The 115,343-nt window shown below is 56.1% G+C and carries 105 protein-coding genes and 3 pseudogenes (1 of these 108 running past the window's edge); 60 read left to right on the top strand and 48 right to left on the bottom strand.

Translation table 11 applies throughout. The annotated features are described in order from the left end of the window. The 7 genes from AC2FIR_RS18575 to AC2FIR_RS18545 all read right to left on the bottom strand — a co-directional run. A protein-coding gene (locus AC2FIR_RS18575; protein ID WP_170614470.1) for a secondary thiamine-phosphate synthase enzyme YjbQ crosses the window boundary here: on the bottom strand, positions 1 to 149 show its start. 271 nt of this gene lie to the left of the window's left edge; 149 of the gene's 420 nt are visible here — the first part of the coding sequence; the start codon lies at positions 147 to 149; its stop codon lies off the left edge, out of view. A gap of 112 nt (positions 150 to 261) precedes the next feature. After that, positions 262 to 1,125 carry a sugar phosphate isomerase/epimerase family protein gene (locus AC2FIR_RS18570; protein WP_496744256.1) on the bottom strand — a complete coding sequence of 288 codons (864 nt, stop codon included), beginning with the start codon at positions 1,123 to 1,125 and terminating at the stop codon, positions 262 to 264. Positions 1,126 to 1,136: 11 nt separating this feature from the next. Next, on the bottom strand, positions 1,137 to 2,027 hold the full coding sequence (locus AC2FIR_RS18565) for an NAD(P)-dependent oxidoreductase (protein WP_496744257.1): 891 nt from the start codon (positions 2,025 to 2,027) through the stop codon (positions 1,137 to 1,139). A gap of 223 nt (positions 2,028 to 2,250) precedes the next feature. Next, positions 2,251 to 3,432 (bottom strand): mannonate dehydratase, encoded by a 1,182-nt coding sequence (gene uxuA / locus AC2FIR_RS18560; protein ID WP_170614473.1) that lies wholly within the window; start codon positions 3,430 to 3,432, stop codon positions 2,251 to 2,253. Then, the gene (locus AC2FIR_RS18555; RefSeq protein WP_170614474.1) at positions 3,429 to 4,481 is read right to left on the bottom strand and encodes a Gfo/Idh/MocA family protein; all 1,053 of its coding nucleotides are present in this window, start codon (positions 4,479 to 4,481) and stop codon (positions 3,429 to 3,431) included. The genes uxuA and AC2FIR_RS18555 overlap by 4 nt, the downstream gene beginning before the upstream one ends. Further along, the gene (locus AC2FIR_RS18550; RefSeq protein ID WP_170614475.1) at positions 4,478 to 5,479 is read right to left on the bottom strand and encodes a Gfo/Idh/MocA family protein; all 1,002 of its coding nucleotides are present in this window, start codon (positions 5,477 to 5,479) and stop codon (positions 4,478 to 4,480) included. The genes AC2FIR_RS18555 and AC2FIR_RS18550 overlap by 4 nt, the downstream gene beginning before the upstream one ends. Beyond that, positions 5,476 to 6,492, bottom strand: a complete 1,017-nt coding sequence (locus AC2FIR_RS18545; protein WP_496762863.1) for a Gfo/Idh/MocA family protein — start codon at positions 6,490 to 6,492, stop codon at positions 5,476 to 5,478. The genes AC2FIR_RS18550 and AC2FIR_RS18545 overlap by 4 nt, the downstream gene beginning before the upstream one ends. 123 nt (positions 6,493 to 6,615) lie before the next feature. On the opposite strand from AC2FIR_RS18545, the gene uxaC reads away from it, so the two are divergent. After that, positions 6,616 to 7,959, top strand: a complete 1,344-nt coding sequence (uxaC, locus tag AC2FIR_RS18540; protein ID WP_496762872.1) for a glucuronate isomerase — start codon at positions 6,616 to 6,618, stop codon at positions 7,957 to 7,959. After that, a complete protein-coding gene (locus AC2FIR_RS18535; RefSeq protein WP_170614477.1) occupies positions 7,960 to 9,153 on the top strand; it encodes a mannitol dehydrogenase family protein in 1,194 nt (397 codons plus the stop codon). Here the strand turns inward: AC2FIR_RS18535 and AC2FIR_RS18530 are convergent. From AC2FIR_RS18530 to AC2FIR_RS18485, 10 genes and pseudogenes are all read right to left on the bottom strand, one after another. Next, positions 9,143 to 10,006: a sugar kinase gene (locus tag AC2FIR_RS18530; protein WP_170614478.1), complete on the bottom strand. Its 864-nt coding sequence runs from the start codon at positions 10,004 to 10,006 to the stop codon at positions 9,143 to 9,145. The genes AC2FIR_RS18535 and AC2FIR_RS18530 overlap by 11 nt on opposite strands. After that, on the bottom strand, positions 10,003 to 10,884 hold the full coding sequence (locus tag AC2FIR_RS18525) for a DMT family transporter (RefSeq protein WP_496744260.1): 882 nt from the start codon (positions 10,882 to 10,884) through the stop codon (positions 10,003 to 10,005). Before AC2FIR_RS18525 ends, AC2FIR_RS18530 begins: the two co-directional genes overlap by 4 nt. Positions 10,885 to 10,887: 3 nt before the next feature. Continuing rightward, positions 10,888 to 11,814, bottom strand: a pseudogene (locus tag AC2FIR_RS18520) (NAD(P)-dependent oxidoreductase); the annotation flags it as partial. A 100-nt stretch (positions 11,815 to 11,914) separates the two neighbouring features. Further along, positions 11,915 to 12,919, bottom strand: coding sequence for a Gfo/Idh/MocA family protein (locus tag AC2FIR_RS18515; RefSeq protein WP_170614480.1), 1,005 nt, complete (start codon positions 12,917 to 12,919; stop codon positions 11,915 to 11,917). Next, a complete protein-coding gene (locus AC2FIR_RS18510; protein ID WP_170614481.1) occupies positions 12,916 to 14,418 on the bottom strand; it encodes a UxaA family hydrolase in 1,503 nt (500 codons plus the stop codon). The genes AC2FIR_RS18515 and AC2FIR_RS18510 overlap by 4 nt, the downstream gene beginning before the upstream one ends. A 24-nt stretch (positions 14,419 to 14,442) precedes the next feature. Beyond that, the gene (locus tag AC2FIR_RS18505) at positions 14,443 to 15,393 is read right to left on the bottom strand and encodes a phytanoyl-CoA dioxygenase family protein (protein ID WP_480489585.1); all 951 of its coding nucleotides are present in this window, start codon (positions 15,391 to 15,393) and stop codon (positions 14,443 to 14,445) included. Between the two features lie 10 nt (positions 15,394 to 15,403). Then, the gene (locus tag AC2FIR_RS18500; protein WP_170614483.1) at positions 15,404 to 17,026 is read right to left on the bottom strand and encodes a TRAP transporter large permease; all 1,623 of its coding nucleotides are present in this window, start codon (positions 17,024 to 17,026) and stop codon (positions 15,404 to 15,406) included. Further along, complete coding sequence (locus AC2FIR_RS18495; protein WP_496744264.1) at positions 17,026 to 17,868, bottom strand: TRAP transporter small permease subunit; 843 nt, start codon at positions 17,866 to 17,868, stop codon at positions 17,026 to 17,028. Before AC2FIR_RS18495 ends, AC2FIR_RS18500 begins: the two co-directional genes overlap by 1 nt. Positions 17,869 to 17,884: 16 nt before the next feature. Continuing rightward, positions 17,885 to 19,054, bottom strand: a complete 1,170-nt coding sequence (locus AC2FIR_RS18490; RefSeq protein WP_496744266.1) for a mandelate racemase/muconate lactonizing enzyme family protein — start codon at positions 19,052 to 19,054, stop codon at positions 17,885 to 17,887. Between the two features lie 79 nt (positions 19,055 to 19,133). Then, a complete protein-coding gene (locus AC2FIR_RS18485; RefSeq protein WP_170376099.1) occupies positions 19,134 to 20,147 on the bottom strand; it encodes a TRAP transporter substrate-binding protein in 1,014 nt (337 codons plus the stop codon). A 198-nt stretch (positions 20,148 to 20,345) separates the two neighbouring features. Between AC2FIR_RS18485 and AC2FIR_RS18480 the strand changes: the two genes are divergently transcribed. Further along, the gene (locus tag AC2FIR_RS18480; protein ID WP_170815678.1) at positions 20,346 to 20,996 is read left to right on the top strand and encodes a GntR family transcriptional regulator; all 651 of its coding nucleotides are present in this window, start codon (positions 20,346 to 20,348) and stop codon (positions 20,994 to 20,996) included. On the opposite strand, the gene denD is transcribed toward AC2FIR_RS18480, so the two are convergent. Further along, complete coding sequence (denD, locus tag AC2FIR_RS18475; protein WP_480912731.1) at positions 20,993 to 21,928, bottom strand: D-erythronate dehydrogenase; 936 nt, start codon at positions 21,926 to 21,928, stop codon at positions 20,993 to 20,995. The genes AC2FIR_RS18480 and denD overlap by 4 nt on opposite strands. Positions 21,929 to 21,957: 29 nt before the next feature. Continuing rightward, positions 21,958 to 22,842 (bottom strand): NAD(P)-dependent oxidoreductase, encoded by an 885-nt coding sequence (locus AC2FIR_RS18470; RefSeq protein WP_170614487.1) that lies wholly within the window; start codon positions 22,840 to 22,842, stop codon positions 21,958 to 21,960. A 410-nt stretch (positions 22,843 to 23,252) separates the two neighbouring features. Between AC2FIR_RS18470 and AC2FIR_RS18465 the strand changes: the two genes are divergently transcribed. The 5 genes from AC2FIR_RS18465 to AC2FIR_RS18445 are packed head-to-tail and all read left to right on the top strand — an operon-like array spanning position 23,253 to position 27,854. After that, on the top strand, positions 23,253 to 23,678 hold the full coding sequence (locus AC2FIR_RS18465) for an SDR family oxidoreductase (protein ID WP_480489589.1): 426 nt from the start codon (positions 23,253 to 23,255) through the stop codon (positions 23,676 to 23,678). Continuing rightward, entirely contained in the window at positions 23,675 to 25,471 is a 1,797-nt protein-coding gene (locus tag AC2FIR_RS18460) for an IlvD/Edd family dehydratase (RefSeq protein ID WP_496762862.1), read from the top strand. Before AC2FIR_RS18465 ends, AC2FIR_RS18460 begins: the two co-directional genes overlap by 4 nt. An 11-nt stretch (positions 25,472 to 25,482) precedes the next feature. After that, positions 25,483 to 26,331: a fumarylacetoacetate hydrolase family protein gene (locus AC2FIR_RS18455; protein WP_496744269.1), complete on the top strand. Its 849-nt coding sequence runs from the start codon at positions 25,483 to 25,485 to the stop codon at positions 26,329 to 26,331. Continuing rightward, complete coding sequence (locus tag AC2FIR_RS18450; RefSeq protein WP_496744271.1) at positions 26,297 to 27,247, top strand: 2-hydroxyacid dehydrogenase; 951 nt, start codon at positions 26,297 to 26,299, stop codon at positions 27,245 to 27,247. Before AC2FIR_RS18455 ends, AC2FIR_RS18450 begins: the two co-directional genes overlap by 35 nt. 16 nt (positions 27,248 to 27,263) lie before the next feature. After that, a complete protein-coding gene (locus AC2FIR_RS18445) occupies positions 27,264 to 27,854 on the top strand; it encodes a LysE family translocator (protein WP_170614491.1) in 591 nt (196 codons plus the stop codon). A 47-nt stretch (positions 27,855 to 27,901) separates the two neighbouring features. Here AC2FIR_RS18445 and AC2FIR_RS18440 read toward each other — a convergent pair whose 3' ends face one another. Continuing rightward, a complete protein-coding gene (locus tag AC2FIR_RS18440; protein WP_170815676.1) occupies positions 27,902 to 28,669 on the bottom strand; it encodes an SDR family oxidoreductase in 768 nt (255 codons plus the stop codon). 69 nt (positions 28,670 to 28,738) lie between these two features. Between AC2FIR_RS18440 and AC2FIR_RS18435 the strand changes: the two genes are divergently transcribed. From AC2FIR_RS18435 to AC2FIR_RS18420, 4 genes and pseudogenes are all read left to right on the top strand, one after another. Beyond that, positions 28,739 to 29,797 (top strand): L-idonate 5-dehydrogenase, encoded by a 1,059-nt coding sequence (locus AC2FIR_RS18435; protein ID WP_170614493.1) that lies wholly within the window; start codon positions 28,739 to 28,741, stop codon positions 29,795 to 29,797. Beyond that, positions 29,790 to 30,611 carry a phytanoyl-CoA dioxygenase family protein gene (locus tag AC2FIR_RS18430; protein WP_480489591.1) on the top strand — a complete coding sequence of 274 codons (822 nt, stop codon included), beginning with the start codon at positions 29,790 to 29,792 and terminating at the stop codon, positions 30,609 to 30,611. The genes AC2FIR_RS18435 and AC2FIR_RS18430 overlap by 8 nt, the downstream gene beginning before the upstream one ends. Before the next feature lie 78 nt (positions 30,612 to 30,689). Next, positions 30,690 to 31,397, top strand: coding sequence for an IS6 family transposase (locus AC2FIR_RS18425; RefSeq protein ID WP_170614495.1), 708 nt, complete (start codon positions 30,690 to 30,692; stop codon positions 31,395 to 31,397). 450 nt (positions 31,398 to 31,847) lie between these two features. Next, positions 31,848 to 32,518 (top strand): annotated as a pseudogene (locus AC2FIR_RS18420) (IS6 family transposase). A gap of 63 nt (positions 32,519 to 32,581) precedes the next feature. Here AC2FIR_RS18420 and AC2FIR_RS18415 read toward each other — a convergent pair. Then, complete coding sequence (locus AC2FIR_RS18415) at positions 32,582 to 33,301, bottom strand: glutathione S-transferase family protein (protein WP_170680619.1); 720 nt, start codon at positions 33,299 to 33,301, stop codon at positions 32,582 to 32,584. Next, the gene (locus tag AC2FIR_RS18410) at positions 33,288 to 33,896 is read right to left on the bottom strand and encodes an NAD(P)H-dependent oxidoreductase (protein ID WP_170680616.1); all 609 of its coding nucleotides are present in this window, start codon (positions 33,894 to 33,896) and stop codon (positions 33,288 to 33,290) included. Before AC2FIR_RS18410 ends, AC2FIR_RS18415 begins: the two co-directional genes overlap by 14 nt. A gap of 130 nt (positions 33,897 to 34,026) precedes the next feature. Here AC2FIR_RS18410 and AC2FIR_RS18405 point away from each other — a divergent pair, with 130 nt between their 5' ends. The 18 genes and pseudogenes from AC2FIR_RS18405 to AC2FIR_RS18320 all read left to right on the top strand — a co-directional run bounded on the left by AC2FIR_RS18405 (position 34,027) and on the right by AC2FIR_RS18320 (position 52,226). Next, complete coding sequence (locus AC2FIR_RS18405; RefSeq protein WP_170816692.1) at positions 34,027 to 34,401, top strand: winged helix-turn-helix transcriptional regulator; 375 nt, start codon at positions 34,027 to 34,029, stop codon at positions 34,399 to 34,401. Between the two features lie 20 nt (positions 34,402 to 34,421). Further along, entirely contained in the window at positions 34,422 to 34,829 is a 408-nt protein-coding gene (gene gloA2 / locus AC2FIR_RS18400) for an SMU1112c/YaeR family gloxylase I-like metalloprotein (RefSeq protein WP_480714203.1), read from the top strand. A gap of 43 nt (positions 34,830 to 34,872) precedes the next feature. Next, positions 34,873 to 35,697 carry a TauD/TfdA dioxygenase family protein gene (locus AC2FIR_RS18395; protein WP_496744274.1) on the top strand — a complete coding sequence of 275 codons (825 nt, stop codon included), beginning with the start codon at positions 34,873 to 34,875 and terminating at the stop codon, positions 35,695 to 35,697. Positions 35,698 to 35,915: 218 nt separating this feature from the next. Next, complete coding sequence (locus tag AC2FIR_RS18390) at positions 35,916 to 36,917, top strand: Gfo/Idh/MocA family protein (protein WP_496762861.1); 1,002 nt, start codon at positions 35,916 to 35,918, stop codon at positions 36,915 to 36,917. Beyond that, on the top strand, positions 36,917 to 38,488 hold the full coding sequence (locus tag AC2FIR_RS18385; protein ID WP_496744276.1) for an acyl CoA:acetate/3-ketoacid CoA transferase: 1,572 nt from the start codon (positions 36,917 to 36,919) through the stop codon (positions 38,486 to 38,488). The genes AC2FIR_RS18390 and AC2FIR_RS18385 overlap by 1 nt, the downstream gene beginning before the upstream one ends. Beyond that, positions 38,485 to 39,252, top strand: coding sequence for an enoyl-CoA hydratase/isomerase family protein (locus tag AC2FIR_RS18380; protein ID WP_496744279.1), 768 nt, complete (start codon positions 38,485 to 38,487; stop codon positions 39,250 to 39,252). The genes AC2FIR_RS18385 and AC2FIR_RS18380 overlap by 4 nt, the downstream gene beginning before the upstream one ends. A 4-nt stretch (positions 39,253 to 39,256) precedes the next feature. Then, entirely contained in the window at positions 39,257 to 40,780 is a 1,524-nt protein-coding gene (locus AC2FIR_RS18375) for an aldehyde dehydrogenase family protein (protein ID WP_496762860.1), read from the top strand. A 56-nt stretch (positions 40,781 to 40,836) separates the two neighbouring features. Further along, positions 40,837 to 42,087, top strand: coding sequence for an ABC transporter substrate-binding protein (locus tag AC2FIR_RS18370; RefSeq protein ID WP_170614504.1), 1,251 nt, complete (start codon positions 40,837 to 40,839; stop codon positions 42,085 to 42,087). Between the two features lie 101 nt (positions 42,088 to 42,188). After that, a complete protein-coding gene (locus AC2FIR_RS18365) occupies positions 42,189 to 43,082 on the top strand; it encodes a carbohydrate ABC transporter permease (protein WP_170614505.1) in 894 nt (297 codons plus the stop codon). Next, positions 43,082 to 43,963, top strand: a complete 882-nt coding sequence (locus AC2FIR_RS18360; protein WP_170614506.1) for a carbohydrate ABC transporter permease — start codon at positions 43,082 to 43,084, stop codon at positions 43,961 to 43,963. The genes AC2FIR_RS18365 and AC2FIR_RS18360 overlap by 1 nt, the downstream gene beginning before the upstream one ends. 6 nt (positions 43,964 to 43,969) lie before the next feature. Next, on the top strand, positions 43,970 to 45,082 hold the full coding sequence (locus AC2FIR_RS18355; protein ID WP_496744283.1) for an ABC transporter ATP-binding protein: 1,113 nt from the start codon (positions 43,970 to 43,972) through the stop codon (positions 45,080 to 45,082). Next, a complete protein-coding gene (locus tag AC2FIR_RS18350; RefSeq protein ID WP_496762859.1) occupies positions 45,079 to 46,569 on the top strand; it encodes a GMC oxidoreductase in 1,491 nt (496 codons plus the stop codon). Before AC2FIR_RS18355 ends, AC2FIR_RS18350 begins: the two co-directional genes overlap by 4 nt. Continuing rightward, complete coding sequence (locus AC2FIR_RS18345; protein WP_170614509.1) at positions 46,566 to 47,324, top strand: 3-ketoacyl-ACP reductase; 759 nt, start codon at positions 46,566 to 46,568, stop codon at positions 47,322 to 47,324. Before AC2FIR_RS18350 ends, AC2FIR_RS18345 begins: the two co-directional genes overlap by 4 nt. 16 nt (positions 47,325 to 47,340) lie before the next feature. Continuing rightward, on the top strand, positions 47,341 to 48,927 hold the full coding sequence (locus tag AC2FIR_RS18340) for a GMC family oxidoreductase (protein ID WP_496744286.1): 1,587 nt from the start codon (positions 47,341 to 47,343) through the stop codon (positions 48,925 to 48,927). Positions 48,928 to 48,929: 2 nt separating this feature from the next. Then, positions 48,930 to 49,238 (top strand): Dabb family protein, encoded by a 309-nt coding sequence (locus AC2FIR_RS18335; RefSeq protein WP_170680582.1) that lies wholly within the window; start codon positions 48,930 to 48,932, stop codon positions 49,236 to 49,238. 4 nt (positions 49,239 to 49,242) lie between these two features. Next, positions 49,243 to 50,412 carry a dihydrodipicolinate synthase family protein gene (locus tag AC2FIR_RS18330; RefSeq protein ID WP_170614512.1) on the top strand — a complete coding sequence of 390 codons (1,170 nt, stop codon included), beginning with the start codon at positions 49,243 to 49,245 and terminating at the stop codon, positions 50,410 to 50,412. Between the two features lie 5 nt (positions 50,413 to 50,417). Next, positions 50,418 to 51,425 carry a LacI family DNA-binding transcriptional regulator gene (locus tag AC2FIR_RS18325; protein ID WP_170680580.1) on the top strand — a complete coding sequence of 336 codons (1,008 nt, stop codon included), beginning with the start codon at positions 50,418 to 50,420 and terminating at the stop codon, positions 51,423 to 51,425. 94 nt (positions 51,426 to 51,519) lie between these two features. Next, positions 51,520 to 52,226 (top strand): annotated as a pseudogene (locus tag AC2FIR_RS18320) (IS6 family transposase). Between the two features lie 293 nt (positions 52,227 to 52,519). Here the strand turns inward: AC2FIR_RS18320 and AC2FIR_RS18315 are convergent. Genes AC2FIR_RS18315 through AC2FIR_RS18295 form a run of 5 tightly spaced genes read right to left on the bottom strand, consistent with a single transcriptional unit; the run spans position 52,520 to position 57,319 of the window. Next, positions 52,520 to 53,998: an aldehyde dehydrogenase gene (locus AC2FIR_RS18315; RefSeq protein ID WP_496744289.1), complete on the bottom strand. Its 1,479-nt coding sequence runs from the start codon at positions 53,996 to 53,998 to the stop codon at positions 52,520 to 52,522. A 9-nt stretch (positions 53,999 to 54,007) separates the two neighbouring features. Beyond that, complete coding sequence (locus AC2FIR_RS18310; RefSeq protein WP_496744291.1) at positions 54,008 to 55,042, bottom strand: LLM class flavin-dependent oxidoreductase; 1,035 nt, start codon at positions 55,040 to 55,042, stop codon at positions 54,008 to 54,010. 3 nt (positions 55,043 to 55,045) lie between these two features. Further along, positions 55,046 to 55,963, bottom strand: coding sequence for a flavin reductase family protein (locus tag AC2FIR_RS18305; RefSeq protein ID WP_496744293.1), 918 nt, complete (start codon positions 55,961 to 55,963; stop codon positions 55,046 to 55,048). After that, a complete protein-coding gene (locus tag AC2FIR_RS18300) occupies positions 55,960 to 56,748 on the bottom strand; it encodes an alpha/beta fold hydrolase (protein ID WP_496762858.1) in 789 nt (262 codons plus the stop codon). Before AC2FIR_RS18300 ends, AC2FIR_RS18305 begins: the two co-directional genes overlap by 4 nt. Beyond that, positions 56,720 to 57,319 (bottom strand): amino acid synthesis family protein, encoded by a 600-nt coding sequence (locus AC2FIR_RS18295; RefSeq protein ID WP_480905161.1) that lies wholly within the window; start codon positions 57,317 to 57,319, stop codon positions 56,720 to 56,722. The genes AC2FIR_RS18300 and AC2FIR_RS18295 overlap by 29 nt, the downstream gene beginning before the upstream one ends. A 106-nt stretch (positions 57,320 to 57,425) precedes the next feature. On the opposite strand from AC2FIR_RS18295, the gene AC2FIR_RS18290 reads away from it, so the two are divergent. Further along, entirely contained in the window at positions 57,426 to 58,268 is an 843-nt protein-coding gene (locus tag AC2FIR_RS18290; protein ID WP_496744297.1) for a LysR family transcriptional regulator, read from the top strand. A gap of 33 nt (positions 58,269 to 58,301) precedes the next feature. On the opposite strand, the gene AC2FIR_RS18285 is transcribed toward AC2FIR_RS18290, so the two are convergent. After that, a complete protein-coding gene (locus tag AC2FIR_RS18285; RefSeq protein WP_496744299.1) occupies positions 58,302 to 59,486 on the bottom strand; it encodes a M24 family metallopeptidase in 1,185 nt (394 codons plus the stop codon). Between the two features lie 193 nt (positions 59,487 to 59,679). On the opposite strand from AC2FIR_RS18285, the gene AC2FIR_RS18280 reads away from it, so the two are divergent. The 7 genes from AC2FIR_RS18280 (at position 59,680) to AC2FIR_RS18250 (ending at position 67,911) form a co-directional block, all read left to right on the top strand. Beyond that, the gene (locus tag AC2FIR_RS18280; protein WP_496762857.1) at positions 59,680 to 60,825 is read left to right on the top strand and encodes a M24 family metallopeptidase; all 1,146 of its coding nucleotides are present in this window, start codon (positions 59,680 to 59,682) and stop codon (positions 60,823 to 60,825) included. After that, a complete protein-coding gene (locus AC2FIR_RS18275; protein ID WP_496762856.1) occupies positions 60,822 to 61,532 on the top strand; it encodes a maleate cis-trans isomerase family protein in 711 nt (236 codons plus the stop codon). Before AC2FIR_RS18280 ends, AC2FIR_RS18275 begins: the two co-directional genes overlap by 4 nt. 136 nt (positions 61,533 to 61,668) lie before the next feature. Then, positions 61,669 to 62,769 (top strand): ABC transporter ATP-binding protein, encoded by a 1,101-nt coding sequence (locus AC2FIR_RS18270; protein ID WP_170614522.1) that lies wholly within the window; start codon positions 61,669 to 61,671, stop codon positions 62,767 to 62,769. 103 nt (positions 62,770 to 62,872) lie between these two features. Then, entirely contained in the window at positions 62,873 to 63,964 is a 1,092-nt protein-coding gene (locus AC2FIR_RS18265) for an extracellular solute-binding protein (RefSeq protein WP_496744304.1), read from the top strand. A 72-nt stretch (positions 63,965 to 64,036) separates the two neighbouring features. Continuing rightward, complete coding sequence (locus tag AC2FIR_RS18260; protein ID WP_170614524.1) at positions 64,037 to 65,311, top strand: ABC transporter permease; 1,275 nt, start codon at positions 64,037 to 64,039, stop codon at positions 65,309 to 65,311. A 5-nt stretch (positions 65,312 to 65,316) separates the two neighbouring features. Beyond that, positions 65,317 to 66,528, top strand: coding sequence for an ABC transporter permease (locus AC2FIR_RS18255; protein WP_496744306.1), 1,212 nt, complete (start codon positions 65,317 to 65,319; stop codon positions 66,526 to 66,528). Positions 66,529 to 66,690: 162 nt separating this feature from the next. Then, the gene (locus AC2FIR_RS18250; RefSeq protein WP_496744308.1) at positions 66,691 to 67,911 is read left to right on the top strand and encodes an aminopeptidase P family protein; all 1,221 of its coding nucleotides are present in this window, start codon (positions 66,691 to 66,693) and stop codon (positions 67,909 to 67,911) included. 219 nt (positions 67,912 to 68,130) lie between these two features. On the opposite strand, the gene AC2FIR_RS18245 is transcribed toward AC2FIR_RS18250, so the two are convergent. Genes AC2FIR_RS18245 through AC2FIR_RS18220 form a run of 6 tightly spaced genes read right to left on the bottom strand, consistent with a single transcriptional unit; the run spans position 68,131 to position 73,747 of the window. Continuing rightward, the gene (locus tag AC2FIR_RS18245; protein ID WP_321253963.1) at positions 68,131 to 68,907 is read right to left on the bottom strand and encodes an SDR family oxidoreductase; all 777 of its coding nucleotides are present in this window, start codon (positions 68,905 to 68,907) and stop codon (positions 68,131 to 68,133) included. Between the two features lie 16 nt (positions 68,908 to 68,923). Beyond that, positions 68,924 to 69,721: an SDR family NAD(P)-dependent oxidoreductase gene (locus AC2FIR_RS18240; RefSeq protein ID WP_496744310.1), complete on the bottom strand. Its 798-nt coding sequence runs from the start codon at positions 69,719 to 69,721 to the stop codon at positions 68,924 to 68,926. Continuing rightward, complete coding sequence (locus AC2FIR_RS18235; RefSeq protein ID WP_170614528.1) at positions 69,718 to 70,533, bottom strand: ABC transporter permease; 816 nt, start codon at positions 70,531 to 70,533, stop codon at positions 69,718 to 69,720. Before AC2FIR_RS18235 ends, AC2FIR_RS18240 begins: the two co-directional genes overlap by 4 nt. Before the next feature lie 9 nt (positions 70,534 to 70,542). Further along, positions 70,543 to 71,394 (bottom strand): ABC transporter permease, encoded by an 852-nt coding sequence (locus tag AC2FIR_RS18230; protein ID WP_321253960.1) that lies wholly within the window; start codon positions 71,392 to 71,394, stop codon positions 70,543 to 70,545. Positions 71,395 to 71,421: 27 nt separating this feature from the next. After that, positions 71,422 to 72,585, bottom strand: coding sequence for an ABC transporter substrate-binding protein (locus tag AC2FIR_RS18225; RefSeq protein WP_321253959.1), 1,164 nt, complete (start codon positions 72,583 to 72,585; stop codon positions 71,422 to 71,424). 31 nt (positions 72,586 to 72,616) lie between these two features. Beyond that, positions 72,617 to 73,747: an ABC transporter ATP-binding protein gene (locus AC2FIR_RS18220; protein ID WP_496744313.1), complete on the bottom strand. Its 1,131-nt coding sequence runs from the start codon at positions 73,745 to 73,747 to the stop codon at positions 72,617 to 72,619. A gap of 117 nt (positions 73,748 to 73,864) precedes the next feature. Here AC2FIR_RS18220 and AC2FIR_RS18215 point away from each other — a divergent pair, with 117 nt between their 5' ends. Further along, a complete protein-coding gene (locus AC2FIR_RS18215) occupies positions 73,865 to 74,659 on the top strand; it encodes a helix-turn-helix transcriptional regulator (protein ID WP_496744314.1) in 795 nt (264 codons plus the stop codon). Between the two features lie 108 nt (positions 74,660 to 74,767). On the opposite strand, the gene AC2FIR_RS18210 is transcribed toward AC2FIR_RS18215, so the two are convergent. The 3 genes from AC2FIR_RS18210 to AC2FIR_RS18200 form a co-directional block, all read right to left on the bottom strand. Next, on the bottom strand, positions 74,768 to 76,033 hold the full coding sequence (locus tag AC2FIR_RS18210; RefSeq protein WP_496744316.1) for a flavin monoamine oxidase family protein: 1,266 nt from the start codon (positions 76,031 to 76,033) through the stop codon (positions 74,768 to 74,770). Between the two features lie 127 nt (positions 76,034 to 76,160). Then, complete coding sequence (locus AC2FIR_RS18205) at positions 76,161 to 76,403, bottom strand: hypothetical protein (RefSeq protein ID WP_496744317.1); 243 nt, start codon at positions 76,401 to 76,403, stop codon at positions 76,161 to 76,163. 15 nt (positions 76,404 to 76,418) lie between these two features. Continuing rightward, the gene (locus AC2FIR_RS18200; RefSeq protein ID WP_496744319.1) at positions 76,419 to 77,720 is read right to left on the bottom strand and encodes an aromatic ring-hydroxylating oxygenase subunit alpha; all 1,302 of its coding nucleotides are present in this window, start codon (positions 77,718 to 77,720) and stop codon (positions 76,419 to 76,421) included. Between the two features lie 376 nt (positions 77,721 to 78,096). On the opposite strand from AC2FIR_RS18200, the gene AC2FIR_RS18195 reads away from it, so the two are divergent. The 5 genes from AC2FIR_RS18195 (at position 78,097) to AC2FIR_RS18175 (ending at position 82,871) form a co-directional block, all read left to right on the top strand. Further along, positions 78,097 to 79,206 (top strand): extracellular solute-binding protein, encoded by a 1,110-nt coding sequence (locus tag AC2FIR_RS18195; protein WP_496744321.1) that lies wholly within the window; start codon positions 78,097 to 78,099, stop codon positions 79,204 to 79,206. 164 nt (positions 79,207 to 79,370) lie between these two features. Beyond that, positions 79,371 to 80,435: an ABC transporter ATP-binding protein gene (locus AC2FIR_RS18190; protein ID WP_496744323.1), complete on the top strand. Its 1,065-nt coding sequence runs from the start codon at positions 79,371 to 79,373 to the stop codon at positions 80,433 to 80,435. 50 nt (positions 80,436 to 80,485) lie between these two features. Continuing rightward, a complete protein-coding gene (locus AC2FIR_RS18185; protein ID WP_496762869.1) occupies positions 80,486 to 81,394 on the top strand; it encodes an ABC transporter permease subunit in 909 nt (302 codons plus the stop codon). Further along, positions 81,395 to 82,237 carry an ABC transporter permease subunit gene (locus AC2FIR_RS18180; protein WP_170614538.1) on the top strand — a complete coding sequence of 281 codons (843 nt, stop codon included), beginning with the start codon at positions 81,395 to 81,397 and terminating at the stop codon, positions 82,235 to 82,237. It begins immediately after the preceding gene. Positions 82,238 to 82,307: 70 nt separating this feature from the next. Beyond that, on the top strand, positions 82,308 to 82,871 hold the full coding sequence (locus tag AC2FIR_RS18175; protein WP_496744326.1) for a TetR/AcrR family transcriptional regulator: 564 nt from the start codon (positions 82,308 to 82,310) through the stop codon (positions 82,869 to 82,871). Between the two features lie 24 nt (positions 82,872 to 82,895). Here AC2FIR_RS18175 and AC2FIR_RS18170 read toward each other — a convergent pair whose 3' ends face one another. Further along, entirely contained in the window at positions 82,896 to 85,355 is a 2,460-nt protein-coding gene (locus AC2FIR_RS18170; protein WP_496744328.1) for a GcvT family protein, read from the bottom strand. A gap of 188 nt (positions 85,356 to 85,543) precedes the next feature. On the opposite strand from AC2FIR_RS18170, the gene AC2FIR_RS18165 reads away from it, so the two are divergent. Next, positions 85,544 to 86,323, top strand: coding sequence for a class I SAM-dependent methyltransferase (locus AC2FIR_RS18165; protein ID WP_496744330.1), 780 nt, complete (start codon positions 85,544 to 85,546; stop codon positions 86,321 to 86,323). Between the two features lie 33 nt (positions 86,324 to 86,356). Here the strand turns inward: AC2FIR_RS18165 and AC2FIR_RS18160 are convergent, their stop codons facing one another. From AC2FIR_RS18160 to AC2FIR_RS18145, 4 genes are read right to left on the bottom strand one after another with little or no spacing between them, the layout of a single operon-like run. Continuing rightward, positions 86,357 to 87,736: an aminotransferase gene (locus AC2FIR_RS18160; protein ID WP_496744332.1), complete on the bottom strand. Its 1,380-nt coding sequence runs from the start codon at positions 87,734 to 87,736 to the stop codon at positions 86,357 to 86,359. A 13-nt stretch (positions 87,737 to 87,749) separates the two neighbouring features. Beyond that, positions 87,750 to 88,925 (bottom strand): aminomethyl transferase family protein, encoded by a 1,176-nt coding sequence (locus tag AC2FIR_RS18155; RefSeq protein WP_496744334.1) that lies wholly within the window; start codon positions 88,923 to 88,925, stop codon positions 87,750 to 87,752. After that, complete coding sequence (locus AC2FIR_RS18150; protein ID WP_496744336.1) at positions 88,922 to 90,454, bottom strand: phytoene desaturase family protein; 1,533 nt, start codon at positions 90,452 to 90,454, stop codon at positions 88,922 to 88,924. The genes AC2FIR_RS18155 and AC2FIR_RS18150 overlap by 4 nt, the downstream gene beginning before the upstream one ends. Continuing rightward, entirely contained in the window at positions 90,451 to 92,097 is a 1,647-nt protein-coding gene (locus AC2FIR_RS18145; RefSeq protein WP_496744337.1) for a phytoene desaturase family protein, read from the bottom strand. Before AC2FIR_RS18145 ends, AC2FIR_RS18150 begins: the two co-directional genes overlap by 4 nt. Positions 92,098 to 92,226: 129 nt before the next feature. Here AC2FIR_RS18145 and AC2FIR_RS18140 point away from each other — a divergent pair, with 129 nt between their 5' ends. Together AC2FIR_RS18140 and AC2FIR_RS18135 are read left to right on the top strand one after the other, a co-directional pair. After that, positions 92,227 to 92,865, top strand: a complete 639-nt coding sequence (locus AC2FIR_RS18140; protein ID WP_480912769.1) for a TetR family transcriptional regulator C-terminal domain-containing protein — start codon at positions 92,227 to 92,229, stop codon at positions 92,863 to 92,865. Between the two features lie 79 nt (positions 92,866 to 92,944). Further along, positions 92,945 to 94,246, top strand: a complete 1,302-nt coding sequence (locus AC2FIR_RS18135) for an MATE family efflux transporter (protein ID WP_480912770.1) — start codon at positions 92,945 to 92,947, stop codon at positions 94,244 to 94,246. A gap of 18 nt (positions 94,247 to 94,264) precedes the next feature. Here the strand turns inward: AC2FIR_RS18135 and AC2FIR_RS18130 are convergent, their stop codons facing one another. Next, complete coding sequence (locus tag AC2FIR_RS18130; RefSeq protein WP_496762854.1) at positions 94,265 to 95,557, bottom strand: NAD(P)/FAD-dependent oxidoreductase; 1,293 nt, start codon at positions 95,555 to 95,557, stop codon at positions 94,265 to 94,267. 80 nt (positions 95,558 to 95,637) lie between these two features. Between AC2FIR_RS18130 and AC2FIR_RS18125 the strand changes: the two genes are divergently transcribed. The 11 genes from AC2FIR_RS18125 (at position 95,638) to AC2FIR_RS18075 (ending at position 107,155) form a co-directional block, all read left to right on the top strand. Continuing rightward, entirely contained in the window at positions 95,638 to 95,967 is a 330-nt protein-coding gene (locus AC2FIR_RS18125; protein WP_321253932.1) for a DUF6614 family protein, read from the top strand. A 231-nt stretch (positions 95,968 to 96,198) separates the two neighbouring features. Continuing rightward, a complete protein-coding gene (locus AC2FIR_RS18120; protein ID WP_496744342.1) occupies positions 96,199 to 96,804 on the top strand; it encodes a TetR family transcriptional regulator C-terminal domain-containing protein in 606 nt (201 codons plus the stop codon). 75 nt (positions 96,805 to 96,879) lie between these two features. Continuing rightward, positions 96,880 to 98,946, top strand: a complete 2,067-nt coding sequence (locus AC2FIR_RS18115; RefSeq protein ID WP_496762853.1) for an oxidoreductase — start codon at positions 96,880 to 96,882, stop codon at positions 98,944 to 98,946. Positions 98,947 to 98,999: 53 nt separating this feature from the next. Beyond that, positions 99,000 to 99,452, top strand: a complete 453-nt coding sequence (locus AC2FIR_RS18110) for a GNAT family N-acetyltransferase (RefSeq protein ID WP_170614551.1) — start codon at positions 99,000 to 99,002, stop codon at positions 99,450 to 99,452. A gap of 201 nt (positions 99,453 to 99,653) precedes the next feature. Next, positions 99,654 to 100,676, top strand: coding sequence for a BMP family protein (locus tag AC2FIR_RS18105; RefSeq protein WP_480912775.1), 1,023 nt, complete (start codon positions 99,654 to 99,656; stop codon positions 100,674 to 100,676). Beyond that, on the top strand, positions 100,676 to 102,214 hold the full coding sequence (locus AC2FIR_RS18100; RefSeq protein WP_496744347.1) for an ABC transporter ATP-binding protein: 1,539 nt from the start codon (positions 100,676 to 100,678) through the stop codon (positions 102,212 to 102,214). Before AC2FIR_RS18105 ends, AC2FIR_RS18100 begins: the two co-directional genes overlap by 1 nt. Next, positions 102,204 to 103,253, top strand: a complete 1,050-nt coding sequence (locus AC2FIR_RS18095; protein WP_496762852.1) for an ABC transporter permease — start codon at positions 102,204 to 102,206, stop codon at positions 103,251 to 103,253. The genes AC2FIR_RS18100 and AC2FIR_RS18095 overlap by 11 nt, the downstream gene beginning before the upstream one ends. Further along, positions 103,253 to 104,197: an ABC transporter permease gene (locus AC2FIR_RS18090; protein ID WP_480489624.1), complete on the top strand. Its 945-nt coding sequence runs from the start codon at positions 103,253 to 103,255 to the stop codon at positions 104,195 to 104,197. Before AC2FIR_RS18095 ends, AC2FIR_RS18090 begins: the two co-directional genes overlap by 1 nt. Beyond that, a complete protein-coding gene (locus AC2FIR_RS18085) occupies positions 104,197 to 105,471 on the top strand; it encodes an amidohydrolase family protein (RefSeq protein WP_496744350.1) in 1,275 nt (424 codons plus the stop codon). Before AC2FIR_RS18090 ends, AC2FIR_RS18085 begins: the two co-directional genes overlap by 1 nt. 367 nt (positions 105,472 to 105,838) lie before the next feature. After that, positions 105,839 to 106,216, top strand: a complete 378-nt coding sequence (locus AC2FIR_RS18080; RefSeq protein WP_496744352.1) for a SnoaL-like domain-containing protein — start codon at positions 105,839 to 105,841, stop codon at positions 106,214 to 106,216. Between the two features lie 93 nt (positions 106,217 to 106,309). Next, positions 106,310 to 107,155: a universal stress protein gene (locus AC2FIR_RS18075; RefSeq protein WP_496762851.1), complete on the top strand. Its 846-nt coding sequence runs from the start codon at positions 106,310 to 106,312 to the stop codon at positions 107,153 to 107,155. An 83-nt stretch (positions 107,156 to 107,238) separates the two neighbouring features. Here AC2FIR_RS18075 and AC2FIR_RS18070 read toward each other — a convergent pair whose 3' ends face one another. Together AC2FIR_RS18070 and AC2FIR_RS18065 are read right to left on the bottom strand one after the other, a co-directional pair. Continuing rightward, positions 107,239 to 107,790: a flavodoxin domain-containing protein gene (locus tag AC2FIR_RS18070; protein WP_496744356.1), complete on the bottom strand. Its 552-nt coding sequence runs from the start codon at positions 107,788 to 107,790 to the stop codon at positions 107,239 to 107,241. A 310-nt stretch (positions 107,791 to 108,100) separates the two neighbouring features. Then, positions 108,101 to 109,405, bottom strand: coding sequence for a ferredoxin reductase family protein (locus AC2FIR_RS18065; RefSeq protein ID WP_170614560.1), 1,305 nt, complete (start codon positions 109,403 to 109,405; stop codon positions 108,101 to 108,103). 293 nt (positions 109,406 to 109,698) lie between these two features. On the opposite strand from AC2FIR_RS18065, the gene AC2FIR_RS18060 reads away from it, so the two are divergent. After that, on the top strand, positions 109,699 to 110,202 hold the full coding sequence (locus AC2FIR_RS18060) for an Hsp20/alpha crystallin family protein (protein WP_321253913.1): 504 nt from the start codon (positions 109,699 to 109,701) through the stop codon (positions 110,200 to 110,202). A gap of 276 nt (positions 110,203 to 110,478) precedes the next feature. Continuing rightward, positions 110,479 to 112,014, top strand: a complete 1,536-nt coding sequence (locus tag AC2FIR_RS18055) for a trypsin-like peptidase domain-containing protein (RefSeq protein WP_496744359.1) — start codon at positions 110,479 to 110,481, stop codon at positions 112,012 to 112,014. On the opposite strand, the gene AC2FIR_RS18050 is transcribed toward AC2FIR_RS18055, so the two are convergent. The 3 genes from AC2FIR_RS18050 to AC2FIR_RS18040 form a co-directional block, all read right to left on the bottom strand. Beyond that, positions 112,015 to 113,631 carry a hypothetical protein gene (locus AC2FIR_RS18050; RefSeq protein ID WP_321253910.1) on the bottom strand — a complete coding sequence of 539 codons (1,617 nt, stop codon included), beginning with the start codon at positions 113,629 to 113,631 and terminating at the stop codon, positions 112,015 to 112,017. 45 nt (positions 113,632 to 113,676) lie between these two features. After that, a complete protein-coding gene (locus AC2FIR_RS18045) occupies positions 113,677 to 114,897 on the bottom strand; it encodes an APC family permease (RefSeq protein WP_496744360.1) in 1,221 nt (406 codons plus the stop codon). Between the two features lie 263 nt (positions 114,898 to 115,160). Then, positions 115,161 to 115,343: hypothetical protein (locus AC2FIR_RS18040; protein WP_496762850.1), on the bottom strand; the 183-nt coding region annotated here is incomplete at its 5' end.

Here is a 115,343-nt window from a genome sequence, read left to right as displayed (position 1 = left end):
AACAGCGCAGCACCCGTGTGGACGCACCAAAGGGTCAGCAGACCCGAGACAAATACACGTTCGGACACCGCACCCTGAACCATCCCGCTGATGTCGGTGAGGGATTTGCCGGGCGTTTCAATGGACAGGTCAAAAAACTCTTGCTTCATCCAGCTGGTCTTTTCCTTGATTTAACGCGAACGCGCCCAGTTTTCTACACTCCGCTTGGCGTTCAGTAGCGGGGTTCAAACATATGATTTTGAACGCATATTGACTGTAACCTTATGCAAATAGGCTTTTGAACTTGTCCACACACAGACGAAAACCATCTTCGAAGTTTCCGTTGCCGGGGTGATAAACACTCTCGAAGGAAATGACGCCATCGTAGCCATCGGATCTAAGCGAGTCCGCGATGGGTCGGAACAGAGGCGCAAGCTGACCTTCCCCAATACGGCGCACTTCCAGCGTTGCCCTCGGCGTGTCGACCTTTACGTCCTTGATGTGAATGTGACCCAAGTAGCCGCCGCGCAGTTCTTCGTAACCGTCCGGGTACGCCAGTTCATGGCACCAGCAATTATTTCCGGGGTCCCACAGCACTTTCAAAGTGTCTTTTGCGTCTAACTCGTCGATCAGCTTGCGGGCTGTATAGTTGGAATTGACCAGCGTGCCGTTTCCGGTTTCCACGACGAGAGTCGCGCCCTCAGCTCTTGCCAGTTCAACCGCCGGCGCGATGAGAGGCAGCATCGTGTCCCATACGCCATGCGCCACGTTCCACTTTTCGGCGCCGTTTTTTCCCCAGAGTATCTGCTCTTTTCTTTGGGTCATGATCCGAACGAGCGGAGACCCAACAACATGCGCCATGTCGATTACGCGTTTCAAAGCGTCCATATGCCGAGTGTGCAGGTCGTCGCCGGGTCTGTTGGCAGCTGTCATCCCCGCAAAGATATGGCGCGAGAGACATGACACCGGCTTGCCCCGGTCGCGCAAGAGCGCGTCGATCTCGGCAATTTCTTGCGCGGAATGGTCTCCGACCTCTGTATCGCCAACGAATTGAAGCTCTGCATAGTCCAGACCGAACTCGTCCATTACGTCCACGGTATGCCGCAGATCGCGGGAAATGCCGTCGCAAATCACACCTAATTTCATGTTCGACCCCCTCAGCGATGCAATTCTGCGCCAACGATCTCTTCGATGACGCGGGTACACACCCAGTTGTCGCCGTTTGGGTATTTGGTTTTCCCGGCGTGAAAGATCTGCATCGCGGATGACGCTGTATGCATAGGAACGCCCAACGCACCGGCCAGTGCCAGAGAGATCGTCAGGTCCTTGTGCATGGTTGCGATATGGCTGCCGGTAGCCTCGAACTTGCGATCAATGATGTTTTCAAGGGCGGTATTCACGACTCCGCACCCTGCGCTGGAGGACGAGAACACATCAAGCAATGCCTGACCGCTGACACCGGCTTTGGCCGCTAAGGCTGCAGCCTCGAATGTGGCGGAAAAGATCGATCCGATAAGGGATTGTAGGCAGGCTTTCACGGTTTGCCCGTCGCCGGCGTTTTCTCCGACCCGATGAATGGTTGCCGACACTGCCTGCATGACTTCGGCATTTCGATCCAGAACATCCGAAGCTCCGGCAGCCATCATCGTCAATGTGCCGTTCTGCGCGCCGGGAAAACCACCCGAAACCGGAGTGTCGATCAGGTGGATGCCCGAACCTTCCATGTCTTGCCCGATAGCGCTTGCTTCGGCCGGGTTAATGGTCGCCGACAGGATGACCGTTCCGCCTTGGGCCATGTTCGCAACCAGCCCGTTTTCACCCAAAATGACATCGCGGGCCTGATCTCCGTTCATCACCATGACAAAAACAGCGGCTGCGTGACGGCCGACCTGTCCCACGCTGTCCTCGGCCAGGCCGCCCATGTCGGTAAATGCCGTCATGCGTGTCTCGCTCAGGTCGAAACCGGATGTTTCAAAGCCATTCTTGATCAGGTTCTTGGCAAGGCCGCTGCCCATGTCGCCAAGACCAATTACGCCTGCTGTTTTCATTTGGAATCCTCCCGTTTTTCTGCCATTTCCGTATGGCAGACGTTTCGAAAATGATGCCCAATCGCATCGGTTTTCGCGGGAGTTTCACGCGTCTTGAGCAGACGTCGGGCGAGTCCGGAAGACACCCCGCTGCCCGTTTACGTGCCGTAAGTAAACGAAGAATGCAGCGCTCAGGCAAGCAAAGAAGTGTTGCGTGTGGAAAGAAACTGTCTGATCCGACGCGTTACGAGAATGCCGCCATTATGCCGCGTAGTTCCGCCAGCCCGCGCATTCGTCCGATCAGCGGATAGCCAGGAGTGCTGTGTCCGCCCAGATCGCTCAGCAGTTCTTGTCCGTGGTCGGGCCGCATCGGAATTTGCCAATCGTCACGTCCTTGGGATTTGCGGCGGCGCTGTTCGTTCATCAACTCGCGAATGGTGCCGACCATGTCGGTGTCGCCCTCCAGATGCGGGGCCTCAAAGAAATCCGGCTTCTGGCTGTCTGATCCGGCGATGCGTTGGGTATTCCGCAGATGGACAAAGTGAATCCGGTCGCCATGCCTACGCACGAAGTCCGGCCCATTGAATTCGGGGGACACTCCCAGCGATCCGGTACACAAGGTTGCGCCGTTCGCCTGCAAATCAACCGCATCCAGAACGGTGCCGTAGTCATCGGTGCTTGACATGATCCGCGGCAGACCGAGCAACGAGAACGGCGGATCATCCGGATGACAGCACAAGCGCAGGTCCAGGTCTTGGGCCACTGGGGCGACCTCAGACAGGAAGTCGATGAGGTTTGCGCGAAGCCGGTCACGGTCTATATGCGCATATGTCTGCAACAAAGCGCGCACGTCCTGCACGCTCCACTGATCATTGGCGCCGGGCAGCCCCGCAGTGACATTGTGTTGCAACTGGGCCTTGGATTCATCCGACATGCGCAAGAAGCGATCCTTGGCCGTTTGCTGGACATCGCTGGAATAGTCTTCGGACGCGCCCGGACGTTCGAGAATATATATGTCGAAAGCAGCAAAATCGGTCAGGTCGAACAGCATGGCCGTTCCGCCATGCGGCTGCGGGGCGCGAAGGGCGGTGCGGGTCCAATCTAGGATCGGCATGAAGTTGTAGCAAACGACTTTGACGCCACGGGCGGACAGGGCCCTGAGGCTGGACTTGTACGCCTGCAGATGCTCGGCCATGTCTACGGATTGCGTCTTGATCGCCTCCGAGACGGGCAGGCTTTCGACAACGTCCCAACTGTACCCAGCAGCAGCCAGAACTGCTTGCCGGTCGGCGATGTTCGGTTCGTCCCAAGGCTGTCCCGGCGGGATGTGATGCAGTGCGGTAACGATGCCCTGAACCCCGACTTGATGGAGATTGGCCAGGGCGATCGGATCATCGGGTCCGAACCAACGCCAGCATTGTTTCATGGCAGCCATCCTTCATACAGCGGGTGATCGGGCTTGATGGGAAGGGCAACACGCTGCCCGGTGCGCGCCGCGTAATAAATCGCCGTCACAAGGCCAATGGACGCAGCGCCGTCCTGCAGCGTAACGGCAGAATTTGCCTCGGACCGCAACGCCTTGCCGACTTCGGTAAAGAACCCTTCGAAGCCTGTTGGTTCGGCAGCGGCGGCTGCAAGGGCCTCGTCGATAGTGGCTTGATCCACCGGGTCCCGCGCAACGAATGTCCAGGGCGTTTGACCCGGGGCATAGGGTTCCGTGCCAGAAGTGGCGGTCACCTTTTCAAAGACGAACCGCAGGCGGGTTTCGTCCGTGGCGGCGCCCAGTGTGATATTGCTTGTGCACAAGGCTCCGGAAGACATGCCAAAGCAGATCGCGGCGCAGTCTTCGGTCTCGATCGGGTTGACCCGCGTTGTGGCCATTGCAGACACCCAGGCGATATCACCCGCGATATTCGTCAGCAGATCATGGTTGTGGATGGCATGGCCCAGTACTGCGCCGCCGCGTTCACCAGCCCATGTTCCGCGCCACGGAATGGCGTAGTAGTCTGCACCTCGGGACCAATGGGTTTCAAGCGCGGCAGTTTGAACCGCTCCGGTCAGGCCTGCGCGTTGCAGGTGGCGCAATTGGGCCAGTGACGGCCCCCACCGGTATTGAAAAACTGGAAACACATGCTTGCTCGCGCTGCTTGCGGCTGCCGTGATCCGATCCACATCCTGCATCGAGGTCGCAACAGGCTTTTCGCAGACAACGTGTTTTCCTGCGGCCAGTGCCTCTAGAGTGGTCGGTACATGCAGATGGGGCGGCAGGCAGATGTCGATGACATCAATCGCCGGATCATCCAGCGCGTCTTGAATGTTGGTCAGTGCTCGAAAATTCGCGTTCTGTCGAATCTGTTCGATCCGGTCCGTATTCTGGTCGACCATGGCGGCTACGCGGAAGTCGCGGTCAAGCCGTTTCAGTGCGCTCAGATGTTGCGCACCGATACCTGCGCCAAGGATCGCAACGTTGATCATCTGCGTTCCGCCATTTCCTGCGCGCGCAGCGCGAGTTCCAAGACCGTAAAGCAGTGGGTCTGCGTCATCGCGGTTTCGGTCCGGTTGCGGATGTCATCGGCGAGGCGCGAAAAGTAGGGAAGGCCGGCGTCGGTCGCGTTGATCTTTTGGCAGGTTTCGCCGTTGACGAAGATCAGATGGTCTGTTCCCGAGGCTCCACCCACATCGACGTATTTCCGCAACTCGATATATCCTTCGGTGCCCAGGATCGTCAGGCGACCATCCCCCCAGTTTGGCAAGGCATCCGGAGTAAACCAGTCAACCCGGATGTACCCGGTGCCATTCTCGCTGCGCAGATTTAGCTCTCCGAAATCCTGCAATCCGGGATCCTTGGAGTTTGCGTAGTTCGCCACATAGGCGTTTGTGATTTTAGCGGTTTCCGAACCTGTGTAATGCAAGAACTGATCGATCTGATGCGAGGCGATGTCGGTCAGAATGCCACCGTAGCGATCACGCTGAAAAAACCATTCGGGCCGGGTTGCCCGGTTCAATCGGTGCGGGCCAAGTCCGACCGTCTGGATCACGCGCCCGATGGCACCGGCCTCGACCAACTCGGTCGCTCGGGTGCTGACGGGCGTTTCAAATCGTTCAGAAAAATTAACCGACCAGATGCGACCGGTGTCCACGACTGTTCGCTTGATCTGGTCGAGTTGCTCGAACGTCGTGCAACCTGGCTTGTCGCTCATGACATCCATGCCGTTTTGCATGGCACGGATAGTCAACGCAACCCTATCTGCCGGTATTGCCGAAATCAGCGCTAGATCCGCCCCGCATGTTAGGGCGTCTTCCAGTCGGGCCAGCCGCGGAATGTCGGGAAACCTTTTGACGTAGCCCGCCAGCGTTTCGGGATCGCCTTGTGTCCAATAGCCAACGCAGTCCACTCCGACTTTGCGCATGTTTTCCGTCATGCCATAGATATGGCGGTGGTCCAGGCCAAGGGCGACGCAGGTCAGGCTCATGAGGCGACTCGTGTTTTCTGGCCGGTTCGATCGGCGATCTGCATCGCGTCGATGACGGCGTGGGTCAAAAGGGCACTGCGCCCGGTGGCCATCGGCCGCGTTCTACCGGCAACAGCCTTGGCGAAATCCTCGATAACTGCCTGGTGCCATTCATGGGTGAACGCCATGGGATCCGCCCCTCCGCCTGTGGCGGACGTTTCGCCAACAGTGGATTTCTGACCATCGAAAGTGGTCAAGGTCAGGACACCTGACTCCAGATGCGCTTTGGCGCGGGTGCCCTGGATCGTGATAGATTCAGCGGCCCCAGGATATTCTGCAGTAGTCGCCATCAAAGTACCCACTGCGCCGCTATCCATTTCAAAGATTGCACCTGCCCAATCCTCGGCCTCGAGATCGTGTAGTGGAGTTTTTCTCATCACAGCCTGAATGTCCGAGATTGGCCCCAGCAGCCACATCCCAAGGTCAAGCGTGTGGATTGCCTGCGAGATCATGACACCGCCTCCGTCGCGTGCATAGGTGCCTCGACCTGGCTCGTCATAGTAGCTCTGATCGCGCCACCAGGGGACACGGATCTCCACTGTGGCGATCGCGCCCAGCTCACCCTGTTTAATGGCTGATTTCAGCGCCTGCGAGGCGGCGCGGGCGCGGTGCTGAAAGACGATACCCAGCGGCACACCAGACACCTCGCACTGCTCGACAATGGCTGTCGCGGCGTCCAGCGTTCTTTCGATAGGCTTTTCCATCAGGATCGGTTTCGAAGCGGTCGCAAGAACCAGCACCAACTCTGTGCGCTGATCGGGCGGGGTTGCGATGATCGCAAAGTCGACGTTTGGGTCGTTGGCGATTTCCTCGACCGAGCTGTACGCGCGGGTGTCGTTTCGCTGCGCGAACTCAGCTGCTTTTTCAGGATTGCGCCCGAGGACGCCGGCAAGATTGAGGCCTTGCTCCGATGCCCGAATTGCAGCGACATGCGTGCCCGAAACCATCCCTAAACCAATCAGCGCAATATTCATTCATTCCCCCGGATAACCCGTTCAGTCTGCGGGTTCGAACGGGAAAGATGCAACCATTAAAAACTGTGTTTACAATTGCGGGCAGCAGTATCGGAGGCAGAATTGACTGGTAATTTGAATGGGATGGCAGAAGACCTGTACCTGGGCATCAAGGACCTCCCGATCGTGTCTCCGCATGGTCACTGCGATCCGGGGTGGTTCGCAACCGATGAGCCGTTTCCCAACCCGGCAGAGCTGCTGGTGGTTCCCGACCATTACGTGTTTCGTATGCTCTATTCGCAGGGCGTTCCCTTGTCCGAACTTGGCGTTGGGGAAGAGGGGCGAAAGAAGGATCCTCGCGCCGTTTTTCGCACCTTTGCCGAGCACTGGCATCTGTTTCTGGGAACGCCATCCCGGATCTGGATGAACTATGTGTTGCATGAAACGCTGGGCGTGTCAGAGGAGTTGTCTCCGCGCACGGCAGACCAGGTTTACGATAAGATCTCAGAAAAGCTGGCGCGACCCGAATTTCGCCCGAGGGCTTTGTTCGACAAGTTTGGAATTGAGGTTCTGGCCACCACGGATTCTGCTCTCGACGGTCTCGAGGAGCATCGGGATATCCGTGCAAGCGGTTGGGGCGGGCGGGTTGTTCCGACGTTCCGCCCAGACGGGGTTTTGGATGGGGCGGACCCGGATTTCGTACAGAATCTGAACAAGTTGGCCGAGCTGACAGGCTGCGATCTGGGCAGCTATGATGGCTACCTCAACGCGCTGCGAATGCGGCGGGCTTATTTCATCCAGCTGGGCTGTACGGCTACCGACCACGGTATCGAACGCGTGCAGTCCGAGTGGCTGGAAGACCCGGATGCGCTGTACAAACGGCTCAGACGGCGGGAAGGGACCGAACAGGACGCTCGCCGGTTCTATGGTCATATGCTGATCGAAATGGCGCAGATGTCTTTCGACGATGGTCTGACCATGCAGATACATGCAGGCAGCAAGCGCAACACGAACGACGCGGTAATGCGGGACTTCGGACGGGACAAGGGGGCCGACATTCCAGTTGCGATGGATTGGGTCACGGGCCTTGAGGCGCTGTTGAAACGGGTCGGAAACTCGCCGGAACTGCGGATCATACTCTTCACATTGGACGAAAGCACCTATGCCCGTGAACTTGCCCCTATGGCGGGACATTGGCCGTGCCTTCGGATCGGACCGCCTTGGTGGTTCCACGACAGCCCGGCCGGGATTGCGCGGTATTTCGACCGGGTGGTTGAAACGGCCGGATATTACAACCTGGCCGGGTTCAATGACGACACGCGGGCTTTTCTGTCCATTCCTGCACGACACGACCTCTGGCGGCGGGGAGTGGCGATTCATTTGGCCGAGCAGGTTGCTCGCGGCTATTTCGGTCGGGACAGTGCCGAGCATTTGGCGCGGTTGCTCGCGGTCGACCTGGCGAAACAGGTTTACGGGTTGCAAAGCTAGATGGGTACAATTCTTCACTTCGGCCTTGGAAACTTTGCCCGGGCGCATTTGCTGGACTACACCGATCAAGCGGGCGGATGGGACGTTGTCGGCGTCAGCCTGCGTTCATCCTCGGTTCGGGATGGATTGGCCCGACAGGGTTTTGAGTACGATCTGTGCGTACAGGGGCAGGGCGTCCGGCGCATCAAAGCTCTGCGGGACGTTCTGGTCGCGCCCGTGGATCGCGCGGCGATTTTCGATGTGATGGCGGATGCCGAGATCATCTCGGCGACCGTCACCGAGAAAGGCTATCACTTGGACGCCTTCGGCAAGCTGAACCTTCAGGACCCTGCGATCGCCGCCGATCTGGCGGGGCAAGGGCCTGCGACGCTGATCGGGTTTTTGGCTTCTGGCCTTGCGGAACGGCGCAAGCCTGTGACGGTGCTAAGCTGCGACAATCGCATGGAAAACGGCAATACGCTCGAAACGGCAGTCGCCGATTTTTCGGAAGCAGCCGGTCTGGACGTGGATTGGGGCGCCGTTCGCTTCCCCAACGCGATGGTCGACCGGATTACCCCGGCCACAACGGACGCCGTTCGCGCAATCAGCGGCGACCCAATGGCCGTTCCGACCGAGGCGTTCTCGGAGTGGGTGATCGAAGACAGTTTCGCCGGTCCGCAGCCCGATTGGCCGGGCGTGCAACTGGTCGATGACGTAGCCCCGCACGAGATGCGAAAGCTGCGCATGTTGAACGGTGCCCATTCCCTGTTGGCTTATGCCGGGTTGGAACGAGGCCTGACCTGCGTCCACGAAGCGGTTCGAGACCCGGTTTTGCGCCCGCTGGTTTCCGAGTTGATGAAGGATGCGGGCGCAACGCTGCCCGCTGCACTGCAAGCACAAGTTCCAGACTATGCAGAGGCTCTATTGCGCCGTTTCGAAAACCCCGAGCTGGCACACCGTCTGGACCAAATCGCGATGGATGGCAGCCAGAAGCTGCCGTATCGGTTTGTTCCTACGCTCCGTGAGACCGGCTCTCAGGCGGTGATTGCAGGGATGCGGGCCTGGATCTCCTATTGCATGTCCGAGACCGCTAAGGGCAGGGCGCTGAACGATCCTTGTGCGTTGGAAATCGCCTCGGCTGTCAAGCAGCCAGATCCGGTAGTACCGCTTTTGGGCCTTGTCGGTGCTGAGGATCTCGCGCCACTTATCCAGTAATGATCGCGCCGCGGAACTGAACAACGGTGGACGCCAGATTGTGTCCGGCCATCAGGGCCTCGGCCTGTGATTTGCCCGTCAGCAAGGCCCCGAGGTACCCACCGTTGAAACTGTCGCCCGCCGCTGTGGTATCCAGCACGTTTTTGGCAGGTTCATAGGTTTGGTCAATGTTCTGGCCGATAGACAGAGGGCCATTCTCTCCGCGTTTCAAGGCACCGACACCGTGATGATCGGCAAAGCGTGCCGCCACCTGATCCGCGCTTTCCCCGAACAGCGCCATCTCGTCGTCAATGGATGGTAGGGCAATATTTGCACGCTGCCAAAGCCGTTGGTTGATCTGCCGGGCGTGCTCGGCGCTGTCCCAAAGACGTGGACGAAAGTTGCTGTCATAGACCAACCGGGCTGAAGTGCCTTCGAGCCAGTCCAGTAGCGCAAGCCTCACCGAATGCGGAAGAATGGCCACGGAAATCCCCGACAAGTAAAGCACGTCGTAACCTTTCAGCGAGCTGAAGTCGTGATCAGCAAAAAGCTGGCGGGCGGCCGCCTCGCTGCGCCAATAGGTAAAGCTGCGTTCACCGTCCGCAGATGTCGTGATCGCGTATAGTCCCGGACAAGCGTTGGGAATGATGCGGATGCCAGATGTCCCGATGCCATGACTGGCGATAAAGTCGGCGATGCGCCCTGAGAACGGGTCGTCGCCCAGACATGTCACATACTCCACCTGCAGATCAGGAGCGGCGCGGTGCATGTAGATTGCCGTGTTCAGCGTATCCCCCGCGACGCCCACCTTTGCGCCGGTTTCCAGCATGGACAATTCGATCATTGCTTCGCCGATGCAGGCAATTCGCGTCATTTCTTTTCTCTTTTCCAGATGATGAGCCCGGCGACCATGATCAGCGCAGCCCCTGCCAACGTGAATGCGTCCGGTACCGTGTCAAAGAACAGATAGCCCCAGATCGCAACGTAGATCAGGAACGAATAGGTGAATGGCATCAACTGGTTCGCCGTTCCGAATCGATGCGCGTTCGTCAGCAGTTGATGCCCGCACCAACCAAAGACGCCAAGGCTTATCAGGACTATCAGGCTCCAAGTGTTTTCCGGCTGGACCCAAAACCAGATGGCGAAGGGCAGCAGGACCACCGTCCCGGTAAGCCCGAGGTAGAATTGCATGGTGTCCACCGCAACAACTCCGGACAGCCTGCGCGTCATGATCGAGTACAAAGCCAACGCGGTGGCATTGTAAACGATCAGAAGCATGGTCGGATGAAAGGCCGAACCAAACGGCCGCACGACAACCAACACCCCCAGAAAGCCCAGTATGATGGCCGCCCAACGCCATGGACCCACGCTCTCTTTCAACACGAAGACGGACAGGAAGCACACGATGACCGGGCTTGAGAACATGATTGCCGACACAACGGTTAGAGGCAAAAACCGCAGGGCATAAAAATTGAAAACGGTTGCCGAGATCAGCAGCAAGGCCCGGCTAATGACCTGCCATGGATGGTCAGTCTTGAAGCGGCTGGCCTCAATCCCTCCTTTGGCGATCACCCCCACAGAGATCACTAAGTGCCCCGCATAGCGCATGAACGCCAACTGAAATGCCGGCACGCCAGCCAACGCCAACCACTTGGCCCCAAGGTCCACCAGCGAAAAGAACAGCCACGCTGTCAGCATCAGCACGATGCCAAGGCGCGGCAGGTCCGCATTGGGGTTGGCGGTGACAGCCATCGATCAGGTGTTGAAACGCTTGACGTAGTAGTCAACCATCTGGCTAACCATGTCATCCGCCTGACCGTGGTCGCGCGCGTCATTTAGCGCCGAAAGCGCGCACTGCGACATCACGCTGGTGACGCCTGCATCGCGTGCCATACGGTCATAATACCCGAGGTCTTTTGCCGCGTTCTTGATGGCAAAGGCCAGCTGGTTTGGATCATTCTCGACTCCGTAGGCTTTGACGAAATCCATCATTCCGGAATGCAGCGGCCCTGCGGCCATAACGTCATACACCTGCTTGCGGTCAACTCCGGTGATATCTGCCATGGCAAACGCTTCGGCCATCGCGTTCGCAACGGTCATTCCGAAGAAGTTGTTGATCAGCTTGATCGTGTGTCCGGACCCAACGGGGCCAAGGTAAAAGACGTTTTCACCCAAATCCTTCAGTGTCGGCTCGGCCTTGTCGAAGGCAGCCTTGTTGCCGGACGTCATAATGTTGAGCTTGCCTTCGAGCGCGTGCGATGGCGTCCGGCCAAGCGGCGCATCCAGATAGCTTCCGCCAGCAGCGGCAACCTCCTCGGCCAAGGCGCGTGTGCTGCCTGGAAGCGAGGTGCCAAAGTCGATGACGATTGCTCCGGGTTTCAATCCCGCAATCACTCCATCTGCGCCGCGCATCCGGCTCTCGACCTGTTCGGAGGTGCCCATGCACAGCATCACGATGTCGCTGGCCTCAGCCAGCTCTTGGGCGTTTCGCATCTCGCGGGCGCCCCGGTCTATCGCGGCGTCCAGGTATGTGCGGTCGCGGTTTCCCAATACAGCGACCGAGTATCCTTGGTCCAACAGTCGGCTCACCATGGCTCCGCCCATTAGTCCCAAGCCGATAAACCCGATTGATGGTTTGCTCATTGGTTTCCCTTTCCGTGAATGTGTCTGGTTTTCATTCTTGTGTCTGGCGCGGGCGGCTTTGCAGTTTGAATGCTCACATTGCCCGGCGGATAATCATTGGTTTTTGAGTGGTCCGGAATTTTGCCGGGCCGCATGGCCATCACGCCGGTGCCCGCGCTCGAGCTGTTCGCGCCTTGAGCTCATGTTCGATCCATGATGTGACCTCGAGCGTCCGGGCTGCATCCTCCACGTCGATTAGTGGAGGGGCGCCGTTGATCACGTCAAGGAAGTGATCCAGTTGCGCTTCAAGCGGTGCGCGTTGTTGTTCCGGTCGTGTAAGTTGGTCTTTCTGGGCCGGAGTGCCCCAATCCTTTCCACGCCACAGGGTCATGGAGGGAAAACTGACAGCGCCGCTGGTTCCCGTGATCCACATCATGTCCTGGTGGGTCGTGCCGATATTCGGGTTCTCGCCGGTTCCGGCCTCAAACCCCCAAGGGCTAGGTGCGGTGTCGGCAAAGCTTATCGTGCCCGTCGCACCGTTTTCGAACGCGATCGCAACAGCCCCGCTCTCTATGCGATCTGATCCGCGGATTGACGCGCCGGGCAGGGCGACGACATCTGAGATTTCACCGATCACAAAGCGCAAGACATCGATATCATGCACCAGATTGATCATGACTGGACTGCCATCAGACGTCCGCCAGTTCTGTTCAAAATAGCTCTCGGGTTTGCGCATGGCCCACAGCAACGAGACGTTGATGACTTGTCCGATCGTACCTTGCACGATCACCTCTTTCAGGCGCTGCAAGGTTGTGTGATACCGCCGATGGTGGCCTACAAGGCTGCGGACATCGGCCTGGCGAACGGCCGTTCTAAGGCGCTGGGCATCATCGATAGATGCGGCAACTGGCTTTTCGATCAGCATGTGCCAACCGCGGGATGCGGCCAGAATGCCATGTTCGGCATGCAGGCGGGTCGGCGTCGCGATGATGACGCCATCTACCGGGCCCTTCACCTCGTCCATACTGGAAAAACGCGGCGCGTCGATCTGGATCGAGCCGTCTGGATCGGCCAATCCGACCAACATGCAGCCGGGATGCTCAATCACGGCGCGGAGGTGGCGGATTCCGATTAATCCGCCGCCAGCTACAAGGATCCGTTTCACATCACCGCTCCGATTTGCCAGGGAACAAATTCGTAGTCACCCAGGCCTTGCGCCTCGGACTTGGTTCGCGCGCCCGAGGCGACTTGGAGCAGCCGTCGGTATATTTCCTGTCCTTTCTCTTCGACGCTGGCACCTTTGGTCAGAATGTCGCCCGCATCCACGTCCATGTCTTCGGCCATGCGCGCTGCCAACTCAGAGTTGGTAGCGATCTTCAGCGTAGGCGCCGGTTTGGACCCAAAGGCAGAACCGCGCCCCGTGGTGAAGCACACAAGGTTGCACCCGGCCGCGATCTGCCCGGTCACCGAGGCCGGGTCATATCCGGGGCTGTCCATGAAGGTGAAGCCTTTGGCGGTGATGGGTTCGGCGTATTTGAATACACCGGTCAATGGGGTGGTTCCGCCCTTCGCCGCTGCCCCCAGCGACTTCTCAAGGATGGTCGTCAGACCGCCTTGCTTGTTGCCGGGGCTTGGGTTGTTGTCCATCGAACCGTGATTGCGGGCGGTATAGTCCTGCCACCAATCGATCAGTCCGATCAGTTTTTCCCCAGTTGCACGACCAAGGGCGCGGCGGGTCAAAAGGTGTTCGGCTCCGTAGATTTCGGGCGTTTCCGCAAGGACTCCTGTGCCTCCTTGGGCAACCAACAGGTCGCAGGCATGCCCGAGCGCCGGGTTAGCGGTCACACCTGACCAAGCGTCCGATCCACCGCATTGCAACGCAACCATCAGTTCGGACGCAGGGGCTTCGCTGCGCCGCGCCTCATTGGCAATGGGTAGTATCTGGTTGATCTTGCTGATGCCCATTTCCACGGTCCGGCGCAATCCCGCGACGTTCTGGATGTTCATCGTCTGGAAGGTTGGACTCTGCTTCAGCCCATACGCGTCCAGTAGCCAGTCGATCTGGTTCATCTCGCAGCCCAGACCGACCATCAGAACGGCAGCGTGGTTGGGATGTTTCGCAAACCCCCACATGACCCGTTGAAGAGCTTCGAAACCGTCGCCGGAATCGGCCATTCCGCAGCCCGTTCCGTGGACAAAGGCCACCACGCCGTCGACGTTCGGAAACTCGGCCAGCTTGTCCGGCGTGAAGTGGTTGGCAATCATGCGGGCCGCAGTCGCCGAACAGTTCACGGTGGTCAGAACCGCGATGTAGTTGCGTGTGCCGACGCGACCGCTGTCCCGGTGGTAGCCCATGAACGTATCGACCGAGGTGGCAGGTTTCGTGGGTCTGTGATCCGTCGCAAACTCGTAGTCCACGCTGATGTTGCGGAACTCGATATTGTGGGTGTGCACATGGTCGCCGGGTTCGATCGGCTGGGTGGCGTAACCGATGATCTGGGCGTATTTTCTGACGGGATCGCCGGGTGCAACATTCCGCGTGGCGACCTTGTGTCCCGAGGGGATGCGCGCATTGGTCGTGACATCTTCGACCATACTGCCGACCTCCAGGGGCCGAGTTGCAACCACCACGCTATCCGTTCGATCTAAACGTACAAATGTCATAGTCAGCTTTCCTGGAGGCAGCAGCTAGGCGCAGAACGGCGAGTCCGATGTCCACCGGTGAATATCTATATGCGGCTGTCCGGACAGCCTTGCCCGCGCCGCCTCCCAATTTGCCTTGCAGACACGCCAATCTCGCAGCTCGGTTTCGGGGCGCGATCTGGATCTTGCGATGAAGCTGGGGAAATGATCTCGACCGGTGGGTTGGCCCGCCGCACTGAAGCGGATGTCGAACGACCAGCGGAACCGGTCCGTTTCATTGACCAGCGAAGCATGTGGCGTCAGAGGGTGAAACAGGATGATCCCGCCCGCCTTGACGGGAAGGGGCACAGCTCGGCCTTCGTCGATGAACCCGTCGGCAATGCCTGTCTGCGTTCGCGCGCAATGCGGCAGAATGGATTGGTCCTGTGCCTTTGGCAACACTTGTAGGCAGCCGTTTTCGACCGTTGCATCGTTGACGGCAATCCACACAGTGACCATGTCGGTCTGGTCCGCATCCTCTAGCGCAACCGCCCGGTCCTGATGCCAGTCTGTTGCGGTGATATGCGCGCGAACCTCGTCCTTGGACAGCTTGAGGGCAGGGGGCTTCAACCGAACGTGCTGGATCGGATTGCTAACCAGCTCTGGCCCGATCAACTGCTCGACAATGTCAAGCATGGGCCGGGCCGTCAGCAAGTCGAACACTGCGGGCCCGATATGGAACGGTGTTTTCGCCATGATCCGATCGCCGGGCAACGAGATGTCCAGCGGCTGGAAATAGTCGCAACCGGCTTGATAGGCGCACAGGAGTTTGTCCCAAAAAGTCATTCCTGAAGGTTCGTCCTTGACCAGCCCTTTTTCGTACCAACCGTCATAGAGCCGGTTCAGGACATCCGAGTATTCGGCCTGTACCCGATCCAGCACATCGCTGGGAATTACATCCTCGACCACGAGGTGTCCGTCCGTCTGGAACTTGCCAATCTGATCTTGTGTCAGCATGGGTGCGACCTCACAACAGCAGCGCGATGATGCCCGGCCAGATCAGAAGGACGGAAAGCGCCAGCAACTGGATCCCGATGAATGGCAGGAAGCCGCGGAAGATATCCGTCAGACTGATATGCGGCGGGGCCACCGACTTCAGGTAGAACGCGGCTGGGCCAAAAGGGGGCGAGAGAAAGCTGACCTGCATGTTCATACAGAACACGACACCGAACCAGATGGCGACATGACTCGGCTCCAACTGGCCAAAGATTCCGATTTCCTCGATGGGAAGGCGCAGGACGATCGGCAGAAAGACCGGAATGATCAACAGCACAATGCCGACCCAATCCATGAATGCGCCCATGAACAGCAAGATCAGCATCATCACCAGAATGACCAGCATGGTCGGCAGCTCCTGGCCGACGATCAGGTCGGCCACGTATTGGGGGCCGCCAGCTATGGTGTAGGCACCCGCCAGCGCGGCGGCCCCGATCGTAACCCAGATGATGGTGCCTGTGGATTTGAGCGTCCGCATCAAGCTGTCCCAAACCAGCTCTAACGATCCCTCACCCCGCAGGATGGCGATGATCAGAACGGCGAAGGCGCCCATGCCAGCAGCCTCGGTGATGCCTGTGATCCCGCCATAGATCGAGCCGAGCACGACGCCGATGACGACCAGCGGCGCGACGAGGCCTTTGCCCATTTCCCACCCGATTTTAGCGCGCGCTCTGCCAAAGACGAAGAATATCAGCAGAAGGGCGACGATCGTGATGCCGGCAAACCAGGGCAGGTAGTCAGCCGTTCCCAGCCTCGCTGGCTCGCCCTGGCTGGCAGCGTTCGAGCCTGAGAGCTCGAAAAACGCGGCCCGGACAAACAGAACGGTGGAAAATCCGGCGACAACGATGCTCATGAAGGCCCCAAACAATTTGCGTTTTTCGGCCGGTTCTGGGTCGTTTGGGTCCGGTTCCGGCAGCGGAGCGTGATGAGGATTCAACTGCGTGCGGATGATGATGTACAGGATGATCATCGAGGCCAGCATGAAACCGGGAATGAAAGACGCGGTGAACAGCGATTTGATCGAGGTTTCGGTGATCAGCCCATAGATGATCAGAACGATCGAGGGAGGGATCATGGTCCCCAGCGACCCCGAGGCGCAGATGACGCCGATGGCGAGATTCTGATCATAGCCAAGGCGCAGCATCTGGGGCAGGGCGATAAGGCCCAGCAGGACAACTTCACCACCGATGATACCGGACATGGCCGCCATGATCACCGCCATGATCGAGGTCACGATTGCGATGCCGCCGCGTGTTCTGGACAGCCAGACATTCAACGACGAATACATGTCACGCGCGATCCCGGATCGCTCTAGCAGCGACGCCATAAAGATAAACAATGGCACTGATATGAGCACGTAGTCCGTTAAGAGCCCGTATATCTTCTGCGCCAATATATAGAGCGGCCCAGTGCCTGGCCGACCGGTGAGAACCCCGTCGCCGAATGAAAACGGGTTCAAAAGCAGTGTCGGCTCGAACTTCAGGACAAGAACCAGAACCGCAAGAGAAGCAGAGGCCAGACCCAAGGGCATTCCGATCGCCAGAAGCACGATCAGGGCGACCATCAGGATGAGCGAGATTGTTCCAATATCCATCAGTCTTGTCCCACCGCTCGTTTGATCATTTCAATTTCGTCTTCGTCCGGTTCATCTGTGTGGATTTCCGGTTCTTTGTTCCAATCCGCGATCAAGTTCAAAATTGCTTGCATTGCGACGAGCGTAATCACGATCAGCACCATCGGCTGCAACGTCGCAGGGATCGGAGGGTTGAATGCAGAGCCATAAAGCTCCCATTTATAGAGCTTGTTGACGAACACCTGATTGTAGCTGCCGTAGACCAAAAAGAAGGCAAACAGCACGATCAGTATTGTCGAAACCGTATCAAAAACACGCTGAAGCCATCGTGGAACTGCGTCGTAAAGCAGGAATATTCGAATGTGACTGCGTTGCTGCATGGCGTAGTAGCCAGACATCAAAAACACAAAGCTGGCGAACCAGAGTGTCATTTCATTCGCCCACTCGGTCGGCTTTTCCAGGATATAGCGCATGAAAACTTCGTAGAGCATGACGACCGTCATGATTGCGACCATCATCATCGTCACTCGGCCTATGAACAGGGCGAAACGATCCATAAACGTCGAGCCTTCGAACTCCATCGTCGCTGGGCGCACGGTCTTGGTACCTATCACTGCAAGAAACGGCAGAAGGACGAGCGCGGCCAAGTCGATGATGTCGACATACCCACTGAACACGCCAGACAATTCAGGCGTGATGTCGCTGCGCAGATATATTTCTGTTACCTGACTTTTGAGGGATTCAGAGGTGTAAGGTAGCCAATCCAATAGGAACGCTGGAAGGTGCCAAACAAGCCAACTGGCAGTCGCGACGAAGGCCAACGGTATGAGCCATTCAATTGGTCCGCCTGAATTCTTGTGCATCGCGTAACCCTCGTCCCTATCCTTCGATCCTGTAGTGATCGATAAAGTCTCGATCCGGCTCGACACCCAGTCCGGGGCCAGTCGGGATCATTACACGGCCGTTGTTGGCCTTGACCTGATTTTGAATTTCCAGCGGTACGGTCAGCAGATCGTCCCGAAACTTGTTGTCCGTTGTGTCGAACTCCAGCATCGGCTCCCATGGGTGCAAGCCGCCTGGAATTGCGGGCATGGCCGCCAGTAAATGCAGATTAGTTGTGACAGCGATGGCGCTACCCCAGACGTGATTTACGACTGGAGTGAAATGGGCGTGGCATAGGGCCAGTACCCTGAGATACTCTGAAACACCGCCCAAAGCGCATACTTCTGGCTGCGCTATATCGATGCCGCGATTTTCAAGAAGATTGCGCCAGGCCCAGCGATTGAATACCGCCTCACCGCCCGAGATGTTGACTTTCAGCGAAGTACGCAGTTCGCGGTATCCGTCCATGTCTTCTGGCGCGACGGGTTCTTCAAACCAGTATGCGTCCAGTTCTTCCAGCGCCCGACCGACAAAAAATGCGTCCGAAGTCGTATAGGCATGGTTTGCATCGACCATGAATGGAAAGTCATCACCAACCCCGCGTCGAACTGCTTCGCACAGCTTCACATCAGGCTTCGGGCCAAAGCCCGTTTTCATTTTGGTGGCGGTGAATCCTATCTCCTTGATCTTTGAGGCTTCATCCTCAAAACGGCTGGCCAGATTGGCAATCGGTTCATCCCGGAGCATCATGCCGTAGCCGTAGCAAGGAACGCTTGTGCGATGCGCGCCGCCGACAAGCTTATGGAGGGGGAGGCCAGAGACTTTGCCGGTGATGTCCCAAAGTGCGATGTCCACACCGGACAAAGCCTGTATTGGCATTCCGCTTTGGCCATGGTCTCGCAAAAGGTTGTACACCTTGTGCCAGATCACGTCTTTGTCCAAAGGGTCCATGCCAAGGACCATTGGCTGGATTACCTTTTCCACGATGGATTTGTTGGCAATAGCTACGTTTCCGGGGCCGAAGCACTCCCCCCAACCGGTTACCCCTTCATCTGTCTGAACCTCAACCAGATGGGTTGTGCGCTTGTCATAATACTGTTGCGAGTAGCCCAGAACTTCCGGCATTTCGTATTGTAGTACGTGACTTATTATTCTGGTGATTTTCATGAAGCTCTGGATCCCGGCACCGATCCGGAGAGGCCGCTAGTGCGGCCTTTCCGTGTGTCGTAAGTCGGTCGCGGCCTAACTACTGCATTGCGCCCAGGTCACGCAGGAAGTTGATGTGGCTTTCCAGCAGCGCCTGTGCTTCAGGGGTCGTTGCGAACTCAGTCCAACCGACCTGAACGGCCGCGCGATAGGCTGCCAGATCTTCAGGCGTCCATTCGTACAACTGAACACCCTTTGCTTTCAGGTCTTTTGCAGTCTGAGCGTTCTGCACTTCGTTGATGGTCGCATTGTGCAATGCCAAGCTATCCATTGCGACTTCCATGATCTTCTTATGGTGCGCAGGCATCGCTTCCCAAACGTCTTTGCGACAGGCGAGGTGATCTGCGGGCATCGAGTGGAAACCGGGATAGTTTGTGTGACCTGCGATCTCGTACAGACCCAGACCCACGTTGTTCGTCAGGTTCGCAGCATCCGCACCATCAATGATGCCGGTTTCCAAAGCCGTGAAGATTTCGTTGAAGTCCATCACGATCGGAGAAGCACCAAGTTCCGCGAATACCTTGGTTGCTAGGCCTGGAGGCGAGCGGAACTTCCAATCTTTGAAGTCTTCCACTTTTGCAATTGGCTTGGTCGAAGACAGCGACTCTGGCCCGGGAATCCACCATCCGATGAATTCCATATCGTAGCCGTTGTATAGATCATTTACAGCTTCTCTTCCGCCGCCATGAAGAAGCCAAGCCATTTGCTGATATGGGTTCTGATACCCGCCGAGCAGGTCGCCCGCAAACTGAAAGGCAGGATTTTTACCGGTCTGGTAGCCACCGCCTGTCATGTCGCAATCCAGAATTCCGGTAGCTGCGGCATCGAAGGTTTCAACTGATTTGACCACCGAAGAGGAATAGAACATCTCAACTTCGATTTCGCCGTTCGACATCTCCTGAATGTCTTCAACGAATTTTGCAGCCATCTGGCCAGACAGAGTTTCGGGCGAAAAATGGGTTTGAATTCTAAGCTTCGTGGTTTCAGCCATCGCGAAACCGGCTGCCATTGTCGTGGCTACGGCCGCCACGGCCGCTGTCTTGACTATTTTCATATTGTCCTCCCAGACGTTGAGCGTTGCGCGGAGAGGGAGATCTTGCCGCCTCCTTTGCCGTCACGCAGATAAACGTTAAGCCGACGAATCGAATGCAACAAGAAGAATTTGAAATTTCTAAAAATTTCGAGATTCTTGCGTAAATTCGAAAATAGGCTTAGTACCCTACTTGGACAAAATTTGAAGGCGCATACCGGGATGAAAGAAGAAGTCGATATTTATCAAAATCTTAAGATGCGTCTCATCTCGAATGGATTCGAGCATGGAGCCAAGGTGCGGGCCGAAGAATTACGTAAAGAGTATGGCTGTTCTGCGAGTGCAGTTCGCGAAGTCCTTTTTCGTTTGTCCGCTGTTGGATTGGTGGACTTTCAGGAACAAAAAGGTTTCCGCGTGCCAATGCGTTCGCCGCAGAAGCTTATCGAATTGACACATGTCCGTGTTTTGTTAGAGGCCGAAGGTACCGCGATGTCGATCCGTAGTGGCGGGGTGGATTGGGAAGCAAGACTGACGGCCGCGCATCACAAACTTAGCCATATCGAAAAACGCATACACGCCGCAAATGACCCGAGCGGCCTTATCGAGATATGGTTTGCCTCGGAGAGGGAGTTTCACCAAACGCTTATTTCCGCCTGCGGCTCGGAAACCTTAAAACAAATGCATAGCCGAGTTTACGCGCAGTTCAGACAGCAATTGATGGTGGCAGACCGGAACTTTGAGTTCATTTCTCAGAACATAAGACACCATGCCGATATCCTGGAGGCAGCATTGTCAGGGGATGAGCATTTAACACGCGAGAAAATTCACGATCATCTGAAACGCCACCTAACTGGAAAGACGATGGGCGACTAAAGCCGAAAATCGTCTTCCAAGTACACCTGAATGATCTCGTCGAAGCTTGTTTCCGCCTCGAACCCCAACTCCAGAGCGCGATCCGTTTGAAAGTCGCGGGGCCAATTCTTGACTATCCGTTCGATTGCCTCGTCGGGTTCTCGCTTGATTAGGCCAACTGCATCTTTGCCGGCCACGGCGCGCAGCGCTTCGATTTGTTCGGCGACGGTGCAACTTACGCCCGGCATGTTCAACGCGCGTCTGTCATCCAAAAGCTGCGTGTCCATTGTTGCAGCATGGGTCAAAAAAGTCGCGGCGGCGCAGGGGCTGGCGTGCCAGTGGCGAACAGTTTCGGCAACAGGCAAGACAGCCTCAACCCCATTCAATGGCTCGCGGATTATACCTGAAAAGAAGGACGAAGCGGCAGCGTTCGCTTTGCCTGGGCGTACACACAAGGTGGGCAAGCGCAAGGAAATACCGTCGATGTATCCTTTCCTGCTGAAATCCGTGATCATCAATTCAGAGGCCGCTTTCTGCGCTCCGTAACTGGTCAAAGGTGCCGAGAGGAACTCATCGCTTATCTTGTCCGGGAACGGTGCCCCGAAAACTGCTATGGACGAGGCAAAAACCAGACGAGGCGTGTACTCGCCTCCTGATGCCTCGTGTTCATCCTTGAGTGCGTTCAGCAGTGCCCAGGTCGCCATAAGATTGACATCCCAGCCCAACGCAAAGTCTGTTTCAGCTTGGCCTGAAACGATGGCTGCAAGGTGGAATATGACGTCCGGACGCTGAGCTGCAATGGACCTGGCGGTGCCTGACGCAGCCAAGTTCCCCACAATTTGCTTACCTGGCGCACTGTCGTGCGGGAATGAGAGATCGAACAGTGAGATTTGGGCATCTGCTCCAAAAGTTTCTTGGGTCGAAATGCGATGGGCCAGTTTCTGGCCCAGCATTCCTCCACCGCCTATAACAAGTACCCGCGTCACAGCATTCCATTCCGTTTTTTGAGTTCCAGATACAAAGCCGAATGATCCAGCTCGGCCCCATCCATTTCGTTTATCAAATAATCGAAACGATCGCGCACAGATTGGGTGCTGGGTAGCTCAACGCCAAGGCTGTGCGCTTCCTCTAGTGTGTTGTCCAAATCCTTTATTTGCAACTTAGACAAACCTCCGGGTGCAAAATTTCCATCAGACATGCGTTCGCCATGTTGTTGTAATATAACGCTATCCGCAAAGCCCCCCTTAAGTGCGGCCCTCAACGCGGTGGGGTCTGCACCGCCTTGTTGAGCCAGTAGTGTCGCTTCGGCGACAGCCGATATCGTCACAGCGACAATTGTTTGATTGGCCAATTTGCACAATTGACCAGAACCACTTGGGCCAACATGCACAGGGCGGCCCATTGCTGTCAGAACCGGTCGCACACGCTCCATAACGCCCTGATCGCCACCGACCATGATCGCGAGGGTGCCAGCTTCTGCACCCATGGTGCCGCCGGAAACCGGGGCATCCAGATGCTGCACCCCCATCGAGGACAATTGCGCGGATTGCTCTCTGGCGTGTTCGGGTTTGGCGCTGGACATATCAATCCAGATCATCCCCGGTTTGAGTTGTTCGCGGAAAGCCTCATCAGAAAGTAGCGCGCCGGCCGCGTATCCATCCGAGAGCATGGTTATTATTACGTCTGCACCCGAAATCGCCAGCGGCGCAGTTTCCGCCAATTTCGCGCCTTCTGCTGTTAACGGTTTTGCCTTTTCCAAGCTGCGGTTCCAAACAGTGAGCGGAAATTCGGCGCGCAAAATATTCCGCGCCATGGGGGCACCCATCAGGCCGGTTCCCAACAGAGCCACTTTGAACTGCTTGCTCATCATCTACGTCCTTCCCAAGGTGCGCCACGCATGGTTATGGCCAAACCAAAATCTCTGTCATACGCTAACGGCTCTGGGCCCACATGCCAGAAGTCGTTGCTAAACCGCCAAGGTTTCTTTGCTTTCCGGTTGATCTGTGGAACGAAATAACACGTGTTCAACCGCCACCTCATGAGTCGGAATATTTATATGTTAGAAAGGCTTAAGGAGAAGCGCGACCTAGCCATAGCCACCTCACAAAGGATCAGAATTGCAAGCACGATTGCATCGGCAAGAAGGGGTGCGAAAGACTATGCGACGGATATAAACTCCAAAAATCTAAATTCGATTCGCGGTCAGAATCTCGAAAATCACGAAATTTTCGAGATGAATGTGGCGCTAATAGCAGTATTCATCATGGGGTCGCGCGATTGAAGCCAGATGTTTTGTTCAACGGCGACGGGCTCGTGCATCACGGAACTATTCTTGATGCAGCGGATGGTGAAAGGGATTTCGCCATGGACCACAATCTGCGCTCAATGGTGCGCACGACAAAGGCTGCCGTTGTTGGGGTGACGAAATCGGTGACGGTGGATTTAATAGTGCGAGAAATTCGGTGCAATTGTACTTGCCCTGGAACAGTCGAGAGTCCCAGCAGGCGTGACCGCGTAGATGCGCTGGGAGAGCAGCTGGGCAGCAGAGAAGAAGCGCTTGCTCAATTCGTGGCGCCTCAGTCTGCCGGGCGTGTAGCGAAAGCGGAAGAGATTGCTGCATTGATCGTCTATCCGGCATGGGTTGAGAGTGCATGCACCACAGTACAGACACATAAAATTGACGGAGGTTGGTCAGCCCAATGACAAAAGTATCAAAGGACGATCTGCGATCTCGCAAGTGGTTTATGAATTCCGAGAACCTTGAAATGACTGCATTGTATCTGGAAAGATACCTGAATTACGGGTTGACCCGTGCAGAGCTGCAATCAGGCAAACCGATCATTGGCATTGCTCAGACTGGCAGTGATTTGAGCCCCTGCAACCGGCATCATATCGAGTTGTCCAAACGCGTTCGCGACGGAATCATCGCCGCCGGGGGAACGTGCATCGAAATACCGGTCCACCCGATACAAGAGACCGGCAAACGGCCAACGGCCTCACTTGACCGCAATCTGGCTTATCTCTCCTTGGTTGAGAGTCTATTTGGGTATCCGATTGATGGCGTTGTTCTGAACATTGGTTGCGACAAGACTACTCCCGCACTTCTCATGGCCGCTGCGACTGTCAATATCCCAGCGATTGCCTTGTCAGTTGGTCCAATGCTGAACGGTTGGTGGAAAGGTGAACGCGCCGGATCGGGCACGGTTATCTGGAAAGCGCGCGAAGACCTTGCGGCTGACGAAATCGACACCGACGAGTTCATGGAAATTGCAGCCGCCGCAGCACCTTCGGTGGGTTATTGCAATACGATGGGAACAGCAACGACCATGAATTCGCTTGCTGAAGCCTTGGGTATGCAATTGCCTGGATCAGCAGCCATACCAGCCCCGTATAGAGAGCGCGGTCAAATCAGCTATGAAACCGGTAAACGTATTGTGGACATGGTCTTGGAGGATCTACGCCCCAGCGATGTCATGACACGTCAGGCTTTTGAGAATGCGATTGTTATCAACTCTGCGATTGGTGGATCGACGAACGCGCCAATCCACCTGAATGCAATCGCCCGGCATCTTGATGTTCCATTGAACAACGACGACTGGCAGAAACTTGGCCACGACGTTCCACTGTTGGTTAACATGCAGCCTGCGGGTGAGTATCTGGGCGAAGATTACCAACAGGCTGGGGGTGTTCCCGCGGTCGTCGGAGAGCTTCTTGATGCTGGATTGCTGCCGCATCCCGATGCGATAACGGTGAACGGCAATACAATGGGCAATAATTGCTCGGCGCGCCGGTCGCTGGATAGCGAAGTAATCAAGCCAGTCGGTAACCCGGTTAAGCAACAGGCGGGGTTCATCAATCTCTCGGGCAACCTGTTCGAAAGCGCGATTATGAAGACATCTGTGATCTCAAAGGCATTTCGAGAGACCTACCTGTCGAACCCGAATGATCCTAATGCATTTGAGGGTAGGGCAGTTGTGTTTGATGGGCCTGAGGACTTTCACCATCGGATCGATGATCCCGCAGAAAACATCGACGCAAACTGTATTCTGATTATGCGCGGAGCAGGACCAAAAGGATACCCAGGTGCTGCAGAGGTCGTGAACATGCGGCCGCCCGCATATTTGTTGAAGCAAGGCATCGAAGCCCTTCCTTGCATCGGTGATGGACGGCAATCCGGTACATCAGGAAGCCCGTCTATCCTGAATGCTTCACCCGAGGCTGCAGAGGGTGGTGGGTTGGCCTTGGTGCGAAATGGCGACCGACTGCGCATCGATCTTGGCAAAGGCACTGCAGATATGCTGGTTTCGCTTGAAGAACTGCATGAACGCGCCCGCGATCTGGAGGCAAAGGGTGGGTATGCAATGCCGCCCAACCAATCCCCGTGGCAGGAAATATTCCGCGAAAAAGTAGATCGTTTGGATCGCGGTATGACGCTCAAGGGTGCAGAAAACTACCGCGATATCGCGCGAGGCTTCATGCCACGCGACAATCACTAAAAGGAACAGAAATGAAACTTGTTCGTTACGGAGCCGAGGGCTCGGAAAAGCCGGCCCTGGTCGACTCTGAGGGTCAATTGCGGGATCTGTCCGCCCATATCAACGATATCACGGGTGACGTGCTGGATGATGGAACGCTTGATAATTTGCGTTCATTGGATCCGAACAACCTGCCAATTGTGGAGGGTGATCCTCGTATCGCACCATGTGTCGGTGACATCGGTAAATTTCTTTGCATCGGTTTGAACTACTCGGACCATGCTGCAGAAACCGGCGCAGATATTCCCGAGCATCCGATACTTTTTTTCAAGGCCAACTCAGCCGTCATAGGTGCCTATGACGACGTTGTCATGCCGCGGGGATCTACACACACCGACTGGGAATGCGAACTGGGTGTGGTCATCGGTAAGACGGCCAAATACGTTTCCAAGGCCGATGCGCTCGAACATATTGCGGGCTATTGCATCGTAAACGACGTTTCGGAAAGACATTTTCAAACTCAACTGACCGGTCAATGGACCAAAGGTAAGTCTTGCGACACATTTGGCCCTACTGGTCCTTGGCTCGTGACCAGGGATGAGGTGCCGGATCCTCAAAGCCTTGGAATGTCACTGGATGTAAACGGTCAGCGCATGCAAACCGGGAATACTGCTACGATGATCTTTTCCGTTGCCGAGATCATTGAGCATCTAAGTCAACTTTTCACACTGCACCCTGGTGACGTCATTTCAACGGGAACACCGCCCGGCGTTGGAATGGGGATCAAACCGGAACCAGTTTATCTGAAAAAAGGCGACGTCATGGAGCTTCGCATCGATGGACTTGGTGTTCAGCGGCAAAAGGTCGGCCAAGATGACTGACTTGTTGCAAATCGGAGGGATCACTGAACGGATGCGAGAGCGCCTGTCTGCAGCGTTCGACATTCATCAATTGGACGATTTCAACGCGGAAAGTGTTACGCATATCGTTACAAACGGGCATGATGGTGTTCCGCACGACCTGATGACATCACTCAGTAACCTGAAGATGATCAGTGTCTATGGGGTCGGTTACGACGCTGTCGACGCAAATGCTGCGGCTGAGCGCGGGATTGTTGTGACGCACACGCCCAATGTTTTGAACAAAGAAGTCGCAACCACCGCCGTTCTGCTGTTTCTGTCATGTTATCGAGAACTCATACGTGACGATGATTACGTTCGGTCCGGACGGTGGGAAGTTGAAGGAAATGCCCCTTTGACGCGATCAGCCGACAATCAAAAAATAGGCATTCTTGGCCTTGGTCGCATTGGTCAGGCGATCGTTGATAAGTTGGAGCCGTGGGCACCCGAAATCTCTTATCACACCCGCAATCAAAAGGATGTCCCGTACCGATATTTCGATAATTTGGTTGAGATGGCAGAACATGTGGACGTCCTCATATGCATCACGCCCGGCGGCCTGTCGACCAATAAGCTGGTCAACGCTGAGGTGTTACGCGCGTTGGGGGCAGGCGGCACTCTAATAAACGTTAGCCGAGGTTCGGTCGTCGACGAAACTGCCCTCATCAATGCATTGCAAAACGGTGAGCTAGGGTGCGCGGGGCTCGATGTCTTCGAGGACGAACCTCGTGTTCCAAAGTCATTGCGAGAGCTGTCCAATGTCGTTCTGCTCCCTCACGCTGGTAGCGCGACTATTGAGACACGAGCAGCAATGGGTGACCTAACCGTCGACAATCTCCTGCAACACCTTAAGGACGGATCTGTGATCACAGCGGTGCCGGAATGCAGAGATCTGTAAAAGGTCAATCTGAAAAGTGTTTGAGTTTGCTGTTGCGGTTTTCCTTTTGCTGATTACGCCGGGCCCAGGTGTTTTAACAACTGCAGGCATTGGATCCGCATTTGGTTTTCGAGCTGGACTCGCCTTCGTCGCTGGTTTGATGCTGGGCGGGTTCATCAACATGATGTTGGTTGTCTCTGGAGTCGCTGCGGTAGCTTTGGCTATACCGGTGCTTAGAACTTTCCTGCTATTTGCCTCTGTCGGGTATTTGGGATTTCTCGCCTGGCGTATTGCCAGCGCTGGCTCAAAGGTTGGGTTTTCCCCTGCGGTTTCGCCACTTGGATTTGCGAACGGGCTGACACTTCAGTTCATTAATCCCAAGGCTTATGTGGTCGGCACAGCATTGTTTTCAGGGTTTGCCTTTTTGCCGGATGCGCCGGTTTGGGAGGTCGTCATAAAAATTATAGTTTTCAATATGATTTGGGTGCCAGTGCACATGATCTGGCTGGGGGCTGGCGCAAAGCTGGGTAGCCTTGATTTAAGCGAGAGATCGCATCAAAGGATCAACCTTGCGATGGCGGCTTCATTGATGGTTGTTGTGGTGATTGCTTTGGCGTCGGCGCTTTAAACGAAGTGTACGTAAGTCGTACCTAGCAGACGATTGAACGCCAAAAATCAAAGTGACGCCGTTATCCCGCCATCGACGTAGAGCGTATGTCCATTGACGAAACTGGATGCAGGGGACGCAAGGAAAATGGCGGCACCGACAAGTTCTTCTACATTGCCCCAGCGACCGGCCGGGGTACGTTTCTCCAGCCATGCACTGAACTCTGGGTCAGCAACCAATGCGGCGTTCAAAGGTGTATCGAAATATCCAGGCGCAATGGCATTGCAGTTTAGACCATACTTGGCCCAATCAGTTGCCATACCTTTTGTCAGGTTCGTTACGGCACCTTTTGTTGCCGTGTAGGGCGCAATACCTGGTCGTGCCAATGCGGATTGCACCGACGCAATGTTGATGATCTTACCTGACTTTCTTTCAATCATGTGCCGTGCTACAGCCTGACCGACGTGAAAGACGGACGCGACATTTGTCTGCAATAGGCGCTCGAAGGCATCAGCAGGGAAATCCTGTAACTCAGTCCTGTGTTGCATGCCGGCGTTGTTTACCAAGATGTCTATGGGGCCGACGTTCTCTTCAAAGTTGTCCACGGCAGATCGGACACCTTCATGATCGGTTGCATCGAACGAAAGTTCACGTATCGAGGCGCCTGTTTCACTCAACTCGGATGCTGCTGCCGCTAATTTCGCGGTGTCGCGCCCGTTCAAAACGACCTGCGCGCCGGCGGCAGCCAAGCCACGAGCCAACGCAAATCCAATGCCTTGGCTAGAGCCTGTTACCAGTGCGCGCGTTCCCTTTAGGTTGAACATTTCAAGCGTCATGCAAAAATCCCTTGGTTGTCAGCACCGACTATCCGTATCTTTTGGCAATCTGTATAGGGAGTCCGTGCAATGTCTTCGGCCAGTGTTGCTGTTGTTATCCATGCCGCAAAAGATCTGAGGTTGGAAAACCGGGACGTTCAAGACGTGGGGCCAGACGAAGTCTTGATTGCCATGCGCGCGGGTGGGATTTGCGGCTCTGACCTGCATTATTTTAACCACGGTGGTTTCGGTGCGATAAAGTTGCGTCAGCCGATGGTGCTAGGACACGAAGTCGCCGGGGAAATCGTGAAAGTTGGGTCAAGTGTAGATGGGCTACACCTAGGTCAACTCGTTGCAGTTTCTCCATCCCGCCCTTGCCAAGCCTGCATTTATTGTCTGATCGGGCAGCAAAACCACTGTCTTGATATGAAGTTCTATGGCAGCGCGATGCCGTTTCCGCATATCCAAGGCGCATTTCAAAGCAAACTCGTGGCACAAGCCGGTCAATGCGTTCCGGCAGATGGGTTGAGTCCTGCCCAGGCCGCCACGGCCGAACCTCTGGCGGTCTGTTTGCACGCGATTAAACAAGCCGGGAGCCTCCTAGGTAAAACGGTACTTATCACGGGATGTGGTCCGATCGGATGCCTCACGATCTTGGCGGTGCGTCGTTCTGGGGCGGCCAGAATAGTGGCGACAGATATCTCGGACCAGACCCTCGCTCTAGCGCTTGAATGCGGGGCAGACGATGTCATCAACACCTACGCCGATCCGCAAAAACTGGAGCAGTTTGAAAAGGACAAGGGCCAAGTTGATGTCCAACTGGAGTGTTCCGGGGCTCAATCGGCTCTGGCTTCTGGTGTCGCTTGCTTGCGACCGGGTGGAACATTGGTTCAGCTTGGTCTGGGCGGAGATATGACAGTGCCGATGCAGGCGTTGACTGCAAAAGAGATACTGCTTCGCGGGTCTTTCCGTTTCCATTCCGAGTTCTCAGTCGCAGTCGAGATGATGCGAAGTGGACTAATAAATGTCGACCAGTTGGTGACGCATTCCTTCGAGGTTGGCGAGGCCGTCACTGCTTTCGAGGTCGCGTCTGATCGAAGCCAATCAATGAAGGTGCAGTTGACTTTTCCGGATAATGACGATGGATAGACGCACGCGCGATATTGCAAAGACTTATGAACGAGATGGTTTCGTAGCTCCGCTGGATATCCTGACAGCTTCTGAGGTCCAAACGCTGCGCGATGATTTTGAGAAAGCAGAGCGCATTCTCAGAGACGACCCAGAGAAACTCAAGCTTCTATATTCTTATCCGGACAGGCTGATACCATCATTCGATGCACTTCTTCGCCATCCGAAGCTGATTGAGGCTGCTTCAACTGTGTTGGGGTCGGACCTCATGGTTTGGAGCGGTGCACTTTTCGTAAAAGAAGCGCGATCATCGAAGATAGTCTCGTGGCACCAAGACTTGACCTATTGGGGATTGGATGATGCTGAAGAGGTTACGTGCTGGGTTGCGATTTCAGAAGCGTCTGAGCAAAGCGGGTGTATGAAATTTGTTCCTGGCAGCCACAAAAGCCGTATCGTGCCTCACGTGGACACCTTCAGCGAAAACAATCTGTTGTCACGTGGGCAGGAAATCGCAGTCGATGTGAACGAAAGAGATGCAGTCGCTGCCGAATTGCGTGCGGGGCAAGCATCTATGCATCACGGGCATCTTTTCCACGCATCAGGACCCAATAACACAGACGATAGACGCATTGGTGCGGCGTTGCGTTTCATAAAGCCCTCAATGAAACAGCAAAACGGCGTGAAAACTTTGGTTGCGCTAGTCGCAGGGCGAGACGATTTTGGGCATTTTTTAGTTGCGTCCTCCCCACAGGGCTTTTTGCATGAGGAGGATTTCGTTGTGTGTCAAAGGGATGCAGACCGCAAAAAACAAATACTCTTCGCCGGAGTGAAGTGAATCCCTTCATAAGCTCAGAACGGTCTTGTCAGAAGAACTTGGGTTGAGACGGGCAGGGGGCTTTCGTAGCTTTTGCTCATGACCAAATCTGCCTCTTTCAAGTATTTCAAAACCAGCCCCGAGATCATCCGCTTGGCGGTAGTGCTGTACATCCGTTTCCCGCTCTCGCTTCGGGATGTCGAAGATTTGTTGCACGAGCGAGGCATCGACGTGAGCCACGAAACTGTCCGGTATTGGTGGAACAGGTTTGGTCCAATTTTTGCTGCTGAGATCCGAAGAAAGCGTGTTCAGCAATTGAGAGCATACTCCAAATGGAAGTGGCACGTGGACGAGGTTTTCGTGAAGGTGAATGGCAAGCGGCATTATCTTTGGCGGGCCGTTGATCATGAGGGCGAGGTGCTGGAAGCCATTGTCACCAATCGCCGAAACAAGGCTGCAGCACTGAAATTCCTCAGGAAATTTATGAAGCGGCACGGTAAAGCTGAAGAAGTAGTCACCGATCGTTTCGCGTCGTATCGGGCTGCTCTCAGAGAACTCGGCGCTACCGGAAAACAGCAGACGGGCAGGTGGCTCAATAACCGCGTCGAGAATTCGCACCTGCCGTTTCGACGACGTGAGCGCGCGATGCAGCGTTTCAGGCGCATGCGAAGTTTGCAGAAATTCGCCTCCGTCCATTCCTCCGTATACAACCACTTCAACCAGGAAAGATCGCTAGCCAGTCGAGACACCTTCAAGCTGACCCGCGCCGCCGCTCTTAGCGAGTGGCGTCAACTTTGTTCCGGATAGGTTCGCGGTTTCCGCGGCAAACTGAGACTGGTTCGAATTCGTCTGACAGCACCGCCACTCATACCTGTCTCACTTCAGTCGTGTTTTCTGATCCGGAATTGTGACGCAATTCCCGCGAGTTGGCGCATGCGTTTTCAATCTGAGAGGGAGCAGACCGTACACTCGGAGCACGATTCAAGCCTCAGTCTCAGTGCCGCATTTTGGTGGGGTCGCTTTGGGCTGGATTTCCCTGATAGTCTGCAATTTACAGGAAATTATCGTGAGATGGGTTCGAGTACAGGCATTTTTCGTGTCAGAATTGTATGTTTTTCAGCGGCTTATGTCGCACACATCCCTGGATGTTGGAGCAGGGAATTTTCTTGTGGGAACAGGGAATTGTTTCATCGTTCTTGTCAGAAGAGCTTTGCTTGAGCGAGTCAGGGAGCTTTCGTGGCTTTTACTCATACAAAGATGATCCCCCAGTATTTCAAAACCAGCCCCGAGATCATCCGCCTTGCTGTGATGCTGTACATCCGTTTCCCGCTCTCACTTCGAAATGTCGAAGATCTGTTGCACGAGCGAGGCATCGACGTGAGCCACGAAACTGTCCGATATTGGTGGAACAGGTTTGGCCCGATGTTTGCTGCTGAGAAAAGACGGAGGCGTGTGCAGCAACTGCGCGTTCTCCAAATGGAATTGGCACGTGGACGAGGTTTTCGCGAAGGTGAATAGCATGCGGAATTTTCTTTGGCGGGCTGTTGATCACGAAGGCGAGGTGCTGGAAGCCGTTGTCACCAAACGTCGAAACAAGCAGGCGGTATTGAAACTCCTTAAGAAAATGATGAAGTGACACGGATCGTTTCGCATCCTGTAAGGCTGCGCTCAGACAATTGGGTGTTCTCGAAAAACAAAGGACGGGCAGGTGGCCCAACAACCGGGTTGAGGATGCGCACCGCCCGTTTCAACGACGCGAACGCGCCATGCAACGTTTCAGGCGCATGCGAAGCTTACAGAAATGCGCCTCCGTCCATTCCTCCGTTTGCAACCACTTCAACCGGGCAAGATCGCTGACCAGCCGTGACACCTTCAAGCTGACACACACCGCCGCTCTCGCTGAGTGGCGCGAACCTGGCGCAGTGTAAAGAGCAGTTCTACTGACCCAGTTGAGACTGGTTCGAAATTGTCTGACAACGTCTCTTACCGGTTCAGGTTCCTTTCACATCACTGGAGAACCGCGCCGCGTTTTCCTTTGCAAAGGCGCTGGCATCCGCGTCGGCATCCCAGAACTGCGGGTTTGCCTTGGGTATCGTCAGCGCGCGCTGCACGGCGGGCCGGGCATCAATACGGTGGAACCACGAATTCAGATGCGGCAAGTCCGACACTCCTACCCGCGCCCAGACATAAGCGCGTGCCCATGGGTACAGCATCATGTCAGCGATGGTGTATTCGTCCGCGGCGATCCATTCACGCCCATCCAGGCGCGTGTTCATCACTTCCATCAAGCGGCGGCTTTCGTCCACGTAGCGGCGGATTGAGAACGGCTCTTCGTGGCCGTTTGGTGCGGCGATGTGCTGGAAGTACATCGCCTGTCCCATCATTGGGCCTATATGGCCGACCTGAAAGAACATCCACTGCATGACCTCTGACCGTTTGACCGGATCCCAAGGCAGGAATTTTCCGTATTTTTCGGCGAGATGCCACAGGATCGCACCGGATTCGAAGATGGCGCGCCTCTCCGAACGATCCTCGATTGTCGGGATCTTTCCATTTGGGTTCAGCGCCAGATAATCCGGCGCCTTCTGTTCCTGCTTGGAAAAATTGATATGTGTCAGGTCGTAGGGGACGCCTGCCTCCTCCAGGAAGATAACCGGCTTGTACCCGTTCATCGTTCCAGCGGTGTAGAGATGGATATCAGGCTGGGACATGTTCAAGCTCGGCAAATGTGGTTTTTAGATGCGCGTCAAATCGAGCGAAATCGGCCTCGATTTCCGGGTCCTTCATAACATCGAATGCAGCAAAAGTCGGAAGGGGTTGCATGGCAAAGAACTTTGCGTTCAGGTGCATCGGCGCTAACAGGTCGTCGACGCTGGAGCCCGCAAAGAAAGGCTCGGACGCATCATCGAACGCTTCTTTTGGGGCGTTGAACGTAACCGACAGCATGTATTTCTTACCGTTTAGTGTGCCCCCGGTACCGTAATTGGCTTTGGGCGCGTCGGTCGTTCGACCGTCACCTGCGCACATGCGGCCATCCATGCCAGCCGTATATACCTCATCCATGTATTTTTTGAATATCCACGGTACCCCCATCCAGTTCACCGGGAACTGCATGATGACTGTATCGGCCCACAGATGCGTCTCGACCTCAGCATTTGCATCATAGCCGTCGGCGACGGTGGTCACACGCACGTCGTGACCCATTGCGGTCAGCGTGTCACGTGCGCGTTTGGCGAGGCTGGCGTTCAACTGTCCGGGGGCGAATTCGTAGGGCTGGGTGCCGTTGACGATCAGGATTTTGCTCATGTCCATATCCTATATGTACTATCTCTGAACCCTTGACTTTCAGCGAGTTCAGAGAGCATTTGATTGCGATGGTGTGATAATTCAACTAGTATACTTTTGGTAACCTAGATGTCTGAGCGAAGGGACGACGATGCGGGCGCGAATTGATGAGGATGCCAAAGGGCGCCGAAAGGTCTCAGAGGCCTGTCAGGAACCATGTGCAATCGAACGCGGTATGCGGATCATTGGCGGAAAGTGGACGGGGTCGATCTTGTGGCACCTTAGAGATGGCCCAGTGCGCTTCAACGATCTGTCGCGCATGATCGGCGGTGCCAGCAAGAAGATGATCACTGAAAGACTACGTCAACTTGAGGGGCAGGGTCTGGTTCGCCGGCAGGTAATGGATACCGCTCCTGTTTCCGTGCAATATTCGGTTACCGAATTTGGCCAGACAGCTCTTGGTTTTCTTGAAGAGCTTCGAAAGTGGAGCGAAGAATTACCTCAAGAGTTGGATCGAACCATTTGATAATATGAGGGAATGAGTCTGTGGGTAGTTTGAAAGCAATCCACCATGCTGCGGTCATTTGTTCGGACTATGAGCAGTCCAAGGCATTTTATTCAGAAACGCTTGGGTTGGAGATAGTTGCGGAAAATTTCCGGGCCGAGCGGCAATCTTGGAAGCTGGACTTGGCTTTGCCGGATGGTACTCAGATTGAGTTGTTTTCCTTTCCCAACCCGCCCAAACGCACGTCCCGCCCCGAGGCGCTGGGTCTGCGGCATCTTGCGTTTGTTGTAGACGATATCGAGAAGTTGAAAGACAGATTGGAACAGAAGGGTGTTCCCGTCGAAGACATCCGTGTCGATGAATATACCGGACGCCGTTTTACCTTTTTCAGTGATCCGGACGATCTTCCTTTGGAATTGTATGAAGCCGCGCCGACTGCGTTGAAGTGATGTTTCCCGTTCTTTAGGCTGAGCGAAGCAGGGAGGAATGCGCATGGAAGTAAAACCTCTCACCGGTGGATTGGGTGCTGAAATCGTCGGGGCGGACATCCGGCATGAAGATCAATTCGACGCGATTAAGTCAGCCTTCGCAAAGTATTCCGTAGTCGTACTGAGGGGCCAAAACGTTAGACCGCAAGAGCATCTGTCCTTTGCGCGAAGGTTCGGCCCGATTAACGTGAACCGCTTTTTCAAACCTGTCGACGGCTATCCCGAGATCGCCACAGTTTTGAAAGAGAAAGATCAGAAAGAGGCTGTGGGAGAGGGCTGGCATACCGACCACTCCTATGATCAGGAACCGGCCATGGGCTCAATTCTGCACGCCTTGGAAGTCCCGCCGCACGGCGGCGACACGCTGTTTGTGTCAATGGCTGCTGCCTATGAGGCTCTGTCGCCCACGATGCGTGGTTTTCTGAATGGCCTGTGGGCGGTGCATTCCTCTCGCCATGTCTTTGGCTCCAGCAACATGGAATCAGAGGCCGCAAAAAGCGGCAGGCTGGGTAATGCCGAAGCTGCCACGCAAGACGCCTTGCACCCCGTTGTCATCACGCATCCGCTTAGTGGCAGGCGTGGGCTGTTCGTCAATCCTGTGTTCACCACCGAAATCAAGGGGTTGAGCGCAGATGAGTCTGCGGCCGTGCTTGGGATGCTCTATGATCATTGCAAGCAGCCCGAATTCCAATGCCGCCTCCGTTGGCAGGCAGGGGATATCGCCATTTGGGATAACCGAGCCACGTGGCACAAGGCAATCAACGACTACTACGGTTTTCGACGCCTTATGCACCGGGTGACGGTTGAAGGGATTGCCTTGAAGCCGTGAGGCAAGTGGCACAAGGCGGACCTCTGCGACTCAGTTTGGGCGCGACGACGCTGTAACACCCCCCCCCTCGATTCCCGGTGCACTATTTAAAAAAAGGGCGATCGGTATCGAAATTTCTGTTTATTTTCTTGTGCATATAATGCCTGTCGAATTTTCTCTTGTCACAATTGGAACGTTCCATTAAAGATTTTGGAACGTTCCAATTGCGGAGTAAGAGGATGAATTGGGCATTTGTCGGAGCGAGCACAATAGCTTCGCAATACATGTTAGACGCGGTGCGCCGGCAGGCAGGCAACAACGTGACCTGGGTCGTCAGTCATTCTCCAGATCGGGTTCAGACCTGGGCCAAGGAACACGGAATTCCCAACGCAACGACGGACGTGGACGCTGCGCTTTCTGACGAGAACATTCAGGCTGTTTATGTTTCCTCGACCAATGAGAAGCACCACGGTCAGGCCATGGCAGCCATTTTGGCTGGTAAGCATGTTCTATGTGAAAAGCCGCTTGGGATGACTCAGGAGGAAGGTGTCGAAATGGTGCGCGCAGCCGAAGCGGCTGGCGTAACTTTTGGTACAAATCACCACCTGCGATGCTCTGTCAGCCATCGTGCCATTCGTGACCTCATTGCAGACGGGCGCGTCGGCGACGTTCTTTCGCTGCGTATACATCACGCGGTACATTTGCCGGGAAACCTACAGGGGTGGCGCATCAACTCAGCAGATGCCGGCGGCGGCGTGATCCCCGACATCGTCGTTCATGATGCGGATGTCACGCGGTTCCTGCTTAATGAGGACCCGGTTTCTGTCGTTGCGCAAATGGCCAGCTCTGGGATGGGGCAGGGGGTCGAAGACTCGTGCATGTCCGTCTGGACGATGCCTTCGGGCGCGATGGTCATGACGCACGAGAGCTTTACGCACCCATTTGCAGGTTCGGGCCTGCAAGTGCACGGGACCAAGGGCTCGATTTTTGCGGATGGCGTCATGACGCAGCGCCCAGTCGGGGCAATAAAACTGGTGACAGAAGCCGGAAGCGAAGAAATCCCGTTTTCGGAGCATTCGCTCTACATTCAGGGCGTTTCCGAATTTGTCGCCGCAGCAGCGGGTCAGGGCCGTCCAGCTGCGGATGGAACTGATGGAGTGAAATCGCTGTCCGTCGCGCTGAGCGTTCGTGAGGCCGCAGCGTCAGGTAAGCGCATCAACGTAGACTATGGTGGCTTCTGATGACCAAGCTCGTTTCCGTTTCCGAGGCCGTTTCTCGCATTCCTGACAATGCGGTGGTAACCGTTTCGTCGTCCTCGGCATTGGGGTGCCCTGACCTTGTGCTGAAGGCACTTGGAGAGCGGTTTCGCGCGGAGGGGCATCCGCGCAACATTACAACGCTGCACCCTATCGCCGCCGGGGATATGTATGGCGTGAAGGGCATGGATTATCTGGCGCAGGATGGATTGCTAAACCGCGTTCTCGCCGGATCATACCCGTCGGGCCCTTCCAGCCTTGAGATGCCGGAAATCTGGAAAATGATCGTCGAGGATCGGGTCGCCGCATATAACGTGCCTTCGGGAATTCTGTTCGACATGCATCGCGAGGCCGCAGCGCATCGGCCCGGTGTTCTGACGCAGGTCGGGCTTGAGACCTTCGTGGACCCTGTCCGCGAAGGGTGCGCGATGAATGCGCGTGGCGCGGCAGCACCTATCGTGCACCGGAGAGAGTTCGACGGTCAGACCTGGCTGCACTTTCCGAACATCAACCCGAACGTATGTGTTTTGCGCGCAACAACGGCGGATGAGTTCGGCAACCTGACCTATGAACACGAAGGTGCTTATCTGGGCGGGCTGGAGCAAGCGATCTGTGTACGCAACCACGGTGGGATCGTGATCGCACAGGTTCAACGTGTGACTGCCGCCGGAAGCTTGCGCCCCCATGACGTGCGCGTGCCGGGGCATCTGGTCGATCTGATCGTTGAAGACCCGAAGCAGATGCAAACGACGGAAACGTCGTACGACCCTGCGATCTCTGGCCAGATTATGCGCCCTTGGGACAGCTTTTCACTGGCCGAGCATGGCGTCGAAAAGGTCATCGCCCGCCGCGCCGCGCAAGAGCTGCGCACAGGCATGAGCGCCAATCTGGGCTTTGGAATCAGCGCCATGGTCCCGCGTGTCTTGTTGGAAGAGGGGCATCCTCAGGCTGTGACATGGGCGATCGAGCAAGGGGCCGTTGGAGGCGTCCCATTGACCGGCTTTGCCTTTGGCTGCGCGTCCAACGCACATGCTTTCGTGCCATCCCCACAGCAATTCATCTATTTCCAGGGCGGCGGCTTCGACATGTCGTTCCTTTCTTTCCTTGAGGTCGATGTCGAAGGCAATGTGAACGTCTCCAAACTTGGTAAGAAGCCCTATCTGACTGCAGGGTGCGGTGGCTTTGTCGATATTACCGCGCGCGCCAAGAAGATCGTGTTCTCGGGCTGGTTCGAAGCCGGCGCCAAGATTGATCTGGCGAATGACGGTATCCGTGTGAAGGCCCCCGGAAAATTCACCAAGATGGTGGATCAGGTCGAGCATGTCACATTCTCCGGCCGCCGTGCCCGGGAAACCGGTCAGGACGCGCTGTATGTAACCGAGCGCTGCGTTATTCGCCTGTCAGATCAAGGTCTGGTTGCGACGGAAATCATGCCCGGAATTGAGGCGCAGCGCGACATTGTTGAAGCTTCGGGCGGTCGCGTCAAAGTCGCGGAGAACGCGGTTCAGATGTCCAAATCTCTGTTCGCAGTTGGCCCGATGGGGATGACGCTGTGAGCAAGCTTGGGTTTCATATCGAGGGTGCGACCGCTGTGCTGACATTGGACAACGTGTCCAAGCTCAATGCTCTGACGGTGGACATGCTGAATGCGCTGGAGGCTCGTCTGCAAGAGGTCGAGCGTGACGCATCCATTCGTGCGCTTGTTCTGACCGGTGCAGGGGAAAAAGCGTTCTGTTGCGGGGCCGATATTGGCGCATGGGGTGGTCTGAGTCCCGCCGAATTCGCGCGCCATTGGGTCCGTGACGGCCATCGGATCTTTGACCGTCTGGCACGGATCGGCAAACCGACGATTGCTGCGATCAATGGCCACGCCTTTGGCGGCGGGCTGGAGCTGGCCAGTTGTTGTGATCTGCGTCTGATGACCCCGCGCGCCACGCTGGCCTTGCCCGAAGCCAAGGTTGGAATCGTGCCGGGCTGGTCCGGGACGCAACGGTTGACCCGGCTGATCCCCGAGGCTGCGGTGAAGGAGATGGCACTCTTCGGGCGCCGTATTGGTGCCGACCGTGCGCTGGCTTTAGGCTATGCGACCGAGGTGATTGACGAGGTTCTGGCGCGCGCGCTTGAGATCACCGCCGATCTTAGCGACCTGTCGCCCCGCGCCACCGAAATCTCGAAAAACATGATCCACGCTGCGGTCGGTGAGGACAGCCATGCTGCGGTCGAAGCCCTCGGCAGTGCAGCAATTGCCGCCTCGGCGGACCGCGTAGAAGGCGTCGCGGCGTTCATGGAAAAACGAAACCCAACATTTTCGGGCCTTTGAAATTATGAAAGACATCGCAATCAACCCTGCCATCCCGTTCGAGCTGCCGCCTCTGTTTGAAGGCCGGCACCTCATCAATGGCATATGGCAGGACAGCGCCTCGGGTGAGACGTTCGAGCGCCGCTCTCCTTCGCACGGCCACATCGTCAGCCGTTCGGCCATGGGGGGAGAGGTTGAGACCCAGGCCGCGATCCAGGCGGCGCGCAAGGCGTTCGACAGCGGTGCCTGGAGCCGTGCTTCGGGCAAGGAACGCGCCTCCGTCTTGCTGAAAGTCGCCGATTTGATCGAGCAGGACGTTGACCGGATTGCCCTGATCGAAACACTGGAAAGCGGCAAGCCGATCAGTCAATCCAAGGGCGAAGTTGGCGGTGCCGCAGATCTGTGGCGCTATGCGGCCTCATTGGCACGCAGCACCCACGGCGACAGTCACAATACTCTTGGCATGGACATGATGGGTGTTGTGTTGAAAGAACCCATCGGTGTCGTGTCGATCATCACGCCTTGGAACTTTCCGTTCTGGATCCTCAGCCAGAAACTGCCATTTGCACTGGCCGCAGGCTGTACTGTCGTCGTGAAGCCATCCGAGATGACGCCGTCGACGACCTTGATGCTGGGCGAGTTGCTGGTCGAAGCAGGATTGCCCGCCGGTGTCTGCAATATCGTGCTTGGTTATGGCGTTCCCGTCGGGAGCGTGATGTCCGGTCACAAGAGCGTGGATATGGTCAGCTTTACCGGATCGACAGCCGTGGGCAAGACGATCAGCGCAGTTGCGTCTGGCACGCTCAAAAAGGTCGCGCTCGAGCTTGGGGGCAAAAACCCGCAGGTCATCTTTCCCGATGCCGATCTGGATGCAGCGGCGGATGCCGTTGTGTTTGGCATCTATTTCAATGTCGGCCAGTGCTGCAATTCAAGCAGTCGCATCATTGTGCACGAAGACATCGCCGACGATTTCCGAGGGCGTGTCGTTGCCTTGTCGCGCAAGGTCAAATTTGGCGATCCATTGGACCCGACGACGCAAGTCGGAGCTATCGTAACGCCCGAGCACAACTCAAAGATAGACGCTTATGTCAAACAAGCGAAAGCGTGCGGCGCGACTATAGACTTGGGTGGTAAGCCGCTAGAGGTCGATGGCCTGGGTGATCAGTTCTACCAGCCGACAGTGATTTCTGGCGTCTCGCCAGAAATGCCCATCGCCCGCGATGAGGTATTTGGACCGGTTCTGTCCGTTTTGACCTTCAAAACACTGGACGAAGCAATCGCGCTAACCAATGATAGCGCTTACGGTCTGTCGGCAGGGGTCTGGAGCGAAAACGTTCACACCTGCCTTGAGTTCGCCCGTCGTGCAGAAACGGGAACGGTCTGGACCAACACCTGGATGGACGGATTCCCGGAGGTCGCCTTCGGTGGGTTCAAACAATCCGGGCAGGGGCGGGAAATCGGACGTTACGGGTTCGAGGAATTCTTCGAAGTGAAATCAGTAGTCATGCGCTTCGGCAACAGCCGAGCGCCATGGGTTCCGCAAGATTAAGACCGGGCACCGGATTGGTCCCGAATAAGAAGAACGCATTAAGGGAGGAAACAAGAATGCGTAAACTGCTGAAGACAAAATCGCTGTTTGTGGCCGGTCTGCTCTGCACGACCAGCCTTGCGCACGCGGAAGACGTGGAAGTTCTGCACTGGTGGACTTCAGGTGGTGAGGCCGCAGCGTTGAATGTTCTCAAGGAAGACCTGTCCGGGCAGGGAATCGGTTGGACCGATATGCCCGTTGCGGGTGGTGGTGGCGAACAGGCGATGACCGTTCTGAGGGCTCGTGTGACTGCCGGTAACGCGCCGACTGCTGTTCAGGCTTTGGGCTTCGACATTCTGGACTGGGCCAATCAGGGCGCGCTGGCTGATCTGAATGAGGTCGCAGCGAAAGAAGGATGGGATGATGTCGTCCCGGATGCTTTGAAGGCCTTTGCCAAGCATGACGGCAAATGGGTCTCGGCACCAGTCAATGTGCACTCGACCAACTGGGTCTGGGCGAACAAAGCGGTGCTGGACGCCAACGGTATTGCACAGCCCACCAACTGGGACGAATTCGTCGCGGCGGTTGAGGCGTTGAAAGCTGCCGGTGTCACACCGATCGCGCATGGTGGTCAGGCCTGGCAGGATGCGACCATCTTCGATGCTGTGGCGATGTCGACACTTGGGCCCGATGGCTACAAAGCAGCCTTCGTTGACCTGGACGAGGAAACACTTGGTGGCGACGCCATGAAGGAAGCGTTCGACCGTATGGCGTTCATTCGCGACAACGTGGATGAGAATTTCTCGGGCCGCGACTGGAACTTGGCGACTGCAATGGTCATCAACGGTGAAGCCGGTTTCCAGATGATGGGTGACTGGGCCAAAGGCGAATTCCTGAACGCGGGCAAAGTGCCGGGTGAGGACTTTTTGTGCTTCCGCTTCCCGGGTACTCAGGATCAGGTCACCTTCAATGCTGACCAGTTCATGATGTTCGATCAGGGCGGTTCGGTGTCGGCTGAACAGGCCGCGCTGGCCAGCGCGATCCTTTCACCATCCTTCCAGATTGCTTTCAACAAGGTGAAGGGCTCTGTCCCGGCTCGTACTGACGTGGATGGCAGTGATCTGGATGCTTGCGGCCAACAGGGCATGAAGGATCTGGCAGCAGCGGCTTCGTCGGGCAACTTGTTTGGTTCGATGGCGCACGGCCATGCCGCGCCGGCATCAGTGAAGAATGCGGTCTATGACGTCGTCACAGCCCATTTCAATGGCGAGTATGACAGCGAGACTGCAGTGGTTGAACTGGTCGACGCAGTTTCGATCGCCAAGTGATCTTATCGTGATCCTCCCGATGGGGCGGCAGGTTGGCCGCCCTGTCACCAAGTGGGCGCAATCGCTCCGACCTACAACTACCCGAACGAGGAGGGCGCGCCATGGCTGGTTCAGCCGACGCGGATTTCAAGACACGCCTTCAGAACTGGATTCCCAAGCTGGTCCTGTCCCCATCGATCGCGATGATGACGGTCTTTGTCTACGGTTTCATTCTGTTTTCGGTCTACCTGTCCTTTACTGACAGCCGCATTCTGCCGACCTTTGGTTGGGTCGGGTGGGAAAACTACGATAAGCTGTGGCGGCTCAGCCACTGGGAAACATCGCTGATCAATATGGGCATCTACGCCAGCCTGTATATCGTGATCTGCACCTGCCTCGGGCTGGGTTTGGCAATCGTCCTTGATCAGAAAATCCGCGGCGAGGGGCTGTTGCGCCCGATCTACCTGTATCCGATGGCGCTAAGTTTCATTGTCACGGGTACCGCCTGGAAATGGTTTCTTGACCCGGGTATCGGCCTTGAGAATGTGATGCACACCTGGGGTTGGACCAGCTTCGAGTTCGACTGGATCAAGAACCGGGATTACGCAATCTACACGGTTGTTCTGGCGGCCGTATGGCAGACCAGCGGTTTCGTGATGGCGATGTTTCTGGCCGGCCTGCGTGGTATCGACAATGAAATCCTTCGGGCCGCGCAGATGGATGGGGCCTCGAACTGGAACCTCTATCGCCGGATCATCATCCCGCAACTGCGCCCTGCATTCTTGTCAGCCTTCGTGATCCTCAGCCACCTGGCGATCAAGACCTTTGACCTTGTGATTGCGTTGACGGGAGGCGGACCGGGCCGTGCGACCGAACTGCCCGCGACCTTTATGTATTCCTACACCTTTACGCGGAACCAGATGGGGATCGGCGCGGCCTCGGCCACGATCATGCTGATGACCATCGCGGCGATCATGATCCCCTATCTTTATGCCGAATTGCGGGAGAAACGCTGATGTCCCAAGCAACTCAGGATACCGCAATCCGCACTGGCCGCGTCACGCGCACCTTGATCTATCTGGTGCTGCTGCTGTTCGGTCTGTTCTACCTGCTGCCGCTTTACGTCATGCTGGTAAACTCGGTGAAACCGCTGGAGGAGATCACCGGCGGTGGCATGATGAACCTGCCACAGGTGTTCACGTTGGAGCCTTGGTTCAAGGCATGGTCCTCGGCTCAGATCGGTGTCGATCCTACGGGGTTGAAGCCCTACTTCTGGAACTCGATCAAGATGGTTGTTCCGGCGGTGATCGTTTCGACCATCCTTGGCGCGCTGAACGGCTATGTACTGACCAAGTGGCGCTTCAAATATGACACCATCCTATTCGGTCTGATGCTGTTTGCCTGCTTCATTCCGTTCCAGATCGTGCTGATCCCGATGGCGCGGATGCTGGGTATCATCGGGCTGGCGGGTACCACTTGGGGTCTGGCACTGGTGCACGTGGTCTATGGGATTGGCTTCACCACGCTGTATTTCCGCAACTACTACGCCGTGTTCCCGACCGAGCTTATCCGGGCTGCCCAGATTGATGGGGCCGGGTTCTTCCAGATCTTCTGGCGCATCCTTCTGCCCAGTTCCGGGCCGATCGCAGTGGTGTCGATCATCTGGCAGTTCACCAACATCTGGAATGACTTCCTGTTCGGTGCATCCTTTGCCGATGCCAACAGCCAACCGATGACCGTTGCGCTGAACAACCTCGTGCAGTCTTCCACCGGCGTGAAGGAATACAACGTTCATTTTGCAGGCGCCATTCTGGCCGCCATGCCAACTCTGCTCGTCTACATCGTGGCCGGACGGTACTTCGTCCGCGGCCTGATGGCGGGTTCCGTGAAAGGATAAGGCCTCATGGGTTTTCTGGACATAGACAACGCGACCAAATCCTACGGGGCGGTCGAGGTTCTGCACAAGGTCGATATTTCGGTGCAGGAGGGTGAGTTCCTGGTGCTGGTCGGTCCGTCGGGCTGCGGCAAGTCGACCCTGCTGAACATGATCGCGGGGCTGGAAGAGATCACCAGCGGCGAAATCCGTATCAAAGATCAAGTTATGAACGGGGTGCACCCGTCGAACCGCAACATCGCTATGGTTTTCCAAAGCTATGCGCTTTACCCCAACATGACTGTGGGGCAAAACATCACCTTCGGGCTTGAGATGCACGGGGTGCCCAAGTCTGAGCGCGAGAAAGCGATGCAAGAAGTCGCCAAGCTGTTGCAAATCGAGCAATTGCTGGATCGCAAGCCCGGGCAGTTGTCGGGTGGTCAGCGTCAGCGGGTTGCAATGGGTCGCGCGCTGGTGCGAAACCCTGATGTCTTCCTGTTCGATGAGCCGCTTTCGAACCTTGATGCCAAGCTTCGGGTCGACATGCGAACTGAGATCAAGAAGCTGCATCAGAACCTCGGGACCACCATCGTCTACGTGACCCACGACCAGATCGAGGCGATGACTCTTTCAAGCCGCATCGCTGTGATGAACGGCGGCTACGTGCAGCAACTGGGCACGCCGCAGGAAATCTATGACACGCCCGCGAATATCTTCGTCGCGACGTTTATGGGCTCGCCCGCAATGAACGTGGTACCGGCCAAGGTCACGGTATTGAATGGTCGCCCTCACGCAGAGGTCGCCGTTCACGACGGATCTATGGCGCAATTGCCGTTCAGTCAGGACAATCTGGCCGCTTGGGACGGTCGTGATATCCTGCTGGGCATCCGGCCTGAGACGATCACTGACATGGATGGTGCGGACAGAAAGTCGTCGAACATCGCGCAGATGACCAACCGTATCGTGGTGACAGAACCTGCCGGATCGGACACCTTCGTCTCGATGCAATTGGGCGGCCGAGATGTGATCGCGCGCATGCGCTCGGATGCCGAGGTTGCACCGGGACAGGATTTCAACTTTGCGGTGAACATGGAAAAGGCAGTGGCCTTTGATCCGGAAAGCGAGATGCGGATCCTTCCATGAAAAGGGCTGACGTTATAATCATTGGGTCGGGTATCGGGGGGGCAACGCTGGCTGCAGCGTTGGCTCCGTCTGGCCGTCGTATTCTGATCCTTGAAAGGGGAGAGCGGTTGCAGCCCTCACCTCAGGATCGAGACCCAAGGGCGATCTTTGCCAATGGGCACTTCCGCCCCGATGAAACATGGCTGGATGGAGCAGGCAAGCCTTTCAACCCCGGAAACTACTACTGCGTTGGTGGCAATTCCAAGTTCTACGGCGCAGCTTTGATCCGCTATCGGAAAGAGGATTTTGCGCCGCGTCAGCACATGGGGGGGCATTCGCTCGGCTGGCCCATTTCCTACGAAGTGCTGGAGACGGATTACTCCACCGCAGAACAGCTTTACGACGCGCGTGGCACCACTAAAGAAGACCCCACCGAACCGCCGCACAGTAGGGGTTACCCGCACCCACCTGTGCCGGATGAGGTTGATATTGCAGACCTGAGAAACCGGCTAAGCCACACAGGCCTGACGCCATCCTCAGTACCGTTGGGCGTGGATATCGATACCTGGTTGCAGGCCGGGCAAACGACTTGGGATGCGTTTCCCAATACATGCAGTGGCAAAATGGATGCCGAAACCTGTGCGATCGCCAAGGCAATGAAGCACGGGAATGTCGAACTGTTGACTGGTGCGCGTGTCCGAAAACTAACGGTTGGTGCCGATGGTCGCGTTACGAGTGTCGAGGTTGACGGCCACGGTACCCTGCGCGCGCCGGTCATCGCGCTTGCAGCAGGCGCGGTTCAGTCCTCGGTCCTGTTGCTGCAGTCCGCGAATGACAATTGCCCAACCGGTCTTGCCAATCGGTCCGATCAAGTCGGGCGGAATTTTATGAACCACAATTGTTCGGCGGTGCTGGCCCTTCATCCGTTGCGTCGAAACAGAGCAGTCTATCAGAAAACGTTGATGTTTAACGATTATTACAACAGCGACGGGCAGGGTGGTTTGCCATTGGGCAATATTCAGATGCTGGGAAAGATCACCGGGCCGATCCTTTCGTCGCAATCTCACCTACCGGGGCCGATTGCAGCGCTAATCGCCGATCGCAGTTTTGATTTCTATGCCATGTCCGAGGACCTGCCGAACCCGGACAGCCGGGTTACGGTCGAAGGAGACCAGATCACACTGGACTGGAAACGCTCGAATTGGGCAGCGCACGAGGCCCTTGTCGCACGGTTAAAGGCGCATCTGAAACAGGCAGGGTTTCCTGTGATACTTTCTCGACCATTTGATCGGCGCACACCGTCGCATCAATGCGGCACGGCCCGGATGGGCAACGACCCGGATAGCAGTGTCGTCGACACGTTTTGCCGAAGCCACGACCACAAGAACCTATTCATTGTCGACGCTTCTGTCCTTCCGACGTCTGCTGCGGTTAACCCGGCCCTTACGATAGCCGCGCTGGCGCTCAGGGCGGGTCGTCACATTATTGAAACGGAGTTTTCCGTATGACCGGAACAGCATTGGTGACCGGAGGACAGCAGGGTATTGGCCTTGGGGTGGCCCGCGCTTTGATTGCGGCGGGGTACAGGGTCGCGGTGGCCTCTAGATCGGCACCTGAAAAACCGGCTGTGCAGGCGGCTTTGGCCGAGCTTGGCCCAAACGCGATTTATGTGCAGCACGACGTGTCTGACATTGATCACGTACCGGTGTTGCTGGACCAGATCGAAGCCGAGTTGGGGCCGATCACAGCCCTGATCAACAATGCTGGTGTCGGGGCACCGGTACGTGGCGACATGCTGGATCTGACGCCTGAAAACTGGGACTTCGTGCAAAATATCAACCTGCGCGGCGCGTTCTTTCTGGCGCAGGATGTGGCCCGGCGCATGTTGGAGCAGCCGCAAGCCACCTATCGTTCGATAACCTTTGTAACCTCAGTCAGTGCCACGATGGTGTCGATTGAACGGGCCGAGTACTGCGTGTCCAAAGCGGCCGCGGCGATGATGGCCCAGCTATTCGCGGTGCGCATGGCCCCCCATGGCATCGGCGTTTTTGAACTGCGACCGGGCATCATCGCGACTGAGATGACGGCGGGCGTGCGCGACAAGTACACCGACCGTATCGAAGGCGGTCTTGTTCCCGCAGCACGCTGGGGTAAGCCCGAGGACATCGGGGCCGTCGTTGTCCCGCTGGTTCAGGGGCAGATGCATTTTGCCAACGGCGCCGCCATCCCGGTGGACGGCGGTCTGTCGATCTCACGTCTTTAACGCAGGGCACATCAGAATGTCTGAAGGATTTGATTTCATTGTTGTCGGAGGCGGCTCGGCAGGTTCGGTTATCGCCGCGCGCCTTTCCGAAGAACCGTCGGCGAAAGTGCTGTTGTTAGAGGCCGGCTCAACCGACCGCCACCCGTTCTTTCACCTGCCCGCCGGGTTTGCAAAAATGACCAAGGGCATCGGCAGCTGGGGTTGGTCCACGGTTCCGCAAAAGCATATGCAGAACAAGGTTTTCACCTACACGCAGGCCAAGGTGATTGGCGGCGGGTCGGCAATTAACGCGCAGATCTACACACGAGGCGCGGCGCAGGACTACGATGACTGGCGACAGATGGGGTGCGAGGGGTGGAGCTATGCTGACGTGCTGCCCTATTTCAAAAAGTCCGAAGACAATGACACTTATGAAGACGAATTCCACGGCAAGGGCGGACCGCTGGGCGTGTCCATGCCCGCAGCACCTCTGCCAATCTGCGACGCCTATATTAAGGCCGCCGGGGAATTGGGGATTCCTGAAACACGCGATGTGAATGGCGCGAAACAGGATGGCGCGGGGTACTATCAGTTGACCCAGCGCAACGCGCGGCGCTCATCTACCGCGATGGCGTTTATTGCGCCCAACCGCAGCCGCCCGAACCTGACGGTGCGCACCGGAGCACAAGTCCGCCGCATCATTGTGGACAAGGGCAGGGCGACTGGAGTCGAGATGGTGAACGGGGACAAGATCTCCGCCGCGAAAGAAGTCATTCTTTCCTCGGGTGCCATCGGTTCACCGCGCTTGTTGCAACTATCGGGCATTGGGCCAGCGGATCATTTGGACAGTCTTGGTATCGACGCGGTTTATCATCAACCTCAGGTCGGCGCGAACCTGCAAGACCATTTGGACTTGTACTCGATCTGCGAAGTGACCGGCCCGCACACCTACGACCGTTACGCTAAGCTGCACCTTTCAGCCTTCGCAGGCCTGCAATATCTTTTCACCCGCAAGGGACCGGTCGCGTCCAGTCTGTTTGAAACGGGTGGGTTCTGGTACGCCGATCCGGATGCGCGCTCACCTGACCTTCAAATGCATCTGGGGCTTGGCACCGGAATCGAGGCAGGGGTCGAGGCGATGCCCAATGGTGGAGTTACCCTGAACGCCTGTTTCCTGCGCCCAAGGTCACGCGGAACCGTCCGGTTGCAAAGCTCAGACCCCGCGGTCATGCCGCTGATCGATCCCAACTATCTGGCGGATTCTTATGATCGCGAGATGTCCATTCGGGGTCTAAAGCTGGTGCAGAACATCCTCGCACAGGATGCGCTGAAGCCGTACATCTTGGCCGAACGCTTGCCGGGTCCGGATGTGAAGACCGAGCAGGAGTATTTCGACTTTATCTGCGTGCATTCCAAAACATCGCACCACTGCGCTGGAACCTGCCGAATGGGCAGTGATGCCGAAGCGGTGCTGGATCCGCGTCTGCGCTTCAACGGGATCGAAAGGCTGCGCGTCGCGGACGCGTCGATCATGCCGACGGTCAATTCATCGAATACCAACGCACCGACAATTATGATCGGCGAAAAGGCTGCTGACATGATCAAAAAAGATCAAGGCTTCTGAAAATGATCCGCCACATCGTACTGACCAAATTTCGCCCCGACGTGACCGAAAAGACCATCGGAGTCATCTACAAGGGCCTCGCAGCAGTATCTGAGGCCCTTCCCGGCGCCAGCGGGTTCACCGGGGGGCGCAGTAAAAGTCCCGAGCAGATCGAACGCGGATACATGCATGGGTTCGTAATCGATTTCGACGATTGGGCGGCGCTGGAGACGTATCAGAACAACGAAACACACAAGGCGTTGGGCGCGCAACTTGTCGAGAACGCCGTAGGCGGTATCGACGGTATTCTGGTTCTGGATTTGGAGGTTTGAAACAATGAAACTGATTTTGCCAAATCCCGAAGGGAAGCTTGAACCCTATGCGCTGACTGGGACGCCATTGGTGCCGCGTGCGCCGCAAGTGCCTCTGACGCGGACGGCCTTTGCAGCAGCGCATGTGGTTTCAGACCCGCTGGCAGAACGTAGCCCTTGGGATGGACGCCCGGCCGTTGACTGGGACGCGACCTTGAGTTTTCGTCAGGGGCTTTGGGATCAGGGGCTGGGCCTGGCCGAGGCGATGGATACCGCGCAACGGGGTATGGGGGTCGATTGGGAGACCGCGTTGGAATTGATCCAACGCACGATGAAGGCTGCGCAGGCACACCCGTTGTCGCCTCGGGTGGCTTGTGGGGCAGGGACCGATCACTTGCCGCTGAGCGCGTTGAACACAGCGGGTGAAATCCTGTCAGCCTACGAGCATCAGGCCGAGGCGATTGAAGCCGTCGGAGGGCAATTGATCCTTATGGCGTCACGCGCCTTCCCAGCTATCGATGCGGGTCCGGACACCTACCATGATGTTTATCGCACGCTGATCGATGGGGCTGCGGTACCCATAATTCTCCATTGGTTGGGGGACATGTTCGATCCTGCGCTTAAGGGCTATTGGGGCAGTGCGGATGTTGATACGGCCAGTGATTTTGTGCTGTCCTTGATCAAGGAAAACCCTGCCAAAGTTGACGGAATCAAGATCTCTTTGCTGGACCAAGCGCACGAAGAAGCCTTCCGCGCTCGGCTGCCGGAAGGTGTACGCCTTTATACCGGGGACGATTTTAACTATGCGGACCTAATTGTCGGGGATGGAACACATTTTTCCCATGCTCTTCTTGGGATTTTCGCTGCTATCGCTCCAGCCGCCAGCCAAGCGCTTGAGGCGCTTGCGATGAATGACATGGATCGCTACAGTGCTCTGTTCGCGCCGACGGTGCCACTCAGCCGTGAGATTTTCCGCGCACCAACCCGGTTCTACAAGGCCGGTATTACGTACTTGGCGTGGCTGAACGGGTCGCAGTCCCATTTCATCATGCCGGGTGGCTTCCAATCCAGCCGCGACATCTGCCACTACGCGCAGGTCTTCAGGCTGGCGGATCAGGCCGGTTTGCTCTCGGATCCGGAACTGGCTAAAGCACGGATGACCACGCTTCTCAACCTGCATGGAGTTGAACAATAGCCTAAATGCGCAGACCCACGATCATAGATGTCGCCAACTCGGCGGGCGTTTCCAAGTCGACGGTCAGCCTTGTTTTGCAGGGCAGTCCGCAGGTGAAGCCAGAGACACGCAAGCTGGTTCATGCCGCCATGAAAGAGATTGGGTATGTCTACAACCGGTCGGCGGCAAATCTGCGATCCACGGGAACGGCGCTCATAGGCTTGGTTATCAACGACCTGAACAACCCATTTTTTACTGAGTTTGCGACTTCCTTGCAGATGGCACTGGGGTCCCGAGGCTATGCGGTTGTTGTGGCTAATACAAACGAAGACCCCGAGCTTCAGGATCAGGTGGTGGGCGCGATGCTGGAGCATGGGGTTTCCGCCTTGATCCTATCGCCTGCTTACGGCGATGTCTCAAACACCCTTTCCGCGGTCGAGCGAGCTGGCATCCCTTTGATGCAGGTCTTGCGACAGGTTGAAAGCGAAACGGGCAGATTTCCCTTTATCGCCCCTGATTACGCAGAGGGTGGGCGCGCGGCAACACAGTACCTGATCGAATCGGGCGCGCGGAACATCGCCTTCATCGGTGGTCTGGATGGCGCCGAAGTCACTCAGGAAAGACTGTCCGGCTATATCAGAGCAATGAAAGACAACCACTTGCAGCCTGTTGTTAAAACAGGGGAATCCAGCCGATCATTTGGACATAAGGCAACAGTCAGCCTCTTCAAGGAGCAACCGGCGTGCGATGCCGCAGTTTGTTTCAATGATCTTGTTGCTTTTGGGATGATTAATGCCTGCCATGAAGCTCAAGTGAAGATTGGCACGGAGTTTCAGATTGTCGGTTTCGACGACATCAAGGAAGCATCAGAATGCTGGCCAGCTTTATCTACAGTACGTTGCGGCGTATCCGAGTTTGGAGAAAAAGTCGCGGACACTGTTTTGCTGTGGCTGCAGGATGGAGTCGCGCCAGCGCGGCACACGCGCACTTCAACGCGCTTGGTTTTGCGGCAAACCACGAAAGACACAGTATAGCAGAAGGTTATACCGGCCCTTGTCGAGAAGCTCCTAGCGTCTTGTCAGAATAACTTGGGTTGTGGTGGGTAGGGTGCTCTCGTAGCTTTCGCGCATGATTAAACAGTCGCCATTCAATTACTTCAAGACCAGTCCAGAGGTCATTCGTTTGGCTGTAATGCTATACGTTCGGTTCCCATTGCCGCTTCAAAACGTGAAAGATCTAGTGCGTGTACAGGGAATTGAGGTGAGCCACGAAACCGTCCGATTTTAGTGGAACAAGTTCGGCCCGATGTTTGCCTCCGAGACCAGGCAAGAGCGAGCCCAGCAACTGCTCGCATTCTCGAAACAGAAGCAGCACGTGGATGAGGTCTTTGTGAAGGTGAATGGCAAGAGACACAACCTTTGGCGGGCCGTTTATCACGAAGGCAAGGTGCTGGAAGCCGCTTTCACCAAACGCCGAAACAAAGCTGCAGCATTGATATTCCTCAAGAAGTTATTGAAGCGCCATAGTTGTGTCGATGAGATCGTGACCGACTGTTTTGCACCCTATTAGGCTGCGCTCAGACAATTGGGTGCTCTCAAAAACAAAGGACGGGCAGGTGGCCCAACAACTGCGTCGAGAAATCACTTCTCCCGTTTCAACGACGCGAACGCGCCATGCAACGTTTCAGGCGCATGCGAAGCTTACAGAAATGCGCCTCCGTCCACTCCTGCATCTATAACCACTTCAACCCGGAAAAATCGCTAGCCAGCCGTGACACCTTCATGCTGACGCGCGCCGCCGCTCTGGCCGAGTGGCGCGAAATTGGCGCGAGATAAAAGACAGTGTCACCGGCTTATCAGAGTCGCGTTCGAATTCGTCTGACAGCTCCGCCACCAGAACAGGTTATAACTCGGAATTGCTCTGCGAATCCTTCTTATTGTTTTGTTTGCTCTGGGGGTGGGGTCTTTCGTAGCCTCTATCGATGATTTGGAAGTCACCATTCATGTGCCTCAACGCCGGTCCCAAGATCGTTCGGCTTCGCGTCATATCAAACGGCCCTCTGAGTACTCGGTGCGCAGGAAAAGCAAAAAGAAGGATCCCTTCGACCAAAACGTGAAGCAGGGTCTGGTCAGCGCATGACAAATGGGTTCGACATTGGCCGGTCTGACGTATTCAGCCAGACGGTTTTGGTCCGCGTGTAATCGTGAATAGCCTCGACGCCCGCCTCCCTGCCATAACCGGATTGATTAAAGCCACCGAAGGGCGCGATTGGGGACACGGCGCGGTAGGTGTTGATCCAGCAGATTCCCGATTTCAATCGCGATGACACACGATGGGCACGGGCGACATTTTCGGTGAAGACGCCAGACCCAAGCCCAAACTGCGAGTCGTTGGCCAATGCGATGGCTTCATCTTCCGTTTCGAAAGCCAACAGGGACATCACAGGACCGAACATTTCGACCTTCAGGGTCTCTGTCTCGGCACTTGTGCATTCAACCAGCGTCGGGGCCATGTAGTTTCCTGGCCGGTCCAGTGGCGTACCACCAAAACGGATGCGCGCGCCTTGTTCTGTGGCCTTTGCCAAAGTCGCCTGAATTCTGGCAATCTGGGCGTCGGTACAAAGCGGGCCGATATGGGTGGCTTGTTCCAAAGGATCCCCGATAACGACGCCCTTTATCTTCTCTTCGATCTTTTCGGCCAGGGCATCCATCACCGGACGATGTATCAGCCCGCGTGACCCAGCCACGCAGCTTTGGCCTGAGGCGCCAAAGTTTCCTGCAATCAGGCCGTTTGCAGCGCCATCCAGGTTGGCATCATCAAAAACTATGATCGGAGACTTGCCGCCCAACTCCAACGTGGTTACCGCAAAGTTTTCAGCCGAGTTGCGTACCACGTGGCGTGCTGTCTGCGGTCCGCCAGTGAACGCGATCCGGTCGACCTCGGGATGCCGGGTGAGGGGGATCGAACAATTCTCGGCATCGCCTGTAATGACGGAAACAACACCGGGCGGAAAACCCGCTTCATCGATCAGCCGCGCAAACTCCAGCATCGGAGCGGGTGCAATTTCTGATGCTTTCAGCACGACCGAACAACCCGCCGCAAGAGCCGGTCCAAGCTTGGTTGCGGTCAGGAACATTTGTGCATTCCAGGGCACGATCGCGACCACCACGCCAATAGGTTCGCGCCTGGTAAAGACATGCATATCCGGTTTGTCGATCGGAAGGACCGCACCTTCGATCTTGTCTGCGAGCCCTGCATAGTATCGATAATAGTCACCGACATAGGCTGTCTGGCTTGCGGTTTCGGCCAGTAGTTTTCCGCTGTCCTTTGTCTCGAGCTCGCCCAGGAGCTTGGCGTGCTGTTCGATCAGGTCCGCAAGCCTGTACAGGAGTTTGCCGCGAGCGGTTTGCGTCATGTCGCGCCACGTCGGGTCATCAAGGGACCGGCGCGCCGCAGAAACGGCGCGGCCCACGTCATCTTCAGAAGCGCAGGCGAAACTGGACCATTCCTCACCCGTCGCGGGGTTTTGCGAACTCATCACCTGTCCGCGCGATCCTTCGGTCCATTCGCCGTCAATATAGAGCTGAAAGTGTGGTTTCTGGTTCATGATCGAGCCTCACTGAAACTTTGGCATTACGTCGTCAATGAAACGCGCCAGCGATGCGCGCTTGCGCTCGAAGCTCATGCCGCTGTCGATCCAGTACGAATACTCATCATAGCCAAGGTCTTCGTAGCGTTTCAGACGATCCGTGACCCCATCCGCGGTACCGGCGGTCAGATCACGAGCCAGGTTTTCCGGGGCCATCATAGCGTTGGCCGCCATCTCTTCGTCCGTCAAATCCTGGATCAAGCCCTGTTGGACTGGCCGCTTGTTTTGGAACCAGGCCCCGAAGTAATTGTAGAAGCGGGACAAATCCTTTGCGGCCCGGCCCAGGTCAGCATCGTCGCGGCCGACATAGGTGTGGTGCAGCAGCATGATCTTGGGGCGCGGGCCTTCGTAATTTGTGCAGGCGTCTTCAAAGCGACCCATCAGCGTTTCTATTTCCTCCATGCCCTGCCACAGCGGCGTAACCTGGATGTTAAAGCCGTTCTGTACGCCGAACTCATGGCTGTTTGGATCCCGCGCCGCGATCCAGATGGGCGGTCCGCCGGGTTGTACGGGCTTGGGGGCCGAGGTTGTGGCCGGGAATTGAAAGAACACTCCCTCATGCGCACAGTCACCGTCCCAAAGCTTGGGCAGGAGGGGGGCGATTTCGCGCATACGCTGGCCGGCTTCCCACGCATCCATGCCGGGCATCATCCGTTCATACTCGTAGGAATAGGCACCGCGCGCGATGCCCAGCTCAATTCGACCGCCCGTCATAAGGTCGGCCGCTGCCGCTTCGCCGGCCAGCTTTATCGGATGCCAGAATGGCGCAATCACTGTACCGGTGCCAAGCCGCACGTTTTTGGTGTGATGTGCAATATCCACCAGTGACATCAGCGGGTTGGGCGCGATGGTGAAGTCCATGCCATGGTGCTCGCCAGTCCAGACAGCGCGCATTCCGGCCTCATCGGCCATCTTGCACAGCTCAATGAACTCTTCATACAGCTTCTCATGGGGCTGATCGGGGCTCAGCCGCTCCATGTGTGCAAATAGAGAAAACTCCATCATTCAGGTCCTTTCGGAGAGGCTGTGCGTGTCGCCCTGTTGCGCGTTGCCGAGGTAAAGTGAGAAGTCGCGGGTTCGGCTTTCCAGTGCATAACGAGACATCATGGTGGCGATTGGAGGCGTCGCGTAAGAAAGGGTCGCCAAATCCTTGATTGCGACCGCCTCGAGATTGCCGTGCCGTGGAAGTTCCGCCGCATTGGCAAGTATGTAGACATGGTGCGTCGTGGCATCGTCATAGACCGAGTAGGCAACGCCCAGACGCGCGTCTATTCCACGAGCGTGCAGGTCTTGCCGAAGGCCGTTTCGCAATTGGCTCCGGTCTGAAAGCGTGACCTGGGGCGGTCTGAAACCAGCATCGTTTTTCTCCAGCAACACATGCCCTTCATGTTCGATGATTGCGCCGCAGACGACCTTTCGCCCTGTGGGTTCAAGCGCACCGCGTTCCAGACCGAGACTGAAATACCGTCCGTTCGCAAAGCCAAGCGCTGGGGTTTCGTTGTGGGAATACGCCTCGACCTGCCCGATCAAAACGCAGTGGTCGCCTGCCTCGACCACCTGATGGGTCCGGCAGGAGAACGTCGCGACCGCGCCGTCGATCAGTGGAATGCCGCGCGTGTCGAGGGTGTGGCCAGCTTTGGCAAAACGATCACCTTTGAAGCCGGCGAATGTGTTGGACACTTCTTCTTGCCCCTCGGCCAGAATGTTCACTGCAAAATGGTCGCAGGCTGAGAACTCGTTGTATGAAGACAGGCTTTTGCCGGGGCAGACCAAGATTAGCGGCGGGTCAAGCGAAACCGATGTGAAGGAATTTGCCGTGAAGCCCACGGCAGCGCCAGAGGCATTTCGTGTGGTAACGACTGTCACGCCGGTCATGAAGCTGCCAAAAGCGCGCCGGAGTTCACGGGGGTCGAGTTTGGTCATGGTTGCACCTCGCTCAGAAAGCTGGAAATGGCGGCGTTGACCTGAATTGCATGTGTCATCGGCATCATATGTGCCGCCCCGTCAATGACCTGCGCCCGCCCGTTCGGAGTGGCATCTGCCATGTCGCGGGACATGTCGGGGGTGGAGTTCGGCTCCAGACTGCCGGTCAGAAAAAGCGCGGGGCAGGCGAGTTTCTCCAACTCGTCGCGCCGCGGACTTTGGCTTTGGGCAAAAACCGTATAGGCCAACTTGTAGGCTGCTGGATCCATGGCCTTCAGCCACTCACGACAGGCATCGCGTTCAGGTGAGGCGGCATCGCCGAACCACCGGCGCAACGTGCCCGTCGGATCGGCACGTGTTTCGCCGTCCAGTTCCGAGGCCCGATCCTGTACCGCCTGCGCTGCTTTTGCAGTGCGTTCAAAAATGGCGTTCAAAGCCACGACACCACGGACCTGATCCGGTGCTTTGGCGGCAAGTTCCAGCGCGATCATGGCGCCCATCGAGTGGCCCACTAAAACGACCGGCCCTTTCAGACAACCCAGAACACTCAATGCCGCAATGATGTAGTCCGACAGCTCGCCGCCTGAATCACCAAGCGGGCTTTCTCCGTGACCGGGCATATCCGGAGCGGTCAGGTGATTCGCAGAGGCAAGTGCGTCCAACTGAGCGCCCCAGGCTTCAGCCCGCAGGCCAACGCCATGCAGCAACAGAACGTCCGGTCCTGAGCCAGCTTGAATTGCGGCCAGCCCGCCGACCTCAGACCGCGGCCGGGTTGTCCACGTCATGGCCCAAGTCCTTAAGGTCCTGATAGCGGTCGCCGATGCGGTGATGCGGTCTGCCCGAGGTTGCCGCGCCCAGTACAACGACAATCTCGTCGTCGCGCGGCGCGTCCGGGATCGAGAATTGAATGGTCAGGTAGTGAGAACGCCGACCGGCATCGTTCTTGTCCATCAATGGCACCATGATCGGCGCATTCGCCGGGCCACGTGTGTTTGTAAACGCCAGATAGGATTTAGCGGCAACCGCCTGCCGGTAATGATTGCCGAACCGCAGAGTATGAATAAGGCCCGAAGCATGCTCGACCTCGCCATTCAGCCCGACGACGGCTGCCTTGCCATAGGCTTCGATTGCGTCACCACTCCCGGCCAATGCAATCATGCGGTCTGTCATCATCTTGCCAAGAACGGGGCCATAGGCCTGGATTTCAGGTTTAAGGTCTTCGATGTACCGACCGGCCCATGGATTGGTGACTATTGCGGCCACGGCAAACATGCGCCACGGGGTTTCCACGGGGCGAAATCCTTCGACAAGAACCTCCTCATCGTAGGTTACAATTTTGCGTATCTCTGGCTGCATCTTACCCCTCCTGTCGCGCCGGCAGAGGTTAGAAACGAGCGTGGATTTTGACAAATGATTGAATTATGTGCTTTCACATTAAAAAGACTAATGGCCAGCTTGACCAATGGGAAAATCACTTCCACCTCTGACCTGGTTCCGATCCTTTGAGGCCGCGGCGCGCACCCTGAGCTTTACGGCGGCTGCAGAAGAAATCGGGCTGACACAATCGGCAGTTAGTCAGCAGGTGAAATCTCTTGAGATGCGATTGGGGACCGCACTTTTTGTCCGGCATCCGCGCAGTCTGGCCCTGACAGATGCCGGGCGAAAACTGTTGCCCGAAGTTGGCAGCGCGCTTGAAGTCCTGGCTGCCGCCGCCGGAAGGGCCGATGCCAGCGCACCGGGCAATGTTTTGACGGTGGCGACATCTGTCAGCATCGCACAATGGGTCATCGCCCCACATCTTTCGGACTTCGCCACGCGCCATCCCGAAATTAGCGTACGGCTGTTAAGCGCAATCTGGCCTGACGATTTTCACGCGTCCCAGGCTGACGTTCAGGTCCGGTTTGGGTCAGAAAAACAAGTGGGGCAGGGGTCCGAGCGCTTAAGGCCGGACGGCCTGGTTGCGTTCAAGGCGCCGACACTTGCCGGAGACCCGTTTGACCTTCCCCTGATTGAGGCAGTCGGTACGTCAAGCGGTTGGAATACATGGTTCGAAAAGCAGGACGTGCGGCGTCAGCCAACCGTTTTTGTCGATACATTCGGCATGGCGCTACAACTGGCCGTTCATGGCAGCGGGGTCGCTCTGGTCAGCGAATTGCTGGCGAAACACGCGATTGCGTCCGGTCTGGTCGAACGCGCGCATAGCTGCTCTGTCGAATGCAACGAAGGATATTACCTTTCCGCCGATACCTCCAATCCCGCAGCCGTGTTGTTTCATGACTGGTTGCTTGAACAGATTAGCGATTGATCAGGCATCGACACTTAATAGTCCGTGCCGTTTTCAGGGTTTCACAATCATTTTTCGTGGTCGTTGGCACAAACACTCTGCAGGCCCGCTTTCCCTGATCAGGATCGACTCGGTAATCGCAAGACCCCAATCATCCATCCAAAGTCCCGGCATAAAATGAAACGTCATGCCAGCTTCGAGGATCGTATTGTCTTCGTCCCGCAGCGAAATCGTGCGTTCACCCCAATCCGGAGGATAGCTGAGGCCGATGGGATAGCCGCAGCGAGCACCGCGTTCGATCCCGGCGCGTTCGAGCGGTGCGGCCAGCGCCTTGGCGATATCACTTGCACGATTGCCGGGCCTTGCGGCCTCCAGACCTGCTTCCAGCCCTTCAACCAAAGCTTCCTCGGCTCTTTTGAGGTGATCAGGTGGCTGACCCAGAAATATCGATCGACAGAAAGGCGCGTGATAGCGGCGATAGCACCCTGAAAGCTCAAAGAACGTGCATTCACCCGACTTGAAAACATCACCATTCCAAGTCAGATGCGGCGCGGCGGCGTCGGACCCTGACGGCAGAAGTGGCACGATGGCGGCGTAGTCCCCCCAATCATCACCTACGCCCGTTATCGCATCATGGTATATCTGCGCGACCAGTTCATTCTTTCGCAACCCGGGTTCAACGCGTTCAAGGACGCCGTCAGTAACAAACTCCGATATTCGGGCCGCCTTGCGCATCAGGGTGATTTCTTCGTCGGATTTCACGGCTCGTTGCCAGTTTACCAAAGCCGTTGCATCAATCACTGTTGCCTCAGGCAATTCAGACGTCAGCGCAATATGGGCTTTGGCCGAGTAGTAGTAGTTGTCCAGTTCCACCCCAATTCGGCTAGCGCCATGCCCGCATCTGACAATCAGCTGCGCCAAATCCTGCATCGGATGCCGTGTGGTCGATTGCACGAAATGATCCGCGTATCCGAAAACTCGATCGTCCTCCATCCACACTGTGCGCAGCGCGCCGTTTGTGTCCTGACGGCGTCCCCACCAGATCGGGTCCGCGTCCAGAAAAATCAGGACGCCCTGGTGAACGTAAAAAGACCAACCCTCGTACCCGGTGAGCCACCCGATGTTCGAGGGATCTTCGACAAACAGGCAGTCTATTCCCTTTGCAACCATCGCCTCTCGGGTCTTGGCAAGACGGCGATCATACTCGGCCTGACTGAAGGCTGGATCGGAATGGGTCATTGGCGTCTCCAGTTAGCAACAGACTTTGGTTGACAGAACCCTACCGATCGGCTCACGTCAACGAACCAAAATTGGGGGGGGGCATGAAGACCGATATCAATCCACACCGATTGGACCGAAGAACTGCGCCATCTGTGCCGTATCGTTCCAACGTTTCGGCCTGCGCGTGGGGCACCAGCGCTGTGGTCGCCGAATGAGGGGGTTCGAGCCAACGGAATTCGCGACTCGTACCAAACACGCGCAGGCGTTGATGGATGACGCAGGTTTGTCCGCGCTGTTGCTTACCACGGAAACCGACGTGCGGTACTTTACCGGATACCTGACCAGGTTCTGGGAAAGCCCGACCCGCCCCTGGTTCCTGATCTTGCCTGCGGCCGGTAAACCTGTCGCTGTTATTCCCTCCATCGGTGCTTCGCTGATGGGGCAGACTTGGATTGATGATATCCGAACGTGGAGTTCACCCGACCTGCAGGACGACGGCGTCTCGCTTCTGGCCGATGCCCTGAGGGAGTTGACGCCAGCCGACGGTCGTATCGGAATGCCCGATGGTCACGAGACCCACGCGCGTATGCCCATGTCGGATATTGAACGTCTGCGTATCAGTCTTGGCTCGCGCCGTGTCACAGGAGACCACGGTATTTTGCGCCAACTGCGCACGGTCAAATCCGAGGCAGAGATCACCAAAATCGAAACCGCATGCGGCATAGCCGGTCGGGCATTCGCCCGAGTTCCCGAGATTGCCCGGGTCGGCGTGCCTTTGGATGAGGTTTTTCGTCGTTTCCAGATACTCTGTCTGGAGGAAGGTGCCGACTGGGTGCCGTATCTCGCGGGTGGGGCAGAGCAGGGCGGTTACTCTGACGTGATTTCGCCTGCCTCTTCGTCGCCTTTGGCGATTGGCGATGTACTGATGCTTGACACCGGCCTGGTCTGGGATGGGTATTTCAACGATTTCGACCGCAACTGGTCTGTGGGTCCTGCAAATCCCGACGTGAAATCTGCTTACGCTAGGCTGATTGAAGCGTCCGACGCTGCGTTCGAAATCGCGCGACCCGGTGCGACCGCGGCGGACTTGTTTCATGCCATGAATACGGTGCTGACCAAGGACTCTGAAGGCACGGATGCAGGGCGACTGGGGCACGGGTTGGGGATGTCGCTGACCGAATGGCCGTCTCTTATCCCGATGGACCAAACCGTTCTTGAACCTGGTATGGTGCTGACGTTGGAGCCGGGTATTGCGGTTGGTGACAAAATTTTGGTTCACGAAGAAAACATCGTTGTAACAGCCGACGCCCCGCGGTTTATCAGCCCGCGCATCGGGCCGGAGATGATCGAACTATGACCCACGTTCCCTACACACTTGACGACGACGACCCGCAGGCTTCGCCGCTTGGGTTGATTGTTCTGCAAGTCGACGAAACGATTGAGCCGGAATTCAGTGCGTATTTCTCAGACCGGAAGAACCCGCTTTACATAACGCGAATACCCAGTGGAATCGAGGTAACAACCGAAAGCCTCGCGGAAATGGAGAAAGCCCTGCCGGCGGCGGCGAGGTTGTTGCCAGGCGCGCGGCCTTTTCGGGTGGTTGGATATGGCTGCACGTCGGCCAGTTCGGTCATTGGATCAGAGCGTGTGGCAGAGCTTGTAAAGCAGGCGTGCAATACCGACGAAGTGACAAACCCATTGCGTGCCGCCACGGCCTGCGCAGCGGACCTGGGTGTTTCGAAGTTCGCGCTGCTTTCCCCTTACATCGAGGAGGTCAACGCACCGCTGCGAAACGCGTTCTCGGAAAACGGAATAACCATGGATGTATTTGGAACCTTCGGGCAGGCCGAAGAGGCAAAGGTTGCGCGGATTTCGGTCCAATCCGTGGTTGAAGCCGCAACTGAACTGGGATCTGATCCGTCGGTTGAAGCCGTCTTCCTTAGCTGCACGAACCTTCGCACCCTTGATGCTATCCCCGAGATTCGTGAGCAGATCGGCAAGCCGGTTCTTTCGAGTAATCAAAGCCTTGCATGGCATATGCGTCGCCTCAACGGTGTTCACTGAGCGGTAAGGTTAAATTCAAAATGCGGAAATGCGCTATATATTGTTGCCAAGTGCCTACTGCATGGTCTTAACTGCTGCTTACAGATCAATGAAATCCGATACTCTCGGATAATCATTTGACGAAACAGGGGGTCTTGTGACCGGTACATTGAACGACGCCGCGTTTGTCGAATTCCAACGCGTTCAGAAGTCTTATGATGGCGAGAACCTCGTCGTTAAAGATCTAAATCTTGCGATGCCCAAGGGTGAGTTTCTGACAATGCTCGGGCCGTCAGGTTCGGGTAAGACGACATGTCTTATGATGCTCGCAGGGTTTGAAACCGCCACCCACGGTGAAATCCTGCTTGATGGCAAGCCCATCAACAATATTCCACCGCACAAGCGCGGAATCGGTATGGTTTTCCAGAACTATGCTCTGTTTCCGCACATGACAGTGGCCGAAAACCTTTCGTTCCCGTTGGAGGTCCGCAAGCTGGGCAAGTCCGAGCGGGAGGAAAAGGTTCAGCGCGCTTTGGATATGGTTCAGATGGGCCAATTTGGAGGTCGACGTCCGGCTCAGTTGTCCGGTGGCCAACAACAGCGGATCGCCTTGGCGCGCGCCCTGGTTTTCGAACCCGAACTGGTTTTGATGGACGAACCCCTGGGCGCATTGGACAAACAGCTGCGTGAGCATATGCAGTTCGAAATCACGCGCCTTGCGCATGAACTGGGAATCACCACGGTCTACGTTACCCACGACCAGACCGAGGCCCTGACCATGTCAGATCGTGTTGCCGTGTTTGACGATGGCCGCATTCAGCAGCTTGCGCCGCCTGATCAGCTGTACGAAGAACCGGAAAACAGCTTTGTTGCGCAATTCATCGGGGAAAACAACACCTTGGAAGGTGTCGTTAAATCGATTGGTGGCGGCACATGTGTTGTCCAACTGGATGATGGCTCTGAAATCGACGCGGTTCCGATCAATGTTCACAAACCGGGTGAACGGACCAAGGTGTCGATCCGGCCTGAGCGGGTAGAATTCAACAAGAATCGCCTGCACGCGGATGCGCATACGCTGAAGGCAACCGTCGAAGAGTTCATTTATATGGGCGACGTTTTCCGGTTCCGGATGTCCGTCGCAGGGAACGATGACTTCATCGTCAAAACCCGGAACGCACCAGACGCAATCCGCCTGTCCCCGGGGCAGGAGATCGAGATTGGTTGGCTGGCTCAGGATTGTCGTGCGCTCGACGCATAGACCAAGTCGCGCGGAACAAGAGCGACCTCACTGAGGGACTGGCTGGTGAATACCCGTGCATCAGCCGACCACACACATAAACGGGAAGAACTGGGAGTTATACATGAAAACAACCAAAACATTGTTGACAGCAGCGGCGCTCGGGGCGGTTGCTGGCGGTGCCTTCGCACAGGAAATGACCATTGTTTCCTGGGGCGGGGCCTATTCCAAGTCGCAGCTGAAGGCCTATCACGAGCCCTATTCCGAGAAGACCGGGGTGACCATCCTGAACGATGACAGCTCGAACGAAGCTGTGGCCAAGCTGCGTGCGATGAACGAAGCGGGCAACATCACCTGGGATGTGGTTGACGTGGTCGCTGCGGATGCGATTCGTCTGTGCGATGAAGGGCTTGCGCTTGAAATCGACTTTGACACCCAACTCGCTCCGGCGCCCGATGGCACACCGGCCTCCGAGGATTTCGGCGACCTGCTGGTCAGCGACTGCTTTATCCCGCAGATCGTCTACTCCACCACCTTCGGTTACCGCACCGATCTGGTGGGCGATACGCCACCGACCGACATCTGCGCCGTGTTCGATCTGGAATCCTATCCCGGCAAGCGTTCGCTGGAAAAACGCCCGATCAACAATATGGAATGGGCGCTGCTTTGTGATGGCGTGGCCAAGGATGACGTCTATGACGTCTTGGCCACAGCCGAGGGTCAGGACCAGGCGCTGGCCAAGCTGGACACCATTAAAGACAGCGTTGTCTGGTGGTCCGCCGGTGCGGACACACCGCAGTTGCTGGCCGATGGTGAGGTTGTCATGGGTTCGACCTATAACGGCCGTTTGTTCAGCGTGATCGAAGAGCAGAAGCAGCCTGTCGCCATGCTTTGGGACGCGCAGGTGTTCGATCTGGACGGTTGGATCATCCCGGCCGGCCTGAGCGAAGAGCGTCAGCAGCGTGCGCTGGACTACATTATGTTCGCGACCGATACGCAGCGTCTGGCGGATCAGGCCAAGTACATCTCTTACGGCCCGGCACGCGCTTCGTCGGCTCCGTTGGTTGGTCAGCACGCCGATCTGGGTATCGACATGGCACCGCACATGCCGACCGATCCGGAGAACGCCAAGAACACGTTCCTTTACAACTACGAGTTCTGGGCTGACTACCGCGACGATATCGACGCCAAATTCCAGGCGTGGCTGGCGCAATAAGCAGCCGTTGAATTGGTGACACTGTCAGGGGCGGATTCCTGCCCCTGACCCAGAAAAAGCCAAGGGACAACAATGACTGACGCAACCCAAAACGCGGGCCCCATGCTGGCCGCTGATGGAACACCGCTTAAGCAGTCGCTGGCGCGTTCGCTACGACGGCAAAAGCTCCGGGCGTTGATGTTGGTTGCGCCGCTTCTTCTGTTTGTCCTGTTTTCATTCCTTGTTCCCATTGCATCGATGCTGTTCCGGTCAGTGGAAAACAGCATCGTGTCCGACACTCTTCCATTGACTGTTGAGGCCCTGAACAACTGGGACGAACAATCAGGAGAGTTGCCGGGCGAGGATGTGTATGACGCATTCGTGCGCGACATGATTGTTGCGATTGACAACAAAGAGCACACAAAGCTTGGCACGCGTTTGAACTATGAAGAGACTGGTATGTCCTCGATGTTCCGCAAATCCGGGCGTCAGATCAAAAAACTGGATCCTGAAACGGACGGGCCGTTCAAGGAGAAGTTGATCGAGATTCACGACGGCTGGGGGGATCCGCAAACCTGGCGGGTGATGAAAACCCATTCACCGACGATCACCAACGGTTACTTCCTGAATGCCGTCGATATGCGCAGAACGCCGGAAGGGGCGCAGGCCCAACCGGAAGACAAGCAGATCCTCATCAAGCTTTTCGGACGCACGCTGTTCATGTCGCTCGTCATAACCGGTGCCTGTATCTTGCTTGCGTACCCTGTCAGCTATCTATTGGCGACGCTTCCGATGCGGGTGTCGAACCTGTTGATGATCCTGGTGCTGCTGCCATTCTGGACATCCCTTCTGGTTCGGACATCGGCCTGGAAAGTCATGTTGCAACAACAGGGGGTCATAAACGACACACTTGTTTGGTTGGGGCTGGTAGCGGACGATTCTCGACTGATCATCATCAACAACCAGATCGGCACAATCGTCGCAATGACGCATATCCTGCTGCCGTTCATGATCCTGCCAATGTATTCAGTGATGCAAACCATTCCGGCCACTTACACACGCGCGGCCAAATCCATGGGTGCGACGAACTGGACGACTTTCTGGCGTATCTACTTCCCGCAATCCATTCCGGGGATCGGCGCCGGTTCGATCCTCGTCTTTATTCTGGCGATCGGTTACTACATCACGCCCGAGATCGTGGGCGGAACCAAAGGCGTCTTTATTTCGAACCGGATCGCCTATCACATCTCGTCCTCATTGAACTGGGGGCTTGCCGCGGCCTTGGGTACGATCCTTTTGGGGGTCGTGCTGCTGCTCTACTGGGTCTACGACAAGATCGTGGGCATCGATAACGTGAAGTTGGGATAATCAAGATGGCTGCACTGACACCGATATCCCGCAAACCCATGTCCATGGTTCTGCCAAGTGTCGCACTGGCAGGAGCATTTGCCGGCATCTTCATCGGCGCTGGAAACGGCTCGGTCCTTCTTGGAATTCTGGGCGGAGCTGTCCTGATTACGGGGCTGGCCTGGGTCTACATAAATCTAGTTAAGAATGAAAAACTCGCACGGTGGATCAACATAGTCGGATTCGGCGTCGTAGGGTTTTTGGTGGCCGGCCTGATGGGCGGCGTGTTGGGTTTACTCGGCGGCTGGTTTTTTGTCTGGTTTATCTACTGGCTGTACGAGGGGCGCTATCGGCGCAAGCTGTTGCCGTACCTGACAGCGCAACAGGTGTTTTACCACTATCTGTTTCGCGTGATCTGTGGTGCGATCTTCGTCTTCCTGATCACGCCGATCCTTGTGGTGCTGCCGCTGTCGTTCAACGCGCAGGACTTCTTCACCTTTACGCCCGAGATGCTGCGTCTGGACCCGGAAGGCTATTCGCTCAAGCACTATCGGGACTTCTTCACCAACAACGAATGGCAGCGCAGCTTCAAGAACTCGCTCATCATTGCGCCGATTGCGACGGTTATTTCGGTATCGCTGGGAACTCTGGCCGCCATTGGTCTTAGCCAGTCCCACGTTCCCGGGCGCCGCGCGATCATGGGAATTCTGATTTCTCCGATGATTGTCCCGCTGATCATCTCGGCGACGGGCATGTTCTTTTTCTACAGCGATATCGGACGGTTCCTTGAAGGCACGCTGGGCATGAACAAGAACTTCGTGGGCTATCTGAAAGTGATTTTGGCCCACGCCGTGCTGGGTATTCCCTTTGTGATCATAACCGTGACGGCGACTCTGGTCGGTTTTGACCGGTCCCTGACCCGGGCTGCGGCCAATATGGGCGCGGGGCCGGTGCGGACCTTCTTCAAGATCCAGATGCCGCTGATCCTGCCCGGCGTCATCTCGGGTGGTCTGTTTGCCTTCATCACGTCATTCGACGAAGTGGTCGTGGTACTGTTTGTCGGTTCCGCCAGCCAGAAGACCTTGCCGTGGCAGATGTTCACCGGCCTGCGTGAGCAGATCAGCCCGACCATTCTGGCGGTTGCGACAATCCTGGTGGTCTTGTCGATTGCCCTGTTGACCACGGTCGAACTGTTGCGGCGCCGTTCCGAACGGTTGCGGGGTCTTTCGCCCGCTTGACGTAGCAAACAGTCTGATCTATCGATTCACCTGTTCATCTCCGCCGCGATGGCGTCGCGGCGTCTAAGGAGGTGATCGGCTCTCGGACCCCGAGACCGCCTGTCCTGAACGCCGGGACATGTGGCCGGGGATTGCACACCCGGCAAGGATGAGAGACCAAAGATGACTGACATTTCAAACCGCCCCGAGTTCTTCACCTGCCACAATGGTGACAAGGCCCCGTTGCCGTTCAGCAAGGCCGAGTATGACCGCCGTCTTGGCAAGCTGCGCGCCATCATGGCCAAGCGGGATATCCCCGTCGTGCTGCTGACGTCGATGCAGAACATCGCCTACTACTCGGGCTTTCTGTATTGTTCCTTCGGTCGCCCGTATGGCTGCGTTGTGACCCAAGACAACTGCACCACCGTGTCCGCCAATATCGATGCCGGGCAACCGTGGCGCCGGTCGGTTGAAGACAACGTGATCTACACCGACTGGAAGCGCGACAACTACTGGCGTGCCGTTGCAAGTCTGATCGGAAACGCCAAGCGAGTCGGTGTAGAATGCGACCACATGACCATTGCGGCGCGTGAAACTGCCCTGCGCATGCTGGGTGCCCCCGAGTTGGTCGATGTCGCGCCCGATACGATGGCGGCTCGTATGGTCAAATCCGCAGAGGAAATTGAACTGATCAAGGGCGGCGCGCGCACTGCGGATGTTGGCGGTGCGGCCATTCACGCGGCCATCCGCGAAGGCGTAACCGAGATCGAAGTTGCAATGGCGGGTCGAGACGCGATGGAAGAGGAAATCGCGCGTGCCTATCCGGATGCCGAATACCGCGACACCTGGGTTTGGTTCCAGTCCGGTCTGAACACCGATGGCGCACATAACCCGGTGACAAAACGCGCGCTGCAAAAGGGCGATATCCTGTCCCTGAACACCTTCCCGATGATCTCGGGCTATTATACCGCACTGGAACGGACCCTGTTTCTGGGCGAGCCGGATGCCGACAGCCTGCGCCTATGGAAGGCAAACGTGGCAGCGCACGAACTTGGCCTCAGCCTGATCAAGCCGGGTGCCACCTGTTCCGGCATCACTGCTGAGATCAACCGGTTCTTCGCCGACGAAGGCCTGCTTCAGTATCGTTCTTTCGGCTACGGCCACTCGTTCGGCGTTCTGAGCCATTACTATGGTCGTGAGGCCGGTCTGGAATTGCGTGAGGATATCGACACCGTGCTGGAACCCGGCATGGTCGTTTCGATTGAGCCGATGCTGTGGATTCCCGAAGGCCAGCCCGGTGCGGGCGGTTACCGGGAACACGATATTCTGGTGGTGGGTGAAGACGGGGCCGAAAACATCACCGGTTTCCCATACGGACCGGGTCACAACATTATCGGTGCCTGATGATCAATGGGGTGGAGCTTTGGCTCCACCCTTTTTTGGGATGCGCGCCGAGCAGGCAAACTTCGGCAATAATAGTGTTCCGGTTTTCGACGTATGGAGATTTCCCGAAAGTCGAAATTCCCACGAAATGTAGACTTAGTCAGCCAGACGCGGGCAGGGCGGCCGTCCTTCTAGGAATGCCAAGCCTTCGGAAATCAGTTTCCACCCGCTCTCCAGTCTTCAACCCTTCGCGTGCCAGCCGTTGTCGACATAGGTGGCTGTTCCATTAACGAAACTCGCGTCATCCGACGCAAGGAAGACCACGGTTCTGGCCACTTCTTCAGGGTAGCAGATGCGCCCTTGCGTTGCGGCCATGCCGCTGTCCTCCCATTCCTGGCCGGCGGCGTCCAGTTCAGCAATTTCCTTCAGCCCATGTGCTGTTTCAACAAATCCGGGACAGACCGCATTGCAGCGTATTCCGGCGTCCCGATACTCGGTCGAGATCGTGCGGGACAGTTGCAGGACGGCGGCCTTGGACATGCAGTAGACGGACTCCAGCGCGTACCCCAACTCGGCAGCGATCGACGAGGTGATGACGATCGAACCACCGCCGTTCTCGGCCATCTCTTTCACCGCGCGTCTGCAAACAAGGAAAGCAGATTTCACGTTCAGGTCCATCAGCCAATCGTATTCTTCTTCCGATGTCTCATGCAGTGATTTTACGATGATCGAGCCTGCATGATTGAACAACACATTGTATGCCCCGAACTCGGCGACGCTGGCATCAAATGCGGTGTCGATATCACGGGCGCTGGTGACGTCGCAGTGAAAGAACTTAGCTTTGCCGCCCTGATCACGGATCATCTGAGCTGTTTTCTGACCCTCGTCATCGTTGATATCGAAGATCGAAACAGTTGCGCCTTCCTGCGCGAACAACAGGGCCGTTGCACGCCCCATCCCTGTTGCTCCGCCGGTGATGACAGCCGTCTTTCCTTCCAGTCTTGCCCGGTGTGCCATCAATCCCTCCCGTTTTTCAGATACACTCACCCCCGTCGATCACCAACGCGTGGCCCGTTATGAAGGTGGACATGTCAGAGGCCAAAAACACGACCGCGTCGGCGATTTCATCGGCCTTTGCCCAACGCCCCATGGGGATGCTGTTCGCGATATAACTTTCCAAAGCCACCCGCCCGCCCATCTGGGTTTCAAAGCCAGCGTTGAATGGTGTGTCGACCCAACCGGGGCACAGCGCATTGAACCTGATATTGTCCTTGGCATAGTCCGCAGCCATCTGGCGCACCATCGCCACAACTGCGTGCTTCGTGGTCGCATAGGCAATCATTTCGCGGTCGTACTGCACCCCAGAATTGGAAGAAGTGATAATGACGCTGCCGCCGCCCTGAGTACGCATCTGCCCGACCACCGCCCGTGCCGCAATGAAATGCGCCCTTACGTTTAACCTCCAGCTTTCATCCATGCCTTCGGGGCTGACCTGTTCCAACGTGCCCTCGACCTGAATACCTGCGTGCGAATGCAGTATGTCCAGTCGGCCTAGTTTTTCGATTGTCGTCCGGAGTGAGCCAACAACGGCGCTGTCATCCGTCATGTCCAGCGCAATGCTGTCGGCACTGCCGCCATTTTCCATGATTTTTTGGGCGGTCGCTTCGGCCAGTTCACCGACAAGATCGGTTACGACAACGTGCGCTCCACACTCAGCCATCGAGATGGCACTGGCCCTTCCGATACCGGATCCAGCCCCGGTCACAAAGGCAATGCGACCGTCGAGAGAGGTCATTTCAGAACGTGTCTTCATAAGCTTAACGGCTGTCATTTCTTCTTGTCTCCCCTCCGCAGAAGGACCTGGGCTGTGATCAATAGGACCAATGACGCGGCCAGAACCATTGTGCCTATGGCGTTGATCTCTGGCGTGACACCGCGGCGGATTGACGAAAACACGTAGATTGGAAGCGTTGTCTCGGACCCGGCGACAAAGAATGCGATGATGAAATCGTCAAAGCTGAAGGTGAAGCTTAATAGAAACCCGGCCAATATCGCTGGAAAGATTAATGGCAAGGTGACCTGTCTGAAGGTGCCAAATGGCGTCGCATAGAGGTCCGACGACGCCTCGGTCAGGGTGGCGTCCATGCCGGAAAGTCTTGCGCGAACAATGATCACGACCAGTGCCATCGTGAACATGGTGTGCGCCGCAATGAGAGAGCCCATACCCATGTTGAGCTTTGGGGGCTCAGCCCCTTCGGGCCAGAGCGCTGCAATACCCGGGTTCACGAAGTTGAACACGGTGACAAGTGCGATCAGGGTCGCAATTCCGATGACGATGCCGGGGATCATGATGGCCACGTAGATCAAACCGTCGAAGGCCGTGCGCATCGGCCCGCGGATACCTTGCAAACCCACAGCCGCCATTGTTCCGAACAAAGAGGCCAGAGTGGCCGATACAAGTGCCACGATAAGGCTGGTTTCCAACGCATCCATGACGAACGGGTTGTTCAGCGCCTTGCCGTACCATTGCGTGGACAAACCCTGCAGCTGGCTGGCATGGCGTCCGGCATTAAAACTGAACAGCGCTATGACCCCGATCGGGATGTAGAGAAACAAATAAACGCACAGAGCATACAGTCGCATCTTATCCCCCTACATCAACGATACGTCTTCGCGCTGGGTCCCCAGTCGCGAGATCAGGCGCATGTAGATCGTGACCGAGATCAGCATGATGAATACCAGCGTTGCCGCCACCGCCGATCCATAAGCCCAGTTGCGCGATTGCAGGAACAGATCGACCAGCGCGTTGCCAACAAAGAACACTTTGCCTCCGCCCAGCAGCGCCGGGATCAGGAATTCCCCCATCAGGAGGATAAATACGAGCAGACAGCCCGTGGCGACGCCGGGTACCGACAGCGGCAAAGTCACTTGCAGGAAGGTCCGCACAGGTGTGGCACCAAGGTCTGAAGAGGCTTCGAGCAGACGCTTGTCCAGCCGGTCGAGACTGACGAAGATCGGAAACACCATCAGCGGAAGGTAGCCATAGATGATGCCAATCAGGACCGCGAAAGGTGTATTGATAAGACGTGGCTTTGCGAACCCGATAAAGTCGATCAGTTCTGGAATACCGCGCCCGCCCAGCAGGAATATCCACGCATAGCTGCGGATCAGGATCGAGGTCCAGAACGGAACGATCACCAGAACCAGCAGGACGGTTTTCCATTTAGGATCAGCCCTGACGGCCAGAAAATACGCCAGCGGATAGGCTATGAACAAGGCGGCAATGGTGCCGACCGGGGCCAGCACCATCGTGTTTTTGAACGCCGTCCAACGTGCCGGAAGGTTGGCGTATTGTTCCAGCGTGAAAGCCGGCACATAGCCGCCAGCCGGGCCGCGTTCCCCAAAGCTGAAGATAAGAACGACCGTCAGCGGCAGCACAAGCATCACCAGGAACCAGGTCCCGGCCGGGGCCAGCAAGAGCCAGTTGCGCGTTCTCGCATTCATGTCGTTCTTATCTCCGGTTTGCGGACTTTAGGCAGATTTGAACCGGGCCATAAGTTCAGCGCGGTTCGGATCGGTCAGCGTTACCGCCGCACCGAATTCAAGCGCGTCCAGAAGTTCCTGCGCCGGATAAAGGATCGGGTCATTCTGCAACTCCTCCGGCAACATCGCGATCGATTTCGCATCTGCTGTCGGGTAGCCGTGCGCCAGCACCTCTTTGACGTTCACGGCGGGATCCAGCAGGTAGTTGATCAGCGCATAGGCTGCATCCATGTGGGGCGCCCCTTTCGGAATGGCGTAGTAATCGCTCCACAACTCGCCGCCTTCCTTGCCGAGGATGTACATGATCTCGGGCATGTCGGTGTTAAGCTGTTTGCCGTCACCAGACCAGGCCATCGCCAGTGTCGCGTCTCCGCTGCGCATGGACGGCTGGATGTCCGATGAAATTGCAAACAGGTGCGGCTTTGCGTCAATGAGCAGTTTCTCGGCGTCGGCCAGCTCTTTCTCGTCGACCGAGTTGAAGGAATAGCCAAAGTACTTGAGCGCGTTCCCGATCGTTGTCAGCTGATAGTCATGTACGATTGTACCGCCAGACAGATCTCCCATCGTCAAATCAAAGAACTCTTTCCAGCTCGACGGCGTGGGCGCACCGTTGAGTTGGCTGGTATTGGCGACAAAACCGGTCGAGCCCCAGTTTTTGGGAACGGCGTAGAGCTTGCCATCGACCGAGCCGGCCTCGGCATAACGCGGGTCATAGGCGGACGCGTCGTAGTTCGGCAGCCGCGATGTATCAAGCGGTTCGATCAGGTCTTCACTGACATAGGTGGTGATGGTGTAATTGGTCGGGACGTACACGTCCCAGCCGGTTGCCCCGGCCTGAAGCTTGGCCAACATCTCTTCGTTCGACCCAAAGACGTTGACCTGAACATTGGCACCGGTCGCTTCGGCAAAGGCGTCAAAATTGGCGGTGTCGTGGTAGTTCGGCCAGGTGGCGAGAACCACGCGATCCCCAATATCGCCGGATGCCCATGCGGGACCTGGCCGAAGACCCGGCACGGCCGAGCCAAGCACAGCCGTCGCCGCCCCCAGACCCGTCACACCGAGAAAGTGCCGGCGTGTGACCGAACCGCGCTTGTAGCGGTACAGCTCTTCCATGAATTTCTGCTTCGAGATGTGATCCGGTGTTTTTGTCATGAGTTTTCCCCTGTTGGCTGGATCCGTTAGGTTAGTCTCCGGAAAGGATGAGCGCTCCGCTGGCGTTCCAGGACGCAAAGAGCGGCTCATCCACTTTGAACGATCCCTCGTTCAATTCTGACTGGCGTGGCGACAACACCAGGAACTCTCCCAGTGTGTCATGCCTGACCAGGTATTCGGTATGTTCCCCCAGAAAGATGCGATTGAGGACTGTGACCCCAAGGTCGGTTTCTGCCTTTGATGTCCTGCTGAGGTGGATTTGTTCAGGCCGAACGCTCAGGCCGACGGCTTCTCCCAAATTCAGATTGAATGGGTTCTGTCCCGTGACGGATTGCCCGGTAACCAGCTGCACATCGGCATTTTGGTTACTTGTTGCAGTGATCGAACCGTTGAAGATGTTGGTCGTGCCAACAAAACCAGCCACATATCGGTTTGCTGGCCGGTCGTACAGGTCCTGTGGGCTGCCAACCTGCTCGATCCGGCCGTCGCGCATGATGCAGATCCTGTCACTCATCGACAACGCTTCTTCCTGATCGTGGGTTACTAGGACAAAGGTGATGCCCAGGCGGCGCTGGATGTTTTGCAGCTCGATCTGCATTTCCTTGCGCAATTTTCTGTCCAGCGCCGCCAGCGGTTCATCAAGCAGCAGCAGCTTGGGTTCGTTCACGATAGCTCGGGCAAGTGCTACGCGTTGTTGCTGTCCACCGGACATTTCCCAAATTCGGCGCGCTTCGTACCCTTCGAGCCGAACAATTTCCAATGCCTTGCTGACCTTTTGCGCGATCGTCGCTTTGGGCAGCTTCGGGCGCCGCTGTTTCAGACCGTATCCAATATTCTGTGCAACGGTCAGGTGCGGGAACAGTGCGTAATGCTGAAACACCATGTTGACCGGACGCAGATGGGCATCCAGCGAGTTCACCACCTCTCCGTCCAGCAAAACATCGCCTTCCGACGGGCTTTCAAAACCTGCCAGCATTCTAAGAGCCGTTGTCTTGCCGCACCCGGACGGACCTAGAAACGACAGAAACTCTCCTTCTGCGATTTTAAGGTTTAGATCATTGGCCGCCAACACGTCCCCAAACCTTTTGGACACGCCGCGAAGCTCGGCGATAGTGCTTCCTGTCGATCTGTCCGGTTGTTGGGTATATTCACCGTTTGGCATTTTTTCGGGACATATCCTCATTTTTAAAATACCACTTGTTTCAGGTAAACGGTAAAAAGTTTGTCGATTCTTGTATATATCACGAATGTGGTATTCAAATTTGAGTAGGAGGCGGCCGTGACAGATTGGTTGACCGAAGCGGGCGCAGTCATAGCTGCTATCGGAACAGACGATTTCGCCCAGACGCTTTCGAAATCTCTGCAGGAAATCAGTGGGTTCGACTATACTGTCATATTTGGGTATCTCGGATCAGCGCGCCCGATCGACCTGTTTGACGATTTCCCAAAATCGAAGCGGAAGATCATGGTCGAGGATTATCAGGAGGGTCCATATCTTCTGGATCCGTTTTACCTGGCCAGCGCAAATTCCATTGATCCAGGTCTGTACCGGTTACGTGATCTGGCACCAGATCGGTTTTATCAGGGTGAGTACTTTCGAAATTACTATGTTCAGACCGGTTTGGCCGAAGAGATTTGCTATGTAGTTGACCTGCCTGACGAGGCAACCGTTTGTGTTTCGTTGATGCGGGCCGAAAAGGCTTTCAGTGCCAAAGACTTTCGGGAACTTGGAAAGGCTTGGCCGGTGGTCAGTGAAACCTGCAGGCATCACTGGAACGGACTGGCCGGAGAGTTCGGGCAGAAACCGGCAAACACGCGCCGCAGGGGGCGGGTGCTGAATGTGGACGAGGCCTTTGAAAAGTTTGACGAAGGCCTGCTGACGCCTCGCGAAAAGGAGGTTGTCGAGTTTACTCTCAAAGGCCATTCCGCTGACGCCGTTGGCCGAATACTGGGTATTTCTCCGGGAACGGTTCGTATTCACCGCCGGAACATATACTCCAAGCTTAGAATCCGGTCTCAGGGAGAGTTGTTTTCACGGTTCATCGACGCGCTGTTGGGGCCGGAGGAAAAGTGAAGCCTTCAGTGACGTGCCGCTTGGCGCTTTCCAGAAACCGTTCCCGGCGATGGGATGTTTGAGAGGCATAACTATTGCGCTTGCTGGGCCAGAATGGTTCCCGGCTTGTCAAAGCAACTGAGCCACCACATCTTCCGCCGCTCGCAAACCTTCCAGGTGGGCGCCACTGACAGAGCATTGTTGGTTGGGATGTGTCGCTTCGCCAGCAAAGTGGACCCATTCTGCATGGGGTTGTCGCAAAACGGCACGTTGGCCATAGCCCCCCGGCTGGGATCCTGCGTAAGACCCAAGCACGTATGGTTCATGTCGCCAGGCGGTTGCGTGTCCCTTTATGAATTTTTCTCTGATGGCCGAGCCGAAGAAACCAACCAGCGTCTCAAGTGCATGTTCGATGGCGCTTTCAGGTCCTGCGTTCTGCAAGTCTCTGGAAAGGCTTCCGGAACTTTCAAAGCTGGTGAGGCCGGTGCTTGAGATGTTGCAAAGAAAGCCGCCACCGCGGGCCACTCCGGACGCGTCGGGTTCTAAGTGGTAGGTCAGCCATGTGTCGGGTTGCACGGGTAATGCACCGGGGTGAAAAAGAAGGCCTGCGTGATTGTAGTCTCCCATTGTAATGAGTTCGAGCGCTGCGCGCCGGTCGGATTCAAGGGGAGGATCAAAACGGATGACGTCTTCGGCCAGCACCCCGACGGATACTGTTACGACGACGGTGCGCGCTTTGGTTTTGCCAGTCGCCGTCGTTACCTGCACACCGTCACTCAGGGCTTCGATTTCTGTGACCGGACTGGACAGTTTGATCGGAAGACCCTGCGCCGTGCACGCGATGAGGTGCCCGAAACCTTCACGGCAAAACCAGTCGTCGCCCCCCTCCCAGGCAACGATGTCTCGCAGGGAAGTGTCCGGCAAATCCCTGGCAAGCGACAGCGCGAATGTCATGGCTGCCGTAAATGACCAAGGTCCCTTGTCTTCCCAGATGTCAGCCAAAGACCGGTCGGTTGGAACTCCGGTACTTGTTTCAATTTCCGCATCGATGCGCGCCGCTTCAGCTATGTCTTTGTGGATGTCCTCCACTTCGTTCCAAAGGACGGCATCATTTTTCAGCCCGTATGTCATTGCGTTATCCGGGGCTGCATAAAGGTCAAGGCCAAGCGCAAGACCCGGCGCTTTCAGAGCGTTGGCATGTTCGGCGTGCATCCAATGCGCCCCCACGTCGAAAGGGACGCCAAAGATTTCAGTATCCGTGTGGGTGCGCCCCCCGACGCGGTTCGATGCCTCGACACAGATAACTGACAAACCTGCCGACATCAGGGCCCGGGTCGCTGCGATTCCCGCTGCGCCAGCGCCCACAACGACGACGTCATAGTCAAACGCGTTCACTTTGTTTCCTCCGGCGGATTGAGTGGCTTGTAGGCTGAATTCAAAGATTGCACTTCGATTGCTCGCCGTTGCGACGCCCACCAATCATCAGAATCTTTCTGAGGTGAGATCTTAATCGCAGGCGTTATCATGCCTCAGTGCATCCATCTAAAACGCCAAGCATTTCTGGTACTGAAACCCCCTCGTAACGGGCCAGATCAAGCGGGTCTTCGGCGTCAAACTTGCTGCACCTCCGGTAAATTTCCAGCATCTCGGCAGAGATTCTGCCGTTCTGATAAAAGTACATTGCGGCCGCATACCTTGTGGCACCGGAGCCTTGGACTCCGACTTCCGTCACAAGAAGTTGCTTTTGAAGTTCTGCTTCCGACATAGAACGCGCCCTTGATCACGTATTGGGCACAGCCGACATGGCGGTATTGAGCGACATTACCTCATCTTCACCTGGCGCGGTTTCTGAATTGTAGACGGGCAGTATTTTGCGGAGGTGGTCGTGATGTGACCGGACACCATATTCGAGATCCGAAAGGTAGAAACCCTCGAACGATTCCGAAGCCATGGATTCGTTCGACCAGATCGTCAGTTGAATATCTTCCTCCACGGTTTCGCGATCAATCCGGGCGGCGAGATACCGGGCTGCCCTTTGTTGGCGATCTTCGTGCGGATTTCGATATGTTGCGCTCCGCAGCACGGACTTTTTCGTCGTGATTGGAAACTCCTGATAAAACAACATTGTCTCGGGAGTGACAGCAATTACTGCGTTAGGGAAAATGCCATAGTAGAGCCAGGTTTTGTGCAAGTGTTCGGGCAGGTGGGGCTGGGGCTTTGTGAACTTCTTGTAGTTGCGAACAGCCCATCTACGCCCTTTTGTCGGTGTGAAACTTGCATCAGAGCGTGAGACTCCATCGACATATGGTTCGTCGGAATAGGTTGAACCGTACAAATCCTGCAGGGCAGGGTGCGCAAGCGGAACATGGTACCCTTCGTTGTCCACGTCTCTGATTGATTTCCAATTGACCGGTGTCTCCTCTGTCCAAATCCCGTCTGTCGGAACATGTTCGGCCATTTTGTAGGCTGAGATTTCCTGTTCAATCGGGGCCAGAAGTTCCGCCACGGATGGCTGGGGGCCCGGTTTGAAGCGGATAAACACAAGGCCGTGCCAGATCTCCATTTCGAGTTCTTTCAGGCCGAACTTTTGCTTGTCCAGGTCCGGAAAGGACTCTGGCCGGGCGGCACCACGCAGCGTTCCATCAAGATTGTAAACCCAGCCATGGAATGGGCAAACCAAGGCGTTTTCACACTTTCCTTGATCTTTGGGCACGAGCCGTGATCCGCGATGACGGCAAACATTGAGAAACGCTCGAATGTCCGAATTGTTGTCTCGTACGATCAGTGCACGCTCGCCGCACATGTCGAAACAAATAAAGCTGCCGGATTCCGGAACGTCCGAAACGTGACATGCTATTTGCCAATGGGTTTTGAACAGGTTGCTCTTTTCAAGGTCCAGAAGAGCGGTGCTGTGATAGCACCAGCCCGGCAGTCCACGTCTGTCCCAATTGGCTGGAACTTCGATGTTCCGGGGTTCGTCATGCATCAGTTCAATCCGCGTAGTTTTGACTTGATCAGCCAGTGTTTTGGTCAGTTCGGCCAAACCAAGCCTGCGATCTTGGTTTTCAGTAGGATCAGCCATCGTTCGATTGATTGTAGATTTTGCCCAATTTGGTCCGTTCGTCAATCATTTCTGACTGAATAGTCATTCAAAATAAGATTCAAAATGGTTCCCCGCGACCCAATTGAGTTTGATGCACGCGCGGAAAGTTAGAAAGTTTTCTGTTGATTAAGCGACTTGTAGGCTTTTGATCAAAATTGGATTAGCTTTGCTTGACAGCGGCGATTTCATCAGACTACCGTTTTGAATGGCCAGTCAGATAAATTCATGATGATTGGAGGGGAATGGGGTGCAAGATGAGCAAACCTGTCAAAAGGGGGTGCTCATACAAACAGTGTTCAGCAGACAAAGTAAGCAAAATTGCTGCAGCCACCACTCAGGGAGAGGAAGCGAAATTATGAACTCAATCAGGAAAGTCGCCGGGGTTACCGTTCTCGCAGTAACGGCTACTGCAATTTCCGGATCGGTACTTGCGCAAGAGCGCGTTTTGAAAGTCACAAACTGGGGGGAATACATCGCTGAAGACACGATCGAGAACTTCGAGAAAGAGTACGGCATCAAGGTAATTTACGATCCGTACGACTCGGCTGAAGCAATCGACGCCAAGCTGCTGGCAGGAAACAGCGGCTATGATGTGGTCAGCCATGCAGGCAGTGATACAGCGCGGCTGATTAAGGCCGGTATTGTCGCGGAGCTTGATTTATCGAAGCTGGACAACGTTCAGCACATTGATCCGGCTATCATGGAGCAACTGGCCAGTGAGTGGGATCCAGGCAACAAGCATTTCATTCCGTATATGTGGGGAACGCACGGGGTCACTTATAACGAAGAATTGGTGAAAGAGACGTATCCGGACGCGCCCATCGGTTCGATGGACATGGTGTTTGATCCCGTGCACATGAAAGAGCTGTCCAAGTGCGGTGTTTCTTTCCTGGATTCTCCGGGCGACATCATACCGATGGCTTTGGCGCACATGGGGTTGGATCCGAATTCCACGAACGCAGAAGACTATGAAAAGGTCGGAGAAATGCTGGCCGCAATCCGCCCGTACATCAAAACCTTCGACAACTACGCGTACCAAAGAATGCCTCAGAAAGAGTTCTGCGTCTCAACGACTTGGGGACCGGATGGCCTTCTTGCGATGTCCGGGGCAGCCGAAGCCGACACTGGGGTTGTGCTGGACTTCTTCCTGCCTGAAGGCGAACGCACCGCGCAGTTGTGGATTGATGGTTGGCTGATCCCGGAAGACGCAGCCAACAAGGAAGACGCGCATCTGTTCTTGAACTACATGATGCGCCCAGAAGTTGCGGCCAATGACAGTAACTTCACCTGGTATGCGACTGCCAACCTGTCAGCCAAGCCAATGGTTGACGAAGCCGTCACATCCAGCCCGGCCGCATTCCCGACGTCTGATCAGGTTGCCAAGATGTACACAACTGCGGTTCTTCCTCCCAAGGTCGAGCGTTTGCAGACCCGTACCTGGACGGACTTCAAAGCCGGTAACTAATCCACTCTCACCGGCAAGTGCAGTAGCGAACCTATTCGGATCGCTACTGCACTTCGGATCCATACAGGCAGACTGCGAGGCCCAAATTGACCGTTTCCAAAGCTGTCAGTGCAGCACCTTGGCTAGACCAAACAGAACAACAACCATTGGTTCAGATCAGAGGTGTGACAAAGAAGTACGGTGAAGTAACGGCCGTCGATAACGTCGATCTGGATATCTACAAGGGTGAGTTGTTCTGTCTGCTGGGCGGATCAGGGTGCGGAAAGTCCACTCTGCTGCGAATGCTCGCGGGATTTGAGGATTTGAACGCCGGCTCGATCATCATTGATGGCGTCGATATGGCTGACGTTCCTGCCTACGAACGCCCAACCAACATGATGTTCCAAAGCTATGCGCTGTTTCCGCATATGTCTGTCGAAAAGAACGTATCTTTCGGGTTGGAACAAGACCATGTCCCAAAATTAGACATAGCCGACAGGGTGCACGACATCCTCAAGCTTGTCGAACTGGAAGACTTCAAAAAGAGAAAACCCAAGCAATTGTCAGGCGGGCAACGCCAGCGCGTTGCGCTGGCTCGTGCGTTGGTCAAACGCCCAAAGCTGCTGCTTTTGGATGAGCCTCTGGCTGCGCTTGACAAGAAGCTGCGCAAGCAAACGCAGTTTGAGCTTGCCAATATTCAGGACAAGGTCGGTGTCACGTTTATTGTGGTGACCCACGATCAGGAAGAAGCGATGACGTTGTCGTCGCGTATGGCGGTCATGGACGCCGGGCGGTTCAAGCAGATTGGAACGCCGACAGAAATATACGAGTTTCCCGCGTCTCGCTTTGTCGCCGACTTCATCGGGTCAGCCAATATTTTTGAGGGCAGGGTAACCGAGGAAGGTGCAGATCATGTTCGGGTCGAGACTGAATTCTGCGAGGTTTTCATAGATCACGGTCACTCCGTGAAAGTTGGCAGCAAGATCTGGGTGGCTTTGAGGCCCGAAAAAATCCGTCTTTCGAAATCCGATGAAGTTGCTCCAGGCCCCAACCAGACATCAGCCATCATCGACGACGTGGGTTATTTAGGAGAGACGTCGATCTACAAGGTGAGGCTTCCCAATGGGGAGATATTTGATGTCACCAGGCCCAACCAGTCACGCCCAACGCATGCCACGCAGCGCATTACGTGGGAGGACAAGGTGAATATCAGCTGGGATCCGTCCAGTGCCATGTTGCTCCACTCATGACGGACTTCACGGGAGATAGGTCTGAACCGTTACAGGTTGAACGACAGCCGATGCTTGGTCTCTTTATGCGGCGCTTGCAAAGCAAGTGGCGACAGATCGTTACCGTCATACCGTTCTTCTGGCTTCTGGTTTTCTTCCTGGCACCGTTCTTTATTGTCGCCAAAATCAGCTTGGCTGAACTTGCCATTGCAAGCCCTCCATTCACCAGTTTGATCGAGTGGTCGGACAGCGGGATCATGACGATCCGTCTGGTGTTCGACAATTTTATCTACATCTGGGAAGACAGCCTTTATTTTGACACCTACGTCAACTCGCTCAAGATTTCGGTGACATCGACGTTCCTGTGCCTGTTGTTTGGCTACCCCATTGCCTATGCAATCGTGCGATCAGGCCCAGTCGCCAAGCCGCTATTGCTTTTCGCAATAATCCTGCCGTTCTGGACGTCGTTCCTGCTGCGCGTCTACGCGTGGATGGGATTGCTTGCAGATCAAGGTACAATCAATAACCTGTTGATCGCAATTGGTATAATCGACGAACCGATCCGGATGCTGTACACGGAATTCGCTGTCTATATTGGCATCGTCTACACCTACATGCCCTTCATGATCCTGCCGCTCTACGCGAACATGGAAAAGCTGGATGACAGCCTGAATGAAGCTGCAGCGGACCTTGGATCCCGGCCAACGAACACGTTCTTCAAAATCACGTTGCCTTTGACGATGCCCGGCATCATCGCGGGCTCATTGATGGTCTTCATTCCTGCGACCGGGGAGTACGTTATTCCCGATCTTTTAGGGGGTGGAAACGTACAAATGATTGGCCGGGTTCTCTACAACGAGTTCTCCAGAAACAGTGATTGGCCGGTTGCTGCTGCGGTTGCAATTGTTCTGCTGGTTATTCTGGTGCTGCCCATCATGGTGTTCCAACACTACCAGGGCAAAGCGTCGGAGGAGCAATAGATGTACAGCAAACGCTCCCGATTCCTGACGATCATGCTGACACTGGGTTTGGCATTTTTCTATATCCCGATGATTTTGCTGATCATTTATTCGTTCAACTACTCCAAGCTGGTTCCGGTCTGGGGGGGATGGTCCTTACGATGGTACAAGGAGCTATTTCAATCTGCAGAAGTCTGGAGCGCGGTTTCCCTTAGCCTTCAGATCGCCGTTGTAAATGCAACCTTTGCAACAGCGCTTGGTACGCTTGCAGGTCTTGCGATGGTGCGATTTGGCCGGTTCAAAGGTCGGACTTTGTTTGGCGGCATGTTGGTTGCGCCCTTGGTGATGCCCGAAGTGATAACCGGATTGTCCTTGCTGGTTTTCTTTATTTCACTGAACCAGCTAATCGGATGGCCCGCCGAGCGCGGGTTCGCGACGATTACGATCGCGCATATTACTTTTTCGATGGCCTATGTCGCTGTGACAATACAGGCGCGATTGACCGGCGTGGGGCAAACTCTGGAAGAAGCTGCTGCTGATCTCGGTGCCAAGCCTTTTAAAGTCTTGACTGCAATCACCATTCCTCAGCTGACACCGGCCCTTATTTCAGGTTGGCTGCTGGCGTTTACTTTGTCTCTCGATGACCTGGTCATAGCCAGTTTTGTTACAGGTCCGGGGGCAAATACCTTGCCAATCCTGATCTTTTCGCGCATTCGACTGGGCCTCAGGCCGGATATCAATGCGCTTGCGACTATAATGATCCTCGTGATCGCTATTTGCGTCGCTATCGCAGCTATCGTTATGTTCCGGCAACAAAGGGCGGATCTGCTGGACAGACAAATGGCTGAACGAGAGGAAGGATAAATTGGAGTCGCACGAGCTTCAGAAAAAACGACGCACCGAACCTCCGGAAGTTCGCCGCCTGCAGTTGATAATGGCGGCCATAGACTCGATTTCGAGGCGCGGGTTTTCTGACACAACGCTGAAACACGTGACCGAAGCTGCCAATCTGTCCCATGGGGTTGTGAATTACCATTTCGACAGCAAGGAAGCATTGTATGACGCCGCGCTGGGTTTTCTGGCACAAGAGCACTACGAAAACTGGCTAAGGTATTATGACGACGCGGAACCTACGGCCGCGCATCGGCTCGCGGCTATTATCCGCGCGGATTTTGACAAAAGCATCTGCACACACAAGCGCCTAGCGGTTTGGTTTGCGTTCTGGGGGCAAGCAAAGTACCGTCCTAATTACCTGAAGATTCACAATAAATTTGACAACGAGAGATACGATCGAATTCTGCATCTATGTGGAGAGTTGATCGCCGACGGCGATTACGACGATCTTGCGGCCGAAAAAACAGCCCGAGCTGTTGAGGCAATGTCTGACGGCGCCTGGCTCAGCCTGATGTTGTATCCCAAGGTGGCTGACCGGCGAGAGTTCAGGGATGTTTGCCTACTTTCGCTGTCGCGGTTCTTTCCAAAACACTTTCCGGTTTAAACCGCAATACCCTGTAATTGTGCTTCAGCACTTTATCTTCTTCATTTGGGGGTCGTAGAGCGGCTTTAGCGAAGCAATGGCGTCGAATTTCTCGTCGGCAATTTCGATCTGCCAGTGTCCCTTTGCGACGATGTCTGCCGTCAGCGGTTCTTCAGTCTCGGCAAAACCAATCCCGACAGCCGCGCCAAGCGTGTGTCCATACCCGCCAACCTGAATGTACCCGACTTCCTTGCCGTTCAGATAAATCATCTCGTTGCCATACATCAGGGGCTCAGCGTCTTTCAGCAGAAACTGCAGCATTCGGTTTTTGGGTGTGCCTTTTGCATTTATCGCAGCCAGCGCTTCCCTGCCGATGAAGCCTCCGGGTTTGTCCAGCTTGATGGCAAAACCAAGCCCGGCCTCAATGGGGTTGTCCGTGTTGTCCACATCGATTCCGAAATCACGATAGGCCTTCTCGAGTCGCAGGGAGTTTAGGGTTTGCATGCCCGCGTTTCGAACCCCCAAGTCACGACCCGTTTCCATTATCAGATCGTATGTCTGAACGGCCTGAGTGGCAGGCACATGAAGCTCCCAGCCCAGTTCGCCGATAAAGGTCACGCGAAAGGCCAGAACAACGGCATACCCGACGTCAATCTCTCGGGCCGTCATGAATGGGAAACCTTCGTCCGACAAATCAGCGCCGGATATTCTGCTCAGAAGATCGCGTGACTTTGGGCCGTGAACGTTGATTTGGCAGCGCGCGGCAGTGATGTCTGTGATGACCACATTCTCATCGTCCAGAATGTGCCGCCGCATGCGCATTTCGGTATGACCTGCCGAGTTTTCGCCGACAATAATCCAGTACTTCCGCTCGGACAGTCGAGTAACCGTAAGATCGGCCTCAAACCCACCTTGTTCATTCACCCAGGCAGTGTAGACCACGCGGCCGGGTTCAAAATCAACTTCATTGCAGGAAAGGCGCGAGAGAAGTGCGCATGCATCTGGACCTTCGACGCTGAAACACGCCATTGATGTCATGTCCATGACGATGACATCCTCGCGAGCTGCCTTGTGTTCTTCGGCGTGCCATTCAAACCAGTTTTGGCGATACCAACTGTATTTCTCGACCTTGGCCTGTTCCGGTGTCGGGGCAAACCAATCAGGTTGTTCCCAACCACTTCCTTCGCCGAAAAACGCCCCTGCATCCTTCAGGCGGTCATACAGCACGGAACGCTTTACGTTTCTGGCCGTCTTGTAATTCTCATTGTGGTAGTGCTGGCCAAAGAGCTTGCCCAGCAGCTCCGGCGTTCTGTCGCGCCGGAACGCCGGTGTGGCCATTTCACGCGAAAAGCGATTGACGTTGATGCCCGTGACATCGATTGGGGGCAAGCCATCCACAATCCAATGGGCCAGAACCATACCCGTACCGGCGCCATTGAGGATGCCCAAAGAGTTCATCCCGCATGCAACCCAGAGGTTGCGAAGTTCCGGTGTCGGGCCAACAAGCGGTGCAAGATCGGGCGTAAAGCTCTCCGGTCCGCAGAACAGTTTCTTGACGCCATAATTCATCGTGTCCGGCACGCGCGAATAGGCTTTTTCGAGGTCGGGGCCAACACGTTCCCAGTCTGGCTCGATCTCTCCGAATTGCCATTCGTCGGGGATACCACCCAGCTTCCACGCCGCAGCACCTGGTTCGAAAAGACCCAACATCATCCCCCCAACTTCTTCGCGGTAATAAGTGTACGTGGAAGGGTCTTCGAGAACGGGCAGATCGCGGGGCAAGCCCGGGATGCTCTCGGTAATCAGGTAGTAGTGCTCAGCCGCCTGAAGGGGCAGGTTGACGCCGTGCTTGGCCCCCAACTGGCGAGACCACATGCCACCGCATATCACAACGTTTTCAGCCGTGATGGCGTGACCGTTCGCAGTGCGGATTCCAGTCGCGGTGCCGTTCTTGACCAGAATCTCTTCGACCCGAACACCTTCGAAGAAGCGGGCGCCTCTGCTTCTGGCCCCCTTTGCCAGCGACATTGTCACGTCCACCGGGTTGGCGCGCCCGTCCTCGGGTATCAGGAACGCACCAACGACGTCCGACAGGTCACCAATAGGGAACAAATCCTGCGCTTCTCTTACTGAAACTTCGTGATTGTTTATCCCGAAGCGGCGCATGAAGGCTGCGACACGGCGCATTTCATGCAGGCGTTCTTTGTTGGTCGCAATCTGCAAATATCCAACGTCCCGGAAACCTGTGGAAATACCGGTTTCTTTCTCAAGGTTGGCGTATAGATCGCGTCCATGCGTGTAGATTGCACATTCCGCTTCCGACTTGAGCAGGCCGGCCACGATCAGGCCCGCGGCGTGCCAAGTCGTTCCGGATGTCAGTTGCCCCTGCTCAAGAACCACAACATCGGTATGGCCAAGTTTGGTCAGGTGATAGGCCGTATTCGCGCCAATGGAACCTCCCCCGATGATGACGGTCCGGGCGTGCGTCGGCAGGGTGTCAGCCATGGCGAGAATGTCCTTTCTGGGCGTTCATTTCCTCGCATATCATTCATGGCGTTCAATGTCTACTGACTGAATGATCATTCAATAGTTGATTTTGAGCATCGCCTTCCTATCTGGAAAAAGGCTTGTCAGGGCAGCGCGATCAGGCTTCACTGTGGCGGTGAACTGGCAATCAGATGCGGGGGAAGCTTATGTCAGACGATATCCTTTACGACCGTCAGGTGATCAACTTCCTGGAAGAGCTTTGGGGGGAGGGGTTCCTTTCGCCAGGAGGCCCTGAGGAAGTCGCTCGCGTTGTTGAGGGTATCGATCTCAAAGGCAAGCATATCCTTGATATTGGATGTGGTTCAGGGGCAATTGCAGTGCTGATGGCGCAGGAGTTCGGCGCGGGGAAAGTGACAGGCATAGATGTGGAGGCTCCCGTTTGCGCGGCGGCGAGAGAGCGAGTGAAGCGGGCCGGTTTGGAGGAAAAGGTGGAAATCCTTGAGGTCACTCCGGGCCCAATGCCTTTCGAAGATGATACTTTTGACGTCGTGTTCTCAAAAGACTCGATCATCCACATTCCCGACAAGGCCGCGATGGCTGCCGAGGCCTTTCGGGTGTTGAAGCCGGGTGGTCGGTTTGCCGCTTCTGACTGGCTGACCAATCATGACGGGGACATGTCACCTGAGATGGCGCATTATGTGAAGATGGAAGCTTTGGAATTTCAAATGGCGTCGCCTTCCAAGTATCGCACCGCGATGGAGGCGGCGGGCTTCGAAGGCGTGGAATTGGTCAACCGCAATCCATGGTATGCGGAAGTTTCTGCTGGGGAACTTGCGGATTTGACCGGGCCGAACCGCGCTAGCTGGGAAGCCCAGCATGGTGCCGAGTTTATCGAACACCAAATCGAGATCTGGGACGCGATGCAGCCTGTGCTGAAATCCGGAGAGCACTGCCCGCATCACATCCGAGGTCGAAAGCCAGCATGACTTGGCCGGCGCCAAGTCCTGGCGACGTGGCCGCTATTCGCAGTAGTCCTTGCTGACCTGCACCATTCCTGCCTCCATGATGTCGAACATGTCGTCGATCTGGGAAGGGGTGATGATCAGAGGAGGAGAGAACACGGCCATGTTTCCGAATGGTCGCAATAGCAAACCCAACTCTTCGCACGCGTCGTCCAGTTTCTGCCCAAACTTGACGTGTGCTTCATAGCTTTCGACCTTCAGCCCGGGGCGGCATTCGATACACCCCAGTAGACCGTCGCCGCGCACGTCCCCGACGATCGGGAACTTTTCCTTGATCTGGCGCAGGCGTTCTTGAAATTGCGGTGTTACGCGTTGAACGTGCCCAAGAATATCCTCGCGCTCCATGATCTCGATGTTTTTGATCGCTGCAACACAGCTCACCGGGTGCCCTGAATAGGTATAGCCATTGTAGAAGACATCGCCGCCCGGAGCGTCAGAGATGCGTTGCATTACTGCGTCCGAGATGATGCAAGCGCCAAGTGGCAGATACCCGGAGGTCAGGCCTTTTGCGCATGTAATAATGTCAGGGACGATGCCAAAAACGTCTTCTGATGCGAACCAATGGCCCAGCCTGCCAAAGCCGGTTACGACCTCATCCGAGATGTATAGAATGTCGTTTGCACGGCATATTTCGAGTGTGCGCTTGTGGTAGCCCGGAGGCGGGACAATCACGCCGCCAGAACAGAGGATCGGTTCGGCGATAAAGGCGGCAATATGGTCAGCACCGACCTCGGCAATCAGGTTTTCAAGGTCCGCGACCTTGGCGTCGCACCAGGCATCGACACTCATTCCCTCGGGCCGGTGGTAAGGGTTCACGTCGGGTAGGAAACGCACCAAATCCTGCGCCTTTTCAAAGCTTGTTTCGAAGCGTTCTTTCCCGGTGACCGTTGCAGCCAGAAAAGTCGACCCGTGATAGCCTTTTTCCCGGCCGATCACGATTTTCTTTTCTGGTCGGCCAAGCCTCTTGTTCATGAAAAGCGCGGTTCTGAGCGCGGTATCGACAGCCGTGGATCCGCCGGTTGTAAAGTGCACTGTATTCAGGTCGCCTGGAGTGCGCTCGGCGATCATCCGGGCCAAAACGGCCGCGGGCTCAGTCGTAAATGACCAGGGCGACGCGTAGGGCATCGTCATGACCTGCTGCGAAATGGCATCGGCCATCTCCCGGCGGCCGTAACCGATCTGTGTGCACCACATACCGCCCGGGCCATCGATATAGCGCTTTCCGGCAGCGTCCCAAAGGTAGATACCATCCGCTGTGTTGATCCGCATGTACTCATCGGACCCAAAGCCTTCGGTCCCTGCCCAGGGGTGTAGGTGATGGTCGCGATCCCAGGTGACAAGATCGCCATCGGTTGGAGTGTTGCCAAGTGTGTTCACGTCTTCTTCTCCTTTAGGTGCGGGCGGGCGGTGTCGCACGTGCGCGCGGCGGTGCGAAAAAGGCTTTGGTGACGGGCGTGAGACGCGCCATTCTGGTATCCCATTTGCCTTCCTGCAGTGTGTAGATTTCCGCCATCAAACTGGATGAGCGGCTTGCATCCGGCATACGAACATGTGCCAGTGCGATGTTACGTTTGGCGGTGGGGGACCAAATTCCGGAGGTCACATGCCCAACCTCTTTTTTGCGTCGGTTGTAGATCAATGACCCTTCCGAGGGTTTGAAGCCTTCGACATCGAAACGCATGAGGAGGCTTCTGGGAGCATCGCGTTTCGACAGCAACGCACGGCGACCATTGAAGTGGTCTTTCTCGAAGTCGACCAGCCGTCCTAGGCCGAGTTCGAATGGCGTTTGGCCCCGGTGCAACCGCTCGGTCGCATGAACGGGCTGAAAGTCCACCCCTGCGGTCAGAAATCCCGCCTCGATGCGTGCGATATTGACAGCTTCGTACCCAATGGCGCGCAGCCCCTGATGCAAGCCACCTTTCCAAATTCTGTCCCAGAGATCTTCTGCCTTGTCCCAGTCGCACCAAAGCTCATAGCCGAGGTCACCGGTAAAGCCCGTCCGTGAAATCATGAGGTCAGGTTCGATCTGGACCAGATCGAAAGGTTTCAGCGCGCCAACATCTAGTCCCGCAGCCTCCAACACCGCATAGGATGTCGGACCTTGCAACGAAAGGCCGGCAACACTGTGAGTTTCATCCCGAACCGCAACATCGAAACCCCATGCCGCGTCCAGCAACCACGTCAGCATCGGTTCCTGACAGCACAAGCGCCAATCGTTGTCGCCGAGATGGAAAAGAGTCCCGTCATCGATGACCATGCCCTCTTCATCGCACCAGATTGCGTATCCAACGCGGCCCGCTGCGATCTTGCGGACGTCACGCGTGACCAGGCGATTGAGCATTGCGGTCGTGTCAGGACCTGTCAGCCTGTATTTGTGCATCGGTGAGATATCGAACACAGAGGACTGATTGCGCAGCGCGAAATACTCGAACTCGACAATGTCGAGAACTCCGGGGGCAGCGTAACCCGCCCAGTCATACCAGTTTTGAGCGCGATTCTGCTCTTCGAGCTTCTTGTGAAAGGCGGCGGGGATTAAGCCAAGTTTCGGGTCGGTGAAGATGCTCATGGCTGCTCCTCCAGCGCCGCCAGGGCCGCATTGCGACCGGCGAGGCCCATGACATCGCCTCCGGGGTGGGTTCCAGCGCCGCACAGGTACAGCCCCTTGGGGCCCATGGAGTAGCGGCACATTCCGTTTGCGGGGCGAAGTGTCAGAAGCTGGTCCAGAGACATTTCCGCATGGTGCCAGTGGCCCCCGGGCGCTCCGGTTGCGCTTTCGATTTGATCCGGTGTTATGACTTGTCTGCCTGCGATGTGATCCTTCAGGCCGGGCAGGGCGCGGCCCAGTGTATCTACGGTGATTTGCGCAAGCTGATCTTTCGCGGCTTCAGTCCAGCCGCCTTCGAGGTCGGATGGCGCGTATTGCACTATGGTCGACAACCAGCCTGATCCATCGGCTGTCTGCATCTTGAAGGCTTCGATCACCGGGGCCTTGGACATTTGTCGATATTTTGCTGGATTGAACGCAGCTTCCACGTATTCTGCGGAGGGGGCATAGATCAGACGACTATTTGCCAACCCTTCAGGCAAGCCGGGCAGTGGCATGTTGTCCTTTAATTTTAGGTTGACCTTGGCTGCTGTTCCTCGTGCCCGGATGTTCCGAATGCGCCGCATCGTTTCGATGTCAAAAACAGATGGCCCGGTCATACGGCTTGTTGGCTTAGGTGCGAGGTTGCTCAGCACGAGAGGTGCGTTCAAAGTTTGCCCATCAGTGGTTATGACGCCAGAGACGGCATCCTTGTCCACGAGAACGCGGGAAACCTCGGTTCCCGGCATCAGGACGCACCCCGTCTTTAGCGCTGCTTCAACGATTAAATCTGTCAGCGCAGACACTCCGCCCGCAGGTTGGGTGATGGTGCCCCCGTGACCCATCCGGTAGATCAGGTTGAACACGGTTCCCGGAGATCTTGGACCGGCGGCTGCCCCCCAGATTGCATCAGCAGCAAGCATCCCAGCCACCGGTCCGTCCGACAAGTCATCAAGGACAATGTCATAGACATTGGACAGAACGACCTGCAGGAAGCGCCGCATTTCCGATTTACCCAGCCTTTTCAGTCCGATGCCCAGTTTCGCCAGGCGCAGAACCTCAGCCATTCCGCCCCGCGAAAGCACAACTTTGTGACCGCCGGGTGGTGGGGCTTCGGCGAGTTGGCGTAGCAAGCCCCCATACGTAATCAACTGTTGCGTCAGATCAGACCAGGCTTTGGAGTCCGGGTGCGCTGTCCCGTCACTCCAGCAGACGCCTTCGTCACTGAAGACGATGTGCCGACCATCTTCAGCCAATGAGACCCAGGAGGTCGGTTTCCCGGCCAAAACAGGGTGTTGCAGGTCCAAACCGATGTCACTCAGGGCGCGCGGGCTGAGGTTGTAAAGCGAGTGGGCCAATGTTGGGCCCCCGTCCACGGAGTAGGACGCCATTCCGCCAAAACTGTCAGATTTTTCAATGATGCAGACATTCTTGCCGCGCCGACCGAGAAGCGTTCCGGCAATCAAACCGTTGACACCACCACCCACGACAATTGCATCAAACTGGTTCATGCGGCATACCCCTTCATTCGGCCATGCCGTGTTTCGTTCCTCAGGATTGCGCGGGCCGCGTTGGCGCCGGGCGCACCCATAACTCCGCCACCCGGATGTGCGGACGAACCGCACAGATACAGCCCCTTGATTGGCAGGTTGTACTGAGACCACCCCGGGACCGGGCGATTGAAGAAAAGCTGGTCAAAGGTCAGTTCGCCTTGGAAAATGTTGCCTTCGGTCAGACCGACCTCGCGTTCGATTTCCAGCGGTGAACGGACTTCCATGTGCACAACGCGCTCGCGAATGTCAGGGCAAGCCACAGCCATCTGGTCCAGTACAGTTTCAGACATTGCCTTGCGCTGCAGGTCGTCCCAATTGTCTGCCGACCGGACGCCGTCCACGTCCAGATCATACGGGGCATACTGAACAAACACCGTCATCATATGCGCACCTGTCGGAGCCATCGTTGGGTCGATCTGGCTGGGGATCAGCATGTCGATGTACGGCTTTTCCGACCAGCGGCCTACCTTCCAATCATCATAAGCCTTTTCCAGTTCAAAGAGGTTCTGCGACACATGCAGATCGCCCCTCAGAAAACTGGTGTGCTTTGGTGCAGCGGGGAAGTTTGGAAAGCGGTCAAGGGCGATGTTGAGTTTCGCCGAAGACCCGCGAATTTTGAAGTTCCGCACCGCTTTGGTGAATTCATCCGGCAGATCGGCCGCATCAACGTGGTGTAAAATGGTGCGCTTGATATCCATGTTGGATGCGACGACGGGGGCATGGAAAACCTTGCCGTCTTCCAGCGCCACGCCTTCCACGCGTCCATCTTTGCTCAGGATTCTCTCGACCCCTGCACCCGTGTGGATCGTACCGCCGTGATCTTTGAATGAGGCCGCAATGGCATTCGAAATCGCGCCCATGCCGCCGCGGGCGAAACCCCAGGCTCCGATGCCACCATCGATATCGCCCATGTAGTGGTGCAGCAGAACATAGGCGGTTCCGGGCGAATATACCCCAAGACCAGTGCCGATAATACCCGATCCAGCCAAATGTGCCTTGATCAGGTCGTTCTCGAAATGCTCATCCAGAAAGTCGCCAATGGACATCGTCCAGAATTTCAGCGTTTCTCCAAGTTCGCGACGTCCCAGTCCGTGGGCCTTTTTGACTAGGTACGCCATTTCACCCAGGTCACGTGGGCGGAGCGAAGCAGGGTCCGGTGCGTCTAGAAGCAGAAACGGGCGGATAAAACGGCATTGCCGCATAATGGCTTGTGAATAGCCGCGATAGGCGTCTGCATCACGTGCAGAATGGCGCGCCATCTCGCGCTTCAGGGCGTTGTGATCGGAGTAATAGGCGAAGTAATCTCCGTCGCGTGTGAAGCTCGCACCACCTTCGTAGGGGATAACCTGAAGCCCGTATTTCGGGAGTTCGAGGTCTCTGGCGATTTCGCGCCGCAAAAGAGAGCAGACATAAGAGCAGTTCGAATAAGTCCAGCCTTCGTGCAGCGAACGGCTGACTGCTGCACCACCAATCCAGTCATTCTTTTCGACGACCAAAACACGCATGCCCGCACGGGACAAATAAGCGGCGGCTGTCAATCCGTTGTGACCGGCACCGGCCACAATCACGTCGTATCTGTTCTCAGTCGTCAAATTTTTCATCCCTTTCCTATCCGTTTACAGACCGGACATGATTCCGTAAAGTTTATTTGAGCGCTCAAATAAATTTTAGACCATTGACGCGTGTTTTTCGCGCACTGTAGATGGCGGTAATTGTAGGAGGAGCGGCAATTGGTCGACGCAGAGCGGAAACGCCCCCGCAAAGAGCGGAAGGAAAACGCAGATCGCCGCCGCCGGCAGTTGCTGGACGCGGCGTGCCGTTCCATACTGGCGCATGGATTGGCGAAAACGACACTTGCGACGGTCGCGTCCGAAGCCGAGCTGTCTCAGGGCGTTGCAGCCTTTTATTTCAAATCAAAGGGAGGCCTTCTGACCGAAGCGCTTCGCGACTTGTACCGACGCTATGAGGAGCACTGGACGGTCTCTCTGGAACAGGCAGGGGATAAGCCAGCGGAAAAGATAAGGGCACTCATCAAAGCGGACTTCCACCCTGATGCATGTGGTCCGAACGTCCTGCCTTTGTGGTATGCGTTTTGGGGGGAACTCAGATTCCAGCAGCACTATGATGAGGTTGCGGAACACTTTGAAGCGCGGCGGCGCGAAACTTTGTATGCGATCTGGCAAGAATTGCTGGCCGAGGATGATGTTGCCTCTCCGGGTCAAATGACGGAATGGATGGAGACGCTGACGGATGGTTATTGGCAGCGCCTGCATCTTGCGCCGGAAAACCTGAGCCGAGAAGAGGCGGAACAAGCTGCGTGGGGATGCCTCGTGCGCTTGGTTCCGGGCCTGCTGACTGAAACGCCATAGCCACTTTCGGCTGAGAGGCCCCGATGTCATGACGCGAGTGCGGATCTCACAACAGCCGCTGCCGCCCAGGGCTGCGATAGTGCAGGAAGCGCGTGATGTTGCGCGACTTGCCCTGCCAATAGTCATTTCCCTTGCCGCCGCTGCTTTGATCGGCGTTGTGGATACCGTGATGGTGGCCCCATTGGGAACGCTTCCTCTGGCAGCAGTGTCGATCACGGCCTCGGTACTGATCATCTTTTACTCTGCGCTTTATGGTTTTGTGTCCGCAATTGGCGTGCGAATGGCGGAAGCCTTCGGCAAGTCCAGCGAGGAAGGGCTTGCTTCGGCCACAACTGCCGGGCTTTTGGTTTCTCTGCTCGTCGGGGTTGTCGGTGCGAGCGTAATGATCTGCCTGAAACCGGCTCTTTCCTGGATTGGACAGCCCCCGGAAGTCGTAGGCCTGCTTGGCGGCTACTGGAACGCGATGAGCCTTCTTCTAGTCCCATTCACTGTTTTCTATGCGTTGAAAGCCCTGTTTGACGCCATGAACCAACCTTGGATTGGCGTTGGGCTTGCGTTTCTTGCGGTCGGTTTCAACATTCCTTCGAATTATGTGTTGATCCACGGTGTTGCTGGCTGGCCTGGTCTGGGTCTTGTTGGGGCAGGGATCGCAAGTCTGTTGTCTCAGACGGTGCCTTTGATTGCGGCATTTGTGATTTTGGGCGCAAGGAAACGGAAATGGGACCTTCTGAGGACCGAAGGTTTTGACTGGTCTGAGTTCAAGGCGCAGATCAAAGAAGGGATCGTCATCTCCGTCGGTTACCTGGGGGAGGGGGCCGCTTACGCCGTAGCAGGCCTGATGCTTGGGTGGTTCAGCGCCGCCGCGCTTGCAGCACATCAAATCGTTTCTGCGGTCAGCGACGTTATTTACATGGTGCCGTTGGGCGTTTCGATTGCAATCTCAATACGCGTGGCTCAGACAATCGGTGCCGGTGATAAGGACAGGCTGAAGCCAATTGTATTAGCGTCGCTTCTGGTCGTTGTGAGTTGGATGACAGTCGTTATCCTGGGTATTTTGGTTGGCCGTATTCCTCTGGCGAACAGCTTGTCAGATGATCCGAATGTCGTTTCTCTCGCGATTTCGATGTTCCTTGTGATCGCCGCAATGCAGATCGCAGATGGCGTTCAGGGGACAATGCTGGGCGCATTTCGGGGCATGATGGACAATCATGTTCCGGTTGCCATTACCCTGATTGCCTATTGGATCGTTGCTTTGCCGCTTGGATATGGATTGGGCTTTTGGCTCGGGTTCGGACCCAACGGTGTTTGGATTGGGTACGGCACGGGCCTCTCACTGGCCGCGATCGCATTGACCTATCGCTTCTTCTCCAAAAACCGTTAACCAACGCGGTTTTCTGTCTCAAAGACCCAACTTGTCCAGGAGTTTCAGGCGCAGGATTTCTGCTTCGACAAGGGTCTCTCGGGCAAACGAAAAAGGTAGAGGTTTGAGGGGGGTAACCGGAAACTCAAGCTCATCGACTTTGATCCCGGCCGCCCACCGGGCCAGGACCCGCCCCATTGCGGTGGCGATGGCAACGCCGCGACCGTTGTAACCCAGACCTGTCATTACGCCCGGGGTGAGTTCATGCAGGTGGGGATAGTGATCCCTCGTCAGCGCCACATACCCGCCCCACTCATATTCCCACTGAACTCCGGACAATTGGGGGAAAAGTTCAACGGAAATGGGTTTCAGTCGCTCAATTTGTTTGATGGTGGAATTGTCATAGTAGGTGCCGCGACCGCCCATCAGGAACCGGCCGTCTGCATCTTGCCTGAAGTACAAAAGAAGGCGTCTTGCGTCGGACAAGGCGTTGCCTTCTGGCAGAATTGTTTGGCGGATATTGTCGGACAATGGCGCCGTCGCCACCTGAACTGACCGAACGGGCAGGACGGATTGCGCCAGGCGCGGATGCAGATCACCAGAATAGGCGTTCGTGCAAATCAGGACCTTGTCCGAAAAGACAGCTCCGTTAGGTGTCTCAACCCGAAAGCGACTGCCCTCTGACGAGAGCCGGTTGGCGGGCGTTTCTCCGAAGATTTCCACGCCAATGCGACGGGCTGCTTCGGCCAGTCCAAGTGCATAGTTCAGTGGGTGCAAAACTCCGCTGCGTCGGTCCAGAACTCCACCCAGATAGGCTTCTGTCCCGGTCAGACGCTGCATTCCGCCTTGATCAAGCTGAACCATGCCGCCGCCGTGATTGTCCCAATCCTCAGCAAGTTTGTGCAATTCGTTGAGTGTTTTGGTCGTATGCGCCGCGCGCAGCCATCCCGGGCGGTTTGCATCGCACCTAATGTCGTGCCGAGCGATCAAATCGAAAACAAGATCGGCCGCGTCACCGGCCATTCGGATCATTCTGTTTCCCCAGAAATCTCCAAACTTGGCCTTGATGCCGGTTGGCCCGTCCTTGAGGCCTACATTGATCTGCCCACCGTTGCGCCCAGACGCGCCCCAGCCCGGGTGTTGGGCGTCGATCAGAACAACTTTGATGCCTTCCTCGGCCAGGTGAAGGGCTGCCGAAAGGCCAGTGAATCCGGCACCAATCACCGCTACGTCTGATTGTCGCTCGCCAGTGAGTGGCGGGTATTCGGTTGAATAGCCTGCCGTTGCTGACCACAGGCTGTTTGCAATGACGGGGTTTTCGTTGCGGATCATCTATTGGCCTCGCGCGCTTGCCTTGCGGGGGGAATTGCATAGGTTTGGCGGGTGACGCCTTTCCGGACAGTATGTGAAGAATGCCTAGACTTTTGAACCAATTCGAACTGAAACCAGCCGTCAACCTCGACGCGTTCGAGCAGGCCTGGAACGCGTTTGTCGGACATTTGGTCGCGACGGGTCTGGCAACGAACGGGACGCCTTTGTGTAAACGCATTCCAGCAAGCGGTTACGATACCGACGAACAACGTGACCATTCGCTTATGGCTGTGATCGAGTTCAGGGATCAAATGCAGGCCGACGCGGCTTGGTCCGCCATCGAGGATCGCATTGAGCCACTGGGAGAATTGCATCGCAGTGTTATTTCTATGGTGCACGACCCGGTTTTCACCTTTTGGTCGGAGCTCTAGATCCATGATTGCAAACATTCCTATTGTTTTCACATCATTTATCTTCGTCATTGAATGATTATTCAGTCAATGGCATAAACTTTGAGAATGTCAATCAGCCTCTTCCTGATAAAGCGGGGCTGGGGGGGCAAAGCCGATAACGAACTTGAGAAGATGGGAAGAATGCCGGTGAGTCAGGCGCCAAGCGATAATACAAAACCGACAGGGCGCCGGCGAACCGAGTCCAAGGAGGTGCGGCGCCAACAGCTGATCAACGCCACAATCGACTCGATCTCACAAAACGGAATTGGTGGAACAACCATGTCCACCGTGACCGAGATAGCCGGCTTGTCGCTGGGCATCGTCAACTTCCACTTCAAAAGCAAACAGAACTTGCTGGAAGAAACGCTGTTGTTTCTTGCAAAGGAACACCATGAACAGTGGTTGGACGCTTTTGACAATGCAGGTTTGTCGGCGCCCGAAAAGCTGTTGGCCATCGTCGATGCGCATTTTCACCCGCGGATTTGCTCGCCGAAGAAACTGGCCGTCTGGTTTGCGTTTTTTGGAGAGGCAGGGCGGCGCAAAGTTTACCGCAAACTGATCAATGACATTGATCTGGAGCGTTACAGCATCGCGCTGCGCCTGTGTTCGGAAATTGCCGAGGATGGCGGGTATAACGACATGCCGCCAAGGCAAGTCGCCAATATCCTGGAGGCTCTGTACGACGGAATCTGGTTAGAGCTTTTAACCTATCCGGAGAACTTTCGACGTACCGAAGCCCGGGATCACATCGTCGCCTTCCTGTCCAAGGTCTACCCGGGTCATTTTCGAATGCCAGAGTTCAAGAGCGGCAGTTGAGACAGTGCGGGTCAAATTTCCGGTTTTACAGACAAGACGGGCCTGCGCACTGCGCAGCAAACAAAAGGCACACGAATGAGCAGGGATCCTCGCTACGACATCCTTTTCGAACCAGTGCAAATCGGACCAGTCACTGCGCCAAACCGATTCTACCAGGTTCCGCACTGCACAGGCATGGGCTGGCAATACCCTCGTACCCTTGCGGCCATGCGCAAGGTGAAAGCGCAAGGTGGATGGGGGGTCATATGTACGGAATACAACTCGATCCATCCATCATCTGACGACCTGCCGCATCCCTATGCGTCCCTTTGGGATGACAGCGATATTCGGGCGCACGCTTTGATGACGGACGCGGTGCACGAATATGGCAGCCTTGCGGGTGCTGAGCTATGGTACGGAGGCGCCAACTCGAACAACCTGTTTTCCCGGTTGCCGAGCATGGACGTCGACAGCCTGCCCAACGTCAAAGGGCATCCGTATCAAACCCGCGCGATGGACAAGCAGGACATCCGGGATTTGCGCCGGTGGCACCGCAAGGCCGCCTTGCGGGCGCGAGACGCGGGCTTTGACATTGTCTATGTCTACGCGACGCACGGATACCTTATCTCGAACTTTTTGCATCCACGGGTGAACACGCGCAGCGACGAATATGGCGGCAACCTGGAAAACAGGGTGCGCCTGGCCCGTGAACTGATTCAGGAAACCAAGGACGCCGTTGGGGACCGGTGCGCCGTGGCGGTCCGTTTCTCGGCAGACGAAGAGATCGGCGAGGATGGCCAGCCCATCTATGGTGAGCGTCGCGAGATGTTCGAGATGCTGTCTGATCTTCCGGATTTGTGGGATATCAACATCGCAGATTACTCGGTCGAGATGGGCGTTTCCCGTTTTACCAAAGAGGCAGCTCTTGAACCCTACATGCATTGGGTCAAGTCCGTGACGGATAAGCCCGTCGTGACTGTGGGTCGCTTCACGTCACCCGATACAATGGTCTCGCAGGTCAGGCGCAGAATTACGGATTTTATCGGTGCCGCGCGCCCGTCAATCGCTGATCCTTACCTTCCCAGGAAAATCGAAGAAGGACGCCTGTCTGCGATCCGCGAATGCATCGGGTGCAATGTCTGCTATGCCAGCGACACGATTGGCGTGCCAATTCGTTGCACGCAAAACCCGACAATGGGAGAGGAATGGCGCAAGGACTGGCATCCCGAAATCATTCGAAAGAAAGCTTCAGATGCACGCGCTCTGATTGTCGGGGCAGGGGCGGCTGGTCTTGAAGCCGCGCGGGCGCTTGGGGCGCGTGGGTATGATGTCCTGCTGGCAGAGGCTTCTCGTGAAATAGGCGGTCGGGTTGTGCGCGAAGCGGCACTTCCGGGCATGAGCGAGTACATTCGCGTCAGGGACTATCGCGAGCAGCAATTGATCGAAATGCCTAATGTTGAAATCTACCGGGAAAGCCCGCTGACAGTTGACGATATATTTGCGGTTGAAGCTGACCACGTTGCAATCGCCACGGGCGCGACCTGGCGAAATGATTACCATGATGAGGAACGTTTCGTCCCGGTCGCGGAAGGAGCCGCCTTGAACTGCGTTTACACTCCCGATGACATCATGGATGGAAGGATTCCCGATGGGCCAACTCTCGTTTTTGACAGTGATGGCTACTACATGGCCAGCGTCATTGCCGAAAAAATTAGGGCGCGAGGTCACGCCGTAACGTTTGTCACACCGTCCGACAGTGTGGCTGATTGGGCTGGAAAAACGTCCGAGCGTTGGCGCATCCGAACACATTTGCTTCGCCTGGGGATCGAGATCATGCCGTCAAAGACCCTGAGTCAATTCGATGGCGAATTGGCGCATTTGGATTGTCTCTACGGCGGATCAGGTAAAACCTTGCCCGTTGCCAACATTGTGATGGTGACAGCCCGGAAACCAAATGACGGCTTGTATCGGGAATTGAGCAGTCGGACGAAAACTGCGGAATTGCCATTCAGCCTCCGCCGCATTGGCGATTGCGATGCACCAGCGATTATCGCGGCGGCAGTCTATGCCGGGCATAGATACGCCCAGGAATTGGATGGTTCCGTGGATGTGGACGTGCCGCTCAAACACGATCGTGTCGATGTCGGGCAACAGCTCATTTGACCGCTCGGTGCGGCCATCTCGATAAGCACCTTGAAATGCAGGAGAAATCTGTGATGCCGGAAGGACTGGTTATCCGCCCGCTTGAGTCGAAAGACAAGGAAGAGTGGCGCCGCTTGTGGACTGCCTATCTGGAGTTCTACGAGACCACCGTCCCGGAAGAAGTCTACGAGATTTCTTTCAGCAGGCTGTTGTCAACAGATACAGGTGAATACAACTGCCTCATTGCTGAACTGGACGGACAACCGGTTGGATTGGCACATTACCTGTTTCACAGGTTTATGTGGTCCGTCGAGGATACCTGCTATCTGATGGATCTGTTTGCAGACCCCGAGGTCCGAGGAAAGGGTGTCGGCCGTGCTCTGATCGAGGCCGTTTTTCAAACCGCAAAGCAGCATGGTGTTCCAACAACTTACTGGACCACTCAGGAGTTCAACTACAAGGGCCGAATGCTATACGACGAAGTGGCAAAACGAACGCCATTCATTGTCTACGAAAAAGACGAATAGTCAGCAGCGTCATTTCTGAAGGCCTTGGGCTGAGGAGGGCGGGTGTCTTTGACCACCTCGTTCAATGATCAAACCCAGCGCATTTGCTTGATTCAAGACCAATGCCGAGATCACTCGCCCAATATTCGGCACGTTTTCTTTGCGTTACACGACGTTCTTGCTACTGTCGGCTGACAACAAAGTCGATAGGGGGAATATGTCATGAAACGCGCCGAACTGCTTTACTCTGGAATTGATCGTCGGAGCCTGCTTTTGGGCGCGAGCGCCGCAGCCAGCCTCGCGACATTTCCCAAACGCCTCATTGCGCAAGAGCCATTGAGCGTTGCGGGTATTTATACCGTTCCAGTTGAACAGCAATGGGTCAGCCGCATCCACATTGCGGCGGAAGCGGCGAAAGATGCGGGCCAGATAACTTATGCCTTTACCGAGAACACGGCCAATACCGATTATACCCGGGTCATGCGGGAATACGCCGAAGGCGGCGCCAAGCTGATCGTGGGTGAGATTTTCGGGGTCGAGGCAGAAGCACGGGAAGTGGTTCTGGATTACCCCGAAACTGCGTTCCTGTTGGGTTCGTCTTTCCTTGAAGATCCGGCCCATCCCAATCTGGCCGTTTTCGACAACTATATTCAGGACGCTGCCTATCTTACCGGTATCATTGCCGGCGCCATGAGCGAGTCTGGCAATATCGGAATGGTTGGCGGTTTCCCGATACCAGAGGTCAACCGGCTCATGCACGCGTTTATGGCTGGCGTGCGTGAAATGAAACCCGACGCGACCTTCCAGGTTTCGTTCATTGGCTCGTGGTTCGATCCGCCCAAAGCGAAAGAGACGGCTTTTGCGATGATCGAAAACGGTGCAGACGTGATGTATGCCGAACGCTTCGGCGTTTCCGACGCGGCGCAGGAGCGCGGCGTTCTGGCGATCGGCAATGTCATCGACACTCAGGCGGACTATCCGGATACGGTGGTTGCCTCGGCGCTCTGGCATTTTGAACCTACGATGCAAGCGGCTCTTGCGGCGGTCGCCGACGGCAGCTTTTCGGCGGCCAATTACGGGCTTTACTCCTACATGAAGGAAGGCGGCTGCTCGCTCGCGCCTCTGGGCACATTCGAGGGCAAGGTGCCTGCCGATGCGATGGCGCTTGTTGCTGAACGAGAGGCTGCAATTCGGGCGGGTACTTATGTTGTGGAAGTGGACGATTCAGAGCCTGTGTCCTCCTGATGTCCAACGGTAGTTCGGCGCAGGAGGTTGTCCTGCGCCTTAATGGCATCACCAAGCGATTTGGCAATTTAACGGCCAATGACTCGGTTGACGTGACGCTTCACCGGGGCGAGGTCATCGCGCTTCTTGGTGAGAACGGCGCTGGCAAGACGACGCTCATGAACATCCTGTTCGGGCACTACACTGCGGACGAAGGAACCGTAGAGGTGTTTGGTCAAGTCTTGCCTGCCGGTGCAACCGGTGCAGCGCTGCGGGCCGGTGTCGGCATGGTTCACCAGCATTTCACGCTTGCCAATAACCTTACTGTTCTCGAAAATATCCTTCTGGGCACTTCTTCCCTTTGGTCGTTGGGCCGTGGCCGCCAGAAGGCGCAGTCACGCGTGATGAAACTGGCCGAAGAATTCGGGCTGGCCGTCGACCCATCGGCCAAGACAGGGCAGTTGTCGGTCGGCGAGCGGCAGCGCGTGGAAATCCTGAAGGCACTGTATCGCGATGCCCGCATCTTGATTTTGGATGAGCCGACAGCGGTGCTGACACCACAGGAAGCTGACGCGCTGTTCGAGACGCTGCGCCGGGCTGTCGATCAGGGCCTTTCCGTCATCTTTATTTCCCATAAGCTGCACGAGGTTATGGCAATCTCGGACCGGGTTCTTGTGCTGCGCCATGGCAAGCTGGTCGGGGAAACGCGTACGGACGAAACGACACCTCATGCCCTTGCTGAGCTTATGGTCGGGGAAGAGATTATCCAACCCGTTCCATCCGAGGCCAAGCCTGGTGCCGTTCTCCTAAGCTTGCGCGGTGTCTCTGCGCATCCGCCTGGGCACCGAACCGGCCTTCGAAACATCGATCTGGATCTGCGTGCAGGCCAGATAATGGGCCTTGCCGGTGTGTCCGGAAACGGGCAGGGCGCACTGGCCGATTTGCTGTCGGGCGAGGCCAGGCCAGAGAGCGGAGAGATGTGGCTTGGTCAGGAAAAGGCGCCACCCTGGTCTCCTCGCGCGTCCCTTGCGGCCCGGATCGGGCGCATTCCCGAGGACCGCCACAGCACTGGCAGCATTGCAGATTTCTCGTTGACCGAAAATGCTATCCTCGAAAGCTACAGGAACCCGGGGATCAGCCGAGCAGGTTGGATGCGCTGGGCTGCCGCACAAGCCTTCGCGCAGAAGGTGATCGCGCGATACGATGTGCGTTGTCCCGGTCCGGATACGCGAATTCGTCTGCTTTCGGGCGGCAATATGCAGAAACTCATCCTCGGGCGGGTTCTTGAATCCGATCCGGAAATCATCCTCGCCAACCAGCCCGTGAGAGGGCTTGATATCGGGGCCGTAACCTACGTTCAGGAGCGTCTGATAGCAGCCAGAGATGCGGGCGCGGCGATCCTGCTGATCTCGGAAGACTTGGACGAAATCATGGGGCTTGCGGATGTGATCCGGGTGATGTCCGACGGCCGGCTGTCACCTGAGTTTCCCCGTGGAACGATAACCCCCGCCGAGCTTGGGCGGTGGATGGCCGGGGAGGGGTTTGAACGTGCGGCTTGAACCGATTGCCAACCCGTCCCTCGCCCGATCCGTGGGATTTCCAGCGATGGCATTGGGGCTTTCGATCGTTGTGGTATCGTTTCTCGTTCTACTTGCAGGGGCCAATCCTTTCGCCACGTTGGGACTGATACTGAAAGGAGCCGCAGGTTCGAAGTTCGCCGCGCTTGAGACCCTGAACCGGGCAACACCTTTGATCTTCACAGGTCTGGCGGTAGCCGTCGCCTTTCGCGCAAAGTTGTGGAACATCGGGGCGGAGGCGCAGCTTTACATTGGCGCGCTTGTGACAGTCCTCTTCGGGACGTCGGCGTTGGGCCTGCCGGGGCCGCAACCACTGATACTGGTCGGTTTCGCCTCGATGCTGGGAGGGGCGCTGATGCTGCTGGGCCCGGTCATTCTCAAGACGCGTTTCGGCGTTGATGAAGTGGTGACGACATTGCTGCTCAACTTCATCGTGCTTCTTTTCATCTCGCTTCTGCTGGAGGGACCGCTCAAGGATCCCATGGGGATGGGGTGGCCGAAATCGCCCAGGCTGGATGCAGAAGCGCGCCTTCCCCGGATTGTCGAAGGGCTTCGTCTGCACTGGGGCTTTGCGCTTGCCCTGATCTGTGCCGTGGTCGTCTGGGTGATTGAGACCCGCACCACGCTTGGCTACGAAATCCGGGCTGTGGGTCAGAACCCGACGGCTGCCCGTTTTGCGGGTATCCCTGTAAATCTTGTGCTCTTGAAAACAGCGTTTCTTTCAGGCGGGCTTGCGGCTCTCGCCGGTTTTTCGGAAGTCGCGGGGCTCAAGGGATCCCTTACGCTGGATCTGAGTCCGGGCTTTGGCTACACAGGCATTATCGTCGCCATGCTTGCGCTACTTCACCCTCTTGGCGTCGTTCTTTCGGCGATTTTTGTAGCGGGCGTATTCGTCGGTGCCGACGGTATGAGCCGCGCCGCGAGCGTTCCCACCTATATCGCAGACCTTCTATTGGCGACCGCACTATTGTTCATGGTCCTCGCCATCTTGCTGACCCGGTTCAAGATTGTGAGGGGCTGATGGAGATCTTCGAAATCCTCCTCTCTGCCAGTTTTTGGGCAGCTGCTGTGCGCATTGCTTCTCCGTTGATCTTTGCGACGATGGGAGAGTTGATCTGCGAACGTGCGGGGGTTCTGAACCTCGGGATCGAAGGGATCATGGTGGCCGGCGCTTTTGCCGGTTGGATGGCGGTCTATGCCGGTACCGGACTGTGGGCCGGTGTTTTCATTGCGATGCTGGCAGGTATGCTTTTCGGGCTTTTGCATGCGACGCTCACGGTGCCCTTTGGGTTGTCGCAGCATGTCGTGGGGCTTGGGATTACGCTTCTGGCGACATCAGCCGCCTACTATGCGTATCGCCTGGCCCTGCCGGAAGTCTCAAGTCCTCCGCGGATCAAACCCTTTCAACCACTTGAGGTTCCGATACTGTCGAAGATACCCGTTCTGGGGCAGGCGCTGTTCAACCAAACCCCGTTAACCTATCTGGCTTTTGTTATCGTTGGCGTAACTGCCTTCGTACTGTACCGAACGCCGCTGGGACTGGCCCTTCGGGCAGCCGGAGAGAATCCCTCTGCTGTAGAGGCTCAGGGTCTGTCTGTAACCGCGCTTAGAATGGGGGCTGTCATCATGGGGTCTGGTCTGATGGCTGTCGGGGGCGCGTTCCTCACGATGTCGGCCTTTGACAGCTTTTTCTTCGAGATGGTCAACGGGCGCGGCTGGATCTGTATCGCATTGGTGGTATTCGGTGCTTGGCGGCCAGGCAAGGCATTGTTGGGTGCGCTACTTTTCGCTGCCTTCGATGCCCTGCAAATCCGCCTGCAGCAGACGGGGCTGGGGGCCCTCGTTCCCTACCAGATCTTCTTGATGATCCCTTACATCCTGTCGATCCTGGCATTGATCCTGATGTCGCGTCGTGCCGAAGTGCCAGCGGCGCTGATGATACCCTACAACCGCGGAGAACGCTGATGGCAAGCTTCGATATTCTTGTGAAGGGCGGGAGCCTGCCCGACGGAAACGTCGCCGATATCGGAATAACAGGCGACCGTATCACGGCAATGGGGCAGTTGGACGGCGCCGAGGCTGGTGCAATCATCGACGCGACCGGCGACCTGGTCTCGCCGCCTTTTGTCGACCCCCATTTTCATTTGGATGCAACGCTTAGCTATGGCATCCCTCGGATAAACGCATCGGGTACGCTGCTGGAGGGGATCGGCCTTTGGGGCGAACTCAAGCAGGTGACAACGGTCGATGAAATGGTCGACCGTGCGCTTTCATACTGCGACTGGGCGGTCTCTATGGGCCTGCTTGCGATCCGGAGCCATGTGGACACCTGCGATGACAGCCTGAAGGGCGTCGAGGCGATGTTGCATTTGCGCGAAGTCGTTCGGCCTTATCTGGACCTTCAGCTTGTCGCCTTTCCGCAAGACGGTCTGCTGCGTGACCCCACTGCCCATGCCAATACATTGCGGGCGCTCGACATGGGGGTCGATGTCGTCGGCGGTATCCCACATTTTGAGAGGACCATGGCGGATGGTGCTGACTCGGTTCGTATCCTGTGCGAAATCGCCGCTGAACGGGGCCTTCCGGTCGACATGCATTGTGACGAAACCGACGATCCTCATTCTCGGCATATCGAAACATTGGCCTATGAAACGACGCGACTGGGATTGCAGGGGCGGGTGGCAGGGTCTCACCTGACCTCAATGCATTCCATGGACAACTACTATGTCTCAAAGCTGCTTCCTCTGATCGCCGAGGCCGAAATCAGCGCCATTCCGAACCCACTGATCAACATTATGCTTCAGGGTCGGCATGACACTTTCCCGAAACGGCGCGGGCTGACCCGGGTGAAGGAAATGCAGGCCGAAGGTATTCGAGTTGGCTGGGGGCAGGATTGTGTGCGCGACCCCTGGTATTCGCTGGGAACCGCAGACATGCTTGACGTTGCTTTCATGGGGTTGCACGTCGCTCAGATGTCGTCTCCAGAAGATATGAGGCGGTGCTTTGACATGGTCACGGTTGAAAATGCTGCAATCCTCGGACTTGAAGACTATGGCCTTTACGAGGGCGCCATGGCCTCGCTGTTGGTTCTGGACGCCGGGGACCCCATTGAAGCTGTCCGCCTGAGACCTGATCGGTTGGCGGTGATCTCAAAGGGAAATGTGGTTTCCAGAAAGCAACGTAACGATAGCCGTCTCGCCCTTCCTGGTCGGCCGAAAAGCGTGCGTAGGCGGCACTAGGGTTTCTGTGACTGTCTCGTCATGATCTTTCTTTGACGGGTAGGGGGCTTTCGAAGCCTCGCTCAATGATTTTGCGATTGGCCTGGACGAACTATGGTCCGGCCTGATCTGCATTCTGGCTTGCGTTCAAGCTACTGTTAATAAAATGAAAAAGAGAAACGCGGAATTTGCGTGAATCCAGTTTGAAACCTCTATCTGTATCGAAGAACCGCAGCTGAAAATCATGAAATAGCTGGGTGTGCCTTGACCCGTTTACCAAGGCGGACCGCAGGAAATGCTGGCGAGTCGGGTCTCTAACCTCATTGATCTTTGTCAATATTGGCAAGGGTCGGAAGTGGTACAATCGGCGATAGCAAAGGGGGTTCCCATGGAAGACTTAGTCCAAATTGGAAGAGCATTTGTTCAGGCCATGCGTGATCGCAGGGGGCTTGTGAGTGTTGACGAAATGTACGCCGAAAACGCCCAGTCGATTGAGGCGGTTGTGCCGCCGGTTCGACAGTTTCGTATCACAAAGGGTCGGGACGCCATCAAGGGAAAGAGAGAGGATTGGCTGGCAACGCATGAATTCCACGAACTCGATGTAGACGGACCCTATGTGCATCCACCCAACCGCTTTGCAGTGCGATTTAGTGCCGAAGTAACCCAGAAGGCCACAGGAAAACGTATGACCCTGAGCGAGATCGCTGTCTATTCGGTGGCAGAAGGCAAGATCGTACTGGAAGAGTTCTTCATGTTGCCGAAGTAGGAAGAACAACCGTCATCTAAGTGGCTGCTTTTGTTGGGTTTGTGCGGTCGGCGAGTTTCCTGCCCGCAGTGACATCCTGGAGGGAGATCCGGTATGCAACGCAGAACTTCGACGTATTTCATTGGCGCGGATACAAGCGATGTATCGATACTTGAATGCGCCGATGCTGCCCAACGTCAGCGCGGCCATTTGACTTGCCTTCTGATCGCGGCGCTACCGAACCTGCCTTACTTGAAGTACGGATCCAGCAAATTCGTCGAGGCGGGTTTGCCCGCAAACTGGTTGGAACAATTGGAAGAGAAAAAGGCGGCCTTAAAGTCCCGTGCGCGTGAAGTTGAAGCACTGCTTGCGCGCTCGGGCGCATCGGCGAGCGTCACGGTTTTCATGGGTTCCGGTGCGGACTTTAAGACTCTGGCGGCGCGCCAATCGTACTGCTGTGATGTCGCATACCTGGACCCGGAACTGCGCAATGACCCCGAAGTTTTTCACGAGGTTTGCCATGGAGTCTTGTTCCATTCGCCAGTCGCCATGATGATCAACGGAGACCCATATACCCAACGCGAGCGCATTTTTCTGGCGTGGAACGATAGTCTTGCTGCATCCAGAGCGGCCCATTTGGCTTTACCCTATTTTCTGGAAGCCAAGGAAGTTGTGATTGGTTGTTTCGATCCGCCGTTAGCACATGACCCGGAAAGTCAGGACCCCGGTACGGACATCGCCGCATGGCTCAGACACCACGGCTGTAGCGTGACCGTAGCGCATTTCCCGAGCGGCGGACTACCGATCGAACAGTGCATACAGGAACGTGCTAAGGAGGCCGGCTCTGACCTTATCGTCATGGGCGCATACGGGCACTCATATTTGCGCGAGTCGATTTTTGGTGGAACTACAAGGGCCATGCTGCAACAAACCGGTCTTCCGGTTCTATTTGCGCACTGACTGAAGCAAGTGGACGTCCAGTGTTTGTCTGGGTTCGACGGTCAGGTCCAAACACTATGAAAGAATGGGTTCAGTGTATTGAGTTAGGAATTGTCTGATATTGTCCGGTAGTTCCCATCCAGAAACCCCTTCACAATCGACGTGAGTTCGCCCCAGTCTGTGAATTCCCGCACGCCATCTCTCGGATCGATTTTCCGACCCAACAAGACGACGTGTTTAACGATCTCTTTCTCAAAATATCCGTAGCTGTCGGGTCTCACCGCGCCTGCGACCAATGCTGACGCATCTGGTTCGAAACTCGTTCGCAACAACATCTCAGTGAGATAGTCGCGGGCTTCCTCGCGCCCCGATGCAAAGGCCGCCTTTAGACCCACAGAAAGCACGAGTGTTTTTCGTTGCACCAACTCGTCTTTGAGCGACGCGATAAAAGCTTCGAATGAGGCAGGGTGTCGACGTTCGTGAACAGGAGCCAACAGAACAACCCGGTCCACATCGTCCAGTTTTACCTGACCGGGAAGTTGATCGGTATTGATCAGTCTTGTGTCAAAGCCGGATTTCTTCGCGACATTGCTGATAAAATGCGCAATTTTGGCCGTCTGGCCCTCAACAGTGGCAAAGACGATAAGTACTGTCATTCCGATCCTCCCACTAATCGGTCTGAGAAGCGTTTCAAGTATTATGAATTGGCGTGAGTTCGCCTTTGATCTTAATCAAAGGCGCAAGTTGAGGCTGGCGATTCCAATACATTGAACGTGTTTCTGAAATTTGCATGACGACGCCTTACGCGGGGAAGAATTTCTGCTGTGATGGCTGGTCTTCTCTGCACTACCCAGTGGACGTCCGCGCTATCTCAGGGCAAATAATAAGATTGCGACGCAAACAGTAACATTGATGGACCACACTGCCAGTTTGACCCGTCGGCGCGCGGACAGGTTTCTAAACGGATCAATCATAGTCAAACCTTTCAGACAGAACCCGATGCGAAGGTGTTCCCCGGGCAACAAGGTGATCTTCGACAGTGTCCATCATGGCAGTGGGGCCGCAGAGTACGAAAAGCCAGTTGTCATAATGTTCTGAAGAAAGCGTTCGGTCCAAGAGGGCGCCGTCGATCCAACCTGTTTCACCGCTCCAGTTCTTCGGGGGCTCGGATAGAACAAATACAGTATCTTCCCTGGTCAGTTCTTCCCGATAAACAATCTGCTCCTCGATCCGGTTTCCATAGATGAGCTTGATATCGCGTCGCTCTGCGCTCAGACGAACTTGGCGCAGTATGCTGAGCAAAGGGGCGATGCCGACACCACCTGCGATAAGAACAATGCCTTGTTCAGCGCGTTTGCCGACCGAAAGGTTCCCGTGGGGGCCATCGAGATAGGCCAGCGTATCCGGCGCGATCTGCCCGAGACTGCCTGTGAAATCCCCAAGCTCTTTTATCACGAATGAAACTTCAGGACCTTCACCCGGTGCCGAGCTAATCGAAAACGGATTTTCACGCTGTGAAAAGACGTTGTGCCCCACATTGAGCCAGGCAAACTGGCCCGCTTCAAAGCTGAGGCCCTGGTGACCGACCGGTTTGAGGCGCAATTCCCATTGCTTCGGTGTCAGACGAGTGACCGAGGAAACACGCCACGGTTTCCGCATCTTAAACAAGGGGCGGACAAGATAGACATAAAGCAGAGTACCAACGGCAATGCCGGTCATTGCGAGCCACAGATATGTCAGTGACGGATGCCCACCGTAGCGACCTGCATGGATTGTGTGATGAAGAAGCAAACCGGCCAATGACAGAGCACCGAGACCGTGCAAAAGACGCCATGTTTCGTATTTGTATTCAAGGCTTTTTCGGGCGACCGCCGAGGCGACCAGAACGACGATCAGAAAAAAGGCCCCAATCCCCGAGGATAGCACTGGAAAGTCTGTCGTAATCGTCAGTTGGCGCGATACGTCCCACGGGCGGTGTCCGCCAGAAGGCGTGCCCTGGTAAAGTAGCGGGTGTATCAACGCAAAAACGAGTGCCGCGCGCGCCATCAGCTGATGCATGCGCATGGTCACATCCATGCCCACACCGGACGAAATGAACCTGAAGCGCCCGGAGAGCAGGAACTCTACCAGAATGATTGAAAATCCAATCATTCCCAGCCCGGATGCGAGTTCTTGGTGAAAAGATCGCGGTGGCCAGCCAAGTGACCAGGAAAAGCCCAACGGCGCCAAGATCAGCAGAACATAGATCAGCGCCAGATAGGGCCATTTCATATGGTTTTGCTCCACTGCGCCAGAGTTAGGCCATTCCCGCTGTCTTAAGGGGCTAGGCTAGGCGAGCCCCGGTTGGCGATCAAGCTTCCTGTGATCGGGTGTTTTCCCGTCCGGAAGGCTATGCCTGTTGGAGTGCTGTCATGTTCCGAAATGGTGGCAGAAGACTGGCCGGTCCGAACGGCCAGGCAGGAAAAAGATGCGAGCATTCCCTTGCGCAAGATCAAGGTCCTTGACCGGGGTTATCTGCGATAATGCGGCGTCCGTATAGCCGGACAAAAGGAGGAGGTTCAGAAATGCTTGAAGACAAAAAGTCCCCGCAACTTTTCACCGGAACGCATCCGCTCTCCGACAACTTTCGACGTGAAATGGAAACCCTGATGTCGCGGTTCTTAGGAGGCGGCTCTCCGTTTTTACCGCTGGAAACGGCTGCGCAGCGCACGGGTCTGCCATCTCTTGATATGTCCGGCGCAATTTCCCCGGCCATTGATGTTCAGGAGACGGATACGGCAATCGTTCTGACGGCGGAATTGCCCGGTCTGGAAGAGGACGATGTTGAAATCGAAATCAAGGATCGCCGCCTCACCCTGCGAGGCCAGAAGAAGATCACACATGATGAGACGGGCGACCTGCGTGTCAGCGAAAGAAGCTATGGCAGCTTTTCACGGGCAATGACGCTGCCGGACACTGTTGATGTCGAGAGTATTTCGGCCACCTTCGACAAGGGTGTTTTGAGCATCAACATGCCGAAAACCGAACCTCGGGATCCCAGCCGCAAGATCAAGGTTTCATCCAAATAGGTGGCATTTCGGCTGGGGCTTGAAACTGAAGGCCGATCATCGGTCGGCCTTCTTTGATTTGCAATCCAAGGAGTGTGCGGTTTGGTGAACCTGCTGGCACGGATTTGATGCTAAACTGACAGAGAAATCCAATCCTTCCTAGCACCCAAAACGAAGCAATAGGTTTTGTACAGCCGTGTGCTAAAGTACCTCTGCGTGGCCTTTGAAAAGGGGGCTAAAATGCGGAACTCAGACGCGGTTGACACAAGCTCATCGCCGTGCCCCGACGAGGGGGGCGTGCGTGCCCTCCTTGAAAATTTGACCGGACCGTCGCGCGGGAACGTGAGCTGGCTGGCCGACAATGCCCTTACTGTTTCGGTTGGTGAAAGCCGGGCGTTGAGTCTTCGCCCCAAAGACGACATGCCTCCGCACGACAACGATATCGCAACTCTTCAGTGGGCGGACGGTGTCTATTCAATAACTGCGTCGTCTGGGCGTAATGTCTGGGTGAATGGGCGCAAAATATCGTCCGCGAGTCTCCGGCACGGCGACATGATCGAGTTCGGCGAAAAGGGCCCAATGTCCCGGTACAGGTTATGTAGCAAAACCTACCCGGCGCGTCATACGGTCGAAGAAATCCTAAGTGACGCCTACGCTTACGCCCGAACAAGCCGGCGGCCGTTTGCCAAAAGGATGTCCGGCGCGCTGCGCGACAGCAGTCGTCGGCTTGCGTCTCAGACGACAGTTCTGTTCAGGATCACGGTCGTCGCTGCACTTCTGCTGATCGCGGGCCTTGTGTTTCTGCTTTATCAAAACGATCAAAGGCTGGCGGACAGTATCCAACAGGAATCTCGCAAAATCGAAGCGGTTGCGGTGATGCTTGCGCAGACACGTGAAAATGCGCTGACCCCGGACGATCTGGCCTCGTTGCGGGATGCCTTTGAAAACCAAGTCACGTCGACCGAGCAGCGTCTCGGAACCCTTGAACAGCGAGCAGGCGCATCGACACGGGTAATTACCGCCTCATCTAAGTCTGTCGCATTCATTCAGGGTGCCTACGGGTTGCGTCATCTGGAAAGCGGGAAGCTCTTGCGGCACATGTTGGGGCCGGACGGAGAAAACCTGAAAACCCCGTTTGGGCAGCCCTGGATCGAACCGGACGGCACGGGCGAACCAGCTGAATTCCAGTTCACGGGAACCGGTTTTCTGCTGGAAGGTGTTCCGCTTATGGCCACCAATCGCCATGTTGCCTTGCCGTGGACGTCCCGCGACCGGGTGGACGCTTTGAAAAGTGCGGGGTTGGAAGCGGAAATGCTGAGGCTGCTGGCCTATTTGCCAGGTCAACCGGATCCGATTGAGGCCAAGTTGGAGAAGTTCAGCGAAACGGCCGATGTCGCGCTTTTGTCAGTAGCTCCTGATCGGGTTCAGGGGCTGGGCGTGCCGTTGGCGGATGAACCGCCAAACGCAGGCGAAGAAGTCTACCTGTTGGGATATCCGACGGGCTTGAAGGCGCTGATTGCGCAGGCGGGGCCGGGCTTTCTTCAAACGCTGGAGAAGGAAGGTTCGGTCAATTTCTGGTCCGTAGCTTCCCGATTGTCCGAGCAAAGCAAGATTCATCCGCTGGCCAGCCGGGGGATCGTTGCCAGAGCAAGCCCAGGTTCCATCGTTTACGACGCCGAAACCACAACCGGCGGAAGCGGAGGACCCGCCTTGAACCGGCGAGGTGAGGTAGTCGCCATCAACGCCGCGATCCTGCCTGAGTTTGGCGGCTCCAACATTGGCGTTCCGGTTGCGCACCTCAAAGAACTGTTGAGCGAGGCAGAAGGCCTGTAGTCAGTCGCTTGTTCGGAAGCGGGACTTCTGTACAAGGAAAACCGCCGCCAGCGGGACCGTGACAGTGATGGCGGCGGCTGCAATCAGCAGATACCCGAGTTGGCTGTAGTCGGCAGTCGAGGTAACGACACCCGTTTCCGGATTGGTCACCGCGCGTGTAACGACGAATGTTTGGTTCAGGTATTTTGTTCCGAGACTGGCCGCCGACAACGCCATGTTGGTGAACGATGCCATCACCGCAAAAAAGGTCGCTTTCAGTTGGACCGGGGCGTTGCGCGCGATCCAGGCCAGCAACGGGACCATGGCAATTTGCCCAAGAGGCGATTCAACAGCCGTGTCGAGAATGGCAATGAATCTGGCGTCGACAACTCCGCCTGTATGCGCTGCTGTCCATTCATGAACGCCGTAGTAAAGGGCAAGGTTTGGAAGAGAGAGCAGACCAGCCGCGATCGTAAGCACCACCACCACGTGGGCGATTGAGCGTTTGGCCATGAATGGCCGCAGGACGATCAATCCAAGCAATGCCAGCAAGGACGTCAGCAGAGCCAGGATTGCCAAAAACTGCTCGTCGAACCCCAATTCGTCAATTTCAAACCACGTCAGTCCCGGCCCCGGCAGCGGAACTGCACGGAACACGAAAATGATTATTGCCGTACCGACCAGGGCTTTCGCATGGGCGGGTTCCAGTTCTTTCAGAAGACGGGACATGAGGTACAGGATCACCGTGAGAGAAACGGTAAACACCACCTCTTGCGCAAACTCGAATTCCGCAGTTCCCAACACAATGCTGAACACAACAAATGCGAGGCCACCAAGCAATATGGACCATTTAACCTCGGTCACCTCATCCGGGGTATGCAGTGGGTGACCTTGACGAAGCAGCTGACGTTGTATCAGTGAGTGCAGCACCACACCGCTGACGGACAGCACAGGGATGATCAACGCAATCAGGTAAACCTGGCCGTAGAGAGCAAGCCGGTCAGACTTTTGCAGATCTTCCGTTCCTGAGAATATCCAGATGTTGACGGCCGCAACCGCTGCAAACCCTGAGATGATCGAAACTCTGCCCAAGGTCTGCATTGTCGTGTGCTGGGCGCGGGTTTCTTCAGGCGTAAACGCAAGGCCGTCCTGGTCGACCTTGGGAACCGCCTCGACCGTCATGGCGTCGGCGACGACATCCTGAATGGCATAGCCGGAAGGCGCCAGAAGCAGGGCGACAACATACCAGTCTTCCAGAGGCATCACGCCGGCCATCCGAACAGGCGCGGTCACAAGCCCGTACATTGTGAGCAGGGACAGGGTAATCAGGGACGCGCCAAACAGGATCAACAGGGATTTCCAGCGCCAGAACAGATCCACGATGTGGCCCAGCGGCATTTTGAGAATCCAGGGAAGACCGGCCCAAAATGCCAGACCTGCGACAAAAGACGCTGATAAATCGAGGTAATCCTTCAGAAAAAAAGCACCGACAACCGAGGTCAAACCGGAGACGCCAGCCGCGAAGTAGACCATCAAAGGCGGCAGGTAGGACCATTGCAACTGCTGAGCCAGATCCACAAAGGTTCTGTGCCACCAATCTGAAAGCCGCGTTCCTGTTGAAGATCGGTCAGTGGTCATATGCCAACCTGGAATTGCTGATGGCCCGTTTGCCTTTGCATTTAGTTAGAGAAATCCAGCTCCGAAAAGCAATGCACTGGTGATCACGCCAAGGATCGGAACGAAAAGAGGCACCCGGAAGTGTTCTTCAGACCCGTTCGGTTTCACCTTCAGAAGGATCAGCGAGACATTGACGAGGACAAAAACCCCCAGAACAATCTGTGATGTGCGCTCCGCCAAGATCCCAATCGGTACGGTTTGGGTCAGAAGAAGGATTGTTGCGACAACGAGCAGTGTGGCAACCACAGGCGTCTGGGTTGCTTTAGGCACAATGGCCAAGGCTTTCGGCAAATGGTCCCTGTCAGCCAGCCCATAGATCACCCGCGATGCCATGATCATCTGGATCAGGACTCCATTAACAGTCGCCACGATCGCAACTGCAGAAAAACCCTGTTTGATCACCTCGGGGGCATTTGCAAAAACAAGTGCAAGCGGCGCAGCAGACGCTGATAGAACATCAATCGGGACAACCAGCAGCACCGTCAGCGATGTTCCAAGATACAGTACCGTCGCCAGTATGAGCGTCAGCAAAATTGCTTTCGGGATGGTGCGAACAGGGTCAATGACTTCTTCGGCGACATTTGCCATGTCCTCAAAACCGACAAATGCAAAAAAAGCGAGAAGAGATGCAGCGAAGATGCCTCGCCACGCTTCAATCTCAAGTGGAGGGAGCATGGAGCTGACATTATATCCCTGCGGGTCCTGAACCGACATGCCCCAGCCGATCACAAAGAGAAGCCCTGCAATCTCGATGATCGTGATGGCCGCAGCAACAAGCACCGATTCCGTGATCCCCCACAGCGCGATAAGCCCCATAATCAACACAACGCTGACAGTCAGAAGCGGTATTGCCAGACCCGTTAATGCGTGAAGATAGGAGGCTGCGCCTATCGCGACGGCAGAGGCCGAGATAACGCCCGAGGCCGCAACCGCCAGACCGACCAGCATTGCCATCCAGTTTTTCTGAAATCCCGCTTCGACGTAGGCTGCCTCTCCTGCGCTGACCGGAAAACGCGTTGCGAGTTCCGCATATGAAAGTGCGGTCAGTGAGACGACGAGTGCAGCCACGACAAACGAAAATGCGGCATACGGGCCGGCTATGTCCGCCGTCGCGCCGACGAGCACATAAATTCCTGCTCCGACCGTTACGCCCAGGCCATAAAGCGTAAGCAACGGTGCTGTAAGGGCCCGTTTGAGTTTCTGTTCTGGCGGTTCAACGGTGCTCATCAGAGTTTATACCGAATGTCTTGCTGGCACGTCGCCAGCGGTGTCGTTGTTGTCACCGTCCGCATTTGGCGGTCCGGCCAGGTCTTGCGATCAAATTCGCGCCGTATTCCTTGCGTCTCAACGTTCAGGCTCTTTGGCGGCCTGTGAACAAAGAGGGGGCTCGCCACCACTCCTGCCGAGCCCCCGTGTGGAACGTCCACGCTATTCAAATTCCGCTCACTGTCATGTTTGCTTGGGGACAGGTCAGTAAACGTAGATCATGATTAATATTCGTATTTCACTATATGAAGGTTGCAAGTGCATTGATCTGTGTCAATCGGTACGTTCTGCGGGCCTCGGTTGGTTGCTTTGGAAAAGACAGTGATCTCCACCGACATTCCCCAAGTGGCCTGGGTTCTGACGTTAAGGTCGCCTGACTGCGCCACCTGATCAAGCGTTTTTCCGCC

The organism is Ruegeria sp. CDSB136 (assembly GCF_059610965.1).
This window is presented reverse-complemented; position numbering and strand designations above follow the sequence as displayed.

Coding starts and splice junctions, on each gene's coding strand:
- AC2FIR_RS18570 (WP_496744256.1), bottom strand. CDS start 1,125: ATGAAATTAGGTGTGATTTGCGACGGCATTTCCCGCGATCTGCGGCAT.
- AC2FIR_RS18565 (WP_496744257.1), bottom strand. CDS start 2,027: ATGAAAACAGCAGGCGTAATTGGTCTTGGCGACATGGGCAGCGGCCTT.
- uxuA (WP_170614473.1), bottom strand. CDS start 3,432: ATGAAACAATGCTGGCGTTGGTTCGGACCCGATGATCCGATCGCCCTG.
- AC2FIR_RS18555 (WP_170614474.1), bottom strand. CDS start 4,481: ATGATCAACGTTGCGATCCTTGGCGCAGGTATCGGTGCGCAACATCTG.
- AC2FIR_RS18550 (WP_170614475.1), bottom strand. CDS start 5,479: ATGAGCCTGACCTGCGTCGCCCTTGGCCTGGACCACCGCCATATCTAT.
- AC2FIR_RS18545 (WP_496762863.1), bottom strand. CDS start 6,492: ATGAATATTGCGCTGATTGGTTTAGGGATGGTTTCGGGCACGCATGTC.
- uxaC (WP_496762872.1), top strand. CDS start 6,616: ATGGCAGAAGACCTGTACCTGGGCATCAAGGACCTCCCGATCGTGTCT.
- AC2FIR_RS18535 (WP_170614477.1), top strand. CDS start 7,960: ATGGGTACAATTCTTCACTTCGGCCTTGGAAACTTTGCCCGGGCGCAT.
- AC2FIR_RS18530 (WP_170614478.1), bottom strand. CDS start 10,006: ATGACGCGAATTGCCTGCATCGGCGAAGCAATGATCGAATTGTCCATG.
- AC2FIR_RS18525 (WP_496744260.1), bottom strand. CDS start 10,884: ATGGCTGTCACCGCCAACCCCAATGCGGACCTGCCGCGCCTTGGCATC.
- AC2FIR_RS18510 (WP_170614481.1), bottom strand. CDS start 14,418: ATGACATTTGTACGTTTAGATCGAACGGATAGCGTGGTGGTTGCAACT.
- AC2FIR_RS18505 (WP_480489585.1), bottom strand. CDS start 15,393: ATGCTGACACAAGATCAGATTGGCAAGTTCCAGACGGACGGACACCTC.
- AC2FIR_RS18500 (WP_170614483.1), bottom strand. CDS start 17,026: ATGGATATTGGAACAATCTCGCTCATCCTGATGGTCGCCCTGATCGTG.
- AC2FIR_RS18495 (WP_496744264.1), bottom strand. CDS start 17,868: ATGCACAAGAATTCAGGCGGACCAATTGAATGGCTCATACCGTTGGCC.
- AC2FIR_RS18490 (WP_496744266.1), bottom strand. CDS start 19,054: ATGAAAATCACCAGAATAATAAGTCACGTACTACAATACGAAATGCCG.
- AC2FIR_RS18485 (WP_170376099.1), bottom strand. CDS start 20,147: ATGAAAATAGTCAAGACAGCGGCCGTGGCGGCCGTAGCCACGACAATG.
- AC2FIR_RS18480 (WP_170815678.1), top strand. CDS start 20,346: ATGAAAGAAGAAGTCGATATTTATCAAAATCTTAAGATGCGTCTCATC.
- denD (WP_480912731.1), bottom strand. CDS start 21,928: ATGCTGGGCCAGAAACTGGCCCATCGCATTTCGACCCAAGAAACTTTT.
- AC2FIR_RS18470 (WP_170614487.1), bottom strand. CDS start 22,842: ATGAGCAAGCAGTTCAAAGTGGCTCTGTTGGGAACCGGCCTGATGGGT.
- AC2FIR_RS18460 (WP_496762862.1), top strand. CDS start 23,675: ATGACAAAAGTATCAAAGGACGATCTGCGATCTCGCAAGTGGTTTATG.
- AC2FIR_RS18455 (WP_496744269.1), top strand. CDS start 25,483: ATGAAACTTGTTCGTTACGGAGCCGAGGGCTCGGAAAAGCCGGCCCTG.
- AC2FIR_RS18440 (WP_170815676.1), bottom strand. CDS start 28,669: ATGACGCTTGAAATGTTCAACCTAAAGGGAACGCGCGCACTGGTAACA.
- AC2FIR_RS18435 (WP_170614493.1), top strand. CDS start 28,739: ATGTCTTCGGCCAGTGTTGCTGTTGTTATCCATGCCGCAAAAGATCTG.
- AC2FIR_RS18430 (WP_480489591.1), top strand. CDS start 29,790: ATGGATAGACGCACGCGCGATATTGCAAAGACTTATGAACGAGATGGT.
- AC2FIR_RS18425 (WP_170614495.1), top strand. CDS start 30,690: ATGACCAAATCTGCCTCTTTCAAGTATTTCAAAACCAGCCCCGAGATC.
- AC2FIR_RS18415 (WP_170680619.1), bottom strand. CDS start 33,301: ATGTCCCAGCCTGATATCCATCTCTACACCGCTGGAACGATGAACGGG.
- AC2FIR_RS18410 (WP_170680616.1), bottom strand. CDS start 33,896: ATGAGCAAAATCCTGATCGTCAACGGCACCCAGCCCTACGAATTCGCC.
- AC2FIR_RS18405 (WP_170816692.1), top strand. CDS start 34,027: ATGCGGGCGCGAATTGATGAGGATGCCAAAGGGCGCCGAAAGGTCTCA.
- AC2FIR_RS18395 (WP_496744274.1), top strand. CDS start 34,873: ATGGAAGTAAAACCTCTCACCGGTGGATTGGGTGCTGAAATCGTCGGG.
- AC2FIR_RS18390 (WP_496762861.1), top strand. CDS start 35,916: ATGAATTGGGCATTTGTCGGAGCGAGCACAATAGCTTCGCAATACATG.
- AC2FIR_RS18385 (WP_496744276.1), top strand. CDS start 36,917: ATGACCAAGCTCGTTTCCGTTTCCGAGGCCGTTTCTCGCATTCCTGAC.
- AC2FIR_RS18375 (WP_496762860.1), top strand. CDS start 39,257: ATGAAAGACATCGCAATCAACCCTGCCATCCCGTTCGAGCTGCCGCCT.
- AC2FIR_RS18370 (WP_170614504.1), top strand. CDS start 40,837: ATGCGTAAACTGCTGAAGACAAAATCGCTGTTTGTGGCCGGTCTGCTC.
- AC2FIR_RS18365 (WP_170614505.1), top strand. CDS start 42,189: ATGGCTGGTTCAGCCGACGCGGATTTCAAGACACGCCTTCAGAACTGG.
- AC2FIR_RS18360 (WP_170614506.1), top strand. CDS start 43,082: ATGTCCCAAGCAACTCAGGATACCGCAATCCGCACTGGCCGCGTCACG.
- AC2FIR_RS18355 (WP_496744283.1), top strand. CDS start 43,970: ATGGGTTTTCTGGACATAGACAACGCGACCAAATCCTACGGGGCGGTC.
- AC2FIR_RS18350 (WP_496762859.1), top strand. CDS start 45,079: ATGAAAAGGGCTGACGTTATAATCATTGGGTCGGGTATCGGGGGGGCA.
- AC2FIR_RS18345 (WP_170614509.1), top strand. CDS start 46,566: ATGACCGGAACAGCATTGGTGACCGGAGGACAGCAGGGTATTGGCCTT.
- AC2FIR_RS18340 (WP_496744286.1), top strand. CDS start 47,341: ATGTCTGAAGGATTTGATTTCATTGTTGTCGGAGGCGGCTCGGCAGGT.
- AC2FIR_RS18335 (WP_170680582.1), top strand. CDS start 48,930: ATGATCCGCCACATCGTACTGACCAAATTTCGCCCCGACGTGACCGAA.
- AC2FIR_RS18330 (WP_170614512.1), top strand. CDS start 49,243: ATGAAACTGATTTTGCCAAATCCCGAAGGGAAGCTTGAACCCTATGCG.
- AC2FIR_RS18325 (WP_170680580.1), top strand. CDS start 50,418: ATGCGCAGACCCACGATCATAGATGTCGCCAACTCGGCGGGCGTTTCC.
- AC2FIR_RS18315 (WP_496744289.1), bottom strand. CDS start 53,998: ATGAACCAGAAACCACACTTTCAGCTCTATATTGACGGCGAATGGACC.
- AC2FIR_RS18310 (WP_496744291.1), bottom strand. CDS start 55,042: ATGGAGTTTTCTCTATTTGCACACATGGAGCGGCTGAGCCCCGATCAG.
- AC2FIR_RS18305 (WP_496744293.1), bottom strand. CDS start 55,963: ATGACCAAACTCGACCCCCGTGAACTCCGGCGCGCTTTTGGCAGCTTC.
- AC2FIR_RS18300 (WP_496762858.1), bottom strand. CDS start 56,748: ATGACGTGGACAACCCGGCCGCGGTCTGAGGTCGGCGGGCTGGCCGCA.
- AC2FIR_RS18295 (WP_480905161.1), bottom strand. CDS start 57,319: ATGCAGCCAGAGATACGCAAAATTGTAACCTACGATGAGGAGGTTCTT.
- AC2FIR_RS18290 (WP_496744297.1), top strand. CDS start 57,426: ATGGGAAAATCACTTCCACCTCTGACCTGGTTCCGATCCTTTGAGGCC.
- AC2FIR_RS18285 (WP_496744299.1), bottom strand. CDS start 59,486: ATGACCCATTCCGATCCAGCCTTCAGTCAGGCCGAGTATGATCGCCGT.
- AC2FIR_RS18280 (WP_496762857.1), top strand. CDS start 59,680: ATGAGGGGGTTCGAGCCAACGGAATTCGCGACTCGTACCAAACACGCG.
- AC2FIR_RS18275 (WP_496762856.1), top strand. CDS start 60,822: ATGACCCACGTTCCCTACACACTTGACGACGACGACCCGCAGGCTTCG.
- AC2FIR_RS18265 (WP_496744304.1), top strand. CDS start 62,873: ATGAAAACAACCAAAACATTGTTGACAGCAGCGGCGCTCGGGGCGGTT.
- AC2FIR_RS18260 (WP_170614524.1), top strand. CDS start 64,037: ATGACTGACGCAACCCAAAACGCGGGCCCCATGCTGGCCGCTGATGGA.
- AC2FIR_RS18255 (WP_496744306.1), top strand. CDS start 65,317: ATGGCTGCACTGACACCGATATCCCGCAAACCCATGTCCATGGTTCTG.
- AC2FIR_RS18250 (WP_496744308.1), top strand. CDS start 66,691: ATGACTGACATTTCAAACCGCCCCGAGTTCTTCACCTGCCACAATGGT.
- AC2FIR_RS18245 (WP_321253963.1), bottom strand. CDS start 68,907: ATGGCACACCGGGCAAGACTGGAAGGAAAGACGGCTGTCATCACCGGC.
- AC2FIR_RS18240 (WP_496744310.1), bottom strand. CDS start 69,721: ATGACAGCCGTTAAGCTTATGAAGACACGTTCTGAAATGACCTCTCTC.
- AC2FIR_RS18235 (WP_170614528.1), bottom strand. CDS start 70,533: ATGCGACTGTATGCTCTGTGCGTTTATTTGTTTCTCTACATCCCGATC.
- AC2FIR_RS18230 (WP_321253960.1), bottom strand. CDS start 71,394: ATGAATGCGAGAACGCGCAACTGGCTCTTGCTGGCCCCGGCCGGGACC.
- AC2FIR_RS18225 (WP_321253959.1), bottom strand. CDS start 72,585: ATGACAAAAACACCGGATCACATCTCGAAGCAGAAATTCATGGAAGAG.
- AC2FIR_RS18220 (WP_496744313.1), bottom strand. CDS start 73,747: ATGCCAAACGGTGAATATACCCAACAACCGGACAGATCGACAGGAAGC.
- AC2FIR_RS18205 (WP_496744317.1), bottom strand. CDS start 76,403: ATGTCGGAAGCAGAACTTCAAAAGCAACTTCTTGTGACGGAAGTCGGA.
- AC2FIR_RS18200 (WP_496744319.1), bottom strand. CDS start 77,720: ATGGCTGATCCTACTGAAAACCAAGATCGCAGGCTTGGTTTGGCCGAA.
- AC2FIR_RS18195 (WP_496744321.1), top strand. CDS start 78,097: ATGAACTCAATCAGGAAAGTCGCCGGGGTTACCGTTCTCGCAGTAACG.
- AC2FIR_RS18185 (WP_496762869.1), top strand. CDS start 80,486: ATGCTTGGTCTCTTTATGCGGCGCTTGCAAAGCAAGTGGCGACAGATC.
- AC2FIR_RS18180 (WP_170614538.1), top strand. CDS start 81,395: ATGTACAGCAAACGCTCCCGATTCCTGACGATCATGCTGACACTGGGT.
- AC2FIR_RS18175 (WP_496744326.1), top strand. CDS start 82,308: ATGGCGGCCATAGACTCGATTTCGAGGCGCGGGTTTTCTGACACAACG.
- AC2FIR_RS18170 (WP_496744328.1), bottom strand. CDS start 85,355: ATGGCTGACACCCTGCCGACGCACGCCCGGACCGTCATCATCGGGGGA.
- AC2FIR_RS18165 (WP_496744330.1), top strand. CDS start 85,544: ATGTCAGACGATATCCTTTACGACCGTCAGGTGATCAACTTCCTGGAA.
- AC2FIR_RS18155 (WP_496744334.1), bottom strand. CDS start 88,925: ATGAGCATCTTCACCGACCCGAAACTTGGCTTAATCCCCGCCGCCTTT.
- AC2FIR_RS18150 (WP_496744336.1), bottom strand. CDS start 90,454: ATGAACCAGTTTGATGCAATTGTCGTGGGTGGTGGTGTCAACGGTTTG.
- AC2FIR_RS18145 (WP_496744337.1), bottom strand. CDS start 92,097: ATGAAAAATTTGACGACTGAGAACAGATACGACGTGATTGTGGCCGGT.
- AC2FIR_RS18130 (WP_496762854.1), bottom strand. CDS start 95,557: ATGATCCGCAACGAAAACCCCGTCATTGCAAACAGCCTGTGGTCAGCA.
- AC2FIR_RS18125 (WP_321253932.1), top strand. CDS start 95,638: ATGCCTAGACTTTTGAACCAATTCGAACTGAAACCAGCCGTCAACCTC.
- AC2FIR_RS18115 (WP_496762853.1), top strand. CDS start 96,880: ATGAGCAGGGATCCTCGCTACGACATCCTTTTCGAACCAGTGCAAATC.
- AC2FIR_RS18110 (WP_170614551.1), top strand. CDS start 99,000: ATGCCGGAAGGACTGGTTATCCGCCCGCTTGAGTCGAAAGACAAGGAA.
- AC2FIR_RS18105 (WP_480912775.1), top strand. CDS start 99,654: ATGAAACGCGCCGAACTGCTTTACTCTGGAATTGATCGTCGGAGCCTG.
- AC2FIR_RS18100 (WP_496744347.1), top strand. CDS start 100,676: ATGTCCAACGGTAGTTCGGCGCAGGAGGTTGTCCTGCGCCTTAATGGC.
- AC2FIR_RS18090 (WP_480489624.1), top strand. CDS start 103,253: ATGGAGATCTTCGAAATCCTCCTCTCTGCCAGTTTTTGGGCAGCTGCT.
- AC2FIR_RS18085 (WP_496744350.1), top strand. CDS start 104,197: ATGGCAAGCTTCGATATTCTTGTGAAGGGCGGGAGCCTGCCCGACGGA.
- AC2FIR_RS18080 (WP_496744352.1), top strand. CDS start 105,839: ATGGAAGACTTAGTCCAAATTGGAAGAGCATTTGTTCAGGCCATGCGT.
- AC2FIR_RS18075 (WP_496762851.1), top strand. CDS start 106,310: ATGCAACGCAGAACTTCGACGTATTTCATTGGCGCGGATACAAGCGAT.
- AC2FIR_RS18070 (WP_496744356.1), bottom strand. CDS start 107,790: ATGACAGTACTTATCGTCTTTGCCACTGTTGAGGGCCAGACGGCCAAA.
- AC2FIR_RS18065 (WP_170614560.1), bottom strand. CDS start 109,405: ATGAAATGGCCCTATCTGGCGCTGATCTATGTTCTGCTGATCTTGGCG.
- AC2FIR_RS18060 (WP_321253913.1), top strand. CDS start 109,699: ATGCTTGAAGACAAAAAGTCCCCGCAACTTTTCACCGGAACGCATCCG.
- AC2FIR_RS18050 (WP_321253910.1), bottom strand. CDS start 113,631: ATGACCACTGACCGATCTTCAACAGGAACGCGGCTTTCAGATTGGTGG.
- AC2FIR_RS18045 (WP_496744360.1), bottom strand. CDS start 114,897: ATGAGCACCGTTGAACCGCCAGAACAGAAACTCAAACGGGCCCTTACA.